The organism is Maridesulfovibrio sp. (genome assembly GCF_963677005.1).
Lineage (GTDB): Bacteria > Desulfobacterota > Desulfovibrionia > Desulfovibrionales > Desulfovibrionaceae > Maridesulfovibrio.
This window is the reverse complement of the sequence record NZ_OY781616.1, coordinates 518053-622500: the sequence shown is the minus strand read 5'-3', so window position 1 is coordinate 622500 and position 104448 is coordinate 518053. Positions and strand designations below refer to the sequence as shown.

General features: G+C 51.4%; 97 protein-coding genes (1 of these 97 only partly in view). 36 read left to right on the top strand and 61 right to left on the bottom strand.

The window, feature by feature from the left end; translation table 11 throughout:
* Positions 1 to 5: 5 nt before the first annotated feature.
* The 4 genes from ilvN to ACKU4E_RS02840 all read right to left on the bottom strand — a co-directional run bounded on the left by ilvN (position 6) and on the right by ACKU4E_RS02840 (position 4156).
* Positions 6 to 272, bottom strand: a complete 267-nt coding sequence (ilvN, locus tag ACKU4E_RS02855; protein ID WP_320169581.1) for an acetolactate synthase small subunit — start codon at positions 270 to 272, stop codon at positions 6 to 8.
* 2 nt (positions 273 to 274) lie between these two features.
* Positions 275 to 1936 carry a biosynthetic-type acetolactate synthase large subunit gene (gene ilvB, locus ACKU4E_RS02850; RefSeq protein WP_320169580.1) on the bottom strand — a complete coding sequence of 554 codons (1662 nt, stop codon included), beginning with the start codon at positions 1934 to 1936 and terminating at the stop codon, positions 275 to 277.
* A gap of 352 nt (positions 1937 to 2288) precedes the next feature.
* The gene (locus tag ACKU4E_RS02845; RefSeq protein ID WP_320169579.1) at positions 2289 to 2999 is read right to left on the bottom strand and encodes a class I SAM-dependent methyltransferase; all 711 of its coding nucleotides are present in this window, start codon (positions 2997 to 2999) and stop codon (positions 2289 to 2291) included.
* Positions 2993 to 4156: a hypothetical protein gene (locus tag ACKU4E_RS02840; protein WP_320169578.1), complete on the bottom strand. Its 1164-nt coding sequence runs from the start codon at positions 4154 to 4156 to the stop codon at positions 2993 to 2995. The genes ACKU4E_RS02845 and ACKU4E_RS02840 overlap by 7 nt, the downstream gene beginning before the upstream one ends.
* A gap of 256 nt (positions 4157 to 4412) precedes the next feature.
* Between ACKU4E_RS02840 and ACKU4E_RS02835 the strand changes: the two genes are divergently transcribed.
* The 13 genes from ACKU4E_RS02835 to ACKU4E_RS02775 all read left to right on the top strand — a co-directional run bounded on the left by ACKU4E_RS02835 (position 4413) and on the right by ACKU4E_RS02775 (position 22882).
* Positions 4413 to 5582: a glycosyltransferase gene (locus tag ACKU4E_RS02835; protein WP_320169577.1), complete on the top strand. Its 1170-nt coding sequence runs from the start codon at positions 4413 to 4415 to the stop codon at positions 5580 to 5582.
* 5 nt (positions 5583 to 5587) lie between these two features.
* Positions 5588 to 6853 (top strand): glycosyltransferase family 4 protein, encoded by a 1266-nt coding sequence (locus ACKU4E_RS02830; protein ID WP_320169576.1) that lies wholly within the window; start codon positions 5588 to 5590, stop codon positions 6851 to 6853.
* Between the two features lie 72 nt (positions 6854 to 6925).
* The gene (locus ACKU4E_RS02825; protein ID WP_320169575.1) at positions 6926 to 8032 is read left to right on the top strand and encodes a glycosyltransferase family 4 protein; all 1107 of its coding nucleotides are present in this window, start codon (positions 6926 to 6928) and stop codon (positions 8030 to 8032) included.
* Between the two features lie 12 nt (positions 8033 to 8044).
* Positions 8045 to 8662 carry a histidine phosphatase family protein gene (locus ACKU4E_RS02820; RefSeq protein WP_320169574.1) on the top strand — a complete coding sequence of 206 codons (618 nt, stop codon included), beginning with the start codon at positions 8045 to 8047 and terminating at the stop codon, positions 8660 to 8662.
* Positions 8663 to 8854: 192 nt separating this feature from the next.
* On the top strand, positions 8855 to 9982 hold the full coding sequence (locus tag ACKU4E_RS02815; RefSeq protein ID WP_320169573.1) for a glycosyltransferase: 1128 nt from the start codon (positions 8855 to 8857) through the stop codon (positions 9980 to 9982).
* The gene (locus ACKU4E_RS02810) at positions 9982 to 10770 is read left to right on the top strand and encodes a polysaccharide deacetylase family protein (protein WP_320169572.1); all 789 of its coding nucleotides are present in this window, start codon (positions 9982 to 9984) and stop codon (positions 10768 to 10770) included. Before ACKU4E_RS02815 ends, ACKU4E_RS02810 begins: the two co-directional genes overlap by 1 nt.
* A 314-nt stretch (positions 10771 to 11084) precedes the next feature.
* The gene (locus ACKU4E_RS02805; RefSeq protein ID WP_320169571.1) at positions 11085 to 11762 is read left to right on the top strand and encodes an FtsX-like permease family protein; all 678 of its coding nucleotides are present in this window, start codon (positions 11085 to 11087) and stop codon (positions 11760 to 11762) included.
* A 38-nt stretch (positions 11763 to 11800) separates the two neighbouring features.
* Positions 11801 to 12535 (top strand): ABC transporter ATP-binding protein, encoded by a 735-nt coding sequence (locus tag ACKU4E_RS02800; RefSeq protein WP_320169570.1) that lies wholly within the window; start codon positions 11801 to 11803, stop codon positions 12533 to 12535.
* Between the two features lie 19 nt (positions 12536 to 12554).
* Positions 12555 to 17414: an FtsX-like permease family protein gene (locus ACKU4E_RS02795; RefSeq protein ID WP_320169569.1), complete on the top strand. Its 4860-nt coding sequence runs from the start codon at positions 12555 to 12557 to the stop codon at positions 17412 to 17414.
* A 15-nt stretch (positions 17415 to 17429) separates the two neighbouring features.
* Entirely contained in the window at positions 17430 to 19403 is a 1974-nt protein-coding gene (locus ACKU4E_RS02790; RefSeq protein ID WP_320169568.1) for a DUF6785 family protein, read from the top strand.
* 41 nt (positions 19404 to 19444) lie between these two features.
* Positions 19445 to 21406, top strand: a complete 1962-nt coding sequence (locus ACKU4E_RS02785) for a peptide transporter (RefSeq protein ID WP_320169567.1) — start codon at positions 19445 to 19447, stop codon at positions 21404 to 21406.
* A 179-nt stretch (positions 21407 to 21585) separates the two neighbouring features.
* On the top strand, positions 21586 to 22482 hold the full coding sequence (locus ACKU4E_RS02780; protein WP_320169566.1) for a hypothetical protein: 897 nt from the start codon (positions 21586 to 21588) through the stop codon (positions 22480 to 22482).
* Positions 22466 to 22882 carry a PqqD family protein gene (locus ACKU4E_RS02775; protein ID WP_320169565.1) on the top strand — a complete coding sequence of 139 codons (417 nt, stop codon included), beginning with the start codon at positions 22466 to 22468 and terminating at the stop codon, positions 22880 to 22882. Before ACKU4E_RS02780 ends, ACKU4E_RS02775 begins: the two co-directional genes overlap by 17 nt.
* A 31-nt stretch (positions 22883 to 22913) precedes the next feature.
* Here the strand turns inward: ACKU4E_RS02775 and ACKU4E_RS02770 are convergent, their stop codons facing one another.
* Both ACKU4E_RS02770 and ACKU4E_RS02765 read right to left on the bottom strand, forming a co-directional pair.
* A complete protein-coding gene (locus tag ACKU4E_RS02770) occupies positions 22914 to 23342 on the bottom strand; it encodes a hypothetical protein (protein WP_320169564.1) in 429 nt (142 codons plus the stop codon).
* A gap of 99 nt (positions 23343 to 23441) precedes the next feature.
* On the bottom strand, positions 23442 to 24383 hold the full coding sequence (locus ACKU4E_RS02765) for a MerR family transcriptional regulator (RefSeq protein WP_320169563.1): 942 nt from the start codon (positions 24381 to 24383) through the stop codon (positions 23442 to 23444).
* A 428-nt stretch (positions 24384 to 24811) separates the two neighbouring features.
* Between ACKU4E_RS02765 and ACKU4E_RS02760 the strand changes: the two genes are divergently transcribed.
* Positions 24812 to 25945, top strand: coding sequence for an HD-GYP domain-containing protein (locus tag ACKU4E_RS02760; protein ID WP_320169562.1), 1134 nt, complete (start codon positions 24812 to 24814; stop codon positions 25943 to 25945).
* Positions 25946 to 25955: 10 nt separating this feature from the next.
* Here the strand turns inward: ACKU4E_RS02760 and ACKU4E_RS02755 are convergent, their stop codons facing one another.
* The 3 genes from ACKU4E_RS02755 to ACKU4E_RS02745 form a co-directional block, all read right to left on the bottom strand.
* Entirely contained in the window at positions 25956 to 26258 is a 303-nt protein-coding gene (locus ACKU4E_RS02755; protein ID WP_320169561.1) for an Hpt domain-containing protein, read from the bottom strand.
* Positions 26259 to 26427: 169 nt separating this feature from the next.
* Entirely contained in the window at positions 26428 to 27369 is a 942-nt protein-coding gene (locus ACKU4E_RS02750; protein WP_320169560.1) for a TIM44-like domain-containing protein, read from the bottom strand.
* Positions 27370 to 27471: 102 nt separating this feature from the next.
* Positions 27472 to 27876, bottom strand: a complete 405-nt coding sequence (locus ACKU4E_RS02745; RefSeq protein WP_320169559.1) for a response regulator — start codon at positions 27874 to 27876, stop codon at positions 27472 to 27474.
* Between the two features lie 153 nt (positions 27877 to 28029).
* On the opposite strand from ACKU4E_RS02745, the gene ACKU4E_RS02740 reads away from it, so the two are divergent.
* The 3 genes from ACKU4E_RS02740 (at position 28030) to ACKU4E_RS02730 (ending at position 30139) form a co-directional block, all read left to right on the top strand.
* Positions 28030 to 28356 carry an SHOCT domain-containing protein gene (locus ACKU4E_RS02740; protein ID WP_320169558.1) on the top strand — a complete coding sequence of 109 codons (327 nt, stop codon included), beginning with the start codon at positions 28030 to 28032 and terminating at the stop codon, positions 28354 to 28356.
* A 5-nt stretch (positions 28357 to 28361) separates the two neighbouring features.
* Positions 28362 to 29126 carry an HD domain-containing protein gene (locus tag ACKU4E_RS02735; RefSeq protein ID WP_320169557.1) on the top strand — a complete coding sequence of 255 codons (765 nt, stop codon included), beginning with the start codon at positions 28362 to 28364 and terminating at the stop codon, positions 29124 to 29126.
* Positions 29127 to 29227: 101 nt separating this feature from the next.
* The gene (locus ACKU4E_RS02730; protein ID WP_320169556.1) at positions 29228 to 30139 is read left to right on the top strand and encodes an FAD-dependent oxidoreductase; all 912 of its coding nucleotides are present in this window, start codon (positions 29228 to 29230) and stop codon (positions 30137 to 30139) included.
* 139 nt (positions 30140 to 30278) lie between these two features.
* On the opposite strand, the gene ACKU4E_RS02725 is transcribed toward ACKU4E_RS02730, so the two are convergent.
* The 3 genes from ACKU4E_RS02725 to ACKU4E_RS02715 form a co-directional block, all read right to left on the bottom strand.
* Positions 30279 to 30962 (bottom strand): HAD family acid phosphatase, encoded by a 684-nt coding sequence (locus tag ACKU4E_RS02725; protein WP_320169555.1) that lies wholly within the window; start codon positions 30960 to 30962, stop codon positions 30279 to 30281.
* 113 nt (positions 30963 to 31075) lie between these two features.
* Positions 31076 to 32203, bottom strand: a complete 1128-nt coding sequence (locus ACKU4E_RS02720) for a YibE/F family protein (protein WP_320169554.1) — start codon at positions 32201 to 32203, stop codon at positions 31076 to 31078.
* Positions 32204 to 32308: 105 nt separating this feature from the next.
* On the bottom strand, positions 32309 to 33817 hold the full coding sequence (locus ACKU4E_RS02715; RefSeq protein ID WP_320169553.1) for an alkaline phosphatase: 1509 nt from the start codon (positions 33815 to 33817) through the stop codon (positions 32309 to 32311).
* 516 nt (positions 33818 to 34333) lie between these two features.
* On the opposite strand from ACKU4E_RS02715, the gene ACKU4E_RS02710 reads away from it, so the two are divergent.
* The 7 genes from ACKU4E_RS02710 to ACKU4E_RS02680 all read left to right on the top strand — a co-directional run bounded on the left by ACKU4E_RS02710 (position 34334) and on the right by ACKU4E_RS02680 (position 41533).
* On the top strand, positions 34334 to 35080 hold the full coding sequence (locus tag ACKU4E_RS02710) for a cytochrome c3 family protein (protein ID WP_320169552.1): 747 nt from the start codon (positions 34334 to 34336) through the stop codon (positions 35078 to 35080).
* 16 nt (positions 35081 to 35096) lie between these two features.
* The gene (locus tag ACKU4E_RS02705; protein ID WP_320169551.1) at positions 35097 to 36254 is read left to right on the top strand and encodes a 4Fe-4S dicluster domain-containing protein; all 1158 of its coding nucleotides are present in this window, start codon (positions 35097 to 35099) and stop codon (positions 36252 to 36254) included.
* Entirely contained in the window at positions 36251 to 37225 is a 975-nt protein-coding gene (locus ACKU4E_RS02700) for an RnfABCDGE type electron transport complex subunit D (RefSeq protein ID WP_320169550.1), read from the top strand. The genes ACKU4E_RS02705 and ACKU4E_RS02700 overlap by 4 nt, the downstream gene beginning before the upstream one ends.
* A 3-nt stretch (positions 37226 to 37228) precedes the next feature.
* Positions 37229 to 37816 (top strand): RnfABCDGE type electron transport complex subunit G, encoded by a 588-nt coding sequence (rnfG, locus tag ACKU4E_RS02695; RefSeq protein ID WP_320169549.1) that lies wholly within the window; start codon positions 37229 to 37231, stop codon positions 37814 to 37816.
* A gap of 1 nt (position 37817) precedes the next feature.
* On the top strand, positions 37818 to 38483 hold the full coding sequence (locus ACKU4E_RS02690; RefSeq protein WP_320169548.1) for an electron transport complex subunit E: 666 nt from the start codon (positions 37818 to 37820) through the stop codon (positions 38481 to 38483).
* 344 nt (positions 38484 to 38827) lie between these two features.
* The gene (locus ACKU4E_RS02685; protein WP_320169547.1) at positions 38828 to 39403 is read left to right on the top strand and encodes an electron transport complex protein RnfA; all 576 of its coding nucleotides are present in this window, start codon (positions 38828 to 38830) and stop codon (positions 39401 to 39403) included.
* Between the two features lie 21 nt (positions 39404 to 39424).
* On the top strand, positions 39425 to 41533 hold the full coding sequence (locus ACKU4E_RS02680) for an FAD-dependent oxidoreductase (RefSeq protein WP_320169546.1): 2109 nt from the start codon (positions 39425 to 39427) through the stop codon (positions 41531 to 41533).
* A 101-nt stretch (positions 41534 to 41634) separates the two neighbouring features.
* On the opposite strand, the gene ACKU4E_RS02675 is transcribed toward ACKU4E_RS02680, so the two are convergent.
* A complete protein-coding gene (locus ACKU4E_RS02675) occupies positions 41635 to 42096 on the bottom strand; it encodes a hypothetical protein (protein ID WP_320169545.1) in 462 nt (153 codons plus the stop codon).
* A 333-nt stretch (positions 42097 to 42429) separates the two neighbouring features.
* Between ACKU4E_RS02675 and ACKU4E_RS02670 the strand changes: the two genes are divergently transcribed.
* Complete coding sequence (locus tag ACKU4E_RS02670; protein ID WP_320169544.1) at positions 42430 to 43422, top strand: hypothetical protein; 993 nt, start codon at positions 42430 to 42432, stop codon at positions 43420 to 43422.
* Positions 43423 to 43567: 145 nt separating this feature from the next.
* Here the strand turns inward: ACKU4E_RS02670 and ACKU4E_RS02665 are convergent, their stop codons facing one another.
* The 22 genes from ACKU4E_RS02665 to ACKU4E_RS02560 all read right to left on the bottom strand — a co-directional run bounded on the left by ACKU4E_RS02665 (position 43568) and on the right by ACKU4E_RS02560 (position 66691).
* Positions 43568 to 44248 carry a CBS and ACT domain-containing protein gene (locus ACKU4E_RS02665; protein ID WP_320169543.1) on the bottom strand — a complete coding sequence of 227 codons (681 nt, stop codon included), beginning with the start codon at positions 44246 to 44248 and terminating at the stop codon, positions 43568 to 43570.
* A 98-nt stretch (positions 44249 to 44346) separates the two neighbouring features.
* Positions 44347 to 45099: a methyltransferase domain-containing protein gene (locus ACKU4E_RS02660; protein ID WP_320169542.1), complete on the bottom strand. Its 753-nt coding sequence runs from the start codon at positions 45097 to 45099 to the stop codon at positions 44347 to 44349.
* Positions 45100 to 45312: 213 nt separating this feature from the next.
* The gene (locus ACKU4E_RS02655) at positions 45313 to 45945 is read right to left on the bottom strand and encodes an alpha/beta hydrolase (protein ID WP_320169541.1); all 633 of its coding nucleotides are present in this window, start codon (positions 45943 to 45945) and stop codon (positions 45313 to 45315) included.
* Complete coding sequence (gene bioF / locus ACKU4E_RS02650) at positions 45945 to 47120, bottom strand: 8-amino-7-oxononanoate synthase (protein WP_320169540.1); 1176 nt, start codon at positions 47118 to 47120, stop codon at positions 45945 to 45947. The genes ACKU4E_RS02655 and bioF overlap by 1 nt, the downstream gene beginning before the upstream one ends.
* Before the next feature lie 300 nt (positions 47121 to 47420).
* Positions 47421 to 47645, bottom strand: a complete 225-nt coding sequence (locus ACKU4E_RS02645) for a hypothetical protein (protein ID WP_320169539.1) — start codon at positions 47643 to 47645, stop codon at positions 47421 to 47423.
* Positions 47645 to 51559 carry a hypothetical protein gene (locus ACKU4E_RS02640; RefSeq protein WP_320169538.1) on the bottom strand — a complete coding sequence of 1305 codons (3915 nt, stop codon included), beginning with the start codon at positions 51557 to 51559 and terminating at the stop codon, positions 47645 to 47647. The genes ACKU4E_RS02645 and ACKU4E_RS02640 overlap by 1 nt, the downstream gene beginning before the upstream one ends.
* Before the next feature lie 65 nt (positions 51560 to 51624).
* On the bottom strand, positions 51625 to 52419 hold the full coding sequence (locus ACKU4E_RS02635) for a hypothetical protein (protein ID WP_320169537.1): 795 nt from the start codon (positions 52417 to 52419) through the stop codon (positions 51625 to 51627).
* Positions 52420 to 52914, bottom strand: coding sequence for a hypothetical protein (locus tag ACKU4E_RS02630; protein ID WP_320169536.1), 495 nt, complete (start codon positions 52912 to 52914; stop codon positions 52420 to 52422).
* Complete coding sequence (locus ACKU4E_RS02625) at positions 52911 to 55007, bottom strand: hypothetical protein (RefSeq protein ID WP_320169535.1); 2097 nt, start codon at positions 55005 to 55007, stop codon at positions 52911 to 52913. The genes ACKU4E_RS02630 and ACKU4E_RS02625 overlap by 4 nt, the downstream gene beginning before the upstream one ends.
* Positions 55008 to 55009: 2 nt before the next feature.
* Positions 55010 to 55603 carry a hypothetical protein gene (locus ACKU4E_RS02620; RefSeq protein WP_320169534.1) on the bottom strand — a complete coding sequence of 198 codons (594 nt, stop codon included), beginning with the start codon at positions 55601 to 55603 and terminating at the stop codon, positions 55010 to 55012.
* Between the two features lie 281 nt (positions 55604 to 55884).
* Complete coding sequence (locus ACKU4E_RS02615; RefSeq protein WP_320169533.1) at positions 55885 to 57042, bottom strand: FkbM family methyltransferase; 1158 nt, start codon at positions 57040 to 57042, stop codon at positions 55885 to 55887.
* A gap of 275 nt (positions 57043 to 57317) precedes the next feature.
* On the bottom strand, positions 57318 to 57500 hold the full coding sequence (locus ACKU4E_RS02610; protein WP_320169532.1) for a hypothetical protein: 183 nt from the start codon (positions 57498 to 57500) through the stop codon (positions 57318 to 57320).
* A 41-nt stretch (positions 57501 to 57541) separates the two neighbouring features.
* Positions 57542 to 58726 (bottom strand): hypothetical protein, encoded by a 1185-nt coding sequence (locus ACKU4E_RS02605; protein ID WP_320169531.1) that lies wholly within the window; start codon positions 58724 to 58726, stop codon positions 57542 to 57544.
* Positions 58727 to 58870: 144 nt separating this feature from the next.
* Positions 58871 to 59152: a hypothetical protein gene (locus ACKU4E_RS02600; protein ID WP_320169530.1), complete on the bottom strand. Its 282-nt coding sequence runs from the start codon at positions 59150 to 59152 to the stop codon at positions 58871 to 58873.
* 899 nt (positions 59153 to 60051) lie between these two features.
* Positions 60052 to 60444: a Bbp16 family capsid cement protein gene (locus tag ACKU4E_RS02595; protein WP_320169529.1), complete on the bottom strand. Its 393-nt coding sequence runs from the start codon at positions 60442 to 60444 to the stop codon at positions 60052 to 60054.
* A 30-nt stretch (positions 60445 to 60474) separates the two neighbouring features.
* A complete protein-coding gene (locus ACKU4E_RS02590; RefSeq protein WP_320169528.1) occupies positions 60475 to 61443 on the bottom strand; it encodes a major capsid protein in 969 nt (322 codons plus the stop codon).
* A 289-nt stretch (positions 61444 to 61732) separates the two neighbouring features.
* Entirely contained in the window at positions 61733 to 62500 is a 768-nt protein-coding gene (locus ACKU4E_RS02585) for an endoprotease (RefSeq protein WP_320169527.1), read from the bottom strand.
* Complete coding sequence (locus ACKU4E_RS02580) at positions 62500 to 62832, bottom strand: hypothetical protein (RefSeq protein WP_320169526.1); 333 nt, start codon at positions 62830 to 62832, stop codon at positions 62500 to 62502. The genes ACKU4E_RS02585 and ACKU4E_RS02580 overlap by 1 nt, the downstream gene beginning before the upstream one ends.
* Before the next feature lie 169 nt (positions 62833 to 63001).
* Positions 63002 to 64108, bottom strand: coding sequence for an ABC transporter permease (locus tag ACKU4E_RS02575; protein WP_320172609.1), 1107 nt, complete (start codon positions 64106 to 64108; stop codon positions 63002 to 63004).
* A 32-nt stretch (positions 64109 to 64140) separates the two neighbouring features.
* On the bottom strand, positions 64141 to 65055 hold the full coding sequence (locus ACKU4E_RS02570) for an ABC transporter ATP-binding protein (protein ID WP_320169525.1): 915 nt from the start codon (positions 65053 to 65055) through the stop codon (positions 64141 to 64143).
* Positions 65048 to 66085 (bottom strand): HlyD family efflux transporter periplasmic adaptor subunit, encoded by a 1038-nt coding sequence (locus ACKU4E_RS02565; RefSeq protein WP_320169524.1) that lies wholly within the window; start codon positions 66083 to 66085, stop codon positions 65048 to 65050. Before ACKU4E_RS02565 ends, ACKU4E_RS02570 begins: the two co-directional genes overlap by 8 nt.
* Before the next feature lie 9 nt (positions 66086 to 66094).
* Positions 66095 to 66691 carry a TetR/AcrR family transcriptional regulator gene (locus tag ACKU4E_RS02560; RefSeq protein WP_320169523.1) on the bottom strand — a complete coding sequence of 199 codons (597 nt, stop codon included), beginning with the start codon at positions 66689 to 66691 and terminating at the stop codon, positions 66095 to 66097.
* A gap of 180 nt (positions 66692 to 66871) precedes the next feature.
* On the opposite strand from ACKU4E_RS02560, the gene ACKU4E_RS02555 reads away from it, so the two are divergent.
* Positions 66872 to 68449 (top strand): GGDEF domain-containing protein, encoded by a 1578-nt coding sequence (locus tag ACKU4E_RS02555; protein ID WP_320169522.1) that lies wholly within the window; start codon positions 66872 to 66874, stop codon positions 68447 to 68449.
* 32 nt (positions 68450 to 68481) lie between these two features.
* Here the strand turns inward: ACKU4E_RS02555 and ACKU4E_RS02550 are convergent, their stop codons facing one another.
* Together ACKU4E_RS02550 and thiC are read right to left on the bottom strand one after the other, a co-directional pair.
* Positions 68482 to 69138: a hemolysin III family protein gene (locus ACKU4E_RS02550; RefSeq protein WP_320169521.1), complete on the bottom strand. Its 657-nt coding sequence runs from the start codon at positions 69136 to 69138 to the stop codon at positions 68482 to 68484.
* 201 nt (positions 69139 to 69339) lie between these two features.
* Positions 69340 to 70605 carry a phosphomethylpyrimidine synthase ThiC gene (thiC, locus tag ACKU4E_RS02545; RefSeq protein ID WP_320169520.1) on the bottom strand — a complete coding sequence of 422 codons (1266 nt, stop codon included), beginning with the start codon at positions 70603 to 70605 and terminating at the stop codon, positions 69340 to 69342.
* A gap of 320 nt (positions 70606 to 70925) precedes the next feature.
* Between thiC and ACKU4E_RS02540 the strand changes: the two genes are divergently transcribed.
* The 3 genes from ACKU4E_RS02540 to ACKU4E_RS02530 all read left to right on the top strand — a co-directional run bounded on the left by ACKU4E_RS02540 (position 70926) and on the right by ACKU4E_RS02530 (position 74383).
* Positions 70926 to 72632 carry a Na+/H+ antiporter NhaC family protein gene (locus ACKU4E_RS02540; RefSeq protein ID WP_320169519.1) on the top strand — a complete coding sequence of 569 codons (1707 nt, stop codon included), beginning with the start codon at positions 70926 to 70928 and terminating at the stop codon, positions 72630 to 72632.
* A 489-nt stretch (positions 72633 to 73121) separates the two neighbouring features.
* Positions 73122 to 73901 (top strand): DUF4198 domain-containing protein, encoded by a 780-nt coding sequence (locus ACKU4E_RS02535; RefSeq protein WP_320169518.1) that lies wholly within the window; start codon positions 73122 to 73124, stop codon positions 73899 to 73901.
* A 2-nt stretch (positions 73902 to 73903) separates the two neighbouring features.
* A complete protein-coding gene (locus ACKU4E_RS02530; RefSeq protein WP_320169517.1) occupies positions 73904 to 74383 on the top strand; it encodes a hypothetical protein in 480 nt (159 codons plus the stop codon).
* 8 nt (positions 74384 to 74391) lie between these two features.
* On the opposite strand, the gene ACKU4E_RS02525 is transcribed toward ACKU4E_RS02530, so the two are convergent.
* The 13 genes from ACKU4E_RS02525 to ACKU4E_RS02465 all read right to left on the bottom strand — a co-directional run bounded on the left by ACKU4E_RS02525 (position 74392) and on the right by ACKU4E_RS02465 (position 82922).
* On the bottom strand, positions 74392 to 75078 hold the full coding sequence (locus tag ACKU4E_RS02525) for a hypothetical protein (RefSeq protein ID WP_320169516.1): 687 nt from the start codon (positions 75076 to 75078) through the stop codon (positions 74392 to 74394).
* 497 nt (positions 75079 to 75575) lie between these two features.
* A complete protein-coding gene (locus ACKU4E_RS02520) occupies positions 75576 to 77246 on the bottom strand; it encodes a portal protein (protein ID WP_320169515.1) in 1671 nt (556 codons plus the stop codon).
* A 16-nt stretch (positions 77247 to 77262) separates the two neighbouring features.
* On the bottom strand, positions 77263 to 77379 hold the full coding sequence (locus ACKU4E_RS02515; protein ID WP_320169514.1) for a Com family DNA-binding transcriptional regulator: 117 nt from the start codon (positions 77377 to 77379) through the stop codon (positions 77263 to 77265).
* A complete protein-coding gene (locus ACKU4E_RS02510) occupies positions 77376 to 77852 on the bottom strand; it encodes an aminobutyrate aminotransferase (protein WP_320169513.1) in 477 nt (158 codons plus the stop codon). Before ACKU4E_RS02510 ends, ACKU4E_RS02515 begins: the two co-directional genes overlap by 4 nt.
* An 8-nt stretch (positions 77853 to 77860) precedes the next feature.
* A complete protein-coding gene (locus ACKU4E_RS02505) occupies positions 77861 to 78136 on the bottom strand; it encodes a hypothetical protein (protein ID WP_320169512.1) in 276 nt (91 codons plus the stop codon).
* Positions 78137 to 78404: 268 nt separating this feature from the next.
* Positions 78405 to 78989, bottom strand: a complete 585-nt coding sequence (locus tag ACKU4E_RS02500) for a GNAT family N-acetyltransferase (protein ID WP_320169511.1) — start codon at positions 78987 to 78989, stop codon at positions 78405 to 78407.
* A complete protein-coding gene (locus tag ACKU4E_RS02495; protein WP_320169510.1) occupies positions 78989 to 80530 on the bottom strand; it encodes a hypothetical protein in 1542 nt (513 codons plus the stop codon). The genes ACKU4E_RS02500 and ACKU4E_RS02495 overlap by 1 nt, the downstream gene beginning before the upstream one ends.
* Complete coding sequence (locus ACKU4E_RS02490; RefSeq protein WP_320169509.1) at positions 80511 to 80780, bottom strand: hypothetical protein; 270 nt, start codon at positions 80778 to 80780, stop codon at positions 80511 to 80513. Before ACKU4E_RS02490 ends, ACKU4E_RS02495 begins: the two co-directional genes overlap by 20 nt.
* Positions 80777 to 80986, bottom strand: a complete 210-nt coding sequence (locus tag ACKU4E_RS02485; protein WP_320169508.1) for a hypothetical protein — start codon at positions 80984 to 80986, stop codon at positions 80777 to 80779. Before ACKU4E_RS02485 ends, ACKU4E_RS02490 begins: the two co-directional genes overlap by 4 nt.
* Positions 80979 to 81368 (bottom strand): holin family protein, encoded by a 390-nt coding sequence (locus tag ACKU4E_RS02480; protein WP_320169507.1) that lies wholly within the window; start codon positions 81366 to 81368, stop codon positions 80979 to 80981. Before ACKU4E_RS02480 ends, ACKU4E_RS02485 begins: the two co-directional genes overlap by 8 nt.
* Positions 81368 to 81574, bottom strand: coding sequence for a hypothetical protein (locus tag ACKU4E_RS02475; RefSeq protein ID WP_320169506.1), 207 nt, complete (start codon positions 81572 to 81574; stop codon positions 81368 to 81370). The genes ACKU4E_RS02480 and ACKU4E_RS02475 overlap by 1 nt, the downstream gene beginning before the upstream one ends.
* A 192-nt stretch (positions 81575 to 81766) precedes the next feature.
* Complete coding sequence (locus ACKU4E_RS02470; protein WP_320169505.1) at positions 81767 to 82522, bottom strand: sulfite exporter TauE/SafE family protein; 756 nt, start codon at positions 82520 to 82522, stop codon at positions 81767 to 81769.
* 25 nt (positions 82523 to 82547) lie between these two features.
* Positions 82548 to 82922, bottom strand: a complete 375-nt coding sequence (locus tag ACKU4E_RS02465; RefSeq protein ID WP_320169504.1) for a rhodanese-like domain-containing protein — start codon at positions 82920 to 82922, stop codon at positions 82548 to 82550.
* A gap of 267 nt (positions 82923 to 83189) precedes the next feature.
* Between ACKU4E_RS02465 and ACKU4E_RS02460 the strand changes: the two genes are divergently transcribed.
* The 4 genes from ACKU4E_RS02460 to ACKU4E_RS02445 all read left to right on the top strand — a co-directional run bounded on the left by ACKU4E_RS02460 (position 83190) and on the right by ACKU4E_RS02445 (position 87831).
* Positions 83190 to 84608 carry an NAD-binding protein gene (locus ACKU4E_RS02460; RefSeq protein ID WP_320169503.1) on the top strand — a complete coding sequence of 473 codons (1419 nt, stop codon included), beginning with the start codon at positions 83190 to 83192 and terminating at the stop codon, positions 84606 to 84608.
* Positions 84609 to 84681: 73 nt separating this feature from the next.
* Positions 84682 to 85833 carry a cation:proton antiporter gene (locus ACKU4E_RS02455; protein WP_320169502.1) on the top strand — a complete coding sequence of 384 codons (1152 nt, stop codon included), beginning with the start codon at positions 84682 to 84684 and terminating at the stop codon, positions 85831 to 85833.
* Between the two features lie 206 nt (positions 85834 to 86039).
* A complete protein-coding gene (locus ACKU4E_RS02450) occupies positions 86040 to 86543 on the top strand; it encodes a MarR family transcriptional regulator (protein ID WP_320169501.1) in 504 nt (167 codons plus the stop codon).
* Between the two features lie 55 nt (positions 86544 to 86598).
* On the top strand, positions 86599 to 87831 hold the full coding sequence (locus ACKU4E_RS02445; RefSeq protein ID WP_320169500.1) for a multidrug effflux MFS transporter: 1233 nt from the start codon (positions 86599 to 86601) through the stop codon (positions 87829 to 87831).
* Between the two features lie 251 nt (positions 87832 to 88082).
* Here the strand turns inward: ACKU4E_RS02445 and ACKU4E_RS02440 are convergent, their stop codons facing one another.
* The 3 genes from ACKU4E_RS02440 to ACKU4E_RS02430 form a co-directional block, all read right to left on the bottom strand.
* Positions 88083 to 89078 carry a DUF6976 family protein gene (locus ACKU4E_RS02440; RefSeq protein ID WP_320169499.1) on the bottom strand — a complete coding sequence of 332 codons (996 nt, stop codon included), beginning with the start codon at positions 89076 to 89078 and terminating at the stop codon, positions 88083 to 88085.
* An 8-nt stretch (positions 89079 to 89086) separates the two neighbouring features.
* Positions 89087 to 89320, bottom strand: a complete 234-nt coding sequence (locus ACKU4E_RS02435; protein WP_320169498.1) for a hypothetical protein — start codon at positions 89318 to 89320, stop codon at positions 89087 to 89089.
* A gap of 379 nt (positions 89321 to 89699) precedes the next feature.
* The gene (locus tag ACKU4E_RS02430; protein WP_320169497.1) at positions 89700 to 90494 is read right to left on the bottom strand and encodes a transporter substrate-binding domain-containing protein; all 795 of its coding nucleotides are present in this window, start codon (positions 90492 to 90494) and stop codon (positions 89700 to 89702) included.
* A 410-nt stretch (positions 90495 to 90904) separates the two neighbouring features.
* Between ACKU4E_RS02430 and ACKU4E_RS02425 the strand changes: the two genes are divergently transcribed.
* The gene (locus tag ACKU4E_RS02425; protein WP_320169496.1) at positions 90905 to 92998 is read left to right on the top strand and encodes a methyl-accepting chemotaxis protein; all 2094 of its coding nucleotides are present in this window, start codon (positions 90905 to 90907) and stop codon (positions 92996 to 92998) included.
* Between the two features lie 138 nt (positions 92999 to 93136).
* Here ACKU4E_RS02425 and ACKU4E_RS02420 read toward each other — a convergent pair whose 3' ends face one another.
* The 3 genes from ACKU4E_RS02420 to ACKU4E_RS02410 are packed head-to-tail and all read right to left on the bottom strand — an operon-like array spanning position 93137 to position 97680.
* Positions 93137 to 94498: an efflux transporter outer membrane subunit gene (locus tag ACKU4E_RS02420; protein WP_320169495.1), complete on the bottom strand. Its 1362-nt coding sequence runs from the start codon at positions 94496 to 94498 to the stop codon at positions 93137 to 93139.
* A gap of 48 nt (positions 94499 to 94546) precedes the next feature.
* Complete coding sequence (locus tag ACKU4E_RS02415; RefSeq protein WP_320169494.1) at positions 94547 to 96493, bottom strand: MacB family efflux pump subunit; 1947 nt, start codon at positions 96491 to 96493, stop codon at positions 94547 to 94549.
* Between the two features lie 2 nt (positions 96494 to 96495).
* Positions 96496 to 97680: an efflux RND transporter periplasmic adaptor subunit gene (locus ACKU4E_RS02410; protein WP_320169493.1), complete on the bottom strand. Its 1185-nt coding sequence runs from the start codon at positions 97678 to 97680 to the stop codon at positions 96496 to 96498.
* A gap of 214 nt (positions 97681 to 97894) precedes the next feature.
* Here ACKU4E_RS02410 and ACKU4E_RS02405 point away from each other — a divergent pair, with 214 nt between their 5' ends.
* Together ACKU4E_RS02405 and ACKU4E_RS02400 are read left to right on the top strand one after the other, a co-directional pair.
* Positions 97895 to 98593, top strand: coding sequence for a response regulator transcription factor (locus tag ACKU4E_RS02405; protein ID WP_320169492.1), 699 nt, complete (start codon positions 97895 to 97897; stop codon positions 98591 to 98593).
* Positions 98584 to 99936: a HAMP domain-containing sensor histidine kinase gene (locus tag ACKU4E_RS02400; protein WP_320169491.1), complete on the top strand. Its 1353-nt coding sequence runs from the start codon at positions 98584 to 98586 to the stop codon at positions 99934 to 99936. Before ACKU4E_RS02405 ends, ACKU4E_RS02400 begins: the two co-directional genes overlap by 10 nt.
* A 184-nt stretch (positions 99937 to 100120) precedes the next feature.
* Here ACKU4E_RS02400 and ACKU4E_RS02395 read toward each other — a convergent pair whose 3' ends face one another.
* The 5 genes from ACKU4E_RS02395 to ACKU4E_RS02375 all read right to left on the bottom strand — a co-directional run.
* Entirely contained in the window at positions 100121 to 101485 is a 1365-nt protein-coding gene (locus tag ACKU4E_RS02395) for an NAD-dependent succinate-semialdehyde dehydrogenase (RefSeq protein WP_320169490.1), read from the bottom strand.
* 244 nt (positions 101486 to 101729) lie between these two features.
* Positions 101730 to 102440: an ABC transporter ATP-binding protein gene (locus ACKU4E_RS02390; RefSeq protein ID WP_320169489.1), complete on the bottom strand. Its 711-nt coding sequence runs from the start codon at positions 102438 to 102440 to the stop codon at positions 101730 to 101732.
* Positions 102427 to 103152, bottom strand: a complete 726-nt coding sequence (locus ACKU4E_RS02385) for an ABC transporter ATP-binding protein (protein WP_320169488.1) — start codon at positions 103150 to 103152, stop codon at positions 102427 to 102429. Before ACKU4E_RS02385 ends, ACKU4E_RS02390 begins: the two co-directional genes overlap by 14 nt.
* Entirely contained in the window at positions 103139 to 104176 is a 1038-nt protein-coding gene (locus ACKU4E_RS02380) for a branched-chain amino acid ABC transporter permease (protein WP_320169487.1), read from the bottom strand. Before ACKU4E_RS02380 ends, ACKU4E_RS02385 begins: the two co-directional genes overlap by 14 nt.
* A gap of 7 nt (positions 104177 to 104183) precedes the next feature.
* Positions 104184 to 104448 carry the final stretch of a branched-chain amino acid ABC transporter permease gene (locus ACKU4E_RS02375; protein WP_320169486.1) on the bottom strand. 629 nt of this gene lie beyond the right edge of the window, so 265 of the gene's 894 nt are visible here — the last part of the coding sequence; its start codon lies beyond the right edge, outside the window; the stop codon is at positions 104184 to 104186.

Below are 104448 nucleotides of genomic sequence, written 5' to 3'. Positions count from 1 at the left end.
TTTCTTTACAAATCATCAAGCACCTTTGTCAGCGGATGATTATTCACCTGCCGGACTTCAAGCACATCATATAATTTTTCAAGCTGCAGCACTATCTGCTCCAGTTTACTGTCATCATCCACAGTCAGAATCATCCTACTCTTCCCGCCATCCTCAACAGGCCCGCAGATAATACCTTCAAGGTTGAAGTTACGACGCGAGAACAGTCCGGTTATCTGACTCATTACTCCGGCGTGGTTGCGAACCAGCAGTTCTATTACATGATTATGCATTACTAGCCTCCAATCATTTCGCGGTTGGCACATTCGGGTGGAACCATTGGAAAAACGTTATTTTCCAATCCAATAGGTATATTGATCAGGCATGGGCCGTCCTGGGCAAGAGCACGGCGCAGAAACATTTCCGGATTGTCCTGAGCTGCAAGGTCATAGGACGGAATACCGAATCCCTTGGCAATCGACACAAAATCAGGATTGCTGTCAAAACTTGAAGCAAAGTAGCGCTCCTCGAAAAACAGTTCCTGCTGCTGATGTACAAGCCCCAGCCGGTTGTTGTTCATGATGAGAATCTTAACACTGAGCCGCTGTTCCACAAGCGTAGCCAGTTCCTGAATATTCATCAGAAACGAACCGTCCCCGCTGACGCAGACAACCTTGCGCTCCGGCATTGCCAGAGCTGCGCCTATGGCACTGGGCAGACCGAATCCCATGGTCCCGAGTCCTCCTGAAGTAAGCAGGGTCCGGGGAGTTCGGAAAGGATAACTCTGCGCAACCCACATCTGATGCTGGCCGACATCAGTAGTTATTATGGCATCATCCGGCAGCGATTCTCCCATGACCCGGACCAGATTTCTGGGATGAAACGTATCATCGGTGTCCGGCAGCACGTCCGGATACATCATGCGCAGGGAGGAAACTCTGGCGCTCCAACCTATACGGATAGAAGATTCAACCCTGTCTGCCAGCTTGTGCAGAGCCTGCCCAACATCCGCTACAATGGAGAGATTCGAAGATTTTATCTTGCCTATCTCGGAACGATCGATATCAATGTGCAGAATGTCGGCCTGCCTGCAGAATTCACAGGCCTTGCCCACCGCGCGATCATCAAAGCGAACTCCAAGCGCGATTATGAGGTCCGCTTCCTCCAGAATCATGTTGGTGGCCCTTGAGCCGTGCATCCCAAGCATTCCCAGATAATTGACATCTCCGTGCGGGAAGGCCCCCAACCCCATGAGCGTGGTAACCACCGGAATGGAGTTTCTGCGGGAGAGTTTTATGAGATCATCTGAGCAGCCGGCGGCTACAACGCCTCCACCTGCATAGATAACCGGCCTGCGAGCTGACTCGATCATTTTCTGAGCTCTTCCGAGGAGTTCATCATCACACTCAACATGCTTATCTCTGGCTCCCGGCATCGGCCATGCGGAAATATCGACCATTTCCTTCTGCACATCCTTCGGAATGTCTATTACGACAGGTCCGGGACGCCCGGACTCGGCCAGACGGAATGCTTCCGGGATTATGTCCACAAGATCGGCTGCGGACTGAACCAGAAAATTGTGCTTGGTAATCGGTATGGTAAGGCCGTAGGTATCCACCTCCTGAAAAGCATCCGTGCCGATCATGGAGCTGGAAACCTGACCGGTAATGGCTACCATCGGTATTGAATCAAGCCTCGCATCCGCAATGGCGGTAAGAAGATTGGTAACCCCCGGACCGGATGTTCCCATACATACGGCAGCCTTTCCGGTGGTTCTGGCCATTCCCTGAGCCATGAACCCTGCTCCCTGTTCGTGTCTGGCAAGGACATGTTTTATGGGACTGTCCTTGAGAGCATCATAAATCGGCAGATTGGAGCCGCCGGGGATCCCACAGATAATTTCTATCCCCTGCCGCTCCAAAAGTTTAACAACAAGTTTTGCACCACTGATTTCCATTCCTGCACCCTCTTTATTTCCTGATGAAAACAAAAAACCCCCACCGGCATGGCCGGTGGGGGTTACAACTGCACCTGATTAGTAAACTGTTGTTTACAATCTTCCCTCCGGCCCTTTTAAGCCTCTCACGACCACGACGGTAACCACGACCATCACCACGTTGGCGACGGTTGCGACGACTGCATTCATGTGATCTAGGGAAGATAGTATCATTTCAGTTTTTCTCTAAATTTTCTCAAAAAAGTTATTTTCAAAAAGAGATAGTTCATCGGCAAAAAGGATGCAAGCTCTTTTTATAAAAATTTTAAACATGCAACAGATATGTTCTCCATCACTCAGGCAGAACAACCTTTCATTTAAGCTTGTACAGCCCTACCCAACCGGATTTGTAGCCGATCAAATGAAAAGATAATCGGGCCAGTGCCGCACTTGCCGCATTGAACAGCAGAACCGGGAGATCGTTCTTCTTCAGCAGCAGACTGCGGCTGTTCTTGATGCGAAACGGACTCCGCCGATACCGGATATCCTTCAGCTTCAGACAGTACTGCGAAAAATAGCCGACCTGCTGCCCTGCCCCGCTGTAGAAATTCCTAATCCCCTGCGGATAATACGGCTTGCAGTGATCAAGGTCATGCCAGAAATGAGGATGGAGAATAGGGGTTGCCACCAGCAGCAGACCGCCTGGCCGCAGAAACTTCAGGTATCCATCGATAAAATCGACCACACTGCCGGAATCGAAATGTTCAACTATATGAGAAAGGATAAGCAGGTCGAACCGTTCATCACCATGGTTTGAATCAAAATCGCTCAGCGAGACCACATTCAAACCCCGGTCCCGACACTCCCGTACCTGATGCTCGTTTTTCTCGACACCGAGAATGTCCGTAAATCCGATCGAACGCAGAAAATCTGTTTTAGTTCCGCGCCCGCACCCGACTTCCAGAATAGAAAGATCCCTGCTCAACGGGGACAGAATCTTCTCCCACTGGCCCAGTTCATGACGCGAAAGATATTTTGTTATCGAGCGCAGACGGCTGCGCATTTCCGGGCTTGCTGTCAGCACGCAGCCTCCCCGACCAGATCAGCCAGAAAACGAGCGGCATTCGCGGCTCCGTCCAGATTGACTGAATCAGTCCCGTTTCTTTGTTCAAGACATGTGCGCAATGCCTGCTCAAGATCATCTGCTCCAACGCCAGCGTCAGGAAAGACTTCGCTGACAAACGAGGAGCTTCGCGCCAGCAGCCTTGCGTGCTGTTCCTGTTCTCCGTCCTTCATTCCCCGCAGCAGAACCACAGACGGGACCCTGCTGACCATGACATCGGTCAGGCTGTTGTATCCTCCGTAAATGACAGCTGCGCGGGAACGGCTGAGATCATCAAGAAACCCGGTCCCCAACTGAACAAGGCGGACATGTTCCACTCCTGAAAACAATGATTCGATTTCAGCCGCTTCCGGTTTGTATAAATCCGTATAAATTTTCCACAAACCATACTCGGGGCCGATACGTTTCAGAACCTCACCAAGTTTCCCCAGCATGTTCAAAGTCCCGCTGCCGGACCACGGAACTGAAATAACCCCAGCAAGAGGCTTATCAGAAATACATAAAGGCTGAATCCGGTCAATTTCCGACAGACGGGAAACGTATCCGGTTTCATGAGGACTGGCACCGTAACATCTGCTCAAGGCAGCAATCTCCCCCCTGCCGGTAACGGAAGAATCACCATACCACAGAATATTGCTGTATGATTTGCGAAAGACCTCGGCAGAAGAATCAGACCAGACCTTGTCTACATCACCGACCACGGCGCGCACGCCAAGAACACGGGTAGTTTCCGGTGAAACGTCATGTGACGGCAGAAGCTCACTGTGCTTGCCCTGCGGAGTATGATCGGCCAGAAAGACTTTCGGCCTGTAAATTTCAAGAATGTCCCTTATTGACCGGGCTCTCATTTCCCCGAGCACCTGATCATCTATATTAGATGGTCCCATGGCTCCGGCAGAAATTCCATTTGAAACAACCGTCCTGTACGCGGGCAGTTTGATCCAATCCAGATCGCCCTTCCCCACCAGTTCGGCCACAGACCTGCTTCCGGTAAGCAGCAGTACGGACATTTCCGGAAACAGCCTGCGCACTGCAAGCCCTATGGCGACACTTCTGCTGACGTGTCCGAGGCCGCGTCCGTCATGTGCATATATTATAAGATCTGTTATAAAACTCATCAACAAAACCTTATATCATCAAGAACATAAATTATTACAAAAGTTAACATCATAAGACAATACAGATTTAAAAAGGGAAAAGGGATTGCTTCCACTTGAAAAAAATAATAGAAATTATCACGAGTATGCGGACTTTTTTAAAGATTTACAGATGGATTCCTTTTCGTTAGATATTCCATGGTTCATAGCGATGCAAGACAAATATATTCGGATATCACTAAAACGCAGACAATCTAACCAGGTCCCGGAACGTTAAATGGACAGCACTTTCAATATCTTGATGTATTCCCATGACACATACGGTCTGGGGCATATCCGGCGCACGATGGCTATCGCGTCACAGCTCAAATGCAAGGGTGTAAACATCCTTATTCTTACCGGCTCTCCCATAGTAGGACGATTCGAATTTCCAGAGCAGATAGATTTTGTACGTGTTCCAGGCATGATCAAACAGGCCAATGACATTTATGTGCCTCACTCTATAAAGATAGAGCCGGTACATGCCATGGCCATACGCCAGTCGATCATAGACGCCACAGCCAGAAGCTTTGAGCCGGACCTGTTCATAGTAGACAAGGCACCCAGAGGACTGAAGCATGAAATCATGCCGACCCTGGAATGGATGAAGGAAAACGGGAAAACCCGCACAATTCTCGGTCTGCGCGACATTATGGATGACGCGGAAAGCACTGTGCAGGACTGGACCGACAAAGGCATATATGATGTGCTGGATAAGCTGTACTCCGAAATATGGGTTTACGGCCACCGTGAATATTACGACCCCATTGTGGAATACGGCATACCGGAGTCAGTCAGCAGTAAAATGGTCTTTACCGGGTACATTCCCAGAAAGGTCCACCGCCGGTCCACACCGGAAAAACGGAAAAACGGAAAAAAGCTGGTAGTCATCACAGCCGGAGGCGGCGGAGACGGTTATCCCATGATGGATGCCTATCTCAAGGCTCTGGAAAAATACGGACCGCAGAATTTCCGAACCATAATGGTCACCGGCCCCTTCATGTCCAAGGAACAGCGTCATGACCTGTCCGCCAGAGCCAAAGACCTGTCCGTGACTTTCTACCATTTTTACAGAAGAATGGAGAAACTGTTCAGCAACGCGGATCTTGTGGTCTGCATGGGAGGCTACAACACCTTCTGCGAAATCCTTTCCCATAAGAAAGTGGCCCTTATCATTCCCCGCGAAACGCCCAGACTTGAACAGACTATCCGGGCGCAGGTACTTAAAAAACAGAATCTGGCAGACTTCCTGCCCTGGCATGAACTCGGCCCGGACTCCATAATGGAGAAGGTGGACACCCTGCTCAACAATTCCGAAAAAATCAGGGACGCGATACAGAATTTCAAATTCACCGGTCTGGATGTTATGCATCAGCGCGTTGACTACTTCAAAAAAAATTGCAGATAAACAACATGAATACAATGAAACAACCTGTCCTTGCGATGATTCTCAAGGGGTATCCCCGAATTTCCGAAACATTCATCTCAAATGAAATCAGACTGCTGGAACAACGCGGTGTTAAGATACACATCATTTCCATGCGCCGCCCGAGGGAAAACTTCGCCCACAAGTCAATTTCGGAAATAAAGGCCGCAGTATCCTACCTTCCTTCAACTCTGGAAGGCTGCCTGGAGCAATTATTCGGTTCACCGGAATTCGATGCCGGACTCAGAGATCCCCGCTACGGTCAGGACGCGGAATTCACCAAACGTATTGACAGCATCTGGAAAACATATGCGGATACGGGCAGCGAAGCGTCATTCAAACACATGCTGCAGGCTGAATTCATTGTAGAAAAGATACTTCCCGGCTCGGATATTTTTCACTTTCACGCTCATTTCGCCCATTCCCCCTGCTCCGTTGCCAGAAATGCGAGCAGGCTGTCCGGGCTGCCGTTCAGCTTCACCGCCCACGCCAAGGACATCTACACCCAGAAGCCGGAAAAGATTACCGCCAAAATCTCCGAGGCCAAATTCGCGGTTACCTGCACGGGGTACAACTGCAACTACCTGCAATCCATAGCCCCGGAAGGAAAACCGATCCACAAGGTTTACCACGGCATTGACCTTGACCTGTTCAGCTCCGGGAAGCAACCGGTCTGCGGCAGCCCTTACGAAATTTTCACCGTTGCGCGCTTTACTGCCAAAAAAGGATTGCCCACGGTCTTCAGGGCGCTCAAAGAACTGGATGAAAAAGGCGTTGAGTTTTCCTATAAAATAGTGGGTGACGGGGATGAACGGGAACAGACCCTGAACATGCTCAAGGAGCTTGGCATTGAAAACCGATGCACATGGCTCGGTACCAAAACTCACGAAGAAGTGCTTGAGCTTTACCGCAAGGCCGATCTGTTCGCCCTTGGATGCGAAATAGCTTCAAACGGTGATCGCGACGGCATTCCCAACGTTCTGGCGGAATCCATGGCCATGTCCGTACCGGTGGTGGCAACTACGGTTTCCGGCATACCGGAACTCATTGAAAACGGCAAAACCGGGCTGCTTGTAGAACCGGGAGATCATGCTTCAATGGCAGAAGCCATGGAAAAAATGCTCACCGATCAGGAACTGCGGCAGGCGGTAATTCCGGCTGCGAAAGAACGGGTACACGAAATTTTCGACAACAAATACTGGATCAACAAACTGGCCGATGTCTACGAACTCTACGGCATAAAGGCCGGTTGATCTGCGATGCAGGCCGGGCAAAAACCGGCCGATCCGCATCCGCTCCGGAAAATTTAACCATGGCTTTATTCAATGCGGATAGCGTTTTTTGCACCACATAAACCCGTGGATCATCCTGTCCCTTCCGGCGATCTCATGATCGCACGGGGATTGCGCGATTTCCTGATCGACAGCGGACACCGGGTAGAAATCGCCAGCCGCGAACGCCTTTGGAAAATAATAGAATCCCCCGGAAGATGGCCTTCCGTATTTTTTGAATATGGAAGGATACTGGAAAGGATGGAAAAATTCCGTCCGGACCTATGGATAACCTACCACAGTTACCACAAATCCCCAGACCTATACGGGCCGGAAATATCTCAGCGGCTCGGCATTCCCTACGTAATATACCAGGGTGTTTTCGCCACCAAGTACAGACGAAATTTCAGGACATGGCCAGGCTACATGGCAAACAAGAAGGCCCTCCTATACTCGGCCCATGTATTCGCCAACAAAGAAATAGATTTTTGCAATTTATCCAGAATTATAATACCTGAAAAACTATCAAGGACTTACCCCGGCATAAATACGGACGATTTTTCTTTCTGCCCGCACAGCAGGAAGGATGTCCGCAGCCAGTTGGGACTGGGCAAAACGACCACCCTCATATCAGTTGCAATGCTGCGTGAAGATGTAAAAGCCGAAAGCATAACCGATCTTATACAAGCTTTCGGAACAGCTGCCGGAGATACCCCGGATATGCGCCTGCTGATAGCTGGAGAAGGGGAAGCCCGGGCACGGCTGGAAAAACTGGCTGAGAAAGTCGCCGGAGAAAAAATCGTTTTTCTCGGAAGCATCCCCAGAAAAGAACTGTTCCGCTATTACAGTGCGGCGGATGTCTTTGCGTTTCCGGGAATAAACGAAGCCCTTGGAATGGTTTATCTTGAGGCGCAGTGCGCAGGTCTTCCGGTGGTGGCCTACTCTACGCGAGGCCCAAGCGAAGCTGTAGCTCACATGGAGACAGGTCTGCTCTCACCTCAGGGAGACATTCAGGCTCTGGCAGAGAACATAACGGAAATCGTCCGCAACACGGAGTTGCGGGAACGCATGAAAAAAGCGGCTCCCAAACGAATCAAACGTATATTTGACCTCAGGTCCAACCTTGCACAGGTAGAAAAGCAACTGCTGAAACTCATATAACCGGAGGCCGGAATGAAGACAGTCAGCCTAGCGATCATCAGGCATTCTGTAACCGAATGGAATGAACAGAACAGGATTCAGGGGCATATGGATTCTCCTCTGACGGCCTATGGCCGCGAGCTTGCGGCCGGATGGAGGCAGACAATTGATCCGTCCTCCTTTGACGCAGTCATTACCAGCGACCTCGGCAGGGCTATTGAAACAGCAGACATCATAACTGAAGGACTGAAACTGCCTGCCCTGCGCTTAAAGGGGCTGCGGGAACAGGATTGGGGTTCATGGTCAGGGCTGACGACAGACGAACTGCATGCCCGCTTCCCCGGAAGGCTGGATGCGGAAATAGCAAAAGGATGGAAGTTCCGCCCGGACGAAGGCGAAAGCCGCATGGAGGCATCAAGCAGAGGAATCAGTTCTCTGCAGGAAGGTGCCGTAGAAATTGCCCGCATGGTGGACAAAAAGGAACCGCGTGTACTTGTCGTGGTACACGAAGGGATAATGAAGACCATCATCTACAAGCTGGCAAACCACGACTTCAAGGCAGACAAGCCGAAGCTCATCAAGCGGCGGAGGCTGCACTGGTTGAAATGGGACGGAACCCTCTCGATTGACAGGCTGAATGAGACATTATAATCAGGTTCCGGTTTACAGTTGCGCTTTCATTGTATTATTTTAATATCTTCAACGGCTCGCAACAGGCATTGCCAGCCAGGGATGCGGTCCCAGAATATTCAGCGCAAAGTCTGATCCAGGAATTTTAAAAACTGGAACACCTAAACAGGAACAAAAGTGAAAATCGTCCATTATTGCCAGCATGTCTTAGGGATGGGACATTTTTTTCGCAGCCTGGAAATAGCCCGTGCACTTGAACGAGAAAAGGTCATCTTCGTAGCCGGAGGCGAACGTCCGGATCAGGAAATCCCTTCAAATATAAAATACTGCCAGTTGCCGGGGCTGGCCATGGACGAACATTTCGGGGCGCTCATGCCCACCGAACCGGACCGGGATCTGGAAGAGGTAAAGGCCGAACGCACGGAAACACTCTTCAGAATATTTGAAAAGGAACGTCCGGATGTTTTTCTCATCGAACTGTTCCCCTTCGGACGCAAGGCTTTCCGCTTTGAGCTTATCCCGCTATTAGATGCAATAAAGGAAGACAGATTCGGCCACGTCAAGGTGGTCTGCTCTCTGCGGGATATCCTTGTCGAACGAGATGACGGAGGCAAACACGAAGCACGGGTCATCAAATACCTGAATAAATATTTTGACATGCTCCTTATCCATTCCGACCCCGCCATCGCCTCGCTTGAAGAAACATTCGGCAATATGGAAAAGATAGAAATTCCCTGCCGTTATACCGGATTTGCCGCCCGCAAACCATTAAAGGGAGCGCGACGCGAAATTCGCGACAAAATGGGACTTACCGGGGAAGACAAGCTGCTCATCGCCAGTGCAGGCGGCGGAAAGGTCGGTGGAGAACTCATGAGCGCAGTGCTTGACGGTTTTTCAAGCATAAAATCGCAGCATGCAAGGCTGCTGATGCTCACCGGACCTTTTCTGGACAGTGATGCATACGAAAATCTCTGTAACAGGGCAGAAAAAAATACCCGAATAAAGATCAAGCGCTTTGCCCCGGACTTCACCAACCTGCTCATGGCCGGTGATGCCATGGTGTCCATGGCCGGATACAACACCTGCATGGACATACTTGCTTCCGGAATTCCGGCTGCGGTGTACCCTTTTTCCTTCAACCGCGAACAGACAATGCGCGCCGAAAAGATTTCCCGGCATATACGTCTGGATATCCTGAAACAGGAAGACCTTGCCATCTCCCGAATGGAAGATATTATAAACAACCTGCTGATTCGTAATCGAACTTCACCTGATCATGGTATAGACCTTAACGGCGCAGGCAACTCTGCAGAGATCATAAGAAAAGCCGGAAACAATTAATGTCGTACAGACCAGTCGCGTCCATATGGAAGACCCCGCTTCCTTTACTGATTGAAGCTTTCGACACCTGGTGGAAAGAGCTGGAAACAGCTGTTCCTGCCGGCGGCTGCGATGTTTTCTTTCGCGCCGATGACATAGGCTATCCCGGCAGACAGTTTTCCGAAATGATCGAAGTGTTCAAAAAGCACGAAGCGCCACTGTCTCTGGCTGTTGTTCCGGCCTGGGTCAACGAACAGCGCATGAATGAGCTTTTCCGCGTACTAGGAAAAGATATGAGCCTGTGGTGCCTTCACCAGCATGGATACAGACACATAAATTGTGAAAAACAGGGAAAGAAATTCGAATTCGGACCTTCCAGAAATCAAAGCAGAGTTACCGCGGAACTCAGCAGAGGCAGAGAAAAGCTGGGCCGTCTGCTCGGCGAGAACTTCTGCCCTTTCTTCACTCCTCCCTGGAACCGCTGCAGCAGCGAAACAATGAACAGTCTGGCGGAACTCGGCTTTGTTGCCATATCCAGATCCATCAACGTTTCTCCCTGCCCGCTGGACAATCTTCCGGACCTGCCTATCAACATAGACCTGCACACAGTAAAGGCCAAAACCCCGGCCGCGGGCATCAGCGAGCTGCAGAGACAGATAAAACAGGCGGTCAGCACCGATTACGCCGGATTTATGCTGCACCACCAGAGAATGAACAGGACAGCACTGGCCTTTCTAGACTACCTGCTTATAAAAATTAAAAAAACTCCCGAGCTCCATATCAGAGATATCAGAGAAATGTTATCCTGACCCACAAATGCAGCTCCCGGACTTGCCCATGCTGCACAGACCGAAAACTTCCGCCCACAGGATTAGTATCCCCACTCCCGATGAAAATATTTCATCGTTCCGTAACTGACCAAGCACATTTTCTCTTTGCATTTCAGTACATTTTAGCTATCTAATATACATACTGTCGTGAAAACCAAAATCGCGGCCCCAGTAACAGAGCAGGACTGAACAAAAATGTTACAGTAGCAGAAGGCCCTGTATGAACCGGGGTCTGAACTTATTCATTAATACAGGAACAGATACTGTTCCGGGTGCTGACCGACGAAAATATTATGTCGCAAAAGAGAATCCCATTCCAAGATCCGGACTCGCCGATGGATATTGAGGCCCAGGTGGTGCTTCCGTTCGACAAGTCGCTGGAAATCAGTCTGAAAAGTCTGAAGTCGCGTTTTCTGCGCAACATGGTAACAGTAACCAGCCTGATTCTGGCGGTTTCCTTTCTCGCCTATATTCTGGTCGGTTCGGATATTTCCAGCGGACTGTACCACTCCGGTGACCCCGGATTGGTAAAAGAGCTTGAAAGGAGCGGATACGAGGCCGGGGGAAGTGCCAAGGAACGCTGGATCGTCATCCTTTCACTGCTGGTATGCACTGTCGGAATCATAAATGCCCAGTTGATGGCCGTGACTGAACGATTCAGGGAAATAGGCACCATGAAATGCCTCGGGGCTCTGGACAGTTTCGTGCTGCGCCTTTTCGTGCTTGAAGCTTCCATGCAGGGAGTGGCCGGTTCCATTCTGGGGGCGCTGCTGGGCACTGTCATAGCCCTGCTCATCGGCATGCTCAGATTCGGTTTCAGCGCCCTGACTATGCTGCCTGTAGGCGAAACTGGACTGTCCATGGCCTATTCCGTCGGTGTCGGGTTCGGTCTGAGTCTGCTCGGAGTCATCTATCCCGCCTTCATCGCCGCGCGCATGCGCCCGATTGAAGCCATGCGGGTCGAAGAATAAATTTCCTCCAACCAAAAGAAATTACAAAGGCGAACGATATGGCCGATCAGCACACAATCGTCCGGGTTTCCGGAGTCAAAAAAAATTTCAAACTCGGCAATACCGATGTCCAGGCTCTCAAAGGAGTTGATCTGGAAATCTACGCCGGGGAATACCTGTCCATCATGGGCCCTTCGGGTTCAGGGAAATCCACCCTGTTCAACATGATCGGAGGACTCGACAAGCCTTCGGAAGGAAAAGTCTACATTGACGAAGTGGATATCGCCCAGCTTGACGCCTTTGAACTCGCATGGCTCAGAAACAGGAAGATCGGCTATATTTTTCAGACCTTCAACCTGATACAGGTAATGACCGCACTGGAAAACATCACCCTGCCCATGATTTTCGCCGGGGTGCACAATGATGCTGCCGTGGCCAAGGGAATAGAACTGCTTGATCTGGTCGGGCTCAACAAGAGATACAACCACAAACCGCAGGAACTTTCCGGAGGTCAGCAGCAGAGGGTCGCCATAGCCAGATCTCTGGCCAACGACCCGGCCATCATTCTCGCGGACGAACCCACCGGTAACCTGGACCTCTCCACCGGCGAAGAAATCATCAAGCTCATGAACGATCTCAGCAAGGAACGCGGAGTAACCATCATCACAGCCACGCATGACTACAAGATGCTCAACGCCTCCGACCGGGTTGTCTGGATCGAGGACGGCATGATCAAGAAAATCGAAGACCGCGAACAGCTCAATATTGATGTGGGCTGCATCCGTATGGCCTGATCCCGGAGGCTTGCACAAGATGTCCATGCCGGCAGAGATTAAAAGACCTGTTTTACGATCGCTCGCTGCACTGCTGACCGTTTTCGCGGTGCTGCTGCTTTCGGTCCGGGCTGAAGCAGCCTTCTCCACGGATGCTTACCGCCAGACCATCACCGACCTATCCTCAATCGGAGACCGCTCCTTCGGCTCGAAAGGCAGCTTGAAGGCTGCGGACTATATTGAAAAAAGATTCAAGGAACTAGGCAGATTCAAGACCGGTAAACATCTGTTTCTGGCTCCGGCCATGGTTTCCGGAGACGTGACCTTCACATTGGGCAACGGTCGTAAGGCTTCCATCAAAGCTGCCAAATTCAATGCCATCACGCCTCCGGCCACACCCCGTGCCGGAGTCAAGGGACCGGTAATATATGTAGGCAAAGGAGATCTGGACGATTTCAACGGACTGCCGGTTAAAAACGCCATTGTGCTCATGGACCTTGATTCCGGCAAAAACTGGCTCAATGCGGCCAGTCTGGGCGCGGCAGCGCTTATCTATGTTGACAAAGGGATTACCGCCAAAGGTTTCTTCAACGAAAAGCTGGAGTTATCCCCGCTTGATTTTCCGCGCTACTACATGACAGAAGCCAGTGCCCGCGAAGATCTGGGACTGATTGCCGACGGCTCTCAAAAACTGCTTGCGGATTCAGGATTCGTCCACTCCGAAAGCAGGTGGGAAAGAACAGAATCGGAAAATGTCTACTGCCTCATTGAAGGCAGTGATCCGGATATGGCGGAACAGTTGGTTGTAATAGAAGCGTTCTACGACACTTCAACCTTCATTATTGGTAAGGGACCGGGCGCGGACGAAGCTCTTTCCGTGGCTTCCCTTATTGAAATAGGCAAAAAACTTGCCGCCAATCCGCCCAAAAGATCGGTACTTCTGCTCGCAACCACCGGCCATGGTCAGTCGCTGCGCGGCATGCGCGAATTTGTTGAAGCTGTATCCGGCAAGAGCAAGACCCTGAAAAAAGCAAAAGCCGAACTGCGTAAAAAGAAAGACAACGCAGCAATGGTGCTGGACGGTCTTGAAATGGACAACCCGCTGGCCACGGAAATGGCTGTGGAGAATCCGGAACTGTACGAACTGCTCTATACCGCCCTAAAAAACCAGATCAAAGACGAAGTTGACATCATAAGCAAGCAGCTGATGCAGTTGCGCATGCAGGAAGATGCAAACCCGCAGGACATCGAAAGCCTTGATGCAAAGCGCAAGCTGCTCCGCCGTATTTCATGGAAGACAGATTATTCCACCCTTCCGTCCGAAGAGCTGGCTGCGGTCAAAGACCTTTTCCCCCATGTCCGGGACAGGGTTTATAAAGTAAAGCACGATATCAAACAGCAGCTTGAAGCCATCCGAAGTGCGCGCGAGCTGCGCAAGGTAGTCCGTTCCAAAGAGATGGTCTGCACTGTTTCGCTCTATCTTTCCAGCCACGGAGAAGGAGTCGGCGCATTCGGCGAAGGCTGGTTCTATGCGCTGCGCCCGAGGGTAAACCTGTCTCGCACCTTCTCTATCATAAACAACATCCTGGGGGACGCGGTTCCGGAGGTTGAAAAAACAACCGGAACGGAAGGCATGTACCGTGATACCCTGCGCCCGGACAGAACCCGTCCCTGGCAGACATGGCTGCTTGACCGTCCCCAGTTCAGCAGCGAGATCGCAACCATGGCCGGTGATCTGGCTTTCACGTTTGCCACGGTCAACGACGGCCGGGCATACTGGGGCACCCCGTTCGACACGGTTGATAAAATAAACTGGACCGGTGTCGGAAAACAGGCCGAACTGATCGAAGGACTGATCAGAAAAATTTCCGAAACCCCCGGAGAACTGACCACCAAAAAACCGCGCAAGGGTTATTCCATCCTCAGCGGAAAGGCCAGATTCATCCGTCAGGGAGAACTTTTTGCTGACCAGCCCGCACCCGGAACCATATTTATGGGCTTTCAGGGCATGACCAGATTCTACGCCATGGCCGACTCCGAGGGAGATTTCCAGTTCAGCGGCGTGGCATCCAAAAAACTGGTCCAACACAAACTAATCATCGAAGGATACAAATACAACGATGACGGGCGGATCATCTGGGCCATTGATAAAAAACAGACCGGCAAAAACGCCTACCGGGTCAAAATGCACAGGCTGGACATGGAAACCAAGCTGGTCATGTTCGGCTGCCGCCAGACAACACTGTTCGACCTGCTAACACCGAGGACATTCCGCTACATGACCAAGGTCGAGGTTCTGGACGGAACGCGCGATGCGGCCCCCATGCATTTCTGGTACAGCCGCATAGACACAAGGTCTTCCACCATAGCAAGCGTCTTTCTGGAGCCCAATGTTCCACTTAAGATGACCCTTTCGGATACGGTGCTGAACCGCAAGATGATTCTGATCCATTCCAAGCCGGGCAATCCTGCCGGTAACGGCTATGCCCTTGACGACTGGCCCATAATCCCCTGCACCGACCACCGTGCGGCAGCGGATATGTGGAACCTGCTCAAGCCCCGCATCAGCAATCTGGAATCCCACGGAATCGTGAACACACGCATCCGCGATCTGGAAAAAATGGGTACAACGGCGCTGGAAAATGCCAGAACGGCATGGAAGGAAAGGCGTTACGATGATTTCATGAAGGACTCGCGCAAGGCCTGGGCACTGGCCTCCCGCGTCTACCTTGATGTGGATCAGACCCAGAAGGACGTCCTTGTCGGCGTTCTGTTCTACATAGCCCTGTTCATTCCATTCGCCTACTGCATGGAGAGGGTGCTCTTCTCCTTTGCGGACATTCACAAACGCATCATCGGATTTCTGGCCATACTTTCAGCCGTTATCGCGGTCATCTACTCCGTGCACCCGGCCTTCCAGCTGACCTACAGCCCCATGGTCGTAATCCTGGCCTTCTTCATTCTCGGACTTTCGGTCATGGTTTCGCTGATCATTTTCTTCCGCTTTGAAAAGGAAATGATCCTGCTGCAGCAGCGAGCCCACAGGACCCAGACTTCCGAGATAAGCAAGTGGAAGGCCTTCACCTCCGCTTTCGTTATCGGGGTAAGCAACCTGCGGCGCAGAAAAATCAGGACATTCCTGACCTGCCTGACCCTGATCATTCTGACCTTCACCATCATGAGTTTCACGGCAGTGAAGTCCCTGCGTGAACACACTTACGTTCTTTTCAGCGAAAGCAAGCCGTATTTCGGCCTGTTCATGAAAAATCTGGGCTGGAAGGACCTGCCGCGAGAGACCTTCGGAATCGTCACCAACGACTTCGATGAAAGCGGCATTGTCGTCCCTCGCGCATGGATGGAACTGGATGATAAGACCACCCCTGCCGTCACTCCGGTAAGTTATGGAGGCAGGCATGAAGAAATCAAGGGGCTGGTGGGGCTTAGCAGCAGAGAACCGGCCGTAAGCGGCATAGACAAAATCATGGTCGACGGGAGCTGGCTTGTGCCCGGTGTTGAAGCCCAGATTCTGCTTTCGCGGAAAACAGCAGAAAGGCTCGGCGCCAAGGCCGGTGATACCGTTCAGGTCTGGGGCTGCAATTTCAAACTGAGCGGAATCTTTGACGGCGATAAATTCACCGAACATCAGGATCTGGACGGGGAACCTATGACGCCGGTCATCTTTCCCTCCGCAGCGGCGCAGGAACTCAGCGAAGTGGAGGCGGAGGCCATTGAGTCCGGTGAGGATATTGATACCTTCCAGGGACGCTACACACACATTCCCGGAGAAGTGACCGCGATCATCCCCTACGACACACTCATGTCCATGGGCGGACGCCTCAAGGCCGTGGCAATCGGCCCCGTAAAAGGCACATTTCCGCAGTCCACGGTCAACAGGCTGGTGGACCGTTACGGACTGCCCATATTCAGCTGCGACAACAGCGGAACATACATCTGCCAGGCATCCGACAGCATGAACTACTCCGGAGTGCCCAACATAATCATACCGCTGATCATTTCCGCGCTTATTGTGCTCAACACCATGATAACCAGTGTCTATGAACGCAAAAAGGAAATTGCGGTCTATACCTCCATCGGTATGGCCCCGACACACGTTTCCTTCCTTTTCATAGCCGAGGCCATAGCCTTTGCGGTGATCAGCGTAGTGGTGGGATACCTGATCGCCCAGACCGCTTCCGGGCTGCTTGCCGGAACTCCCCTCTGGGCCGGAATGACCGCCAACTACTCATCCATGGCCGGTGTGGCGGCAATGATCCTGGTCATAGCCGTAACACTTATCTCGGTTATCTACCCCTCGAAGGTTGCTGCAAACATAGCCATCCCCGATGTCAACAGATCGTGGAAAATGCCGGAAACCGAAACGAATTCAATCGAAGCCACCCTGCCCTTCCTGCTCAAGCATGAAGAACAGAAGGATGCCGGAGGTTTCCTGCTGGAATATCTCGAAGCCCATACGGACGTCTCGCACGGGCTGTTCTCCACTTCCGAAATAGAAGTGAACTTCGGCAAGGAACCGCTTCCCAAGTCCTCCTGCGACCTGCTGGACGGATGCCCGGATCACATCACCTGTTTTCGGTTCAACGTCCGGGTCTGGCTGGCACCTTTCGATTTCGGTGTCAAACAGCAGGTTGAATTACGATTCAGGCCGGCAAAGGTCCATCCGCAATTTCTGGAGACCGTCCTGATAATCACCAGAGAATCCGGTGAAGTCGGGGCCTGGAAACGGTTGAACAAGGATTTCATCAACGCCATCAGGAAGCAGTTCCTCATCTGGCGCTCGCTTGATCCGGAAAAACAGCAGTCCTTCCGCGACAAGATACCGGAAATGATGGCCTTCGGATTCACGGGGCTTAATACAAAGAAAACTCTTGCGGACCTGTAAATAAGGGATTTTCAAATGCAAGGTAAAATACGCAAACGGGCAATTGTGCTGGGCATATTCTTCGGGCTGATAATCTGCGCCGTTACGCCCTTCAACAACGCTTACCTGAATGCCACACCGCTGGCCGGAGGACATTTTCCGCTGGCACCGTTCTTTATTCTGGCCTGGCTGACCGCATTTTCGGCTCTGCACCGTAAAATATTGCGCAGCCGCCCGCTCATGACCGGCCTGGACCTCATGACGGTGTGGATTCTGACCGTAATTGTCTCCGGAATATCCTACACCGGGCTTGCCAGAACATTCTTCATCAACCTCACAGCACCGTTCCATTTCGCCACCATCGGCAACAGGTGGAAAGAAATTCTGCAGCCGATTATCCCGGCACAACTCCATCCGACCGACCCCAAGGCCGTGGAAGAGCTTTACAACGGCATCAAGGGCGGTCCCTTCATGGACAACCTGGATGTTTTCAGCGCTATCCCGTGGTCGGCGTGGATCACTCCGCTTATGTGGTGGGGAATATTCATCCTGCTCTGCTACTTCATGATGCTCTGCCTGACCAACATATTCAGCCGTCAATGGGTGGAAAACGAACGCATTAACTTCCCCCTGCTGCAGTTGCCGAGATTCATGGAAGAAGCCCTTGATCAAGGGCTTTACGGAGCATTTCTTACCAACAAGTTTTTCCTGTCCGGATTGATATTCTGCATCTGCCTGCACCTGCTGAACGGTCTGCACTTCTATATTCCTTCGGTTCCGGAAGTTCCGACCCTTATTCTGGCCGGGCAGTATTTTGCAAAAACCGGCCTGTTTTCAGGTTTCTACAAACTGAAAATATACTTCTATCCGGCCTTTGTCGGATTCGCTTTTCTGGCCTCCCGCCAGATTTCCTTCAGCTTCTGGTTCTTCTTCCTGCTCGGAGGACTTTTCTACGGAATCCTGAACGTTGCCGGGCTGAACATTCCGGCTTCGGCACTCGGAATAACCTTCGGACCGACCCTGACCAGACCGGAAGAAACACAGATGATCGGAGCGTATCTGGTCTTTTTCTGCTTCATTGTCTGGCTGGCGCGGCAGCATCTGGTCCAGACCGTGCGCGAGGCCTTCGGGGCGCAGTCCACTCAAGGGGAAGCGGAATGGATGTCTCTGCGCTTCTCTTTCTGGGGGCTCATTCTCTCCGGGGCGCTCCTGACCGCGTGGTGTGTCTATTTCGGCATGTCCATGCTGGTCGCTCTTTGCGTACTCACGGCCTTTTTCATCTTCACACTGGTAGCCTCAAAAGCGATCTGCCAGGGTGGTATAGCCTACTTTACCCTTACCGCCGCTCCAATAGACGGCCTGACCGCTGTTTTCGGCAACAAATTCTTCGGATCGGCAGGAATTGCCATTGCAGCCATCTGCCAGAAGGTTCTTTTCGTGGACCTGCGTGAATCTCTCATGCCCTCGCTGGTACACGGCTCCAAGATCAACGAATGGATACGCAACAAACGCATGTTTCTGACCGGCATAACGGTCATTCTGATACTGGGCATGGTCGTATCCTTCGGAGCCATGCTTATGGTCTGCTACAAGTACGGCATCCGCGAACTGCAGCTGGACTGGGCAACCCGTACCTCCATGACTGTCTATGACAACGTGGTCCGCATAATTCAGGAACCGGACAGATCAAGCCATTGGGTGACGAGCTTCGCTACGCTCGGAGCGATAATCATGTTTGCTCTGGTCGTGGCCTACAACAGACTTCCGTGGTGGCCGCTGCACCCGATCGGATACCTGACCGCATACAGCTCGGCCATGAAAATTCTCTGGTTCAGCTTCTTCCTCGGATGGATATGCAACCAGCTGACCCTGCGTTATGGCGGTGTAGGGCTGTTCAAACGGGTCCGCTATCTGTTCTTCGGGCTTATAATGGGTGACTTTCTCATGGGCGGAGCGTGGGCTCTTTACGGACTGTACGCAGGACAAAGCTATCAGGTTCTGCCCGGTTAACGGAAAACAGGCTTACTGGCACAATTAAACGGAAATAGTTTATGTACGACGATAAAGAGCTGCAAGAGTATCGGGACCTGTTGAAGACCCCTACCCATTTCGAGGAAGGATTCGACTGGAAAACCATAATAGGCGCCATATTCATCGGCTTCCTGATGATGCCCGGCAGCATGTATCTGCAACTGGTGATCGGCCAGGGCATCGGTCCGGCCGCGCGCTGGGTTACAATCATCCTTTTCGCCGAAATCGCCAAGCGCTCCTACACGGAACTCAAGCAGCAGGAAATATTCCTGCTCTACTATATGGCCGGGGCGGCGCTGGCTTCTCCGTTTTCCGGTCTGCTATGGCAGCAGTACCTTGTGCAGTCGGACGCGGCCCGCATGCTGGGTCTTACGGAATTCATCCCTGCATGGGTGGCTCCGCAACCGGGCTCCGACTCGCTCATCGAGCGGACATTTTTCCACCGGGACTGGCTCATACCTATCCTGCTGCTGATCGGGGCGCAGATAATTCAGCGCATCGACCATTTCGGCCTTGGATACGCCCTTTACCGCATAACTTCGGACGTGGAAAAGCTCCCCTTCCCAATGGCTCCGGTCGGCGCTCTTGGAACCATGGCCCTTGCCGAATCCACGGAAGAAAAGCAGGCCAGTTGGAAATGGCGCGTCTTTTCCGTCGGCGGAGTTATCGGACTGGCCTTCGGCACGGTCTACGTCCTGCTTCCGGCGGTATCGGGACTGCTTTTTACGGAGCCGATTCGGCTTATCCCCATCCCGTGGATAGAGCTAACACCCTATACGGAAAAAATTCTTCCGGCAGTTGCGACGGGTATCCAGTTCGACCTCGGGCTCTTTTTCATCGGCATGGTCCTGCCCTTCTGGGCAGTCATCGGCGGACTCATCGGAATCATCATCACGTTCGCGGCCAACCCGGTTCTGTATGAACACGGCATTCTGCACCGCTGGCATCCGGGCATGGAAACCGTTGAAACGGTCTTTGCCAACAACTTTGATTTCTACATGAGTTTCTCCATCGGCCTAGGTCTGGCAATCGGTATCATCGGCGTCTGGTACGTTGTAAAATCGTTCCGCGGTGAACACGCCAAGTCTCGTGAATCATGGAGTAAACTTTTCGAACCGCCAGAAGGCCGCGGCGATATCAACTTCTGGGTTTCCATTGCCATCTACGTATTCTCCACGCTCGCCTATGTGGGGATGAGTCTGCTGCTGGTCCCGAATTTCCCCTGGATATTCTTCCTGCTCTACGGGTTCATCTACACTCCGGTGATCTCATATATCACCGCCCGTATGGAAGGCATTGCCGGACAGTTCGTGAGCCTGCCGCTGGTAAGGGAAGCCAGCTTCATTGCCGGGGCAAAATTTTTCGGATATCAGGGCATTGAAATATGGTATGCCCCGATCCCGATCCACAACTACGGTGAAGCAACCGTGCATTTCCGCGAGATTGAACTGACCGGAACATCCATACGCGGCATCATCAAGGCAGAGCTGGTGGTATTTCCGGTTGTCATGATCGCAAGCCTGCTCTTTTCCCAGTTCATCTGGCAGTTGGCGCCGATTCCGTCAGCCAGTTATCCCTACGCACAGGAGTTGTGGCACCTGCAGGCTCTGAACACCCTGCTCATGCAGACCTCCACCCTCGAAGGAAACTCCCTGTTCTTTCAGGCCCTGAGCGGTCCGGTGGTCATGGGGGGGATAAGCCTTGGACTTGTGCTTTACGCCATACTCAACGCCCTAGGACTGCCGGTACTGCTGGTATACGGGGTCGTAAGAGGGTTGGGCCAGAGCACGCCTCACGGTTTCATTCTGGAGGTAGCCGGAGCGTTGATCGGCAGATATTTCTTCCAGAAAAAATACGGTGCCATGTGGCGGCAGTACGCTCCCGTACTGCTGGCGGGATTCTCCTGCGGCATGGGTCTTACAGGAATGTTTGCAATGGGTTGTACGCTGATTCTCAAGTCACTGGGGAAAATGGCCTATTGACGTTATTTTCTTCTTATGATGTTTTGACAAACCTGCATGAGACGTTAAACTCATGCAGGTTCTTTTGTCTCCGGACCGGTTTAGGTCGCCTGATCATCCCATGAGACAAAACAGACAGCACGTAAAACTTTATTGCGCCGGAACCTTAGGACGCAGCGCATTTCCTCAAGGAATATATAATGAATCTCAAGAAAATTGCCTGGGACGGTATAAGTTTTGATATCCCGTCCTCATTCGAAGTAAGCGGAATAGATAAAAAATTCCTGCAATTGGACAACGGCGAATATCCATGCTTAGAAATCCGCTGGTACGAAGCGGGCAAATCATACAAGGAAAAAACATACTTCCGCCAACTGGCAAAAAAAGTCGAATCCGCATCGGGAATCAAGATAGAATCAACGGTGATGCCGGGTTCGTGGAAGGCCCCTTTGAAGGAATACGATGCTACGGCATTCTACTGGCAGTCGGACCTCTCTGCCGGGAGGGGGGTGATGTTCTATTGCAAACAGGCGGCGCAGGTAATGCTGGTCCAGTTCATCGGCAAATGCGATGACTGTATAGACAACGCGGCCATCAAATTTTTCGAAAGCCTTCGTTTCCAGAACCGGGACGAAGAGGCGGTATGGCGAATTTACGACATGCAGGCCACCATGCCTGCTGAATTCGCCCTTGATTCATTCGAGTTCAAACCGGGCCGTTTCATTATCAATCTGGCCGACAGCAACGAAACTGTCTCACTTTACCGCTTCGGACCAGCAGATGTGATCCTCAAAAACACTTCCCTGAGTGAATTCTCTCAGGAATTGTTCAAGGAAGATATTTCCAAGCTTGGGCTTTCCCGTGCGGAGCTGGAATACGAAACCGGCGCAACCTGTATGTTCGGACAGAAGAACAAGCCCTCCGTTGCCTCCCTCGCGCTTTCAAAACTTAACGGCAAGAAAAGACCTTACGCGCAGATAGAGGTACGTTACACGCAGGAAAGCAACCGGATTCTGGCTGTAAAAAGCTGTTCCCGTATTGAACAGCCGGAAGACAGGGTAAAACTGATTTTCAATCATTATGAAATTATTCAGTAAAAAGAAAATTGCACCGGAAATGACCCGTGGTGAGGCCATGGCCTGCAAACCGGTAAAAAACAGGGAAGTGCGCGAAAGTAAAACGGATGGAGGACTCGTGCTGCTGTCTTATCCGCTGCGCTTGAAACCTCTTTTCGCCGATGTGGCCAAAAGGTTCGGCATGTGGAAGGAAGGTGCTCCGCCCATGAAAAGACTACAACTGGACGAAATGGGAACTCTTGTCTGGAACATGATAGACGGCCGCAACAGCGTAAAAAAAATCGCTGCCGGGTTTGCGGATAAATATCAGGTATTGCCGCGCGAGGCAGAGGTTGCCACGGCATCCTTTCTAAAGGACCTAGGAAAGAGAGGGCTTATAGCTTTCGATACTTCGGGTATAACAAAAAACAGACGAGATTAACCTGATTTCACCGGCATGCAGTACCGGAAAATCAGTTACAGGTCAGCTTTATATATTCTTCCAGACTTACCCCGTTCCACACCTTGCTCACCCAATAGGCGGAGGCCCAGATCATCAACGCAGTGGACTGAACATCAGACAACCGTTTGAGCTTTGCCTCCAGATTCGCTCTGCTGACTCCATGAATTGTGTGGACGTCTTCTGTCTCACAAGCCTCTTCTATACGCAAATAAAGATACGCACTTTTACACTGGTTGGGCAGTATTTTCATGCCCCGGTATGCTTCAAGAACCGTCTTCAGTTCAGCTACATTCAATTCCTGAGCGACTGAACGCATGGATTTGAAAAACATATCGACCGCCCAGGGCAAAATGAATTCCGCTCCGGCGCTTTTGGTCTTGAAATAATTTTTGAGCCATTGTTCGTGATCATGCGTAATTCTGGCTGCAACCTGCGGCATAATTTCCTCCCTAGGCTACTCCACAACTTATATCACGTACTTAATAACCATATAAGCCAGATTTATCAAGACTTTTTCTAGATTTCTCATTCGCTGAGACTAACGGTCGAAGCTGTCGCGTATCTGTCTGAAAAGACTGAATAACAATGCATCAGGCACAGCCTTGTCATTTATATTCATACTTATAATACGTACAACCGTATTTTTACTCGGAGTAATATTTTCTTCGGTCACAAGGACAATTTCCTTTTTTACTGACGGATCTTCTTCACTGGCCGAGATAACCAGCACCCACCGGCCGCTATCACCCTTCCACCTCAAATCGACACTGCGATGAGAATTAACACTGTTTTCAAGAAGTACAACAAAATCCTCCAGAGAAAAATGCTTCCTGTTCTTGCCGGATACGCCGAGATATTCCCCTTCGGCATTCATTATAACGAGAGGACGTTCAAGATAGCCGGCAGAAGGAAAGGCGGATTCTTCAGTCCCCAGCCCGGTTTCCTTATTGCGCACAATTCTGAACAACTCGGCCCGGTCACGCTTAAGACGGCCGATTTCCATCGCCATATCCATAATACGCTCGTTTGTATCCGCAGCCAATTTACGCTTTTCACTACGCAAAGAAGCCAGTTCATCACGAAGATCACGGATTTCCGCCTGAAAAAGAGCCTGATTGGATAACAGGTCGGACACCTTGCCAAGGACGTTGGAAAGACCGTTGATTACCGTCTGCATATCCGAAGAAGGCTCCAACCCGGCATCATTAATCAATTGTTGATCACTATTGATTGAATTAATTAACATACCAAATTTAATACTTAATTCATTTTCAATTTGATCAGTTGACCAGTTCATACCATACATTTCACGTATCCTCCTGAATACTTCCAATGCTTCCACAGAATACCTCTGCCTGCGTCCTTTACCGCCAGAAGAAGGCAAATACTTAGCATATTTATCTTTATAATATACCACAGTAGAAGGAGGTATACCCAACCTCCTGCCAACCTCCCTCAGACTCAAATACTGACCGGACATAACACCTGCACACTTGTTAGTAATTAAACAACTGATCAATAAATTATACGATGCAATCCATTAAATCAAGCATTATTTAACCCAAAGTTGTTCATTGCTCAATTAGTCAATTGGTCATTATACTTAAAAACTCATGCGGACAGCGCTCAGACAGGTGGACAAATAAACATACGTGATTAAATTCTAACCAGAGAGGAAGAACGCAAACGGAGGGTAAATAAAAATAAGATACAAATTTCATAAAATATGCGAAGTGAGTCGCCTTGCGAAAAAGATTTGAGTGCGTATAGTGACGGAGTAACATCCCACAGCCGCGTAGCGTGGCATACGCACTTTTCACTTGCCCAAAACATCAGGAATTGTGTATTTTTCTAAATGATACTCTTAAACTCTATACACACCGCATAACAGGCTGCTTCGGGAAAAAAATGCTGGAAAAAATAAAAACCGCGAATCTGCAAGAAGGAATGTACATAGTCTGTTCCGCCATTGGATCACCGAGCCTGCCACAAGAACTCGCAAACAACTTCATTTCGTCAAAAGAGGACCTCGCAACAATAGCAAGGTTGCACATACATGAAGTTCTTATCGATTCAGAAAAGACAAAACGCAGGGACAGCTTCCCGCATACATCTCATTCCGAAGAAATTCTATTCGCGCGCGAAGCGTACAGAAATGCCTTGAAAAGCATACAGAAGATGTATGATACGATTCAACGCAAGGCTCCGCTTGAAATAGACATCTATGCCAAGGATGTGGATCCGCTGCTGGACTCCATAGAACGTAACAGCAGTTCAGCTGCCAGCCTGACCGTGCTGGCACAGACAGACCGGTATATCCTGACTCACAGCCTGAACACAGCAATCCTGAGCGCCATACTTGGCCGCCACCTCGGGCTATCCAGAGAAACAACAAAAGAACTTTCCATTGCCGCATTGCTCATGAATGTCGGCCAGATATGGATCAGGCAGGAACTGTTTCAGAAAAACGGAAAATTAAATGCTACAGAATTCGCACAGATAAAGAGCCACCCCAAATGCGGATATGACTACCTGTCCACGCAACCGGGAATTTCTGATAAAATAATCAGCGCGGTTTTACAGCATCATGAAAAATATGACGGGTCAGGGTATCCCGGCGGACTTTCAAGCAACGATATTTCACAATACGCCCGCATAATAACCATTTGCGACTCATATGACGCCATGACAACTGACCGCCCCTATAGAGAGGCTCTCACGCCGAATGCGGCGATCAAACATCTCTACAACATGGCAAATACGGCGTTTCATCCGCGCTATCTGGAAAATTTCATAAAATGTATAGGAATTTATCCGGCAGGTTGTTTTGTCAGGCTTTCAGATGGACGCTACGCTGTGGTAGTGGAAAATACCCCCCAGGCGCCCTTGCTTCCCAAGGTAAAAATAGTATTCAGCAGTCACCTCAAAGCAATCACCCCGGAATTCGTGAACCTGGCAAAACCGTCAGAAAAAAGACTGGAAATAGTTGAATGTATCCACCCGAAGACTTTCAGATTGGAGCTGGAAAGATTTCTCTGGTAGTCTCCAGATTCTATTTGAACCTTACTTCCACACGCCCGATATAATCCTTCAGATCTGCAATTAATGCTTCAATACGTGCAAGATCTTCCACCCCTGCGGCAAGCTCTATGCCACGCCCTATCTCCGCCAAAACCGCAAAGCCGTAATTAAGGGCCGACCCTTTGATATTATGGCCGAGCAGGCCCAGCATATTGAAATCAGCAGACTTCAGAGCATTTTCCAACCCGACTATTTCTGTCATGGTATTTCCCATAAATGACGGGATCAATACCTCGAGGTCAGCATCTATTGTTTCAACTATTCTATCCGTCATACACACTCCACTGAAAACCTACAATTTTTTGAATAAGTACAGGAAACACCTATCCAAATAAACAATACTTAAATTGCAAGTCAATTATCAACTCCCTAATATAATAATAAAACAGGGCGCCGTCTTCATAAAAAACGGCGCCCTGAAGACTTTCAGATATTACCTGAAACTAATTTTCCAGTTGCTGAATTCCGTCAAGCTTCCACATTGCATCCTTACCGGGATCCTTAACAAAATGCCAGACTTCACGAACCTGTGACGGCTGGCTGGAAGAAGGATCCTCACGCAGAAGAACGTCGTAAAACACTGTTGCGGCTGTTCTGCCGCACTCGTCCCTTACTTCCAGAACTCGTGCGTTGACCATCATTACATCGGTCTGGGAAGGGCCTGGATCTTCCTGCGCCTGCTTACGGATTTCCGCAACAACATCAGGAGTGGCAAATTGGGCTATGTCATCCATATCCCTGTTATCCCATGACTTCTGCAATCTTGTGTAAACGGCCTTGGCTCCTTCAAGAAACTCTTCCTGGTCAAAACCGGCCGGAATATTTACAGACGGTCCACCGGAAGCATCCGAACCCGAAGATTTTTGCGCCGTAGGGGTGGAAGAAAGATGATCCCATGCATTACGGGCCGCACTCTCACGGCGGGCAAAAGGATCGGCATCATAACTTTGCTTATTATTATCGGAACGGTCCGGTCCACGCTGGTAATTACCCTGCTGATACATCTGATCGGAACCACGGCTGCGGTTTCTGAAAAACTTGAAGCCGAGATAAACGAGCAACCCTATAATCAGAAGATTGAATATTCCGCCACCGCCCATTCCGCCGTAACCGCCAAACATGGAACCAAGAAAAGTCCCGGCCAGCAGTCCGCCGAAAAGCCCCATGCCGGGACGGGCGAAGCCGCTCTGCCCTGTATTGGTACCTGAAGCCTGCCGCTGGGTGGAGGACGGAGAATACGTGGGTTTTCTGTAAGTATTGGAATAAGATGGCTTACTGCCGAAGGAACTCCCTCCACCGAATCTTTTTGCGTCTGCATTGCCAACCGTAAAGACGAGCAGACAGATCAGGGTGAGGGGAAGAACCATGTACCCGAGTAGTTTCATCTGGGACCTCATATTAGTTAAAGTAAAAAAAGTACGGCCAAAGCCGCACTACATTACCTAATTACGGAACCAGACCCTGTCCAGACAAACAGAATATTATTCTTAATTTTTTTTCAAAAATCCAAGCTCGATCATGGCATTGCGGATATCCGAAATATCAACCGGTTTTGTAAGATAAACTGACGCACCGCCTCGATAGTAGGCGTCCACCACGTTGACCGGATCATCCAGTGCGGTTGTCATTATCACGCGCACTTCTTTGCGGAATTCCACCCCGTGCCCCCGCTCCAACTCCCGGATTCCTTCAAGAGCTTCAATCCCGTTCATTTCCGGCATCATAATGTCCATGCAGATCAGGTCGTAACCGTTCCCGGATTCAAGAGCTTCCTTGAACATGCCGATCGCCTCATTTCCGTCTGCGGCACAATCACAATCGCCGTAACTTTCCATAACGCGGTTCAAAAACTTTCTGCTGGCAACCTCATCCTCGACAATCAGAATCTTCATATAATGCTCCATTACTATAATATACCGATCATTAAATTAAAGCACAGCCGCATAAGTATGACAAGCATGGTGACAAAAAAACGACCCCGGAACTTCTTGCGGAGACATAAAATGAGGGGTACTTATTCGCAAAAACCTTAACAGGATCAATTCATGATAGAAACAGTTTCTTCAATAGCATCGTCCATACTCGGCAGATATGAAAGCAACCCGCACTGGGATCACTGGCCCTTTGGCCCGGGATACGGTGATTTCTGGGCCTCTGCCCTTAAAATGCTCTTTGTGGCAGCAATTCTGGGAGCAATCCTGTTATTTCTCAGAGTCCTGTTCGGTCCCAATGGAAAACTGAGAGACCCCGAGCTTGACCGGGAAGCAGCTGAAATGCGCGAAAAAGCCCTTCAGGAACTTGAAGAGGAACTGAAAAACGGCGAAATTTCAGAACTGGACTATAAATACAAGAAAAAAAGAATTCTCTCCTGAAGATCATGCAACAATATCTTGAAATATTCAAAAGTTACACAGCCCCGTATCTTGAACGCGGACTGTATGAAAAAGACGGGAACTTTGAACTCAAATACAAACATTCGTTTGAGGTTTATGAAAACAGCCGCGCGATATGCAAATCCCTGACACTGGAAGGCGAATTTGCAGAAACAGTTCAGGTCGCAGCCCTGTACCACGACACCGGCAGATTCCCCCAGTACGAAAAATACGGCACGTTCCGTGATGCCGATTCCTGCAACCACGGGACTCTGGGAGTGCGAACCATTCTGCGTGAAAAACTTCTCGACTTCATGTCTCCGGACGCAAGAAAAACAGTTCTGGCAGCTATTGCTCTCCACAACAGAAGGCATATCCCGGACAAGCTTACAAATGATAAATTTATCACAGCAGCCGAAATTGTCCGCGACTCGGACAAGATTGATATCATCAGAATTTTATTGCACCAGATGGATAATATCGGACCGGCGAGCACCGTTGCCCTCATGGGATTGGAAGACAATCCCAGCCAGGTAAGCGGCACAATCCTGACTTCGCTGGAGCACAAAGCTCAGGCCAACTATCTGGACATGAAGTGCGTAAATGATTTCAGACTGCTGGTCCTCAGCTGGGCATTCGACCTCAACTTTCCGTGGTCCAGACAGCAGATGCTTCAGTCCGGCTGCGTTGACCGGCTGTTTGAAAAATTACCTGAAAATAGCAGAATTACAGCTCTTTACAAGATGATCATTGAACAGCTTAACTCTTGACCGAGTTTGTGGGATACTGGTTCAGATAACGCTTGCCTTTTCGATAATGGGATTTATTATCTGTAATATTGAAACCCAACATTTTAAACGGAAAGCTGAAAATGACTGAAACCAACTTCGATATCATCATTCTCGGAACAGGCCCGGCAGGTCTGCAAGCTGCAATCCACTCCGCCAGAAAAGGGCTCAAGGTACTGATTCTCGGAAAGAACGACAAAAGCAGTCTATGGTGGGCGCACATTGAAAACTTCTGCTGCACCCTTGAAATTTCAGGGGAACAGATTCTGAAAACAGGCATGCAGCAGGCTGAAAATTTCGGAGCAACCTTCTTTGACGAAGACGTGCTGAAAATCACCCCTCCCGACCTCATGTCACCGGACGGTAATGTCTTTAAAGTAGACACAGAGACCAAAGAATTCAGAACAAAATCAATAGTCATCTGCACAGGGACAACCCGCAACAAGCTGGGTGTTCCCGGAGAAAAGGAACTCTTCGGAAAAGGGGTCAGCTACTGCATTGAATGTGACGGCAATTTCTTCAAAAACGAAGAGGTGGCCATTGTGGGCGGCGAAAGCGCAGCCGCAGCAGGAGCATTACACCTGCTGCACCTGGCCTCTAAAATACATCTCATAGCAAAAAAATTCAGCTTTGCCCCGGAACTGATGGAGCGACTCAAGGCAAACAACATCATCATACACGAAGGCGTTGAGGTAACAGAGATTACCGGAACAACCGGAGTCGATGGACTTGTACTGGACAATGAAGAGAAACTTGCCGTCACAGGAGTATTCATCGAGTTGGGAGCAAAGGGTGTAATGTCCCTGGCATCTGAACTGGGAATCAAGCTTGATGATTCCATGAAATTCATTGAAACCGACAAGCAGCAGCGCACCAACGTACCCGGAATATTCGCTGCCGGAGACATCTGCGGACCACCGCTGCAGATGGCAAAAGCAGTAGGCGAAGGCTGCGTGGCCGGACTCAGCGCTGCAAAATTTGTCAGAAAGGCCTGATCCAGCAACGCAATCTGGCTAACACATCACATTTACCTTATTATTAAGCCTCCGGCATCCATTAGGAAGAATGCCGGAGGCATTTTTATTCCCACCGAAAACAAAAATCGACTCATCCAAAAATCAGCACACCGTATAATCAGCGCTTCTCATACATGTAATTAGGGTACAGAACCGCTTTACCGGCGGCCTCTCCTTCTACATCTTCTTCAACAGCACCTACTGTGGCCACGATATTGAATCCGCTCTTCACCAGCCCTTTACGGACTTCCTCGCTGAAATTTTTGTTCTCAGGATATCTTGCAGGCAGCATATACAACCCGCGCCAACCGGAAAACCCGACCTTGGAAAGATTTTCCATTACCGAAATACGCATATCCTCGGCACGATTGGAAACAAGAAACACGGGAATATTCTTGGCCGCCAGATAACTGAACAACGGCAGGGATGCCCTGACCGGAGGCAGAACGCTCAGAATTATATGGGATTCAAGAGCCTTGCGGGCTTCCTTGTTTACTGAAAAGCCCTGTTCCTTTCTTGCCGGATACGTGGAAAGAAGCACGTCCTCAACCGACATTATCACAGCGGGGTATTTTACTCTGGCCGCCAGAGCCTTTTCCAACGCTTCGGCCACGGACGCGGCTTTGATCTCCACATCCTTAAAATACTGCCCGCTCTCGTGATAAGAGATAAGGCTGCTTCGGGCCTGAGGCATGGAGATAATTCCACCGGCAGCAACGGAATATTTGCTTTTCCCGGCAACACATCCGGAACAACACAAAAACAGAACCATTAAAAGAATCGCAGCCGACCGCTGTTTCATAATGACATTTTCCTTTAAATACATTGAACCATACTGAATTTAAAACGAAAATATCACAGCAACAGCATAAACCACAAGCCTGTCCGGGGTTGTGATATCAGAGTGCGCGAAATCTAGGACTTCCTGTGCATATAAATGACTGCTCCTGCTACAGCGGTAAAAGGCGCCACGGTAACCAGACCGAAGCTGCCCACCAGAGTCTTGAGGACCTCGGCGGAGACATAGACAAAGTTGAACGTGTTCACCAACGGAACACCCTGAGCCATGAAAGCCATAAGCAGAGTAATGAATCCGCCGGAATAGGCCAGAAGCAGCGTTGTTGTCATGGTGCCCACCACCGCCCTGCCCACCCGCAGACCGGAAGCAAGTATTCCCATGCGGGAGATATCCGGGTTGGCCATGACCACCTCGTCCATACAGGCGGAAACATCCATGGCAAGGTCCATTACCGCCCCGGAACAGGCCAGAAATACCGCGGCAATATAAATTTTAGTTAAATCAAGATGAGCGAAGCCGGAATAAAGGAGGGTTTCGGCAAACGGCATAACCGCCCCGTGCAGATGCAGTCTGCCGGTAAAATAAATCGCCAGCAGGCAGCTTGTGAAAACTCCCATGAAAGAACCGAGAAAGGCCACAAGCCCTTTGCGGTTGAGTCCTGCGACCATAAAAATGATCACGGCACACAGCACGGTCACAATTGCCATGGTCATCCATACGGGATCAACACCGTTCAGCAATCCGGGCAGGAGCAGTTTCCAGAGCACAAGAGCGGTGAAAAGGAACGAGAACATGGCCTTGGCCCCGGTCCAGCCGCCGAAAATCAGCAGTAGAACTGTAAACAGTCCAAGCAGGAGTACTTCCAGTCCGATCCGGTAGTGATCCTGCGGATTGACGAATATCACCTTGCCGTCTGCATTAAGGGTAAGGACGGCCAGAGCCTTGTCTCCGATGGAAAAAATTTTGTCCTTATCCATCTGGCCCAGGAGTTCGTTGGTTCCCTTGAATTCCTTACCTGCAAACTGCCCGTCCAGCATCTTCATGGTAACCAGTTGCAGCCCCGTCTTGACGATTCCGAACTGGTGAATCTCGGAATTGTCCACGGCTGTAACCTCGGCCTTGCAACGGACTGCATTGTCATCGACCCGTCTATCGAAATCAGAGGGAATAAAAAAAAGAACTGCAGTCAGCACAGCAAAAACAACAACCAGAACAAACTCTCTGTTTTTGAAAAATCCCGGCATAATCATATCTCTCGTAATTCAATTCAAAATCTGCGCGCAGGCGGAGATGAAAAAGGCAGAGCCCGGATAGAGCCCTGCCTTGTAACTGCAATTTCAAATAACAGCCTAGTTGGCCGCAACCCGAACTTTTCCGTTAAAGGAATAAATCTGAGGGGTAACGCCCATTACTGACATTATTTTGTAAGCGATATCAATATTATCGTAGTATCCGTTAAAGGAAGAAGCGCCTACGCCCATGGCGGAAGTGGCTACAGGAACACCGGTGTGCTTGAAAGAGGTCCAGCCGAGACCGGCGTTGTTGTCCAGAACATGGGTGATGGTTACGGTCAGGGGATCATAACCGCCATAAAGGTTGTTCAGACCTGCATTCTTGAATTTAGTTTCCCCCTTCATGGTGCGTTCGTAAGCATCCTTCAGCATTTTGAGCTGATAGTCTTTTACGACCATGGGGTTCTTCTTGGGATCACCGTCAAATTCAATTCCGAAGAAGTGGGTGATTGTGGGTTCGAAATCTTCGAAGCTGGCTTTTCCGGCATTCTCTTTTCTCCAGAGGGGAATGATTTCATCCGTGAACTTCTGAAAAGAAACATCCTGATTCTTGAGGGAGTCATAGTGGGAGGAATACTTGGTTCCGGCAAAGCCGAGAGTAAGTCCGCCGCATTCGTGGTCCCCGGTTACTACGATAAGAGTTTCCGAGGGATGTTTCTTGGCGAATTCAACAGCCTTGGCAATGGAATCATCAAAATCAACAGTGTTGTGGATAAAAGCGGCAGCATCGTTTGCATGGCAGGCCCAGTCAATCTTTCCGCCTTCGACCATGAGGAAAAATCCATTGGGGTTATCCAGCATTTCAATGGCCTTTCCGGTAAACTCAGGCAGCGAAATGTCAGAGGGACTCTTGTCCATGGTGTAAGGCAGTGCCTGTCCGTCCTGAAGCCATGCGTTCCAGGCAATAACTTTTCCGTCACCGGGCTTGAGGGCGTTGAAAGTGTCTTTCTCAGTAACAACCTTGTAGCCTGCATTTTTGATCAGATCGAGAGCATTGCCTTTATAGTTGCTGCTGTTTTTCTTTTTGTTGTTCGGGTCCTTGAGGCCTCCGCCGCCGAAGAAATCGAATCCGCTCTCGGAGATGGCAACGTCAATGTCATAATACTGCCCGCGAGTGGGAACATGGGAGTAGAAAGCGGCCGGGGTTGCGTGGTCGATGGACACACTCGAAACAATGCCGACCTTCTTACCCTGCGACCTGGCTATTTCAGCCACGGATTTAACCTGCTTCTGGCTGGGAGACATACCGAGCATTCCGATATTGGTCTTCTGTCCGCTGGCAATGGCGGTAGCGGAAGCGGCAGACCCGGTAATGAATCTGTCGGCAGCGTAAGTGGTGGTCATGCCCTGTGCGGGGAAAGTATTCATGACCAGTTCCTTGCCGATGTAGGCTTCGGTGGCAGACTTCTGAGGCATGGCCATTCCGTCACCGATGAACAGAAAAATATACTTGGCTGGTTTTCCCTTGTAGACACGAACCTTCTTCTCTTTAGCCTGAGCTGAAACTGCTGAAACGAGCAGCGCACAGACCAGAAGCAGCAGCATTTTCCTGATGGAAACTCTCATCACGTTCTCCTGATATTTTATTGATGTTATTACCGGCCCCGGAAAAGGACTCTCCAGTTCCTGCATGCGTAAATACCAGTTGAATGTGTCCACTATGTCACAGATTTAAAACATTTACGAAAACCAGACACACTCCCCTTCCCGACTTTTTCAGGAGCAACCCGGTAAATCGCACGATATACCCGGCAGAACACCTCCTGCGTAATAGAAATACAGTTGTAATCAATTTGAAACACAACAATGAACAGAAGACAAACCAACAAAAATACACGACTGGGAATTGGGCAAATCATATAACTCAAAAACAACACAACACTCGTTCAAAAACGAAAAGCACCCATATACTAACCACCATATTGTTTCGAAAACGAACACAAACACCCTTTACAATCTGTTTTTACGTACCGGAATATGTTCATGTACCTTTTTGCACATGTAAAAGTTTGTGCTGGACAAATTTTCAACAGTTAAATATAGAATATACAGCTAAGATTCTTTATAAAATAAGGAGAGCCGGTGAACAGAAAATTTATCCCCGTCACCATAATTGTCGCAATTCTGATGGGACTGGCTGTTGCCGGATATGTGATACCGGAAGAGAAACAGAAAATACCGGTACGCATACTTTTCCGCAACAGCGGTGGAAAAGTTATTTTCGCCCACCTGAGCCATCACCGCGACTACGATATTCCCTGCAGCAAATGCCACCACGAACAGCAGGGAGAATCCCAGCCTCCACTGCCCTGCGGCTCCTGCCATCCCCAGACTTTTGACCGCGATTACGTTCGCGAACACATCAACTCCTTTCCGGACAACAGCTACTGCGTAAAATGCCACCATGCAGAACTGGGCAGACTCAGCTTCGATCACGAGGCACACAAGGAATATGCCGAAGACGATTGCCTTGCCTGCCATCACCCGACAGACATAGAGCAAAAACCCCAGAAATGCGGCAACTGCCACACCAATGCCGGGACAAAAGACGTTCCAAGCGTACGCAACGCAGCCCATGACCGCTGCATCACCTGCCATGACGACATGTTCAAGGACGGCCTGAAAGGATGCACGCCATGCCATAAGATGCGCAACATGAAAGATTACACAGGTGACCATACTCCATGCGCCCAGTGTCATCAGGAAAAGGGTAAAGATCTCGTGCTGAACAGGGAAAGCGCTTTTCACGACCAGTGCATGGACTGTCACAAAGAACTGAAACGCGGTCCCTACATGGATGACGACTGCGCTAAATGTCATTTAAAGTAAGGTGAACGACCCAGCCATGAATCATCTATTCTCACTCACCCCCTGTGACAGGGGCCCCATAGTGAACATCCGCGAACAGGACATATCATCCTTTGAAATATGCCTGTGCGTGACCGGATACCGTCCGCTGGTAAAAGTCGGAGACAGCACGTCCAAAGGACAGACTATGGCCGAAGACCCGGCCGGCAAACTCCCCTCGCTGCATTCGTCAATTTCCGGGAAAGTAATTGATGTAAAAAAAGATTTCATCCGCATACAGGAAGACGGTGAACGCACGGCGCAGCCGCTGGATTTTTCCACGCTAAATACCGGCAGCATGCTGGAATCCCTGCGCCATGGCGGAATAGACACCCGCCCGTTCAAGCCGGAAAACACCCTGATCATAAACGCCGTGCCTGCGGAATCCGGGCTGGACGGACACCGCTTCCTCATCGAAGAATTCAACGACATCATGCTTGAAGGGCTCGCCTTCCTCAAAAAAGCACTAGTCCCCAAGGCATGCGCACTGGCACTCCCTGCAGGCATGAACTGGACTCTGCAGGGATGCAGTTCCCACGAGATTGCCCCGGTCTACCCCAACGGGCTGAACGCCATGGTGGTCAAGGCCGTGACCGGACAGGAAATGCCCCCCGAAGTATCCGTAATAAACGCTGCCGAGCTATATCGCATCGGACGGACCCTGCACGGCAGACAGCCGGTCAGCGACATTATGGTCAAAGTCGGCAGCACCCTTTTTCAGGCACCGGTGGGAACTCCGGTGGGGCTGCTGGTCAAAATGGCCGGATTTTCAGTTGCGGATAACGACCGGGTCATCCTCGGCGGTCCGCTCTCCGGCGAGGCGGTCTATTCACTAAACCACGGAATCGGGCCGGAAACACAAGGTATCTGCGTAATCCCGTCCGGACCGGAACCGACCATAAAGGATGCGCCCTGCGTAGGCTGCGGGGAATGCGTCATCAGATGCCCAGCGCGGCTGATGCCGAACATGATCTCGCGGCACGCGGAGTTCGGACTGTTCGAGAACACTCTTTCATACAACATCGCAGCCTGCTTCGAATGCGGACTGTGCACATACTGGTGTACGGCCCAGCGGCCGGTTCTGCACTACATCAGGCTGGCCAAAAAGGAACTTTCACAACAACCGATACTGGAAGACCTGCGGGAAAAAGCATGAAACCGATAAGCGGATCACCTGTACTCACTGTTTCGGCCCCCTCACACGTACATTGCGGCCGGACCATCAGAAACTCGGCTCTGGAGACTATTCTGGCCCTGCTTCCGGCAATTGCCTTTGCCGTATGGCACTATCAGATGCAGTCCGTCCGGGTTCTGGCACTTTCCTGCACTGTGGCTGTCCTGACCGAAACCGCAAGCCTCTTCGTGATGAAACGCGAGATTGAAGCGGACAACTACACAACCATATTGAGCGGCCTGCTGCTGGGAATGCTGCTGCCTCCTTCGGCTCCGTGGTGGATGGTTGCCACCGGAAGCGGTCTGTCCGTCATCATCGGACGCATGATTTTCGGAGGTCTGGGAAGCAGCCCCCTTTGCGCGCCACTGGTCGGCTGGGCCATTCTTACCGTATCCTGGCCGGATTTGATGGATTTCAACATCTCCATGCTCGCCTCCGAGCTTACCTACCCGCTCGGGCAGCTCAAAAATTTCGGCCCGACCCCGCTCGACGGCTACTCGATTGAAAAACTCCTGCTTGGTTATCAGCTGGGAGGAAACGGAGCGGCTCAGGCCGGAGCGATAATCCTTGGAGGAATCTTCCTTCTGGCACGCAGGACAGTCCGCCCGGATATCCCGCTGTCCTTTATTTGCGGAGTGGCCGTTGCCGCCACAATCTGGCACCTTGCCGATCCGTTGAAGTACGCCTCGCCCGTTTATCACCTTCTCTGCGGGTCCACCCTTTTCGGTGCATTTTTTCTGGCCACGGACAGCTCCTCTTCGCCGGTCGGGCACATTCCGATGATCTGTTACGGGCTTACAGCCGGTGTACTTGTCGTAATCATCAGGACTTACGGCATCTATCCGGACGGAGTGCCTTTCGCCGTCCTGCTGGCCAACCTCACCACCCCGCTCTTTGATAAAATACGTCCCAAACCTTTCGGCGGGGTCACAAGCATCTATCTGCGGAGGTAAGCCATGAAAGAAGCAATCAGAATGATCGTTGTGCTGACCTTTTTCTGCGGACTCTCCGCCGTTACCCTGGCAGGACTCAAGGATGCCACCGGCAACCGCATCGAAGAACAGGTGCTTACCTACGTACAGGGACCGGCCATAGAACATGTTCTGGGCGGATTCGACAATTCTCCGGTAAAGGACCGCAAAAAGATAACCATCCCCGGAACAAAGCAGCAGGTAACCGTCTTCCCGGCCATCAAGGACGGCAGACTGGTCGCCATAGCTCTGGAAACATCCTCCAAAGGATTCGGAGGCGATGTGGGAGTCATGGTCGGGTTCAATATGGACGGCAACAACCTCTCCGGAATCGGCATAACCACCATGAAGGAAACCCCCGGAATCGGGGCAAGAGTTGCCGGTCACGGATTTACCAACCAGTTTCGCAACCATCCTTTCAGCGTTGAACTGAAGTCCAAAGGCGGAAACGTGGACGCGATCGCAGGCGCGACCATATCCTCCACAGCATCGGTCGAAGCGGTAAAAAAAGCCATAAACATCTTCGGCAGCATACAACCGCAGCTGAAAACAGCATGGAAACAGGGGTCATAACATGATCAGGTTATGGAAAGAATTCTCCAAAGGCTTATGGGCCGAACTTCCGCCATTCAAAGTGGTGCTTGGTCTTTGCCCCACTCTGGCCGTTACCAAAACTGCGGACAACGGATTCGGCATGGGCATGGCCGTAATCTTTGTGCTCACCGTGTCCAACATACTGGTTTCGGTTTTCCGCAAAATCATTCCGGCAAAAGTGCGCATCGCCTGCTTCATCGTCATCGCGGCCTCCCTTGTGGTGGCCGTGGAACTGCTCATGCAGGCCTATGCCTACCCGCTCTATCAGCAATTGGGCATCTTTGTGCCGCTCATAGTGGTAAACTGCATCATACTCGGCCGCGCGGAAGCGTTCGCATCCAAAAACACAGTTCTGCTCTCGGCCGCGGACGGTCTGGGCATGGGCATGGGATTCACCATTTCCCTGACCCTGCTGGGCGGGCTGCGTGAAGTGTTTGGCTACGGCACCCTTTTCGGTGCAGCCGTCATGCCAGCAGGCTACAAACCCTTCTCGTTCATGGTCGAAGCGCCCGGAGCCTTTGTCTGCCTCGGAATACTACTCGCGCTGATGAACGTGTACACAAGCTGGGCAGCAAAGCGCAAAGGACAACAGGCCCTGGACAACCCGGAACACCAGTGCCGGACCTGCGGCATGTGCAGCCGTTAACCTAAATATACAGGAAACCTCGCGGGGAGCCCTGCCGGGGGCCTCTCCGAGGGCCAAAGAAACTTTTTGAAAAAAGTTTCTCTGGACTCTTCAAAAACTTTCAATAAGCTTCGCGGCCTTGAACGGAACAAGGTCATCACTTTTGGATATGACAAATTACATAACAACCGATTTAGGCTACTAATATATTTTAACTGTCAGGGATTCCAAAGGGGATTATCCCCTTTGGCCGCCGGAGGCGAACCCGAATCGTCAAAAAGCGCGAAGCGCAACAAAATCCCCCCGGCAGGGCCGCCGGAGGCTGAAACAACGCACAGGACAGCAAAAGGCGAGGGTAAAACAAGGTGAAGGAATATTTTCTGCTTTTTATCTCGGCCATATTCGTAAACAACATCGTACTGGCGCAGTATCTTGGCAACTGCCCGTTCATCGGCACATCCAAGAGAATTTCGGTTGCGCTGGGCATGGGCGGGGCTGTGGTATTCGTGGCGACCATGGCTGCTTCCATCACGTGGGCAGTGCAGGAATACCTACTTGATCCGCTGAAACTTGAATACCTGCAGACGCTGACCTTCATACTGGTTATCGCCGCGCTCGTGCAGTTCGTGGAGATGTTCCTCAAAAAGGTGGTGCCTCCGCTGTACAAGGCACTGGGCATTTTTCTGCCGCTGATCACGACCAACTGCGCGGTCATGGGCATAGCCATTATCTGTCAACGGGAGGAATTCACATTCGTAAAGACTGTGGCTTTTTCTTTTGCTTCGGGACTCGGCTTCATGCTGGCTCTGGTACTGCTCTCATCCATAAGGGAGAGAATTGAAGTTTCCAGGGTGCCCAAGGCCATGAAAGGCACACCTATCGCTCTGGTAATGGCCGGGCTGATGTCGCTCGCTTTTTTCGCATTCAAGGGCATGATTTAATTTAACCGTACAGGTATGACCATGATCATTTCATCACTGCTCGTTCTCATGGGACTGGGATTTACCGCCGCGGCCATTCTGGCTGCGTCCTCGAAGATTCTGCATGTAGAAGAAGACCCGCGCATAGCGCAGGTGGAAAATGTGCTGCCGGGGGTGAACTGCGGAGGCTGCGGCTACGCGGGTTGTTCCGGTGCGGCCAATGCGGTGGTGGAAGGTAAGTCCGGTGCCGGGGTCTGCGTGATAGGCGGGGTTGAAACAGCCAAAAAGGTCGGGGCCGTGATGGGCCTTGAAGTCCCGGATATGGAACCGGAACTGGCTTTCCGTGACTGCACCGGCGGACAGCGGGCCGAAGAGCTTTACAACTATGAAGGAGCCGGGGACTGCCGGGCTCAGGCACTGCTTTACGATGGGGCAAAAACCTGCCCGGAAGGATGTCTGGGACTGGGTACATGCGTTGCGGTCTGCCCTTTCGATGCCATTCACATGGGAGAGGAAGGCCTGCCTGTTGTGGACCCGCTGGCCTGCCGAGCCTGCCGCAAATGCGTGGATGCCTGCCCCAGAGGGGTGCTTTCCATTGTTTCCATGAGCGCGAAGCTTCTTCATCAGGAAGAAATAAACGACTGTCTGGCCCCGTGCCAGCAGAAATGTCCCGGCCAGATCAACATTCCACGCTATATCGAAGCAGCGGGCCGGGGCGATTATGCCGGGGCGGTGAGCATCATCCGCGAGCGCAATCCTCTGCTGCTGGTCTGCGGCCGGGTATGTCCGCGTCCGTGCGAGGAGGTCTGCCGCCGGGGACATGTGGACCGTCCTGTAGGCATCAACATGATCAAACGTTTCGTGGCCGACTGGGAACTTAAGAACGGCCTGCGACCGGAAATTCCCTGCGCAAAGGATACCGGACACAAGGTCGCTGTCATCGGCGGAGGCCCTGCGGGCCTTTCGTGCGCAAATTTTTTGCGCCGCCTTGGGCACAGCCCGACCATATTTGAATCCATGCCGGGACTTGGCGGACAGTTGCGCTACGGCATTCCGGAATACCGTCTGCCCAAAAAAGATCTTGATTGGGAAATAGACGGAATTCTGAATCTGGGGATCGAGGTTCGGTACGGAAAGAAATTCGGCGTGGACATCTCGATAGAAAGTCTTGAGAAGGAAGGATTCGAAGCCTATTTCATGGGAATAGGAGCCTGGGCCAGCGGCTCCCTGCGAATTGACGGGGAGGAAGCACAGGGAGTTGTTTCCGGCACGGAATTCCTTACGGCTGTGGGACTGGGGCAGACGCCCAATGTCGGGCCGAAGGTTATTGTGGTCGGAGGTGGAAACACGGCAATAGACGCGGCCAGGACAAGCATCCGGCTCGGGTGTGACGTAACCATGCTCTATCGCAGGACCCGCAACGAGATGCCCGCCAACACGGAAGAAATAGACGCCGCAGCGGAAGAGGGGGTAAAATTCATTTTCCTGGCTGCGCCTACAAAAGTGGTAATGGACAAAACAGGACGGGCAACTCATCTGGAGTGTGTAACGATGGAGCTCGGTGAACCGGATGATTCCGGTCGGCGCCGTCCGGTCCCAGTAGCCGGTTCCGAAACGCGCTATCCGGTCGATACGATCATTTCGGCAATCGGCCAGAAACCGGAACTGACCTGCTTTTACACGGAAGGAGAAGAGCAGTGTCAACTGGATTTCACCCGCTGGCGTACAATCAATGCCGACCCGGACACCCTGCAGACATCCGTACCGTATGTCTTTGCAGGCGGTGATGCGTTCTCCGGTCCTTCACTGGTTATTTCAGCGGTCGGGGCAGGGAGACGCGCGGCAAGATCAATACATTACATGCTAACAACAGGATCAATACCGGTTGCAGGCAACCTCATGCGTACCCTGATCCCTTACACCCTTTTCAAAGATGTCGACGGCTGTAATCAGAAAAAACGCTCAACTCTTCCCCATCTGTGCGGGGAGGATGAAAGAATATCGACCTTTAATGAAGTGGAAGGCTGCCTTTGCGAACAGGAGCTTAAACACGAAACATCCCGGTGCCTGCGCTGCGGACTGATATGCTATGACAGGGACATTCCCCTTGAGGATATCCGCACTTCGCGCGTGGGAGAGAAGGTGGAATAAGAAACAGGACGAATTTTACTTTGGGTTTTCATTCAATTACTGGAAATAAAAAAGGCGCAGCGGGCATGCCCGCTGCGCCAAAACTTTGATCACTCAAAGCATTATTTCTGGAGGCCGGACTGAACGTCCCTGAGGAGCTCCTGAACCTTGGCAAGTTTGGCCTGCTCTTCCGGGCTGAGCTGGGCACCAACATATGCTGCTTTCTGGTTCATTTCGTCGAGAATGCCGTCCATTATGATATTTTTGGTCTTGAGGGGAAGCTTTTCAAGTTCCACAATGCGACCGTCTACAACAGCCATCTGGGCATTAAGGTCTGCCACTTCACCGCGTACGCTCTGAAGATCTTTCACTTCAGAAGTGAGGCTGCTGAGATTCTGATTAAGTCCGTAGAAAAATACTACGAGAAGAACTACTGCCATGAAGGAAATGATGATGGCCACTTTGCCCATATCCTTCTGAGCGGTGTCGCCGACACCTGCTGCGATCTGGTCGCCCAGAACTTCTACTTCAGATTTCGCCTGGTAATCTTCCATCTGGTGCACCTTTTCAGTTGCTGCGCTCATGTTAAAACCTCCTAAATGGTCGTGTTAAAAAACGGAATTCAATATACGGCAAGGACTTTTTCAAATCAAGAGAATAAACCTTTTTTAAAAATTTCGCCCTATATCCAATATCTATTTTTTGCATCGCACAAAACATTGGTTTACGCAACTCTGTGCAACCGGAAATTAAAGCCGCACTCTCACCTTCCTTATAAGACAGCTAAAATACGCTAGAGCACAACCTGCCGACAGATGAGAATCCTGTCGAACGGCACACATATTGCTTAAATTAAGAAACATAATCTTTTGGGAAAATATTTCTTAACAAACAAAAGACTAATTTAAGGTAATATCATGTATACGAGCGCCCTATTAAGTGGAACCAGTACCGCAAGCAGCTATTTTACCAATATTTCCAATAATTCCACATCCTCGAAAACACCTACTATATCCAGCTCCATGAGCCCCACCCAGATCCGCAGGCAATTGCAGATGCAATTCGCCTCCATGAGCTTCGGCCTGACATCTGACGAACAGCAGCAGGTAAACTCATACTACTCGCAACTGAACGGCATTTACGGAGTAGACGAAACCTCCGTTCGAAAGGAAGAGGAAGAAAGACTGGGGCAACTGAAGAGCGAACTCAACAAGTTATATGGAATAAGTGATGAGCCCAAGGAGCTCACTCAGGAAGAGCAGGACAAAATAGATGAAATACAGAATGAACTGGATGAACTTTATCACATCCTTCCTACCAAGGAACCGGAAGGAGCTGAACGGCGCCGGGCCGAAAGCCTGAAATGGGAACTGAAAAAACTGTATTACCCTGAAGGCAAGACCCTGACCGCAGCGGAAAAAAAGAAAGAAGAATCAATACAGGCGGAGCTTAAAGAGCTGTTCGGCATAGAAGGCCCCAAAACTCTTACGGCAGAAGAACAGGCCAAGGCCGATGAACTGAATGATAAGATAGACGAAATAATGGGGACCAAAAAAAAGGAACTGACTCCGGCAGAAGAGGAAAAAGCCGATGCAATCATCACCGAAATGGAAGAAATAGTCGGCAGCCTGGTAACCCACGGCCTGAGCAACGTTGAAAAAAAATTGTTTCACACTTTGGACAAACAGGCTGAAGACCTGAAGCTTACAGCAAAAGAAAGGGATCTTACAGATTCCGAACAGAACAAGCTTGCAGAATTGAATAAGAATATAAACACATTGCTTGAAAAAGCAGCCGCCATACAGGACCAGCAGGACGCACAGGCCAAGCAGGTGCACAGCCAGGTCAGCGGCTTCTTTTCACAGCTCGGCACGCTCGGCGGCGGCACCCTGCTCTCGCGTACCATCTGATATCAAACTGCCTGCGGGAATGCCGGGCATTTCCGCAGGCAGACTGCTGCAAACCAATCATCGCCCAAAAGGGCTGAAACATTTTCCTCCCCCACCTCCGCAATAAAAAAACGAATACGGGCGGATTCCAAACTCATACGTCCGATCAGAATTCAGACTTGTGAGTTACTCCCCTATGAACATGGTACAGCAGGTCGTATGCCCGCTTGAGGTGCAGAACAAGCTGTTCCACGGTACTGTCATCAAGCCGCTGCACCCATACAAAGACACGACGCTGCCCCGGATCAACCCTTTCATATGAAGTGAATACGGTAGAAAGTCTGACTCCGCGGGCCCAGAGGTCATTAAGAAGTTCCTCAAGTGCTGAGGCGGTGTCTTCAAGAATAAATGCAAACTGTGAGCTTCCTTTGCTTACCCCTGTGACCGTGGTCAGAAAGCGATACACATCAACTTCAGTAATAATTCCGGCTATTCCGTATTCGTCCACAACGGGCAGCCCGCCTATCTTGTTCTCAAGCAACAGTTCAGCAGCCACTTCCATGCACGTTTCCGGGGCAACAACTATCGGGTCATGGGTCATTATATCTTTGACCTTCAACCCCAGCAGGCCCTCCCCTACGGTTGAAGCGCTGTCTCCGGGCAGAAATTTGGACGGCAGCGCATCACGGACATCACGGTCGGAAACTATTCCGGCAACGAGTCCGGAAGCCTCCACAACGGGAATCTGTCTGATTCCGGCGTCTCTCATCATTTTCATTGCATCCAGAATAGGAGCACCCGGCAGGATGGTCAGGACCTCTTCGGTCATCCAGTCCCCAACTAACATACAAATCTCCTGATATACATCATAGTTACTCTCAAAAACTCCATCTGTACGACTGAAAAGCCTAAACGGCCCCTTTGAAAGGATACCGCAGAATTCCCCTAAAGCTTTTCACCGTAAGCGAAAAAAGTCCGGTAAGTGGCCCTTATTCCCGCTTCTCCCCTGTACAGTCTTTCGTATTCCTCTACAAACCGGAGATATTTTTCCCTGCCCCAGGATATATTTCCTCCTGAAGCAACAGCTCCGGTCATTTTATGCTTTTTCAAAAATTCTTTCACAGTAGAAAAATATGTTTCATACACGGCGGACGAAAATTCCGCCTTAACACCCTGCAACGATGAAAAAACATCCCGGTAAAAAGATTCGTCCCTGAGTTCCTTGACCGAACCGAATCCGGTTCTTTGGCTGACGTCAGCCAGCTCGGCCAGTGTTCCGCGGCAGAAAACAGCTACTGAAAACCTTCCCCCGGATTTAAGAACCCGAAATGCATCCGCTATTGATCTTTCCGGCTCCGAAAACCACTGCATTGCCGAAGAACTGACCAGCAGATCGAACCTTTCGCCGGAAAAAGGAAGATTCTCCCCATCCGCGGCCAAAAGAAAAGCCGTGTTGACCTTGCGCTGCTCCATGAGCATGGGCCGAACAAGATCAAGCGACACGTAATCATCAAACTTCAGACGCTTAGCAAGCTCCGCATACAGGAAACCAACCCCGGACCCTACATCCAGCACCCTTGAATAGTTACCCTCAGGGCAGAAGTTTGCGCAGCGTGCCGCAACCTCGCGCTGAACAGAGGCTGCATCGCTGTAGCTGGAGGCCGCTTTGCCGAAACACTGACGAATTCTTTTCTTCAACCTGGCTCTTTCCTTAACTTCTCAAAAAAACACTTAAGAAATTTAATTTGATGCGCTTTGCGCTTTTGATAATTTGATTTCGCCGCCGCCGGCCAAAGGCCCACTAGCCCTTAGACGAGAAGCTCGCTTCGAGTCTTAGGGATATGGAGAGCAGAGATGGATAATCCCCTTTGGAAACCCTAATAAATCAAAAAAAGGATTGAAGGCGGCCTCTCAAATCAAAAGTTTTACGGACCCAAGGCAAGAAACACATCCCATAACATTGAGCAGGTCCTTTTCGGGAATCTTGTGCCCGCAATTAAGCAAAACAATATCGGCAGGCTGAACCGCCTTGCAGACCCTGTCGAAAGCCTTGCGCCGCACTATCCGGTCCGCCGTGCCGTAAACCAGAATCAGATTGTCCATGCGGACCTGTTCGTCAAATTCAATTTTAGAAGAAATAAGAAACTCAAGCCCTTCAATCAATTTGTCGGTCTGTTCCGGATCATAGTCGGAAGAGGTAGGATCTGCGCAGTTGGCACGAAAGGCAGCCACCACCCCGGCCGGACCAGCGTCCATGCCCTTTATCATCCCGCGCAGCAATCTTTCGGGAAAGGAATCGGTAAAGGCCAGAAAAGGCGCAGCCAAAACAACTTTCCCGAAACGCGAAAAAAGATGCGGACAGAACCTTAGCAGCATATGCGCACCGGTGGACCAGCCCACAAGAAGGTCGCCGCCTGAGTCTATCATCCCGGCAAGATTCTGCGGGTTGAATCCGCTGAACGGCACCAGATAATTAAATGATGCCGGAAGGCCGGGATACTGGGCAGGATCACCGGCCCAGCCGCTGACAAAGAAGCTGTCCATCAAAGAAATTCCTCTTTCAATGCTTCAAACGCCATTCTGATCAGATCAATGTCGGTGCGGGTGAAGTCTGCCCGCATGGAAAGCCTCAGTCTGGCGGTGTTCGGCGGAACTGTCGGAGGACGGATGGCGGCCACATAAAGTCCCTTGGTCAGCAGAAATTTCTGTGCTCCCAGCGTCCTCTCGTTATCACCCAGAATAACCGGTATGATCTGGCTTTGCGTCATCCCGCAATCAAATCCCAGAGATTCCAAGTACAGCTTCAGTTCCCGGCTCATTTCCAGCAGTCTCCGTCCGCGGGAATCATCTGACCGGACAAGCCGCAGGGCAGCAAGGCTGGCCCCGATCACTGCAGGCGGAAGTGCTGTGGAAAAAACAAAGGAACGTCCCCGGTTACGGAGGTATGAAACAAGTTCACGCCTGCCGGAAACAGCTCCGCCCATGGACCCCAATCCCTTGGAAAAAGCACCCATATGCAGATCAACTCTGTCCGAGACGCCCATTTCCCGACACAATCCGCGTCCCTGACCGAACACCCCTTCGGCGTGCGCTTCATCCACCACCAGCATTGTATCATACCTGTCGCAGAGGTCGGCAATGTGCTCCATGTGCGCAAGGTCGCCGTCCATGCTGAAAATCGTATCCGTGATCAATATCCGGGAATCACAGTCTGCATGGTCCGCCATCCTTTTTTCAAGATGCTCCATATCGTTATGCCGATAGCGGACCTGCCTTGCTCCGGACATTCGTATTCCATCCAGTATGCTGGCGTGATTCAGTTTATCGGAAAAGACAACTGTTTTCTTATCGGCAAAAGCATCCATTATGGCCAGATTGGCCGCATACCCGGAACTGAAAACCATTGAATCTTCCCGGTTATGGAACTCGGCAAGTTCTTTTTCCAGCTGATCGTAAATTCCGAAATTGCCGGTCACCAGACGTGAGGCAGCCGCCCCGCACCCGTATTTCGCAACTGCGTCAGTTGCTCCCTCTTTTAATACGGAATCCCCCGCCAATCCAAGATAATCGTTGGACGCAAGGTTCAACAGGTCCTCACCCTTGAATCGGAGATATCTGTCCGCACCGTTATCCACTTCCGGTACGGTACGCAAAGATGCTGATTTTTCAAGATCAGCCAATTCGCCCTGAATACAGTGGTATATGCTTTTTGGAGACATAAAAACAAAATCCGGAATTGTGTAGGTGTAAAGGCAGCATCGTGGGTAACGGTCACCCCACATTATCGGAAAAGGGAAAATAAAACTCATGGAGCGGAATGGCAACCATGATTTTATATCAAAACACCCTGTTTTTATATTAAGCCCCACCAAAGGCTGCGGCTGTAATCGGCAGAGAAGAAAAAGGCCGCAACTCTTACATAATGAACCATGCAGAATTACGGCCTTTTTTACCAGTAATACAATCAAATAATTTCAGATAGACGATCGGAAACAATTTTCACCGACAGTCACAAAAAACTACCGCAAAATCTCCGCCACCACATTCCCGCCAAGCACGGATTCAAAAACATGCCGGTAATCCTCCGGCGTGGCCCCGCCGTCCCGGCAGACCCGCACAAACGCCGCACGGGTTGTACCGCTCATCTGGGTCAAATCGAAATCCGCGGACGCACGTTTGGCCGGAACCTCACGGTGGATGCTCACGCCCGGCCGTTCATCGACAATGTGTTTCATCTCGCTCATTATGGTTTCTCCTGAATGTAGATTTTGCCGGACTTGAAGGTCAGCCCGTCCGGGCCGTTCGCGGCCATAGCCAGCCGCTTGAGGTCGGGATCGTTCTCGAACGAAACTACTGACGCGGTGGTTTTAACTCCCTCGCTGGTGGCCTCCGTAGTCTGTGAATCCGGGATCAGGGTGCAACGATCCGGGATAACGACTGATTCGGTCCCGGCAGGAGCGGCGGCAAGAGGTTCAGCGAGTGTTGCGGTAGTAACGAACAGGGGGTCGCTTGTCTTAGCTCCGACAAAAGGCTGGTAGGTATCAAGGTCGGCCGTAAAGGTCTGGCCGACAACACCGGTAACTGCCGTAGAATGAATGCCGGAAGCCCCATCATTGCGGGAGAAAGTTCCAGATGAAAGCAGCATCCCGAGCCTATATTCTTTGCCGTCTTCCGGTATCAAGTACGGAGTTTCCAAAGCGACATATTCATAATCGCCGCTTCCGCTGTACGAGATGTCAACTGAAGCAACTGTCTCGTAGCTGCCGGATGCTGTGGACTGTTCGGCTGTTTCTGTATCAACACGGTAGAGAATAACTTTGGCTACTGCGGCACTTCCCGTATTTGCCATGCCGATTTCCGCAACAGTCCTGCCGTTTGGGACAACCAGCCCCGTTCCGCTCCAAAAGGCCGTATCGCTTACGTCTGTTTTTGTCCCCGTTTCTTCAGTTGTTGTTGCACTGCTGTTGTCCACCTCACTCACCCCGGAAACGGCATGCTCAACGCCATCAATTTTTATCGTATTGTGTTTGCCGCCTTCGGTGTAGATTTTGGGGGCTATGGATTCAGCGGAGGTGAAAACCAGTGCGGATGCGGTGGACTCGCTTACTGTTGTTTCATACCCAACGGCAAGCGAGACGTTTGACCCTTCGCTTGTTGTTCCAAGGGAGCCGGTTAACGGACTCGCAACCGTGCCGGACGCATTGTAATATGCCTTGTTTTCTCCGCCTGTCCCGTCATACGCAGAGATGTAGCCGTAACCAACGTTCTGCGTACTATCTGCAATGCCTATAATTCTGTAGTCGTTACCATCGTCAGGAACTGTGTATGGTTCTGTGAGTTCTATGTACTCAAAACCGGTAAGGCCGTGGTTGAACAGCTGAAACCATGTGATAACGTCCCATTCATCGTCTGCAACTTTTTTAGCAACCCCGAGACGCATAGGGACAGGAGCGATATAAGCAGGGTAAGAGTCCCACGTTCTCTGATGTGTGCCGACCCTTTTCAAGGTTTCTCCGTTGGGCAAACAAAGCCCAGAAACCATATACGTTGACAATGTGTTGCCAGTTAACCATGTGGATTCGTTAGATTCGATGGGGTCTGATGAAGCAAATTCCAGTCCTACCTCCGGCCCCAGATATTCACCGGCAACCCCGGCCCCTAGCGCGAGTTGAGCAGCGTTGAATTTGGCCGCGCTTGTGGGAGCAACGGACAGTCCAGCGGCAGTGATGTCGATTATTGACATAGCATAGTAAAAATCAATTTCAGCTACCCAACAACGAAAAGCACTACCAAGATCACCTGCATCAAGTTTTACTCGATGCCGAAGATATGGTGATGTTTTTATAATATCAGTAATTGTAACTGCGGTACCATCATTGTCGTAGTTGTCAGAATGGAGTTCTATCCAAGTAGTACCATCGTTTGAACCTTCCACAGCTATGGTCAACGTAGCGGCGCTACTCAACTGTGATCCTACAAAACCACTGGACGGTGGGGTTACTACGACTTTAGAAATTGTATAGGGTGTACTCCATAGTTTTCCAAGATACACCGGAAAAGCATCTTCTATAGTAGAGCCCTGGGTATATGTAGTTATTCCAGTATCTCCGTCAAAGGCATTTTCAGGAGTAACAGAAAAATAGTCTACCGCATCGCTCATCTGTGTTATAATAGTACCGGTTGCACCGCTTATTAAAGTGTCTGATCCTAATGTCACTGCCCCCGCAACAGCCGCCACACTCGCCCCGTCTGCCAGCAGGAGCAGCCCGTCACCCTCGGAAATGCTGACAGATCCGTCCGTAACTATCGCTGTTGCCGATGTACCAGAGTTCAGAGTTATTGCACTTGCGGACTTAAAAGCTTTAGTTGGAGCGGATGCCAAACTTGCAGAGGTGATGTCAATGGATAAGCTACCACCGACAATAGCGGTTATATCCCGCCAATGCGCTGTTCCGTATGAGTCTGTTCCACCATAGTACTGTCCGATAAGTAAGCAGATATCGCCTGTATATGGTGTTGTTCCGGTGTATACCAGCACGCCGTCTATATAGAACTTAACTATCCCGTCAATTCTCTCCCATTTTAGAACATCACCTGCTGGAATAACCCCCGTGCTAACGATCCCGTCAGGAGTATTTATAGTTGTTGTCCCATTGTGAGCCCACCAGTTATTCATATTAATAGCGTTCCCGCAGTAACTGGTGTCCACAAACATTGCCAACTCATCGGCGGCGAAGAATCCAAAGCACCAATCTCCCCCGCCGGAGCCGCCAGAATTATAAAGCTGGTACGCCGAAAAGGTAAAATCCCCGGACAACACCTTTGAGTGTATAGCGCCCTGCGGGGCATCACCGTCCAGCACGGTGTAGTTGGAGCTAAAACCATCAATCAACTGCACGGCTCCGACCCATGCCAGCGATGCCGTTTCATCAGCAGCCCCGCCCGTAACCGCCCCCGCAACAGCCGCAACACTCTCTCCGTCAACCAGCAGGAGCAGCCCGTCACCCTCGGACACATTCGCACTGCTATCCGTCTCAATCGTGGTTGCCGATGTACCGGAGTTTAACGGCAATTCATCACTGGTGCGCACAATTTCGGCCTGTGCGGAAACGAGTTGATTGTCGTTGTCCACGCCGAGAGTATGCGCAGGAGCATGGACTCCATCGCCGTCTATGGTCGCACCGGGGTAGCCGTCTGTCGTGTCGGCGAAAGAGTATGTCGGGCCGTCCTGAGCCACCACATTTTTAACCAGCACGGTATGCCGGGCAGTTTCGGAATACAGTTCCCCCCTCCTGCGGCGCACAACCTCCAGAAAACATGAGGTATCCACATCCAGACTGCCGAGCACCCAGGTCACGGCATTGCCGGAAACGGTTGCCAAACCGAAGCCGGACACATCAAGATCGTATGATGTTTCCACATCTTCCTCGTGATCGGCGATAAGTACCGTGAGCGTGGTTCCTTCGTCCGCTTCCGCCGGGCCGGAAAGCACCGGGGTCGCACTGCGAAGATCCGCAAGGTCGCCCAGAGCTATGGCCTGTGCGGAATCTCGGGCCTCTTCGGCCGCTAGCTGTGCGGCTTCGGCCCCGTTGCGGGCTGTCCGGGCATTGGAAAAGGATTCCTCAGCTGCGGCCTGTGCTGCAAGGGCCTGATCCCTGGCGGCTTCCGATCCGGCCAGCGATGAGGAAACCATATCGCCTGTTTCCAGAATAACGCGCATAAACTCCTGCGGCGAAAGCTGCTCTTCTGTCGGAGTAGTGATCTCGTACTTGAGAGCACGGTCCAGTTGCTCCTGCAACTGCTGGTCGCGCATTACTCCCCGGTCAAACGCCTCGTTCAGGAGAGCCGCTGAAAACGGATCGTTATCCACCAGCTCCAGTTCCTGAGTATAAGGAATATTGCGGTACAACGTGATTGTTTCCCCTACCGCAAGCGGGGTTCCTGAAACAGGATAACGTATCCGTCCTCCGGCATCGCTGCCCACCCCGGATACAATCGAAAAGTCACTGCCCGGTGCCAGTTCGGTTTCATCCCCTGCATCACTGCGCACCACTGCGCAAAGATCATCCTCGCCGAATATGCGGAAATTAAAATCAAATTCGGCCTGCGTTCCATCACCGGCGTAGGTGATGGAGCTGCCGCTCGATACAACTGTCATAGCTGTCTCCTGTTATGACTTCCTTATATTTATATAATGTCCTATTTCCATTTACATTCCAAATTCTACTTGGAGCTCAAAAGACTTCCGGCCATGCTCATCCCGGTATTCAAGAGCGATTTGCTGACTGCGGAACTGGTTTCCTGCGTCTCTTTGCTGGAATCATTGGTGTTGAGAACGGATGCGCTCTCGGCAGTCCATACAGCCATATTACCCTGATCAATGTAGCGTCCGGAATCGACCTCAGCCTGATATTTTACAATTTCCATATCATAATCAGCCTGTTTGATCAGGTCCTCACGGGCATCGACAATGGAACCGGAGTCAAGGCGAACTCCCCGGTAGGCCCCCAGAGAATGGTTCCTGCGGTATAGCTCCCGGCGCAGGGCTGCCAATTCCATTTCAGCTTCCCTGTTGACTATTTCCGCTTCCTTGTAACTCGCGGCCCTGCCGTATACCCCCTGCTGGACTGTGCGGTAGTTCCTGAGCTCGGTCATTCTGGAATTGTACTGGGCATCGCCGATCTGCTCACTGCCGCCAAGGACGGACTGTCCGAACTGGCTCATCATACCGAGATACGACCCGCTGTTTCCAAGCCCCCCAAGCAGGCTTCCCGAACTGTCTGTCGCCGAGCCTGCAGAACTGCCGGACGAACTCCCGACAGCAGTTACCGAGGAACTGCTCATCAGGCTGCTTCCCGAACTCATCACCGAACTGCCTGCGCCGCTCAGCGCTCCTCCAAAAGCGTCCGTCCCCACGTTGCCCCAGGAACCTTTCTGCCCGGAAACAGCCCTGGTGGCGGCGCCTATGGCGACACTCGCAACTGAACTGACTGCCATATATCCCAATCCTGATGCCATCTATATTTTCTCCTTTTGTTTATTTACTATCCGCACAGCCCGGTAAAACCGATCCCGACCTATGCGGACAGTTTCGCTCGCAAATTCAAACCCGCACCAGCTGTGCCAGTGCAAACTCATTGAATTTTCCGCGCAAACCCATGTGTCCAGCACCGGAAAAGGTTTCTGAATCATGTCCAGCATTCGCACCGACATTCTTGCGAATGACAGTTTGTTGCGCTCCACACAGGTCGAAGCCGCAAGCCACGGCGTACCGATTCCCGGCCCTGACGGGACCACACCGAAAACCGCGGCAATTTTTCCACGCAGATAAAGTCCGTAAACCATCCTCGAAAGAGCCACGTCCCCCATAAGAATCTCATAGACCGGTTTGCCCGGATGCAGCCCCTGCATATCGCGCCTGTCAGAAACACGGATATCAGCAGCAACGGTCTCCAGATCATGGATGGAAGGGATTCCTATGGTTATCACGCATGCTCTTTCCGCCAGACTCATGAATACACCGAAACTTCAGGGATCAGAGCCAGAACGGTCAGAGGCAGGGGCTGGTCCTGCCGGATGTGAACCTGCCCGTCGCGGTCATACCCCCGGTTGAATTTGACCTCGTAATCGCCGCTGTAGAGCGAAGGAGGGCCTCCGACCAGATCGGCAGTGGTGCGGAACGGCGCCCTTTCAAGATGCTCCCCGTCATACCCCACCTGCAATCCGAGGGACTGGAACAGCCGCACGGTCACGTGCGAGATGCGCTTCATGCGTCCCTGTGCGGTCCCGCCGCTCATGGAACCGCCTTCAAGCCGCAGGGTTTTCATGTCCGAGACATAAGGAAGCCCGGCATGGACCACGCTGGCCGGAGCCGCCAGGGTAATGGCCCCGTTGATGACCGTTACGTCAGGACGCACTGCCCCGTCCGCAAGAACGGAAACAGTCTTCCCTTCAAGATGGTCCAGTCCGGTGAAAACCGTGTCCGCCGTTTCCTGATCGTAGCTCAGTCCGCTATCAACAAAAAAAGCGTCTCTGGAACTTTCACCCGAAAACTGATTTTCCATCCGTTCGATATAACAACGGGAAATACCGCCCACTTCCCGCTCGACCACTGTCCACAGCTCTTCCTGTGTCGGTCCGGGAATGGTACATACGGAGCGGAATTTTCCGTCCGTCCTGTGCTTGTGAAAGCCCACTACCTCATGCTCCCGCAGATAGGTAAGGCCAAGCATCAGCCCGTCATCGCGGACCATCCAGATCACGGAATCCGGGGACTGCTGGTAGGCCCATTCAAGTATGGAATTTGTTCGGGTCAGGTGTTCGGCCAGGATGGTCAGGTCCGGAGCCACATAACCGTCAGACTCAAAGGAATAGGAAAGTTCACGGACCGTGCGCCCTTCACGCTGCAGAAATATCATCACTCCGCCGACTACCACCGGAGGCAGTGACGCAGAGCCGTGCGTTGTCTCACGGCGGACCATGACCGAATTCGGGGTGACCATATCGGCACTGCTACCGCCGGAAAGCCACCATTCGCCCCCGGAAGTTCCCATGATCAGCTTCTTGGAGCTAACCATCCAGCGAATCGCGTTCACCTGATCAGCAGAAAGGGTGTAGGTGCAGGCATCATCATCAACCACAGGCGAAGAGACTCCGAAATCCTCATACGCACCGCTCTTGCTCATCCAGATGGTCTGCGGTTTCTGCGGGCTGGCCGCAAAGCAGAGCCGTTCCTCAAAAAAGGTCACGCAGGATGGGTATCCATTGGTGCTGTTCCAATCCGACGGAGCCGAGGAAAACGGCACGATATTCATCGACCAGTCCACATGCGAAGTGCGTGAAAGTTTGTAGGGTTGTATCTCCGGATGCACCAGATACATGACATCGGCAGATTGGGTGAAGCGTATTCCCGCAAGATCGGATTCCTTATACGGAGTTGCAACCTCCACGGGTGTCCCGTCGGCATCCACCACAATGCCACCGTTTTTGAACACGCGCATGTTCCTGTCGGTAAAAGCCAGCACGTAGGCCTGCTCGGTGGAAAATTCAAACGGGATCAGTCTGGTTTTCGGCCCGGTTTCGCGTACGGAAAGGTCTTCCACCGCCCCGATGAAATCGGCATCGGCCCGAAGTTCCACCGTGGCCGAAGCTCCGCACCGTGATCTGAATGTATAAACCCCGTCCGCTGTCACCGGCACGCTGACCGTTCCGTCTCCGGCACAGACGGCAAGCTCTCCGGCCGCGTAGCCGCTCACAGTGAATCCGATTTCATAGACCGTGTCTTCAACCAGCCCGATATCCCGGCTGAGCACTGCCAGATCGTTCTGTGTGCCGTCACAGCTTCCGTTACCGGCCGCGACAGTCCAGCCGTCCCCAAGAGTCCAACCGGCTGTGGAATCAAGGCTTCCGCCCGGCATAAGCTCCCGTCCCACGGATTCTCGGATGAACCGAAGTCCGGTTCGTCTGGAGGCCCCTCCGTGGGGATGGGTGTACATGTTATCAAGCAGGGCCAGCCCGTTTGAATATTTGGCGAGATCAACCCGCCCTCCCAGCCTGGGGGAAAGTTCCCCGGCACTGAAATTGGTCATGATCAGGGAAACGGACATATCTACCCCCTCCATACCGGCGAATCAGTGCCGTAAAGCCCCCGCGCTTCCAGCCAGGGGTCATTGAGAATCTCGTCCTCCCTGCCCTCGGCGGAATCAGCCAGCCGGGCCGACTGCATGGCATTGAGGTAAAGGGTCCACATCTCACGGGCCTTGCTGGACGATCCGGTGATATCATCGGCCATTTCAGCTGACAGACGGGCCGAAAAGGCCATCACGAACGAAGGGTCGAAAAGCACCGGATTGGTGATCTTTCTGGTGTACAAGGCCGATGCACCGTCCCGGTCAGTAAGGACCCTGTCTCCCTCAACCACGAATTCATCATCTGCGGAATTCAATTGGCGCAGGTGCAAGCAATCAACAGGAAGCTGGTACTGATGGGCGTAACCGAAGGCCGGAACCTCGGCCAGAAGGGCCAGACGGGTCCGTGCGGCCGCGAAATTCCATGGATGTTCCCGCAGAACCGCGTCTCGGACCTGTTCATAAAAGAGTTTGCAGGTCACGGCCTCCTGCGAACTGTCGCTCAACGATTCAATAAGTCTCGCCCCCAATTTACGCAGAGCAAGATTGCAGATTTTAACTTCCGATACAGCCATATTCTTCTCCTTTTGCATTTTCCGGTTCCGGTTATTCCCGGAACCGTTTGCAAAAGACGAATACACGCGCTGCCGGACAAAGCTGATGGAACTCCGGGCCGCTATGCAGTCAGGCAAACAAAACCCGCAAAAAAAGACCCCCGCCGATAAATGACGAGGGTCCAAAACAGTCTGCAACATCAAAACCAGACCGAAGATCGCCTATTTAATAAGACATTGCACAGGCAGCACCGGCCTACAGGTTGGTCTGATCATCCAGAATGATTTAACTATAAGAACAATCATGAACAACTATGAAACCCGGAATATTTTTCTTTAGGTATGGCGTAAAAGACACTCTCACCCAACCCCCTTGAATAATGACCTATCTTGAAAATATAATCTTTCAGTTGCTTCATCAGCATCAAAGGTATTCCAAGAAATTGCTCCTTGGAGTGATAAAAACAGATTGCTAATTGCGGGCGGTCTTGCTCGATACATTTCATGGCACCTTCAAGCATAGGAATCTCCGCATTTTCAATATCGGCAATGAGCAAATCCAGTCTGGGGATAGCAAGCTTTTTGAGTTCTTCATCCAAGACCACAAGTTGGACTGTACTTGAATTCTGTGCATCAGAAAGCCCCTTCACAAAGCTGGCGCTACCGTCCAATGCGAAATCAGCAACTGAGTTACTATTCCACAAGCCTTTGGAAATCAAAACAAATTTTCCTGAATCATTTAAGGATTGTTGTGTTTCATGAGGAAAAAAAGTGTTACCCTGAGGCTCAAAACCATAAACCACTTTCAACTGTTCCTGCCCGGTAAGAAATAAAGCTTCACTGCCGTTATAAACTCCAGCTTGTACAGCGAACTCTACAATTGAAAGATCAACAAAATCGAAATAACTGGATGCTGTATGTTCAGAAAAATTATTTTCCAACCTCGACTCTTTAAAAACAAAACACTCCTTACCTGCTGAACCATAAAGCAGTTCAACCTGTGCAGAACCTGCTACGCGCGCCTCGCACAATAATTTAAACAAGGCTCTATCCGTATCTGAATGCAGAGCATTCATGATATAATTAATCTCTTCAGCCCGTCGGCCCAACTCATCCGGCAAAAACAGGTAGCTATAAAATTTAGGCCACGAAAATCCGACAGCATTCTTAATGCCAACGGAATATAGATTTGTAATTATCTCCGTGTAGTAGCAGGAGCAGACTAAGATAAGATCGAATTCGTTCTGTCGGTCGACAAGGTTTTGAGGCCTTATAATTTCAAATCCTTCATATGAACCAGAATTATAGGTATCAGCAAAAAAGACGACCTCCACATCAGGACGTATCTGACGAAGAAGTTGCAAGGATTCCGCTCCGCCCTTTCCAACACCATATAAGCAGACTCTACTGTTCTTCGGTACGCCTGTATGGTCAATATATCTGATTTTGATGTCACTCATATAAATTTTCTCCATGACTTAGGATTTAGTAGCACAATTACGTTATAAATTTCAAGTGGTTTCAACAAGATACAGAAAAACGACCTTGAATGGCAAGCAGCCTAGATTTCTTTAAAAAATATGGCTTAGCTGAAATTCCAACACTTCAGAAAACATAACCAAACCAGCAAAAAAAGACCCCCGCCGATAAATGACGGGGGTCCAAAACAGTATGCAACATCAAAATCAGACCGAAGATCGCCTATTTAATAAGACATTGCACAGGCAGCACCGGCCTACAGGTTGGTCTGATCATCCAGAATGATGTATCCGCTGACCTTTCCAGCTGTGGCATTTGCTCCGGCAACGGTGAAGGAAAGCCTCAGATAACCGCTGTGTCTGGCCGGCAGCGCTGGCAGAGGAAAGGCATAGCCCTGTTTCAGATCCGCCACGGGAATGGAACCGGATTCAGAAGCCATGCTGCCGACCGACAGAATTCGGTCGGCTCTGCGTCCGCAGATCAGAATCCGTAGCCTCCTTCGCCGGAGTGGGTGAATATTCTGTTTCGCTTCACGTCAACAACATAACCGAGGGCGCCCAATGTGACCCATTTGATCATGACTTCACGGTTGTCCAGATAAGGGAGTATACTTTCGCAAGCAAGCATTTCATTGCCCTCGTATTTCATCAGGTATGAGCAATCGCGCATGGTAATCACGCTTACGTAGTTCTTGGCCCTGCCCTCCAGGGAGAACTGGTCGAAGTCATAGGCGTAGGTGGCTTCCTGGCATATTTTTCTTTCCCGGGCATCAAGTGCGGAGCAACGTCCCAATTCCGTGAAAGTCCTTAGTCCGTTATTAAGGGGAATGTAGGAGGCGAATTGCGCAATGGGATCGCCCTGCGCCCCTCCTCCGCCCGAAGACTGATCGGCCATGAGGCTTTTGAACTGCGAAATGTAGGAGGCGGCCTCCGGGTCACCATGACGCTTGGCGTCTTCCATGATGGCAATGATCTCGTCCAGCTTCCCCCTTGCCAACTGCCCCGGAGGGGTGGTCGTGAAAAGATTGAGCGCCAATGTCCTGAGGACCGATCCCCTGTCCAACCCTTTGCGGTTAGCGGAATTAAGAAATTTACGGCAGTATATTATCGATTTGAGTTCGTCCTTGCACGCCTTGGTGTTATATACGTCTATGAAGGCGCGATACAACTCTGTATCGTCAAACCCGTTTGCTTCAGCCAGTTCAAAATAAGGAAGGGCCTGCCGGATGGCGTAACGGCTGGAATAGCCGTCTCCTGTGCGGTAGAGGACGCGCATTCCCCGGTCCAGAATCTCCTGATTGGGCATTTCATTGAGGACTCTTCCGATGATCTTCTCGAACTCCTTGCTGTCAGAATATTTGGTAAAAGGGATTTCCGTGCCCCCGAGGGCATTAATTTTCCGTAATTTGTTATGCAGCGAGATGATGTCCGGGACGGCGCTTCCTTCTCCCTTCTGCTCCTCGTATATAAGAAGAAACACCTCGATGCGTATCGCCTTGTCCAGTATTGCATAGTTCTGTTCACTTTCTTCATTCAGCTTTTTCAATACAAGATAGAAGGTCCGGAGCTGATCCTTGGACTGCTTGCCCGCAACGGAGTTCAGCATACCATTCACTTCGGCTATGGTCGCGCCCGGATTCGCGTCAGCCTTCAAGGGCAGCAACATGCAAACAAGCCACAAGACCGATAGCAGGAAAAAAGTTCTCTTTTCAATAAAAAATATCATTGCAGTTTCTCATGTAGGATTAAGGGGGTACGCAAAAAAAGAGGACAAGCCCCAACAAGGCCTGTCCTCCAATAATTCTGATTTTTACTTTTTCATAAGTTCTAGCAATTTCTCACACATTTCCCTGGAATCGGCAACAAACAGGGATGATCCCGATATGCTGACTATATAGGCCCCTTCCAGGGCTTCATGAACTTTGCGTACATTTACCCCTGCTCTTTTCATCTCATAAGCATTTGCCTTGTCATTTTGGACACACTGCATGGTGTTCATGTCGATCAGGTACCATTCTCCAGCAAAACAGGCCGCTGGAAAAAGTATTGCTGACAATACAACTGCAAGAATAAGATATTTGACTGCTTTCATATTAAACTCCTTCTTTCCTTCGAAAGGACAATAAGCCCTGACTATTTACACATGCATGTTTAAATTAATTCGCAACAAATCCTGCATGAAGGGTCACCGCAAGGTGCCGCATTGGCAGCACAGCCGTTGTCGGAGCTTCAGTCGACAGGATCTGTGTCCGTCTTCCTGCTGCTTCACTGATGTATAAGTTCAGTGGAGCCGAAACCATTTCAAAGTCAAAATAAGACAAAAAAGCAACTTCACACCTGATAAACAATATCATCGCTGCAAATAAAAGTTTAGCCAACTTTAGTCAATACATAAAAGGCGAGTGGGGGCTGACATTACTGGCTCGTTTCCCGGCAATTACGATTTCAAAGATGCTATAGCCTGGTCTCAGGCTCAATGAACAGTTTTTGACACACTCTGCGCTCTGTAAAAAGAGACTGCCGCGGCACAAAAGGCAGCGCGAACCGTGGATTGTGGTTCATTTGATTAACCTTTTGCTTTCAGCCATGAACCGGGTATAGGACATCAGTTTCATATGATTGACCCCCGCCCAATAAAGGTACGGGGGTCCTGAAAAAACTGGCTATTATTTCGAGACATTACAAGGGTATATTTTGTTCCGACGACACATTCTGCAGCTTTCTGCGCATGGTCAACTGCCCGGCATTTGCCGGGCAGTTGACTCTAAGTTTTCTGAGCCGCGCGCGCAGCTTCTCTTTTTCGGCATCTCCGTTTTTTATCGGTTGCATACCCTCTGCAGACCGCTCAAGACCGTCAACAGGTTCAAAATGGAGGGAACAGCAGTTCCCCCTGCATAATCCACCGCATCGTTCTTGCGGAAAGACTGAAGTCAGCCCTGCTGATTCCGCACATAACAATTTTCCTTGCAGATATATTTCATCACAACCGCCTTATACGTTGGTCTGATCATCCAGAATGATGTATCCGCTGACCTTTCCAGCTGTGGCATTTGCTCCGGTAACGGTGAAGGAAAGCCTCAGATAACCGCTGTGTCTGGCCGGCAGCGCAGGCAGTGGGAAGGTATAGCCCTGTTTCAGATCCGCCACGGGAATGGAACCGGATTCAAAAAGGGTGTCATACAATGCGAAATCATCGGTGGAAGAGGCCTGCACTCCGACACGCAGACTGGTGAGAGCAGCGAAGTCCTCCCCGTCCACCAGCACCTTGAGACGTACCGGAGAACCGGAACCGCAATCCTCGCCCACGCAGACCACATTCTGGGAAACCGCGCTGGCGGTTACGGACTGCTCCTCGCAAAAACAAAGTTCATTATCCAAAAACATTTTTATTCTCCTGGTAATTATTCAGTTAAACTAGGCGGTAATCGCGGACTCGGTGTTAAGAATGGAATCAACACGCCTTACGGGGCAACCCCAGAAGGTGGTGACGGGTTTTCCTTCCCAGTTTTCGGTCCTGAGCATGACGTTGTCCTTGTCGGACGCTTCGATATCCAGCTGGGTTTTGACGGACTGGTTGCAGTAGATAACGGTTCTGCCCATGTTCGTATTGGGAATCATGTTCAGTCCTTCGATCAGCGAATGGCGCAGGGAATTGCCGCCGAGGTTGGCCGGATCGATGGAGGCGATGCGCACCACGTAGCGCCAGTCGCGCACGACCAGACCGGGAGACCATTTGTAGTGGGTTCTCACGCCCTGAAATCTGCCTCCACCGGCATCTTCGAGAGTGACTTCGCCGAGATCAGTATGTTTCAACCCGCTGTTGCTGCCCTTGGGAAAGGTGAAATGCACGGTCTGATCCGACCAGCAGACGATCCATATGGATGTGCAGTTGTCACCCGCTCCGCCGAAGTTGATAACGTTCTTGTACTCCAGAGAATTGAAACGCGGCGAGAGGCCGAGGAATTTTTCCGGTTCAAGGGAAGTATCCCCGTAAATGAAAGTCTCGGCAAATTCCTTGTTCATTGCTTCAAGGAACGCGCGTTCCTCGGAGGTGCGGAAGTTGGAGGAATCACCGTTGAGTTCGCACAGGGCCTTGTCGATTTCAGCGTAGGATTCGAGCATGCCGCAGGTATCGTCAATCTGCTTGGTGCGGGACTTGCTCGGCTTGACCCCGTAGTTGAGCTTGCGCCAGCTTACGGTAGGCAGATCGGTACGGACCGTGGTCCTGTGTCCGGTGGGCAGGTTGCCTTCAACCCAGGCCGCGTCATCGAGAATCTCGTTGGTCATGGAAAGGACTTCGGTGATTTCAGCCACCTTGCCACTGGGGTCGGTACGGTTGGACCATTCGGAAAGAGTAAGAGCGTTGGTTCCAAGAATTCCCATAGTTGTTTCTCCTTAATGATTAAGGCTCTCCGGGAGCTCTGGAATCATGACGCTTCAAGCGTTCAAATCTGTATGCAGCCCGCAGGGACAGCAAATAATTAATTTATAATTTGACAGGTTACATAAAATACACCCAACTTAAACTATTAGGGATTCCAAAGGGGATTATCCCCTTTGGCCGGCGGCGGCGAAATCAGATTGTCAAACGCGCGAAGCGCATCAAATACGGAATGACTCTGTCTTTCCCCTAAGTCAGGGTTCAGTTTGGCTACAAGCCCGTCAGACAAAATCAGACAGGCTGATCGGGATACAGTATCTCGCCGATGGTTTTCTTGCGTGGGGTTCTACGAGAGCTGTCCAGATAGGAATCCTCGGACAATCGTTTCCCCACTTTGTAAAAGGCCTTGACCACTTCGGGATGATTTCCGTACCCGGAAGTCCCGATAAGTTCGGCCAGTTCAGGGGAGGCAAAGGTTCGCAGGGCCTGCCGGGCAATGCCCACATTGCGGCTGTAGTTGCGCCCCTGCCATCCGGGCATGGCACGGAGCTGTTTTTCCCATTCCTCCACCTGATAATGCTGCTCCTCCATGCGCACAGTTTCCAGTTGGTTGCTGAAATCCACCAGCTTCTGGGCCAGCTCAGCGGAAATGCCGTTTTCATGGGCAAAATTCCGGAAGCGGCTGTCAATCTGCGGATCAACTCCGCCCGGCAGACCGTAATCAATCCTGTAGTCTTCCGGGGCAGGAGGAATTGCCGATGAAGTGTTTTCTTCAGCCTGCCCGGACCGTTTTCCCGGAGAAGCCGACTCGGATTTGCCCGGTACTTCCCCTGCTTTTTCCGGCTTTGTTTCCACGGCACCTTCTTCATTTGCGCCCTCGGATGCTTTTCCGAAAGCTTCCCCGGAGACCCTCCCTATTGCTTCACCTCCCTCCTTAACAGGTTGCCCGGCCTCATCATGTACTGCGGACAGTCCTTCCGGCGCAGGGATATCCTTTGCCGACACGTCCTGATCCTGCTCCATGGCCTGAACCATTTCAGACCCTGCAAAATCATCCATTACTCAGTCTCCTCCTGATGGCGTAATTTTTCGGCCCGTTCACGAATGATCGAAAGATAGATTTCCTCATCAGCCGTTACCACTGCCGAAAGGATGTTTTCGACCACGAAATCATGAACGGCCACGTTGCGATACATATCAGCGTCCCGGGAAAAGAGCGGCGCATTGACTCCGCCCTGCTCGAGCAGAAAAGTAAAAATACGTTTTCCGTGAGCAGTTCCGAAGGTCTTGCGCATATCGGACAGAAACTGCTCCGCCTCCCTGCGCTGCTCCTTCTTGATCTCATCCGCTTCCCGTTTGTCCTCTTCCAGAAAACCGGCATCCGGTGTCATCCTGAAAACCTCCTTTATTCTTCTGTCCTGTTCCCATCTGTTCCCCCGTTCGAAAATGCATAATAGTACGGACTGCGGACCTGTTTTACTTAATTCAGGTCCACAGTCCGTAACTTTTGGATCAGAGGAGACAACAGCCCGCATTTATACGGGGCTCACACAGGATTTATCAATCGAGTGTACGGCGGAATCTTTTCAACCCGACTATGACCACAACCAGCCAGAACAGGGCAATCGGCCACAGATGATAGAGGGAGTCTTCCCAACCTGTTCCCTTGAGCAGCACCCCGCGCACAAGCCGGAGATAATGGGTAAGCGGGAGAACGGAGCCAAGGACCTGCGCCCATTGGGGCATTCCCCGGAACGGGAACATGAAACCGGAAAGAAGGAGGGACGGCAGAAAAAAGAATATGGACATCTGCACTGCCTGCAACTGATTGCGCGCGATGGTGGAAACAGTGACTCCGACAGTGAGGTTCGCGGCGATAAAAACAGCAGAATAGGTAAAAACTATCAACGGATTGCCGTTTATAGGAACATTAAAAAGAAATACGGACGCGGCCATGATCAGCATCATCTGAATGTAACCGACCATGACGTAAGGCAGGATTTTGCCCATCATCACTTCAAGCGGCCGCACGGGTGTGGTCAGCAGATTTTCCATTGTCCCGCGTTCCGTTTCGCGGGTGATGGCCAGCGAGGTGATCATGACCAGAGTCAGGGTCAGGATAACTCCCATCAGACCGGGAACGATGTTGTACTGGCTTACGGCTTCGGGGTTGTAGTCGGCGTGAATACGCAGCTCTACCGCACTCGCCTCCGGCAGAAGGGATTGCAGGGCTCCCTTCAACTCGCGCGCTAAGGCCCGATTTACAATCTCGCGCATGGAATTGACCGCGTTGCCTGTGGCCATGGGGTCCGTGGCATCCGCTTCAAGCAGGAGGACCGGATGTTCACCCCGTTCCAGATCCCTGCCGAACCGTTCCGGAATGGTCAATACAAACTGCACTTCTCCGAGCTCCAGCAATCTGGATGCCTCCGCTCTGGTATGGAGAAAACGGTTCACGTCAAAATAGGAACTGGCCTGCATTCCGGCGACAATAGACCGGGAATATCTGGAGTTGTCCCCTGAAAGGACGGCAAGGGGAAGATGGCGCGGGTCGGAATTGATGGCATAGCCGAACAGGATTATCTGAATGAGCGGAATTCCGATCATCATGGCAAAAGTCAGCCTGTCCCGGCGCATCTGCACAAATTCCTTGCGAGCCATGGCCATAAAACGGCTGAACGAAAAAAGGCGTACACTGTTCACGGATTCGTCCCCCGCATAAGATCGATAAACACTTCTTCAAGGCTGGTCTCAGCCGGGCTGAAACTGTGATCCGGGCCGCAAAGTTCCCGGATGGACTTCTCGATAAGATTATTATCCCGACCGCTTATGTGCAGGGTATTACCGAAGGCCACCACCTGATCGATGCCGTCAGAAGCTCTCAGTTTCGAGGTCAGGACATTCAGGTCAGGCCCCTTGAGGACCCATGTTTTCAGACCGGAATCCCTTACCAGTTCTTCGAGAGTTCCTTTTGCCAGCAGGTCTCCGTAGGCGATGTAGGCAAGCCGGTGGCAACGCTCGGCCTCATCCATATAATGGGTGCTGATGAGGGCGGTGATGCCCTGCGCCGCCAGAGAATGCACCTCGTCCCAGAAATCCCGCCGGGCGGCCGGGTCCACCCCGGCGGTGGGTTCGTCCAGCAGAAGCAGCTTCGGGCTGTGCAGGGTGCATCCGGTCAGGGCCAGCCGCTGTTTCCAGCCTCCGGAAAGACTCCCGGCAAGCTGATCGGTGAAACGTCCGAGCCCCATTCTTTCTATGGCATCATCTACAAGCTTTCGGCGATCAGGCAGCAGGTATGCGCGGGCCAGAAAATCCAGATTCTCCCGCACCGTAAGATCGCCATAGAGGCTGAACTTCTGGGACATATAGCCGACCTGCGGCTTGATCATATCCGATTGTTCAATGATATCGTAACCAAGACAGGTTCCGGCCCCGGCATCAGGCCGCAGAAGACCGCAAAGCATGCGGATAAATGTGGTCTTGCCGGACCCGTTCGGACCGAGAAAGCCGAATATTTCGCCTCTCCGGACCCGCATGTCCAAACCCTTCACCACGGTTCTGTCACCGAAAATCTTGGTAACCCCGTTCACATCAATGACATAATCTTCAGCCATCGGAACTCCCGAAAAAGGAAAGCAGCCGGGAAAAGAATCCATTGTTACGGATAAAGCCTTCCGGCGTGCGGCTGACATCTACAGGCTGTCCCGGCTTGAGCATTAAGGCATTTGAGCTTGATTCCGGCACTGCTTCCAGCATGAAGACCAGCTTGGCCCGGCTCTGGCTGGAATAAATGACCGGGGGAGTGTACTCCGCCTGCGGAGAAACATAGACCAGTTTCAAAGGCAGGGGCTTGGCAAGACCGTCATAGTTCATCAGCAGTATCTCCCCGACTTTAAAATCTCCGACAATCCTTTCCGGAACGTAGAAACGGACTTTGCGGTTTTCCGGGGGAAGTATGGACAGAACCGGACTGCCTGCCGGAACCCATTCGCCACGGTAGCGGATGGTATCAAACACCAGTCCGGTACGCGGAGCGGCCTGCGCTTTCTGATCAAAATTCCAGCGGGCCTGTTCCAGCCTTGCCCTCGCCGCTTCCACGGCCGATTCGGCAGCCTTGATTTCATCGGAACGGGAGCCGAGTGTCGCCGTCTTGAGTTCAGACCGGATTTCACCCACAAGATGCACCGCCTGTTCATGGTCTGTTCTGGCGCGGTCCCGTTCTTCCTCGGAAATGGTGTGGGACTTGTAAAGTTCCGCCCTGCGGCGGTATTCGGTGGCGGCAAGCACCTCGGCGGCCTCCGCCTTGCGCAGTCTGGCCTTAATGGAGGCTATTTCAGAGGGTCTGCGGCCCTTGCGCTTATCGGCAAGATCATTTTCTGCACGGTCCAGATTTTCCTCCGCTTCGGCTATTCCTGCCTTTTCAAAACCTCTTTCAAGAACAAACAGGGGCTGTCCCGCCGTCACCTGTTCGCCTTTTGTGGCGTGAACTTCTTCAAGCTGCCCGCCGAGGGGCGCGGAAACATAAACAAGCTCCCCTTCAACATATCCCTGCCAAAGAGTTTCTTCCGTATTATTGCATCCACCAAGAGCAACAATTATCAACAGCAGAAACGGAAGCAGAGTCGAACTTGGTTTAATCTTCATTCCGACACCTTACCTTGCTGCCCTTATGGATTCTTCAAAAAGAGCATAGCTGCGCTTAACCTGCTCTCTGGGATCAAAATCTCCGCCGGAAACATGATACAGAAACGAAGGTGGAATAATGGACCCTAGAAGCATGAATACCACATCCTCAGGTCTGATGTCCTTTCGTATCTGTCCTGTTTCCTGCCCCTTCAGCGCAATGGACGCCGCCACAGTTCGATACTCTTTCATCAGGGCGATTATGCCGTTACGCCTGGCCGAATTGCTCTCCAGAACCGCATCGGAAAATATCAGCCTGAGTATTCCCGGATGCTGATACAGCAGTTCAGCATGTCGGCGAGAAAGCATCCTGAGCATGTCCAAGGGAGTTTTTCCCTTTTCCGCAGAGATATCCAGACCATGCAACAGCTTGCTCCGCACAAGCGCGAGCACCCCGTCGAAAAGCTCATCCTTGTTCCTGTAGTGGCGATAAAGAGCGGAAGAAACAACACCGCAACTTCTGGCCACATTTTCCATGGTTATTGCCGAAACTCCCTGCGAGGCAAGCTTCAGTGCTTCCTCGGCAATCTGCTCTCTGCGCGAAACCCGGTCCATTCTTCTGCTCAATTTATTCCCCCAATATGTGAAAGTGAATTCACATTAACTTACTCACGAATTCATTGTCAACAATCGGAAGAATATAATGAGCATGAAGCAGTATCGTTATGGTTTTATAATCGCATTTACTATAGTATATGAACAGAGTATGAATTTTCGGACATCAATACGATCAGACATGGAGAGAAGATGGATCAGACCGCACATACCCGCAAAACTTCCAGGTTGGGCCTGACCATAGGAGGAGCACTTTTAGCCCTAATATTCGGTATCTGCGCAGTTTTCATGACAAAACAGTATAATGCAGAGCTGGAAAAAGTTCGGCAGCAGAACAAATTCATAGCTAAACTGGTGGCCTACCATACATCCGACATTCTCGACAGCGTAATTCAGGCTATACGCGGAATGCATGATGCTCTCGACCTTATTATGATTCGGGACAAAAACAGGAACGACCATTATGCACACGACAAAACAGTTGCTGCCGTTCTTAAAAAGAGCAGAGAATTCAATCCATACATATCAGACCTGATAATTACAGACCCGAAAGGGACCCCGATGCACTGGACAGGAAAGTCAAAGCCGTTTCAGATAATCTCCGAGGAGTACCTAAAGAAGCACGCATGGGAAATCCAGAAAAACGGCTACTATGTCAGCGAAGTAATCACCGGCAATGGAAGTGAAGAAAATCCGTATTTCGGCATAAGCATCGGCTTCAAGGATGATGCAGGTTCACTGCAATACATTTACACAGCGCTTATCGACTACAGTTTTTTTAAAAATGACTTTTCAAATCTCGGAATTCCGGACGGGACCACCATCGCTTTAGTTACAACCTGCGGCAACATACTCATGCATGCCCCGCACCGCAGTCTTTCCCCGGCAAACTATGGAAAAATCCTCAATGCAGAGAACTGCACCGGGGATAACAGCACGTTCTCGGCAGATTCACCGTACACGGGAAAACATCATGAAGTTGTTTTTGCCCATGTAGATGAATACCCGCTGGTAGCTTTTGCCTCAACCGGGAAAGAAGAAATACTGGCAGAATGGCAACTGTACCTGTGGACAATCATGTGTGCTGGAGCAATCCTTATCTTTTTGTTCAGCTATGCCTACATTCTTTTCTTCCGCTACCAGAAGAAATCCCTGGAGCATCAGACCATGCTTGAAGAACAGGCCATGATGGACCCGCTGACAAGACTGCCCAACAGACGCAGATTCTTCCCCATTCTGGAACGGGAGTTCAATCTGGCACGCAGACACGTGCGCCCCCTGGCCCTGCTGCTCATAGACATAGACCATTTCAAACGGATCAACGACCGCTACGGTCACGACCGTGGAGACATAGTACTGGCGGCAATAGCCGATACAATCAAAAAGACAGGCCGGGAGACCGACATAAGCTGCCGCATGGGCGGGGAAGAGTTCGCGCTGATGCTGAGCGATACGGGATTTGAGGGAGCAAAGACCGCAGCTGAAAAAATGCGCACTAAAATCGAAAAACTTCAGATCGAGGTGGACGGAATGCTCCTGAGCGCCACGGTCAGCATCGGAATAAGCTGCTACGAAAACGGAGACAGCACACCGAAGGACCTTGTAATCCGTGCAGATGCGGCCCTCTACAAAGCCAAGCACATAGGGCGTAACAACTCTTCACGCTATACAGGCATGAAACAATTGAGCTCTGACCCAAAAAAAGGAAAGATTTCCTACTTCCCATCTGGAAATACAAAAGACTGCCGACAAACGGCATCAGAAGTTTAGCGATAGTGCTCGATTGCTTTCATGAGCAGCAATTATGCCGCAATTCTGGCAATGTACTCATACATTACCCAGAAATGACAAAAACTTCCGGCCATGACGAAAACATGAAAAATCTCGTGAAATCCGAACACCTTCGGCCATGGATCAGGTCTCTTGAGTACGTAGATAGTGGCTCCGATTGAATACATTACGCCTCCTAGAGTGAGCCAGAACAGGGCTCCGGTCTGCAGCGCCCTGATCAGAGGTCCGGCCCCGACTATGACAAGCCAGCCCATACCCAGATAAAACGCGGTGGAAAGCCAGCGCGGAGCATTCATCCAGAACATCTTTGTAATTATCCCGGCCAGAGCCAGTCCCCAGACAGCCCCGAACAGAGACCACCCCCAGCTACCCTTCAGGCCGATCAGGCATATAGGAGTGTACGTGGCGGCAATGTAGATAAAGATCATGGCATGGTCGGCCTTGCGCATGTAAAGGGTCCAGCGCTCTCCGAGAGGCAGCCAGTGGTAAAGCGTGCTGGCAAGATAAAGCAGGATCATCCCTGCTCCGAACACGGAAAAGGTAACAACATGCATAACCTTCACCGGATTTACCGAATCGACAACCAGAAGGACCAGCCCGGCTATGGCCAGACAGAAACCGACAAAATGGGTCAGTCCGCTCATCGGGTCCCGTACATAACGCAACATGGCAATCCTCCTATTGAAATATATTCCGGTACCGCACCGCTAACTCAACCTTTGCAAAAAGCGGACAAAAACAGATAATCAACCAGCTGATTAATCAGGTTGACCCCAATATACAAAAAAAAAGCCCGCAACACCAGCAAGGTGCTGCGGGCCATTGTCATCAATCGGGTACAGAACGGCTGGATTAATACAACGGGGTAATTATTCGGAGAGCATACGTACTGCGCAGAATTTTCCGCACATTGCACACTCTTTTTCATCCTTGTGGTCTTTCCTGCGCGAGCAGGCCAGGGCCGGATCAATAGCCAGTTCGGCAATACGATCCCAGTTGAGATCCATGCGGGCTTTGGAGATTTCAAGATCGCGCTCCACAGCGTCTTTCCTGCCGAGTCCGACTTCACCGCACTGGGCAGCAACGAGAGACGCCTTCACTCCGTTCCAGACATCATCAACCTCAGGGAGGGTAAGATGCTCTGCGGGGGTCAGGTAGCAGAGAAAATCCACACCGTTCATTACGGCAATGGCACCGCCGATGGCTCCTGCAATATGATCATATCCGGGAGCGGAGTCGGTAACCAGAGGTCCGAGCACGTAGAGAGGCGCGTTGAAAGTGGCAGCCTTGATACCGCGAATCTGGGTTTCAACCAGATTCATGGGTACATGACCGGGACCTTCAATCATGGCCTGAACACCGTATTCACGGGCGCGCTTGGCAAGCTGTCCCAGCATAAGGACTTCTTCCCACTGAGCGGCATCACCGGCATCGGCACCGGCACCGGGACGCAAACCGTCGCCAAGGCTCAGGGTGACGTTGTGTTTGAGACATATTTCAAGAATGCGGTCATAATCGGTCAGAAGCGGATTTTCCTGATCGTGATCACGCATCCAGCGGGCGAGAATGGAACCGCCGCGGGAAACAATTCCGAGCAGACGGTCGCCGCCGGTGGCCCAGAGAGCTCCCCGGCGAGTAAGGCCGCAATGCAGGGTCATGAAATCTACGCCCTGTTCGGCCTCTTTTTCGATTTCAGCAAGAAGTTCATCAATGCTGAAACCGGCCGGATCTTCATCACGGGCAACGTACTGCTGTGCCATGGCATAAATGGGAACAGTGCCGAGCGGCAGCGGGCAGGAACCGAGCATATCCGTGCGTATGCCGTCCAGATCACCGGCTGTGGAAAGATCCATTACAGCATGTGCACCGGCCTTCCAGGCGGCATCCAGTTTTTTCATTTCCTTTTCGCGATCATTCTTGAAAGGAGAGGTACCTATATTGGCGTTGACTTTAACTTTGGCGGGCTGTCCGATAAGGGTAGGCGTTACATTTTTATGATTGGGGTTCCCGAGCAGAACCATGGTTCCGTTTTCTATGCCCTGGATAATTGTCTCTTTGGAGAGCCCTTCACTCCTGCAGAGATCATCAATGCTTGAATCAAAAATGCTTTTGAGAGCTTTATTCTTTGAAAACATCAGATTTCCTTTAACTTATTTAGAATTGTGCATTTTCGTATGATCAATGGTTTCTGTACAAGGCAAGTCCATAACCCAATTCTCACACAGGGACAATGCCGCAGTTCTGCATTTCGGATAATAAGATGAAGACCGCACGCAAGACGGTACCGTTTTATCACCGTCAGACCTTAATATTTATATCTGTTATTCCAGACAGTTCAAAAATTTATCATGAAAAATTAAAGAGATACAAAGCCCCATTTGCTATTGTGACTATTTTGAAGTAAATCGAAGCGCAATTTTACGATATAATCAAAATCTCAAGGGGGATATTTCTCATGCGCCAATGGAGAAGGTTGTTTTTTCTTGCAATAATATTTCAGGCCCTATGCCTGCCTGCATTTGCGGCGGACTCCAGTCTAGGCCCGGAAAACGCAGCTGTTTATGGAATCTTTACACTTATTCCGCCGCTGGTAGCCATCGTACTGGCCTTCGTAACTAAGAATGTGGTGCTATCACTGTTTATCGGTGTTTTTTCCGGAGCATTCATGCTCGAAGCAAAGGGATTCGATATCTATAACGGTTTTGTCGGAGGATTCATGAGGATTTCCAACGAGATTCTCAACTCTCTGGCCGATCCGTGGAACGCGGGCATAGTTCTGCAGTGTCTTGCAATCGGGGGACTTATCGCCCTGATTTCCAAAATGGGCGGCGCCAAGGCAATTGCGGATGCGCTTGCCAAAAAGGCAAGAAGCCCCAGAAGTTCGCAGTTTGTAACCTGGCTGCTCGGATTGTTCATATTTTTCGATGATTACGCCAACTCGCTCACCGTAGGTCCGATCATGCGCCCGGTTACCGACCGGATGAAAGTCTCCAGGGAAAAACTGGCGTTCATCATAGACGCCACAGCAGCACCCATTGCCGGAATCGCGCTGATCTCCACATGGGTTGCCTATGAAGTAGGCCTCATCCGTGACGGACTGCAGGGCATAGGTTACACCATGAACGCGTACGGCATTTTCGTGGAGACCATTCCCTACAGATTCTACAACATCCTCATACTGGTCTTCATACTGGCAACCATCTGGTTCATGCGCGAATTCGGCCCGATGTACACCGCCGAGCACCGTGCCCGCACAACCGGCAAACTCCTTGATGATAACGCCAAACCAATGGTTGCGGACGAAGCCACCGAACTCAGACCGATAGAAAATGTGGTCCCGAGCATCTGGTACGCAATCATTCCCATCGGCACCCTCATTGTGGCTGCCTTTCTCGGATTCTATTTTAACGGCTACAATTCCATAATGTCCGGCGATGACAGTGCGCTCAAGGCTGTTTTCGAAAACGGACCCATGAGCTTTACCGCCATCCGTGAAGCGTTCGGTGCATCCGATGCGTCCGTGGTACTTTTTCAGGCTGCCCTTATTGCAGGCATCGTGGCCATGGGCATAGCAATCTGCAAGCGGATAATGAAGGTGGACGAGGTCATCTCCACCTGGGTGCAGGGCGTGAAATCCCTGAACATAACTGCCGTTATCCTGCTTCTGGCCTGGTCCCTTTCCGGAATCATAAAGGAACTCGGCACGGCAACATACCTTGTCAACGTCCTTTCGGATACCATCCCGCCCTTCCTGCTTCCCTCAATCATCTTTATCATGGGCTCGGTAATTTCATTCGCAACCGGAACATCCTACGGAACCATGGGGATTCTTATGCCGCTGTGCATTCCGCTGGCCTACGCCCTCACCCCGGATCAGGGATACGTCATCCTCAATATCGGTGCAGTACTGACCGGAGCAATTTTCGGAGACCACTGTTCGCCGATATCCGATACAACGATCCTCTCATCCATGGGTTCGGCCTGCGACCACATCGATCACACAAGAACTCAGCTGTTTTATGCCGTGCCGGTAGCGCTTGTATCCATCCTTTTCGGCTACATCCCTGCAGGACTCGGAATGCCGGTAGCCATGGTTCTCCCGGTTGGGGTTATCGTAATCATGGCACTGGTCCGGTTCCTCGGAAAACCTGTTGCAGAATAACCTGTTCCCAATAAAAAACGGGACCGGCCTGACAAACTGCGAAATGTACGGATCAGGTGAAACATTCAGGCTTTTCCTGCCGGGTTAGCAAGAGAAGGGTCATCCCCGCCGGTAATAATCGGAAGTAGTTACTTAAGCATATAAAGATCTTAGCCTCTTATTAAAAATACAGCCGGTACAAATCCTGATAATTTGTACCGGCTGTTTCTTATCCCATACACCTCATCCTCCCCCGGACAGGGCATTTTCACCGCGATGATTCATTCTCGGCAACGTCCTGCTGAAAACAACCCCTCACTCGTTAATTTCACGGGCACAAGTCCATCCTCCTGGATTATAGAGAAAAAAACATGTCAGTCTGGATTTGAACCTCCAACTCAAAAACCGTACAATCGTACCTTTTTTTATTTCATTTCAATATTGACATAAATTTTAACAATAAGTAGCACATTTCCATAAACAAAAACATTTTTTTACTCAGAGGTGTGTATGAAAAAACGTATCGGTTCGATCCTGATCCTGTCCCTGATCTTCGCAATACTCAGTTGCGCCACTGCATTCGCCCATGAATTCATCCTCAAACCTGTCCAGCTTACTGCCGAAAAAGGTCAGCTTGTTCCCTTTTCCGTAGTATCGGCCCATGTATTCATGATCAGCGAAGAAATGGAGCCTCTTGATAAGGTCGACGTAAAACTCATTTCCGGCGATAAAACTACTGATGTAAAGCTCAGCCCCAACGAAATGCTCATGACCCTGGACGGTCAGATAAAACCTGAAACCGAAGGCACCCTGATCATGGCAGGCCACAGACAGGGCATCATCTGGACCAACACGACCAAAGGCTGGAAGCAGCAGTCCAAAAAAGGACTCAAGGGAGTAATAAGCAGCGGAAAATACGAAAAATTCTGCAAGACCCTGATAACCGTAGGTCAGCCGGATGACAACTACAAAAAGGTACTCGGCAAGGGGCTTGAAATAGTGCCCATGAGCAACCCCGCCCTTGCCAAGGTCGGTGATGAAATCGTTTTCCAGACTCTGCTGGACGGCAAGCCCGTAGCCGTGGAAAACATGCTCGCCACCTACGACGGCTTTACCCTGACCCCGAACTCCTTCGCCTATTTCACCGAACCGTATGGCGAAGGACTGGCAAAGGTAAAAATCACCGCTCCGGGAACCTGGATGGTCCGTGTACAGCACAAGGACAGCGCTCCCACCGCAGATTATGACAGCTACGTAATGCGCTCCGTACTGGTTTTTGAAGTGAAATAGACATGCTATCAAGGAAGATCATCGCGGCCGCAATTCTCTTTGCGGCCGTTTCTCTATTCAGAATTGTCCCCTGTCATGCCCATGGCGTGTCGTATGAAATAATCGACACAACACCGGCAATATCGTTCAAAAGCGGATTCTCATCGGGTGAGCCTATTGCCTACGGTGAGGTGACAATCTACTCGCCGGATGACAGGGAAGTGGAATTCCAGAACGGAAGAACGGATAAGAACGGCGTGTTCAGCTTCATGCCGGACCGGCCCGGTGTATGGAAAATTGAAGTACTCGGCGGAATGGGGCACAAACTGATGTTTGATGTGGACGTTCTGCCCCAAAATGAAAAAGCTGAAAGAAAAATCATCACAAGCGGCAAGCCGCCTGCATCACGGACAATAAGCGCGGTACTCGGAGTCAGTCTCCTGCTCAACCTGGCTCTTGGAGCGCTGTTCATCCGGTCAAGAAAGCATGCCGTAGACAAGTAAAAAACGGATTAGCCCAGAAAACAACCGGGAAAAACATAAATTCCGTTTGCCTGCATCCAAAACCCCTGCTTGCCGCTTCTGCTTTGATAAAGCCGACTCAGTCCAATACGGATATAAACAGTCTCTCCTCCGGCAAGCAGGGCATTCAGCTCGTCAAGCCTATCCTGTTCTGCATACCGCAAGGCCTCGGCATGAAAGCAGAGGTCGGCAATCGGAGTGTGCCGAAACCGATCCCCGGCAACATCAGTAAAGCCCATACGCAACTTCATGCCCTCCTCCGATTCACTGGTCGAAACACTCAGGGACAGGGGATCGATCCGCACTGTCCTGATTGACCGGCAACAGGGAGTTCCAGCTGGAACGCAGCGATTTTGTGGGGTCACCAGACCTTCAAACGCCTCGTGAACGGAGTCCACGGCATCACGTTGCAGAAGTAGATGAAAACTTTCTTCGTCCAGCCTGTCCTGCCATACGGCATTTTCAAACAGGCAGTCCTCCACATGCGGCTCATTAACTTCTGTGGCGGGAACAACATCCGCACTTACAGTCACTCCCGGCCGGATATTGTTGAGTGATACAAAATCACGGTCGGCGTAAGGCAACGGGCGGTAGCAATGGCAGTTATTCTCATCCAGCAGGGCCATGCAGACATTATCATTGTCTTTGAATCTGGTTAAATCAGTAAGCACCAACATAAAATAATCCTGTACTCCAGATAAAATTCCGGTCTTAAGTTACAAACCCGATTACAATTACCACCCCATAACCGGTTAATACTTATATAACCTCAACCTCGACCAAATAGCAACATGCGTACTATAATATATAACACATGATAAGTTCATTTCATTGACTGCAGTTTAAATAGCAATTCGATAGGCACAACAAATAGAACGATGGACAACACCTCCTAAAAAACAAAGAGCACTTTCAGTTACGCTAAATACCAACGAAGCATAAGAAGCATCCCCCACATATTTGTGGTCATGAAAAAAGGCTGAAACTCACGTACCCGAGGATACGATCATTTCAGCCTTTATTTAATTCAGTTTTGTTTCAGGCAAGTAAAACTGCCGCAAACAGTCTGGTTCGAAGCCTCGAAGAACCATCCGGTAAATCGGCCACAGAAATTACTCACCGAAAAACGGCACACCGGCTTAATGGCAAACCCCATCACCTCAATCAGACCGGTTTACACTCCGCCCATCAACTGCCCGGCCTTATCCATCATTCCTTGAAGCTGCAAAGGATTCATCCCGGCCCCGGAGAGATTTCGCACAATTCCGGCACCGGTGGATGCGGCCTGCAGGCTGTCCTGCATATTCTGCCGCTGCTGGGCCTGCACCTTGCGCTCCGCACGGAATTTCTCCACCTCGTCTCCGGACCGGACTATCCCGTTGGGCACGCCGATGAGTTCGGCATAGTCGTCCACCGCGCGATCCATGTCGACCTTGTCCAGCACCTCGGGATTGGCCTGCGCAAGGCGTCCCACAAATTCGGCCAGAGACTGTATGGACTGGGTCCCGACCATCTTCTGGGCCTGTGCGAGCACGGAAATGTAATCGACCTTGATGTCCACCCCTTCAAGCACGGATGGAGCTTCGGGCAACTGCCCGGCACGCAGCAGTATTCCGAAGACCCTGTCGATAAGCGGGTCGAGCAGTTCCGTATGCTGCCGCTCGATGACCGGTCCAAGCTGTATCAGCTTTTCCTCATGGCGCTCCGCAACTTCCGCGGCTGTTATGGTCTTACGGTCCGACCCGGCCATCATCAGGAATATGTCATTATAGAATCCCTCGCGAATCGCGGCCCGCACGTCCTGAATCTTATTGCTCACCCCCGCAAGGTCCGGCCGGACCTGATAAAGCGGGGAAACGGAATCCTGCTGGTTCTGCTCTACCGGATTCTGTCCGCCGGGCAGCAGATTCAACCTCCGTGAGTACATGGACGGGACCTTCATAGGCGGCCTGAGCGTAAGGTGCACGGCCTGAATCTGGCTCTTGCTCATTTCCATAAGCATCTTCACGTCCGCCAGAACATCCATGGCCGGGGAACGCCCGTACACATCCATGGCCGAAGTGTCCCAGCGCGGAGCCATGTACGGGTTCTCCACAAATCCGCTCACGGATAGAATATGACCACCCTTTCCGTTCAACAGGAAGATGGATTCAAAGGGCATGTTCTCCCCGTCCAGCCGTTCATGGTCGAACTCGTCACGCGGCTGCACCACATGCAGCACGTCAAACCAGTGATCCCGGTTCCTATCCAGACTGGAACTGACCGTTGCCGGAAGATTTTCCCTGCCGAACCTGTTTTCAAGCTGCCGGGCGGTCATCTTGAATTCTCTATAGACAGTATCCACCCGGCCCTGAGCATCCGTTGCCAGACAATATTCACCGGCGGTCAAAGTCCTGAACCTCAATCCCCTTTCCTGATCCGGCTCGCAATACAGAATCCCGGTTCCGAAACCGGACAGTTCCGTATAAAGCGAATGGATGCAGGAGTAGAAATTACTCCGGGACAAAGCCCGGTACATGGTGCTTTCCACCTGCGCGACCCATTCGCGAACCGATTTGTGCCTTGCCAGATCCCGATCCGAAATCCCCAGCCGAAACCACGGCCGGGCCGGAGACGTAAGCCCCCCCTGCAACCCTGCCGCCAGAATCCTCAGCGCCCTTGTTGCCGTGGAATCAATTATCCTGCCGCCCTTCACGCGCCCGTCATTAGGCCTCTGTCCGCTGTAGACTCCGCGCCGGGGCAGGATGTAATCGCTTATCTCCTGCCAATGCGGTTCCCAACTGGACCGCTCCTGACGCAACGACAGCAGCCGGGCGGTATATCTGTTTTTATCCGTGTCATTCATATTGTCACCTGCTCAATCACTTGCCGCCCGTAAGCGTGACTATTTTTTTACACTTGGGGCATTTGATCTGGACCTCAACCACCCTGCCCTTCATGAGCAGTCTTTTGCATACCGGACAACGCAGTTCCGTCATTTGAGTTCTCCCTTGGAATTCTGCAATATTTCCTTTTTTACAAGAGCCTTTCCGGCCACACCGTTTGATCCGGTCAGGATAGTTTTTATACGCCCGGCGGCACGGACCTTCCTGAACCGGCTTTCACTTGCCTCACGCCGGGCTATCCGGGCATCAAGCTCGGCGTTTTCACGGTCCACTTCCCGCTGCCGGATGTCGTTGGGATGCAGCCACTCTCCGTCAATCAGGTTGTATCCGGCATTCTGCATTTCACCGGGCGTATACCAATGTCCGGTCTTGTCCGAAAACGTCCAGTCATCCGGCGGCTGCCAGCCCGAAGGAGCATTAAGCCCCTTGTTATTTGATGAAGGATTCGTTCCGTAAGTCAGCCTGTGCCACTTAAAGTAACCGTTGAATCCGGGGGAATTCTTTTCATACCAGACTGATCCGCTTCCGGTTCCAGCACCAAGCTGCGGTCTGTAAAAATTCGCCATAACTCCTCCTATTGTCCGAGTTTGGTTTTAGCGGCCTGCAGCGTCTGCGACTGCAATGTCGGCGCCTGAACGGTCAACTGCCCGTTATCGCCGTCACCGCCCGTAAGCACAGTGGAGCTGCGGCCCTTTTTCAGCCGTTCCATTTCACGCATTTTCTTCGCCTTGACCGCTTCCTCACTCGCGGCAACCTCATCCATTTTCGGTGGTTCCGGCACAGCAGACACCGGCGGTGCCGGTGAAGGTGATACCGGTGATGTCGGCGATTTTCCTCCGCCTCCTCCCATAATATTTGCTCCTTTATAAATACTGAATTTGGTGCGCTTCGCGCTTTTGATGATCAGGTTTTGTCTCCGACGGCCCTGCCGGGGGCCTTAAACCCTTTTGCAAAAAGGGTTTGTTCCACTGTCGCTATCTCTAAGACTCGCGGGAAGACCGCTCGCCTGAGAGCTAGTGCAAGAATCCCAAAACCTTCTGTTAGGGCTTCGCCGCTTTGTGTGGCAAATTTACAGCCACAACAGATTGATATTATATACTTTTAAACTTGTTTAACGTTTAAGACACATCACAAACATCGGGCGGACAAATCCCGTCACCTTTTCTGACTGCGCAGAACAGTACAGCGTCAATACTTATGTCTTCCCCGGACAGATAAGCACCGTTTGGAACGATCCCTGCCTGCCGGAATCCTGATTTTTCGGCAAAACGACAGGCCAGTTGATTCGATGCCGGAATCAGCCCCTTGATGCAGTCAAACAGATAACGTCCCGATGCATCCGTGGCTGCCAGCAGATGAGCCAGGCACCCCCGGCCCATCTGTACTGATCCGCGACCGTAAAACCCCGGCATGGAAGCGATATGGACGTAGCATGCCCGCGGAGTGAAACCGTTCAGCCAGAAAAGCCCGGCCGGTTCCTGTCCCCTGAAGCCCAGAAACAGGTGCTGGTCCGGCAGTTCGGCAAGCTGTTTGAAGTCGTTGAAACCGCGAACCGTGCCGTCATAGAAGATCACCGGGACTGTTCCGGCATCCTCAAGGATGGACCAGAACCATTTGAGATGAGCCGCGGTAAGCGACAGGGTTCCGTCAAAATCACGGTACTTGTAGAAGGTGTATCCTCCATCAATTTCGAATCCGTACATCAGCGATCTCCGTTGAAGATGTCGTAGTCCATGAGTCCCTGCATACATTCCTGCGGTTCGGGGTCTCTGGAAGGCCGGGGAAAAACCGCGCCCAACGCCGGGTCCAGAATGCGGGCCATGCAGTCAAGCATGTCGTCATGCGGAGCCACGGGAAAAGCCATGTATTCATCGTCGATAAATTCCCGGACAAGATCGCGCTCCCGCCCCTGATGATCGAGAAAACGGACCCGCCAGGGCAGAAAAAGCCTGCCCTGCTCAAACACCGGCACCAGCTTGCGGATACGGTCCACCTTGGGAATATTCCCCCCCAGAGGTTCGATGCCGAACCGGTAATTCTGCTCGTTCATGACATACTGCATGTGCTCCACATCCGCCTGCTGACCATATTTTTCATAGCCCACGGCCAGCGGAGAATAGGTCCGGTGCAGCCGGAAAAGGGCTCTGGCCCGCTCGGTCAGGTTGAGGCGGTCGCGTATGCCGTCTATGAGGTAGTAATTCCGGTCCGGCCCCAGCCCCATGACCAGCATGACCGTGTAGTCGCTGCCGGTTTTCTTTTCACTGGCCGGGTCCACAAGCAGGTAACGATTGAACTGCTCCCAGCGCGGACCTGCGCCATGCCGGTCCCGTTCCCAGCGCACGAGCCATTCTTCACGGAAACCCTGCACATCATCCGCTCGCGGGTCCTGCATCATCTGGCAGCCGAACACGTACGGCCCCATTTCGCGCCGTTTGGTTTCAAGCTGTTCGCGGTTCAGCAACACGGGTTCCCCTTCCATAGTTCCGTCGGAAGTAGCCGGATATACGCGCGGCACAGCCGCCTCCCGCTTCATTATCTCCCGGTAGGTATCATTGAAGTGATAGCGGGTTCCGATATAACGCTTGATGCCTTCGCGGGTTCCGAGATTGACGGACAACGCCCAGGCCTCGGTGGTCTTGAAAATCATATCCGGCGATGAAACCGACTCGCGGGTAACCACGTCATCGTATATAAGCCGGGAAAAATGCTTTCCGGTCGGCTGGCCGTCCACGAGCCCCCAGGCTTCAACCGTGGCTTCCTTGGGATTGGATCTGCGTTTGACGATTATTCCGTCCTCTTCCGACCACTTGGGTGAATCCTTTCTGGGATTGGCCCAGAGCACATCGGGATAACACTGTTTCAGCAGTTCATTGCGTTCGAGTTCCTGTTTGATCTGGCGCAGAAACCCCTTGGCCACGGGCCGGGTATGGCTGAATATACCGACTGTCACCTCAGGATCACGCAGGATATCCTGCACAGTGAGGGCGAAAGTTATGATGGTGGACTTGTAGTGCTCACGGGACCAGAGATCGAGCCGGCCATCCGGCGCGGCCTGCACTTCCCGGCAGCGATTAAAGACCCAGTCGCGATTTGCATCCGCCCTTCCGAGCAGTCTTGTGAGCAGAAAAAATAGATCGTTGCGTCCCAGTTCGGCCATAACAGGCAGGGCCTGATGTTTCTTCTCGGCCTCGCGCAGCAGTTCGGCATACCAGTGGTTAGCGCTGTCAGCATCCGTAAACTTCATCGAGTTTCTCCCTGAGTTCCGGGCTGATGGCGCGAACGCTCTTGCGTTTGCCTTCACCGGCTGATTCCTTCCTGCTTTCACCTATTCCCCAAGCCTTGCGTTCCATCTCATGACGCTTCTGCATGATATCCAGCTTGGCTTTCAGATCCTTGACCATGTCTGAATCATCACCTTCCACGGCCAGCGCGAAAACCTCCCGGAACCGATCCAGTTCCTCTTTCTGTTTTTTAATGATTTCATTCCTGGTCACTTGAATACCTCGTAAACAACCCTTCCGGCGATACCGGCAACCACCGCCCCGGTTCCCCACACGGCCCTTTCCAGATTTCGGAATTTTTCCGCATGGGTGTGGCAGCGTCTTGCACCGTTGATTTCGGCAATGTCCTCCTGAATGGACTTGACCCGTTCATCAATGCGGATCAGCAGGTCCTGTAGATCACATCTATCCTCATTCATTTTTGCCGCTCCATGTTTTAGCGACCTTTTCGGCACTGCGCCCGACCACGTATCCGCCCAGTCCCAGTTCCATGAGCGCCCAGAGCTGTTCGGGAAGCTCAAGGTGCGGAGCACCGGTCCAGAACAGGGTCAGATAGGGATAGAAAAGGTAGTTGTTGGCCACTATGGCGATAATGGTCAGCATCAGTATGGGCCGCCATGAGCGCTGCAACCAGTTGCCGGACATCTCGGCAAGCATGACCTTGACCCGCGATTCCAGATCGGCCAACTGCCCGGCCTGCTGCAGTTCCATGAGCTTGAGCTTGGCTTTTTCGCGCTCACCGGCATCAGGCCAGATTTTGTCTATGATGGTCGAACCGAGATCAATAATGGAACCGATCATCATTCCCTCCCGGTGTTCTGCCGGTGCACTTCCGGAGTCCAGCCGGAAAATTCCGGCCTGTGCCGCGCATCCTTGTAATCCATGAGTGAAAAACCGTTTTCCACCCATTCGGGATATTCCTCCAGGAACAGCGCGTAGTTCCTGAGCATCCTCGGGCTTTCCATAGGATAAAGAGCCGCAAGGGTGTCCGTTGAAATTCCGTTCATATTCGAACCTCCTTTTTCGGGCACCATACTTGGCGGACCGGACATCTTTCACGGCATCAATGTCCGCAGACGGCAATTACACAAAAAAAGTCCTCTCCGAAAAATCAGAGAGGACCCAGATGTCATACGGGCAATATTTTTTTCCTACATACTGCCGTCAATCCCGTGCCTGACGGCAGTGACCGGAAAGACTTATCCGGTAAGAACTACCCACAACAGCCTTGCCGCCAGCAGCAAAAGAACAGCGCCAAGACACTTCTTCACAGTTCCAGGTTTCATTCTATTGTGCATAAATCCGGTCCCCATGTATCCTCCGGCCCATGCGGCCAGCCCGGCAAAGATAAGCAGCCGCACGGAAATGGACCCCATCAGGGCATAGGCGGCAAATGCGGTTATGGACGAAAACGGAACAGAAAACGCGGTAACCGTAGCCACTTTCTTGGGATTGAACCCCTGCATTATCATCAGCGGGGAAATGATCCCTCCGCCGCCGACTCCGAGGAGGCCGGAAAAGAAACCGGCCAGAACGCCCACAAGAAATGGCCCGGTAAACGGTCTGTCCTCCCGGTACTGATTTTCATATTTTGATTTTTTGAAAAACATCATCATCAGTCCGGAGAAACACAAAAACGCAATAAACGCGTACATCACGTAGTGTCCCGGCAGCAAATGCCCAACCCAGGCTCCAAGCGGAGCAATGGCCACGGATGAAACCACTATCGGTATTCCGAGTTTGAGGTCCAACCGTTTTTCCCTGAAATTGGAATAAGTCGCGCCGCTCATGCTGAGAGCGTTTACAAACAGCCCAGTCGGACGGGCAAGGTTGAACGGTATTCCAAGCCATACAAGAGTGGGAATAAGCACCAAAGCAGAGCCCACCCCGCCGAGAGCGAAGATGAAACTCAGAGCAAACGAAAGCAGTGATATCGCGATGGTAAGAGTATCCATGAGATTACATTACGAGAGTTGGCGATTACATCTTGCCGAGCGGACCGGGCTTGAAAGCCTGAACCATGTCTTCCATGGAAGCAGCCATTCCCTTAACCCGCTCAAACCCGTTGGCCCGCAGGTAGGTATAGGACACGGCAGCCCGGAATACGGACGAGCAGAACAGCACGACCTGTTTATCGCGCGGCACTTCGGAAATACGTTCCGGCAGTTCGTTCATGGGAATGTGTGTGGCAAAGGGGAAGGACACATAGCCGATTTCCTTTCCGGTGCGCACGTCAATAAACACGGTGTCATTGTCTCCAAGGCATTTGCGCATGCCTTCCACATTCATAGTATGCTTTCCGGAACTTAAAAAATCAAAATCCATTTCAGAAATTATCTGGTCCAGCAAATTCATTACGTCCTCCAGTATGGTTATTTGGCAAATTTACCAAATTTAAAAAGCGAACTGAAAACTATTGCTAAACAACATGGTCGTCAAGTGCTGAAATGATTTTTGTGGTAAGAGGTTGATTTTCAGTACAGATCAAGGCCGTCACGAAAGCCGGAGAACTGGAAGAATTTTCGGATATTTCATTTTACTTCAACCGGGTTATACGTATAACCTTAAGTTCAATGGAAAACCATTGCACAACAATGCACGGCCGGAGCCGGAAGGTATGATATGAAACTACTGCTATGCGGGGCAGGAAGAACAGCCCGTGAACTGCTCAGACTTCTGGGAGACGACTGGGAAGTCACTCTCGTGGACAAATCACGCGAAGAAATAGAACGCACTGCGGCAATTTCATCGGAAATCAAGGATATCCATGTGGAGGATGCCACCAGCCAGGTTGTGCTGGAAAAAGTCGGCGTCAAGGAATTCGACTACGTGATTGCCCTGACGGATGATGACCGGACAAACAACATAATCGCCGAACTGGCCTCCGAAGCCGGGGTGCGATACGTCACAGCCTTTGTCCGCGACTCGGAACTGGCCTCGGCGCTAAGGAAAAACGGCGTCAACGTCATTCAACTCGGCAAACTTGCTGCAGGTCAGCTCTATCACTATCTGCAGGACCCGAGAATGAGGGTCACTCCGCTTAATCTAGGCCCGGCAAATGTGATGGAAATAAAAGCATCCGAACATTTGCTGATAATCGGCAAAAGAGCCGGATACCTGCGCCGCAAGGGCATGCGGCTTGTTGCAGTATTCCGGGAAGAAAATCTGATTTTCCCCAAGCCGGACACTCTGATACGCTCCGAGGACAGGCTGGTTATTATCGGAGACAGTTCCGTTTTTCAGTCCGTGTGCGGACTTCTGGAATGCGATAACCCGCACTTTCCGCTGGCATACGGTCCGGGACTTCTGGTGGTCATGAAAGCGGAAAAGGAATCTGACGGTATAGCAGCGGAAGTAAACGAAGCGCTTTATCTGGCCCAGAACACCCAGATCAAAAGCGTTACGCTTCTGAATGCGGCTCCCGAGGAAAAATACCTTGAATACCTCGGTACATGGCCGCAGAATCTTTCCGTGGGCATTGAAACCATGGACGGCCCCGTCCCGGAAATAATCCGCCGGAACTGCCGGGAAAGCAACTACGGTCTGGTTGTGACCGCCCCTTTTGACGCCGGGCTACTCAAGGCGTTCGGAAAACCTTCATACATAAGCCTTGCACACGACATCGGCCGCCCGATTCTGATTTCAAAAGGATCGGCTCCCTATGAGCGCTTTCTTGTTCCGTTCAACGGCTCGGCAATGGCCGAACTTGCGGTGGAAGTCGCGGTGGACATTCAGAGGCAGATGGGGGGAGAAATTTCAATTGCTGTGGTGGAGGAGCCGGAATTCATCACCGGTGACGGCACAAGCGGATGGCAGGAAAAAGTGGTCTCCAGAGCGACCGAACTCGGTCACATCTATAAGACCAAATTCGATCTTATCACCCGCAAGGGCAACCCGGTACGCGAGATTGCCGCCCTCAGTTCCGAATACGACCTGATGATAGTAGGCAGCACAAACCGCGACAGAAGTCTGCTGACACCGAATATCGGGGAGAACCTTGTTGCGGCATCAAAATGCTCAGTACTGCTGACCGCGTTTTAGACTCAGTCCGGATAACTGAGAATTCTGAAATCTGAAAAAGGCGCACCGCATAAAAAAATAACAGGTTCATAAAATGATCATAACTCAGGATTTCGCTCTGCTGATAATCAGCCTCGCGGCAGCGTTTCTACCGGGTCTCAGCCGCCGCGTGGGGCTACCCTCGCTTGTGGCCGAAATACTGTTCGGCGTGCTGATCGGTAAGAGTGTCCTGAACCTGCAGATGGAAGGAGACTGGTTCCCCTTCCTTGCGGAACTCGGCTTTCTGGTTCTCATGTTCCAGGCCGGTATGGAAATAGATTTCAAGCTGCTCAGAGGGCAGGGCCGCAAGGCACTCTGGTTCCATATCATTCTTTTCGGACTCACCCTGCTGGTTGCCTGGGGATGCACCGTGGTGCTGGCGGAAAATTCCTTCATGCTCCTGATACTTTCAACCACTTCGCTTGGGCTGGTTATGCCTGTACTCAAGGAATCAGGGGCACAATCCACCACATTCGGGCAGACAGTGCTCATTGCAGCAACTTTTGCCGATTTCCTCACCCTGCTTGGGATTACATTTTACGTTCTGCTGAAAGTTAACGGCATAGGACTGCACCTGCTTACCCCCCTGCCGCTATTCATCGGCTTTGCATTCATACTCTGGGCGGCACGGCTGTGGGCATGGTGGAATCCGGAAAAGGCCGAGAAGCTGCTCCTGACCGAGACCCTGCAGGAGCAGGGAGTCAGGGTTTCACTTGCCCTGCTTTTCCTGTTCATCTGCCTTTCGGAAGCCGCGCACCTTGAACCGGTCCTCGGCGCTTTCATGGGTGGATGCATCATTTCATTCGTCCTGAGGAAAAAGGATAATCTGGAATCTAAAATATCGGTGATCGGCTTCGGATTCCTGATCCCCATGTTTTTCATTCATGTCGGGATGGGGTTTGATGTGAACAACATTCTTTCAGGAGACCGGTTGCTATTCACGCTGGCCCTGTTCGCCGCCTCTGTTCTGGTCAAATTCCTGCCATGCATGACCTTTCCGCTCTGGGGTATGAAACTTTCAGACGGATTCAAGGCCGGGGCCCTGCTTTCCTCACGCCTAAGCCTCATAATCGCCGCCGCAGCGATCGGCCTTAAAGAAGGATTCATAACCGAACCGACCAAAGACAGCATAGTCCTGCTCGCTCTTGTAACCTGCATGACCGGGCCTATTGCCTTCCGTTTCCTCTCTGCAAAATTCAGCAGATAGAACACCTCCATATACAAGCCTTACACATACCAGCCCTAATATTGCTCAGACTTTGCGCATAGCATCCCGCGCGAGAAACAAATCCAATGGGAATTAAACATCATGCAGCAGAGCCGCAACTGAACACTTTTAACGAGTAGAACCGCCGGTTCCTTACCAAATCAGACAGCCAATATTAAGTTTTATTTAGTCGCTTGACGGTCCCCATGAAGCGCACTAAAAACATGTGCATGGATGCACATAAAAACAAAATATCCCGAAAAACCGATACGCCAAGCGAACTTGGACGAGCGTTCGACTGCCTGCACGGAATGGCTTCCGACCGTATTTTTTCACAGATGTCCAAATCCATGCGCGCGGCCGACCTCTCATTCAGTCAGATGACCGCCATCGTCCGCTTATACAAGTACGGTTCACAACGAATCGGGGAACTCGCAACCGGGTCCGGTCTTAGCCCGTGCGCCACCAGCCGCATGGTTTCACGGCTGGTTTCACTGGGGTTGGTAGAAAAGCTGCCTAACCCGGAAAACAAGCGGGAAAGACTGGTTTACCTGACGCAAGACGGACATGATTTTTTCGAAAACCTTCAAACCATCACAGCAAATGCTTACGATGAAGTTCTGGCTACACTCCCGGCAGAGCTGAAAACGGACCTGATCGGCATTTTATCACGAATGGAACCGTTTCTGCCCATGGAGCAGTTCTCCTGATATTTACGCCGGGAAACAAAGCCACAGCAACCAAGCTATCAGCAAGGAAATTACCATGAATATCACACCGGACAGCAAGGCATACACAATTTTACTGGCAGGAATTGCCGCACTGCCGCCGCTTTGCATCGACATGAACCTGCCTGCTATACCCTCCATAGAATCGGCATTCGGAGTCGCTCCCGGCCGGGGTGCGCTCACATTCAGCCTGTTTCTGCTAGGATTCTCGCTGTCTCCCATAATCGGCGGCCCGTTGGCCGACCGCTACGGCCGCAAACCGACTCTCACGGTTTCTCTGCTTGCCGCAACTCTGGCAGCTTTCGCCTGCATGCTGGACGGTTCCTTTCATTTTCTGCTGGCCTCCAGACTGGTACAGGGAATTGCAGCGGGCGTCTGCATTCTTATTCCCCTTGCCATTATCAGGGACACTCTTTCCGGCGCCGAGGCACGCAGCAGGCTTTCCGGCATCATGCTGATTGTAGGGGTTGCTCCGCTGCTGGCTCCGGTAATCGGGGGCAGCGTTCTGGCCGTCTCCGGCTGGAGGGCTATTTATGGAATTCAGGGTGGTCTCGGCGCTGTGCTGCTGTTTTTCGTTGCCACCGGAGTATCCGAAACCCTGCCGCAGGACAGGCGCAGGCCTTTCAATATGAACCAACTTGTTTCCGGATACAAATCCATACTCACCGACCGCAATTTCCTGAGCCTTGCGCTTCCCATCGCGTTCGGCTTCGGCTGCATGTTCTCATACATAGCCGGATCACCGGGATTTCTGGTCGGCAAAATGCATCTGTCGGAGCAGACGTATTCAATCGTATTTGCCGGAACGTCCTTCGGGCTGATGCTCGGTTCCATGGTCAGCCGGATCATGAGCCGATGGGAGATCCATCCCCGTCCCATAATTTCCGCAGGACTGGCCCTGATGATAGCCACAGCCGGTACAATTCTGCTTCTGATATGGAAGGGCGAGCCGTCCCTTCTCGTCCTGCTCCCGCTGCTGCTTCTGAACATGCTCTGCTTCGGCATGATGCAGCCGAACGCAATGAGCGAAGCAGTCAACCCATGGCAGAAAATGGCCGGAACAGCTTCAGGAGCCGTAAACTCTCTTCAGATGCTGGTCGGCGCCGGAGCCAGCGCCCTGGTCACGGCCCTTGCAGGAATTATTGATCCCGGGCTCACCATGGGCATCGCCATGTTCTGCTCCGTAGTGCTTGCAGGTGTGTTGTATTGGGGGCTGCGGCCCGGAAGCCGGGAGTTAAGGTTTGAACAGAATGAAAATTCGGCTTCATAATTATATTTCAATCATAGAAGGCCTCCGGCGGCCCTGCCGGGGGCCTCAAACCCTTTAAAAAGGGTTTAAGGATCCTAAACTTTTCCAACGAGGCTTCGCCCCTTCGTATGACAAAATATCCATAACCAAAAATGAAGCACCTGCACTCTTACAGATTATTTTAAGTTCACAACAAAATTAAATTATTATAAATAGATCATAAAAAAAGCCGCTCAAAAGCGGCTTTTTACTTTGAATGAAAAGACCTGAAGCTAGATATCGTGAATATCAACGTATACCAGAGTCTGGTTCAGAAGCTGGTACGCAATTTCACCGAAGGTGATCGGCCCGACGAACGGATCGGTCTTCTTTCCTTCCAGCTCGGAATACAGGTAGTTGAGAATGCAGTTGCAGGAGAAAGAAATATTCTTTCCGGCAACGTTGTTTTCCAACAGCTGCTTACCGAAGGAGGCCGCATAGTCGGACAAAGGTTTCGCATGTTTGTAGCGGACGCCGGAAAATACCGGTGCATAGAAGCTTACGCCGCTTTCAGGGTCTACAGCCTGAAAACTGATGTTGATCAATGCGCCGTAGTAATCCGCAACAAGGGGCAGCTTGATATCGAGATTCTTCTCCCCGATATACTCGGCAAAGTTGCGCTTAACTCCGTTGATCACAACATCCTCTGTGGCAAAGGTGTCGTGGCTGAAAGTAAGGGTGTCTCCGTCTCCCTGTTCGAAAATATTGATGATCCCCACATCCACGGCTTTGCCTTCCGCGAGATCAACATGCATCACGAGGGCTTCTTTTTCATAGCTCGCACCGCTGCCGCCGCTGAAAACCTTCGGGGCAACCTTGCCGAGATCATCCAGCAGCACGCCTGAAATCCATCCGACAAGCGGCTGTGAACCGAAATCGCTGTAATTGGGTGCATTCAGGGCAAAAGATACATGAGCCGGACTGGAAGCCGGAATAATGATAAAGCTGAATCCCCCGTCACCGGCATCGGTGTAGACGGTGCCGAGATTATCCTCATCATATTTTTTTATGGTAACTGACGCTGCAACATCGGAAATATCAGTGACAAACAGCTCGTCTGTTGAAACAAGCCCACCCTTATCATGTGAAATGAAATAGGGAATGGTTCCTCCGATCCACTTACCCTTAGGCAACTGTCCCAGAAGAGCCTCATCACCGGCAAGAAGCAAAGTCTTGCCTGCAGAAATCATGTCCGCAACCGCATCAACACTAAGCATAACCTGTTGCATATCCCCTCCTACCCGAACATTGTCTGCAGATCTTCCTTGGCCGAGGCATTATCTGCATTTTTTGTGTAAATGGCGTGTAACTCACTGACTGCCTTGGAAACACTATCCGGAGAACCGTCAGCCTGAACACTGCGCATCAGACGCCCGAGAAGGATTTTTGCAGCCAGAAATTTCAGCGTATACGTCTTCTTTCCGGTCACAATTTCCGCCCACCTGGAATTGTTTTTCGGGGGGACACCCATAGATAGAACCTCCTTTAGATTAAACCGATCCCGGTTTCCCCATGCCACACGGCAAACCCGGTATCGGTATTCTGACCTGTAAGAAGATTTTCAAAGCATGAAGCAGTAAAAAAACTGTTCATGCAGGACAACATCAGGAGCAGCGAGAAGGAGATAAACAGATTCAACTTCAGACATACTGAAATATAATGAAAATCTTATTAATGCACCTACACTAACATATTTTTGCTTTTCATGTCTCCATATTTCATCCAACAAAAACAGCTTAGGGACAGCATTGCATTACCAGCCAACCTGCAACATATAAATTAAATTACATTTTTATTTCTCCATACCACATCGCAAGATTATTTAAATCAAAAAATCACAACCATCATATTTATTCCGATGGAGGTTCCCGAAAATCAGTCCGGACAGTATAATAGCCGTTCAACAGGGACTCGTACATTTTTTCGTATGTCCCGTTTTCTTTCAATTGTGCCAGGCCGAGGTTGAACTTATCCCTGAGCCTTTCCCCCACCTTGTTTTTTGTGAAGGCCAGAACACCGATGTGTTCAGCCAGAGCTTTTTCGCTGCTGCGGATCGTATCGGATAATCCGGGCGCAAATTCGTTTCTCAAAAGAGTGTAGCCTACAAGTTCGTCCGCGGGAAAAACATCAATCCGTTTTTTGATCAACTTCATGAAATTCTGTTTATCGCTCTTGGCAACCCCGGTCTTAAGCACTCCCCGGTCTACCAGGTCCCAGAATTCATCGGTATAGGAAAATCCTCGCGTCACCCCGAAGAGATACTCTTTCAGGTCGAGTAGAGACTCCCAGTCGGAAGGAAGCCGCGTCCCTTTGGTTGTAAAAAGCACAAGCCGTTCACCGGTTATGCCGTCACTGAGAAAAAATTCATTTTCCCGTTTTTTTGTTTTGTAAACATAAGAAACGGCCTGAGATTCGCCGATTGTTGCCAGATGAAAAGCACGAGCCCACGGATAATATTGAAATTCCACATTCACCCCGACCAGATGGAATGCTTCTTCCACAACATGGTTAACGAAACCTCCATGTACAAGATCTTTGCCTGTATACGGAGCATACTCTCCGGATGAAACAAGTACTCCTCCGGCAAAAGAACTAAACGGGATAAGCAGCAGGAAAAGAAATACGGTCAGATATCTAAATTGCATTACATCTCCTCAGGGCCCCACCCCTTGATCACATATAGTCACGAACAGAAATAAGGACTCAGGAACCGCTATTCTGCACTCAGACACGTGTCCAACGGTCCTGTCTTCATAAATCAATTAATAATATATAATTTATGCCTATAATAACTCATTCACGCGTTTTCTGTCCATCAACAAAATAATACACTCACACTCTTTCCCCGCAATACGAATAAAAAACCGTGTGTACAGAAAAAACCGCTTAATATTAACAACATCACCTTATAACTGCTTTGAAAATTGCGTCTAATCATCTGCATTACGAAGCCGATTGTAATAGGTCTTTACAATCAACTGTCGACATTTAAAACAATCTCGGGTTATAGTTTAAGGAATCCGTACTGCACGATTTTATTACAAGGAGAAAGCTGATGAGGATAAAAACACGAATGATCCTGGCGATAATTTTCCCCATGGTTATCTCTGTAGGTTTGGTGATGCTGACCGTTTCAATGCAATTTGACTCCACAGCAGAAGATTCCTACCGAAAGACAGCAAGCCAGGAGCTTGAACTTATTGATAATTACATTTCCGAAATATTGAAAAAAGCGGAGAATGTAAGCAAATTCGTGGCAGGACTTTCCGAAACGCAAAATGCCATGGGCAAATGGACCAGATATTTTGAGCTCAGCAGCCCCACAAAACCCGGCGCAGCAGCGTCCAGTGAATCGGAAAAAACGGTCAATCGCCTGGCAAACGACCTGATGAAGGCCAACCCCACATTTGCTTACGTATACCTCGGCTTTGAGGACGGGGGATACACGCAGGACGGTACGGAAACCATAAAAAACGATTACGATCCGCGTAAACGCCCGTGGTATACGCAAGGAAAAAACTCGCCTTCCGAAAGCACCCTGCTTTCCGCCTATATCACCACTGAAGGAATTCCCAATATCGGGGTGGTGACGAAGATCAAAAACAGCGCAGGAAACCTCATAGGGATTTCCGCAGTAGATATTTCCCTGGGTAATATGACCAAGATAATCGGCAACCTTAAAATAGGGGAAACCGGATTCGTCGTTCTCGTGCAGGGAGACGGAAAAATCCTCGCCGATCCGGCTACGCCGGAAAACAACTTCAAAAAAGTTGACGAGATAAAGAATGAGGCTATCAAAACAGCCTTTTACTCCAAGCAGCGCTGGCTCAGTTCACTGGAATTCAACGGCTCAAAATTTTCTGCCGAAATATTACGGTCCAAGGCTACAGGATGGACCCTTATAGCTTTTATTCCCCATGACGAAATATACGCCGCTTCCCGTGAAGCGAATCTGACCATGTCCGGGATTGCGGTTGTGGCTGCCATCATATTCGGAGTGCTCGGAGCGTTGCTGATCAACTCCAGTCTGGTAAAACCCCTGCATGCCATGGGCACATTTGCAAAGCAGATCGCAGCAGGCAACTACAACACTCAGCCTGAAGCCCTCTCGTACAAAGCCGAACTGCGCGAACTGCTGGACAACCTGCAATCCATGACAGCAGAACTGATCAAAACCATTTCCCTTGCCGAAGACAAAACCCGCGAGGCAGAAGAAAAAGCCATTGAAGCGGAAGAAAAAACCGTTATTGCCGAAGAAGCTACCCGCCTTGCGGAAAGTGCAAAAAGGGAAGGTATGCTGCGGGCTGCCGAACAGCTGGAAGAAATAGTCGAACGGATTTCATCCTCTTCCACCCAGCTTTCCGCCAACGTGGAAGAATCCAGACACGGCTCGGAACTGCAGCGCGAACGGGCGGCGGAAAACGCAACCGCCATGGAAGAGATGAATGCAACGGTACTTGAAGTTGCATCTAATGCTTCCAGAAGTTCAGAAGAGGCAAACAGGGCTCGCAGTGAAGCTGTTCACGGATCGGAAATTGTTGAAAAAGTTGTAACCGCAGTTGCCAACCTGAAAACCGAATCTGCAAAACTCGGCAATGAAATGGGCCAGCTCGGCCAGAAGGCGGAAGATATCAGCAGCGTAATGAGCGTGATAACCGACATTGCGGACCAGACCAACCTGCTGGCCCTGAATGCTGCCATTGAAGCAGCGCGTGCAGGCGAAGCCGGAAGAGGCTTTGCCGTAGTCGCAGACGAAGTCCGCAAGCTGGCTGAAAAAACCATGACCGCCACCTCGGAAGTTGGGGAGGCCATAGGATCCATACAGAAATCATCTCGGGATTCAATAAATACCATGTCCGAGACAACAGAGATGGTCGACTCCACCACCTCGCTGGTAAATGAAGCAGGCGATGCGCTCAACTCCATACTCGGAATCATCGAAATGGTGGCCGATCAGGTACAGTCAATTGCCACGGCAGCCGAAGAACAGAGTGCGGCCTCCGAAGAAATCAACATGTCCACTTCGGAGATCAACCGCATAGCCGAAGAAAACTTCTACGCCATGGAGCAGTCATCCGATGCCATGGCCAATCTGGAAGAACTGACCCACAGGCTCAACAGCCTGATTGATGACCTGAAGAATTCATAGTCCCGTTTACACAAGAAAAGACCGGAATCTGTGTGCAAAAAACGCACGGATTCCGGTCTCTTTTTTTTCGTTCCGCTCGCAAAGAAAACTTATTCCAAGCCTCCATATTCCACTGGCGCCAATCTCCGGAAATAGGACTTACCCCTGCTCCTCGTCTTTAGGGACAGCAATATCCTTCCCTGTAGGATCACCGCCAAGGGCTTCGTATAAAGTCACATGGTTGACCAGACGGTTGTAAAGATTCTCGGCAACGGATGCTTCAGCCTTGCGCCGGGTATCCTGAGCATCAAGCCAGTCCTTCAAAGTCCCTGCTCCGGATTTGTAGCGGACCTCATAAATATTTTCCACCTTGCGGGCGGCAATCAGGCTGTCGGTAAGCCGATTCCCCTGTCTGACCAGATTATCGCGGTTGGAAAGAGCGTTCTCCACATCTTTCATCGCCTCATAAAAAGTCTGCCGGAAATTGACCACAGCCTCATCATATTCCGCCTTTGATTCATCCAGACTGAGCTCAAGCTTGTGCCAGTTCAGGAAAGGAAAGGTGATGTTTGAGGCCAGTGCGGCAAAGGGATTGTCCAGCAGGTTGGCAAGCTCGGTGCTGGAACTTCCCAGAGTTCCGGTAAGCGATAAGGTGGGATAAAAATTCGCCCGTGCAACGTCGGTATTGGCCAGCAGTTCGCGCAGCCGCGTTTCCGCGGCACGCAAATCCGGTCTGCGGGCGAGAATGTCCGCCGGAAGACCGGCCGGAATTACCGGAAGGTCGGTGTTTATCAATTTCTGGGGGTCGGCCATGATCTTGCCCGGAGGCATATCGAAAAGCACGGCCAGAGCATTTATATCCTCCTGCCGTTCCTGCACTATGCTCCAGTGCTCGGCCCGCAGACTGGCCAGATCCTGAAGGGCTTCATTAACCTCAAGGTCCGTGGCCGCGCCGTATCGTCTCTGCGCCTCCATCAGCCCAAGAGTTTCTTCCGAAGATTCGATATTGCGCCGACTGAGCCTCAACCGGACGTTGTGATAAGCAATTTTCCAGTACAGCTTCATGGTGGTGCTCACCAGACTCAAAGCCGTGCTCAGACGGTCTTCATTGGTCGCAACAGCTTCCCACACGGCCGAATCGTGCGTGCGCGACAATCTGCCCCACAGGTCCGCCTCATAACTGATATCAAACCCGGCGGAATAGGAATTGGTCCAATCCTTTTCGTCAAAAACCTTCTTGTTGTTTCCGCTGATATCACCGGAAAACTGGGGCAACTGGTCGTTGTACGCCAGCCCGGCCTTAAGCTGCGCCTGCCGTACCCGAAAGGCTGCGGCTGCGAGGTCATTATTGCGCTCCAGAGCAAGCTTTACCAGCCTTGAGAGCTCCGGATCGCCGAAACCGTCAGGCCACCCGGCCGCTTCCGCAGTCGCGTTGCCGAGTCCGTTCCAGACTTTGGGAACATTGAGTTCCGGCGGGGTGTAGTCTGTCCGAAGCAGCGACCCGCAGCTGCTAAGTACCATCGTGATTAGAATGATATATAAAATGCGTAACATGTTGTTCCTTACCTGTTATTCACGCACAAGAGCGTCAACCGGATTGAGATGAGCGGCGTTGCGGGCCGGAAGGTAACCGAAGACCACGCCGATCAGTGTGGAGCAGACAAATGCGAGGACCATTGATACCGGCGAATAGACCATGCTGAAACTGCTGCCGCTGTGCGAGATGAAAAATCCCGCGGCAAAGGCCAGCAGTATTCCCAGCACCCCGCCCAGCAGACAGACCAGCACGGCTTCAATGAGAAACTGGCTCATTATGTCGCTGCGGCGTGCTCCTACAGCCATGCGCACGCCGATTTCTCCAGTCCGCTCGGTAACGGAGACGAGCATGATGTTCATTACTCCGATTCCGCCCACCACCAGCGAGATGACGGCAATGGCTGAGACCAGCAGCGTCATGGTCTGCGTGGTGCTTTCTATGGTCTTACGGATGGTATCCGTGTTCATTATGAAAAAATCCTTGAGCTTGTGCCTACGCACAAGCAGCTTCTGGATGCCTTTTTCTGCCGCCTGCATGGGCGCTCCGTCCTTTACCCGCACGGTTATGCTGCCCAGATGGGATTGGCCTATAATCCTGTGCATGGCCGTGGTGTACGGAACCCAGATATTGAGGGAATCGCTGTTGCCGAACATGGCCTGCTTTTTCTTTGTAACTCCGATGATGCGGCAGGGAACGCTGCCGAGGATGATCACCCGGCCCACAACGTCCTGTTCATCGCCGAACAGCCTTTTACGCGTGTTCTGGTCGATTACCGCCACCTGCCTGATTCGTTTGACCATGTCCCGGTCAAACGGCTTGCCTGAAGCCATCTCGTAGCCGTAGACCCTGAAATACTGATCCCCCACCCCGCTTACCGAAGCCGAAACATCGATATTGCGATAGCGCAACTCCACTGTGGTGGAGAGCTTAGGGGTCACGCTGTCCACATAGGACTGCCGGGCGAGAACCTCGGCATCTGCCGGAACCAGGGTATGAATATTCTCGGATTTACGATCTCCGAAATCCTCGCCGGGGAAAATGTCGATCACGTTTGTGCCGATAGCGCTGATGTCCTTCAGAACCCGCTGCTGCGAGCCCTGCCCCAGCGCGACAACCGAAACCACCGAGGCAATGCCGATTATGATCCCCAGCATGGTCAGAAAAGTCCGCAGCTTGTGCGAAGCCATGGCCGAAACAGCCATGAGCAGCAGTTCATTGAGCTTGGCCGCCCATCCCGCTGTGGCCCCTCGGGCTGCAACAACATCGCCGGGCTGCCCGTCAGATTCAGCCGCGGCATCGGCAGTCAAACGGTCGGAGATGATTTCTCCGTCACGGATTTCAATAATCCGGTTCGCATAGGCGGCAACTTCCATGTCATGGGTGACCACGACAATGGTATGCCCCTCGCGGTTAAGTTCGGTAAGCAGATTCATGGTTTCCCGGCCGCTGCTGCTGTCCAGTGCTCCGGTGGGTTCGTCGGCGAGTATGACCTGTCCGCCGTTCATCAGGGCGCGGGAGATGCTCACCCGCTGCTGCTGCCCCCCGGAAAGCTGGCCCGGCCGGTGGTCCATGCGGTCCTGCAATCCAAGTCTGGAGAGGAGCAGTTCAGCCCTGTCACGGCGTGAAACCGAATCCATTCCGGCATAAACGGCAGGGATTTCTACATTACCAGCAGCCGTAAGCGAAGGAAGAAGATGATAGCGCTGAAAGATGAATCCGAAATATTCGCGCCTGAGTCTGGCCAGTTCATCAGCATCCAGTTCGCTCACATCGCGTCCGGAGATCCGGTACGATCCGCCGGAAGGCTGGTCGAGACAGCCGAGGATATTCATGAGCGTGGATTTGCCCGAGCCGGAAGAACCGACAATAGCCACCATCTCCCCGGCCTCTATGCTCAGGTTGATGTCCTTGAGCACGGCCATCATACTGTCGCCAGCCGGGTATTCCTTACGAAGATTTTCAACCTGCAATAACGGCATGATCAGAACCCCATCGGCGGGCGGTGGCGATTGGATTCCTCCTCGACAACGGCCTGTGCGTCGGCCTCACCCAGAATCACACGTTCGCCGTCCTTGAGGCCGTCCAGAATCTGCACGTTGACGGAATCGCTCAAACCGGTGCTGACCGCCCGTTCCTGTGCCCTGTTATCAGGCCCCAGAACCCGGACGGAGCTCTTGCCCTGTCCGTTTGAAGGTCCGAGTGCGGCTTCGGGAATCAGCAGCACGTTCTTTGCTTCGTCAAGGACAATGGTCACTTCAGCTGTCATGGAGATACGCAGTTTGCGGTCCGGGTTCGGTACATCAAAAAGGGCATTGTAGTAGATGGCCTCGTCCTCGGAACTGGTGGTGTCCGAACTGTCATCATCCTCAATGGAATCCGGGGCCGGCTCTATGCTGCGCAGTACGGCCTCATATCTGTGGTCCGGTTCTCCGAGAATGGTGAAATATACCTTCTGGCCGGGATGAACGTGCACAACATCGGCCTCCGACACCTCCGCCTTGACGGTCATGGTGTCGAGCTGGGCCAGCTTGACGATGGTCGGAGTGGACTGCGCGGCATTGACCGTCTGCCCTTCCTTGGTGACCACTGCCACAACCACACCGTCCATGGGAGCGGTAATGGAAGTATAGCCGAGATCCACACGGGCCGTATCCACATCAATGGCGGCGGCCACGATCTGGGCGTCCAGCGCGGCTATATCGGCCTCTGTTCCGGTCAGGGTGGCCAGCGCGCTTTCATAATCCTGCGTGGAGGTGGCTTTCAGTTTGAGCATCCCCTTCTGGCGTTTATATTCGGATTCAGCCTGCAGCAGAGTTGCCTTTTTGGCCGCCCGCTGAGCCTTGACATTAGCGAGATCAGCCTCTGCTATACGCAGATTGTTTCTCTGCGACTGAGCATCGATTTCAGCGATAAGATCACCTTTGGAGACCTCATCACCCAGCGCGACCTTGAGCGATTTGACCTGTCCGGATGCCTGAGCTCCTACACTGACCTGTTTGAAGGCTTCAAGCGTACCCGTAGCCAGCACGGTTTCCCTTATATCTCCGGTAGAAACCTTTTCCGTCAGATACTGTACAGTCTGAGTCTTCGGAAAAATTACCATCTTCGCCCCGATCCCTACACCGATAAGCATAACGACCAGGCCCAATTTAAAAAATCTATTCATTTACGCTCCTGCAATTACAAACGGGACCGGTCCGTATCCACTCCGGAATACGGACCGATTCAACGCGGCTGACTACAGCCCTCTTTCTCTCGCTTCTCACATAGCCGATAAAAGAACGGACGGGGGTTAATTTCAGGGCAACAAAGTGTAAAGAGAGTGTAAATCAGGATTAAGCCCCTTCGCTTAAAGCCGAAAGTTGTATAAAGTCATTCTCATGAAAAATATGCGAATCCTGATTATTGATGACGATACAGACCTTGGAAACCTGCTGACCGAATATCTGGAAGCCGAGGGCTTTGATACAAAAGTCGTGCACAACGGAATAAAAGGGACCGAAGAGGCCCTGTCCGGTTCATATGACGCGATAATACTGGACATCATGCTTCCGGACAGGGATGGAGTTGAAGTCCTGCGCATGGTCAGGCGTTCCAGCCGCGTTCCCATAATCATGCTCACAGCCAAGGGCGATCATATTGATCGCATTCTGGGCTTGGAAATGGGCGCAGACGACTACATTCCAAAGCCGTGCTACCCAAGGGAACTGGTCGCCAGACTGCGAGCGATTCTCCGCCGCACGGACAAAAGCGCGCCCACATGGCGCAGAAACGAATTCACCATGGGACGGCTGAAACTGCAGATTCCGCAAAGAACAGTCCATTGGGACGGCAACCCTCTGGAACTGACCGCCTCCGAGTTCAACTGTCTGGAAATGCTTATCCGCTTCGGGGACCGTGTGGTAACCAAGGACGAACTTTCCGAAAAAGTACTCGGACGAGTACGGGAACCGTACGACAGAAGCGTGGATGTGCACATGAGCCATCTGCGCCAGAAACTGGCCAAGGCGGCAGGAAACGAGATCACCATAGAGACCGTCCGCGGGATAGGCTACAGGATACAAAACGGATGCGCTTAAGATTATTCTGGAAAATATTGTTCAGCTTCTGGCTGACATTTATATGCATAGTGGAAGGAGTCTGGATAATCTTTTCCCTGAACGACTTTCACCATCCGCAGCCGTGGGAAATGGAAATAGAACGATCCGTTGCCGAAACAGTCCTAAGCTCCGCAGCAACGGTCCTGCAAGATAAGGGAGAGGCCGGTCTTGCGGAAATGCTCAGAGATCATCCGGGAAAAGACCGTTTCCGGCTGTCCTACGAGCTGATTCCAGCTGATGTGCCCGTTCCGCCGCCCCCTATGGAAAAGACCCCCCGGATGCATGCGGAAGAGCCGTTTCAACAGGGTCCGGTCTATTCACGCATGGAAACCCTGCCGGACGGTTCGCACATCCGGCTGAATTTCAACTCCGCAGCCCTGATGCCCCGCCCCAATCCGGGCCCGCTGAGTTTTCCTCTTGAACTCCCGATTCTGGGACTTCTGGGCGGACTCCTGTTCAGTTCCCTGCTGGCCTGGTATCTTACCGCCCCGGTCTGGCGTCTGAAAATGGGATTCGAAAAGCTGGCATCCGGAATACTTGATATCAGGCTGAAAGAAATGATGGGTAAACGCCGCGATGAAATAGCCGATCTGGCCCGTGACTTCGACCAGATGGCGGAACGCATGCAAATCCTGGTAGAATCCCGCGAACAACTGCTGCACGACGTCTCTCACGAACTTAGATCACCACTGGCCAGACTCCACATGGCCGTAGGTCTGGCCCGGCAGATACCGGAACGCACCCCGGCCCTGCTGGATCGCATAGAACAGGAATCCGCAAGGATGGATGATCTTGTCGGGGAACTGCTGACCCTTTCCAGAGTGGAAAGCGGCGGAACCATGGAAGATTACTTCGATCTACAGGAACTTACCCGCGTAGTGGTGAATAATTCCGGATTTGAGGCCGAACAGGCCGGAATAAGTCTAACCATGAACCTGACGGACGAAGATGAATCAGGAGAAGGAACAACCATAAAAGGTGATGCGGAACTGGTGCGCAGGGCCATTGAAAACGTGCTGCGCAATGCAATACGCCACAGCCCGGAAGGTTCTTCAGTCAATGCCTCGGTGGTTATCGACCAAAACAAAACTTCCTGTTCCATAGAGATTTCGGATAATGGACCGGGAGTCCCGGAAGGAAAACTTGCCCACATTTTCGAGCCGTTCATAAGACTAAACAGCAAAGGCCGCGGATCAGGGCTCGGACTGGCCATTGCAAAACGAGCCATCGCAGCTCACGGCGGAACAATCCGTGCACGCAACAACATGCCCTCCGGACTGACCATAACAATCTCCCTGCCGCTGGAACCGCCTGAAAAGTAAGCTCTCTCCTCTTATCCGAAACAGAAAGAACAAAGGCCGGTTTCATTTTTTGAAACCGGCCTTCCAGCATATTTGATTTGATGCGCTTCGCACTTTTAATGATCTGATTTCGCCGCTGGCATACCATGGGAAAACGCTAGGCCTGTCATTCCTTGAAGCAGTAGAGGCTGTACGTTTATTCTAATCAGCCGATACAAACAGGTTTTACATTGACAAATTCACGGATGCCGTAGGTTCCGAGTTCACGTCCGTAACCGGAAATACCTGTTCCGCCGAAGGGCAGATGCACGTCACTGCGCACAAGGCTGTTGATAAACACGCATCCGGTCCTGACTCGGGCCGCGATTTTCTCGGCACCGTCTTCATCCTTTGACCAGATGGAACCGCCGAGCCCGAAGGGAGTGCCGTTGGCAATTTCCACGGCTTCGTCAACCGATGATACCCGAAAAAGCATGGCCACCGGGCCGAAGAGTTCCTCTTTGCAGACGTCCGCGGCAGGAGGAACATCGGCCACGATTGTCGGCGGATAGTAGAATCCCGGACCTTCGGGGATACTGCCGCCTCGAACCGCACAGCCACCGGCAGCAACACAGCGGTCGACCTGTTCCTGAAGCTCTTCGCGAAGTTTAGCGGATGACATGGGACCCATGTCCGTGTCCCGATCAAGCGGATCACCCACGACCAGCTTATCCATGGCTGCGGACATGCGGGAAAGGAATTCGTCGTAAACACCGTCCATGACGATGAAACGCTTGGCCGCTATACAGGTCTGGCCGGTATTACTGCATCTGGAGATAATCGCGGTTTTGACAGCTTCATCCATGTCCGCATCATCCAGAACAATGAAAGGATCACTGCCGCCGAGCTCCATGACGGACTTCTTGAGCCGTGCCCCCGCAGCCGAGGCCACCTTCTGCCCGGCAAATTCACTTCCGGTAAGGCTCACCGCGAAGACGGAATCGTGATCCAGCACTGCTTCAACCTGCCGCGCACCGATCAGAAGGGTCCGAAAAATATTCTCCGGAAAACCGGCGTCCCTGAAAATCTTTTCAATTTCCAAAGCGCACTGCGGAACATTGGAGGCGTGTTTCAGGACCACCGCGTTACCAGCCATCAGTGAGGGAGCGGCAATGCGAAACACCTGCCACAGCGGAAAGTTCCACGGCATGACCGTGAGCACGGTTCCCAGAGGCTGATAGGTTATGTACGCCTTGCGGCCCGCGCCTTCCACAGGAGTCGGAGCCAGCATTTCAGCACCGTTGTCGGCATAGTAGTCACAAACCGTGCCGCATTTTACGGCCTCGCCTTCACCCTGCCTGACCGGTTTGCCCATCTCAACGGCCATTATCTCAGCGAGCATGCCGCTGCGTTCACGCAAAAGCTCGGCCGCTTTTTTCAGCAACGCACCGCGCTCGGCAAAACTTCTCTCCTTCCACTCGGACCATGCATCAGCCACACTCTCCAGTATAGACTGGACCTGCCCCTCTGAATACGCTTCAAAGGAGGCCGCAATTTCCCCGGTTGCCGGGTTCAAACTCTGTATGCTCATAGAAAAACTCCTTTTATATGCCTCAACCATACACTGCTGATTTTTGAAAAAAGCTAATGAAACCCACATCTGGATATGATTATAGCTTTAGATCCACAAATCATTTGGATTAGAAAATCGCTTTTAATACTATAATTTTAAACAATTAAGGATTCCAAAGGGGATTATCCCCTTTGGCCGCCGGCGGCGAAATCAAATTATCAAAAGCGCGAAGCGCATCAAATGTTAAATTAATCAATGCTTCCTAAATTCCCAGATAAGCCGTCTTGATGTGCGGATTGTCTAGCAGATCGACCGCGCTTCCTTCCATGGCTACACGTCCGTGTTCGAGCACGTATCCTCTATCGGACAGCGAGAGGGAATGCTGGACATCCTGCTCAACGAGCAGAACTGTTGTGCCCTGATCGGCAATTTTGCGCACATTGGCGAATATTTCCTTGATTAGAATAGGCGCAAGTCCGAGGGAAGGTTCGTCAAGCATCATCAGCTTGGGTCGGGCCATGATGCCGCGTCCGATGGCGACCATCTGCTGCTCCCCGCCGGAAAGAGTCATGGCCAGCTGGTCCTTGCGCTCTTCCAGCCGCGGGAACATCTTGTAGACGACCTGCAGGGATTCTTCGATATGGTCCTTGGCACGTTTGCAGTACGCCCCCACAATCAGGTTGTCGTATACGGACATCAGGGAAAAGAGCTTTCGCCCTTCCGGAACATGAATCAGACCGGAATCGACTATTGTTTCCGGGGTATCCCCCTGAATGGATGCGCCGGAAAAACTTATCGCGCCCTCGGAGGGCTTCAAAAGTCCGGAGATTGTCCGCAACAGGGTGGACTTGCCTGCGCCGTTACCGCCGATGATCGACACGACCTCACCTTCGTTAACGTGCAGGGAGAGGTCGAAGATGACCTGCACATCACCGTAACTTACGTTGATTTTGTCTATGTTAAGAAGCGACATAGTCACCTCCGAGATACGCTTTGATCACATTTTCATCCTGAGCTACTTCTTCGGGTTTTCCTTCCGAAATCTTGGTTCCGAAATGGATGACTGCCAGTTCATCAGAAAGAGCCATGATGGCGCGCATGATGTGCTCGATGACGAAAATGGTCACCCCGCTCTCGCGTATGCCTTTGAACACATCAATAATTTCATCCACCTCGGTAGGACGCAGACCGGCCATAACCTCATCCAGAAGCAGGAGCTTGGGTTTTGTGGCCATGGCCTTGGCAATTTCAAGACGCTTGCGGTCGGCAATGGTCAATGAGCCGGGCAGGTCGTCCTTGCGGTGGTCGAGATGCATATCCTTGAGTACATCAAGGGCGATGGATTCGGCTTCTGCATGACTGGAAGTTGTGGCGAATGCGGCCACTGTGGTGTTGTATAAAACGCTCTTTGAGGCGAACGGTTTCACTATCTGGAACGTGCGGGCCAGCCCCTTGCGGCAGAGATCCCATGGTCTGGCCCCGGTTATATCCTCGCCGTCAAAGTAGATTTTGCCCATGGTGGGCTTGTAAACACCTGCCGCACAGTTGAACACAGTGGACTTGCCTGCTCCGTTCGGACCGATCAGTCCCAGTATCTGCCCTTTGCCTATTTCAAGATCAAGCTGGTTGACCGCGGTCAGCCCGCCGAACTGCATGGTAACGTCTTCGAATCTAAGCATACTCATCGCTGGTCTCCGTATTTTTGTTGCCGTCAGATGCGAATCTGCTGACCAGTGCGTTGAACTTGGCCGTAAGAGGCGCGGTAAGCCCGCTGGGCTGAAGCAGCATAACCACCACGAGAATGGCTCCGAAAAGAATCAGGTGCATACCCGGCAGGGAGTCACTCAGGTAAATGCGGCTGAATTCACTGACCGGACGCAGCAGCAATGCACCCACAACCGGACCGGCGATGGAGCCGCGCCCGCCGATAAGGGCGATAAAGGCCAGTTCAAAGGAAAGGTCCAGAGTAAGCACGGATTTCGGATAAATGAACAGGGTCAGCTGGGCCAGAAAGGTTCCGGCCAGCGAGGTAAGAAAAGCACTCAGGACCATGGCCCGGACCTTGTACTTGGAAACATTGATGCCAAGGGCCTCGGCAGCTTCCGGCTCTTCACCGCCCGCGATGAGGTAGTATCCCATCTTGGAGCGGGACACGTACCAGGTAAGGGCCAGCACGGCGATAAGCATGGTCAGGATGATGTAATAATACGGTTCCTTGGAGGCGAACTGAAAGGCGGTAAAACTGCCCTCTCCGCCGGGGAGGGGCGGAATGTTCAGACCTCGGGGCCCGTTGAGCTTGAAGGGGCCGATATAGGTCAGGTTTTCAACCACTACCCTGACTCCTTCCACAAAGGCCATGGTGGAAAGTGCAAAATAGGCCCCGCGCATTTTCAGCGTGGGTTTGCCGATGAGGAAGCCGACAATGCCGGAGACGACTCCACCTACAAGCATACCTATCCATGGAGAAATGGAATACTGCAACCAGAGAACAGTGGAAGTATATGCGCCGATGCCGACGAAAACGGAATGTCCCAGCGGCAGTACGCCCGCGAATCCGCCCACAAAGTTCCAGGTTGTGGTCATGTAGGCAAAAAGCAGCAGCATGATCGAAATATGCAGGTAAGTCGGGCTGTGAACAAAGAGAGGCATGGCAAAGGCAAAAAGCACCACACCGGCCAGACAGTATTTTTTGATGGTTTTCTCAGTCATATTATTCCTACCAATCGTATTTCTGACCGAACAGGCCGGACGGTTTAACAAAGAGCACCAGCAGAAAGAGCATGTAGACAATCGCTTCGGTCCAGGTGGAGGTCATGAACATGGGGCCGATGGATTCAATGAGTCCGATGATGATGCCGCCGATGATGGCGCCGGGAATGGACCCCAGCCCGCCGAGAACCACAATGACAAAGGATTTGACATCGAACGGCACGCCTACAGTGGGATAAACATTGTAGAACGGGGTGAGCACGACTCCGGAA

Bases quoted from the DNA above. Each gene is read 5' to 3' on its own strand.
- ilvN (WP_320169581.1), bottom strand. From the start codon at position 272: ATGCATAATCATGTAATAGAACTGCTGGTTCGCAACCACGCCGGAGTA.
- ilvB (WP_320169580.1), bottom strand. From the start codon at position 1,936: ATGGAAATCAGTGGTGCAAAACTTGTTGTTAAACTTTTGGAGCGGCAG.
- ACKU4E_RS02840 (WP_320169578.1), bottom strand. From the start codon at position 4,156: ATGAGTTTTATAACAGATCTTATAATATATGCACATGACGGACGCGGC.
- ACKU4E_RS02835 (WP_320169577.1), top strand. From the start codon at position 4,413: ATGGACAGCACTTTCAATATCTTGATGTATTCCCATGACACATACGGT.
- ACKU4E_RS02830 (WP_320169576.1), top strand. From the start codon at position 5,588: ATGAATACAATGAAACAACCTGTCCTTGCGATGATTCTCAAGGGGTAT.
- ACKU4E_RS02825 (WP_320169575.1), top strand. From the start codon at position 6,926: ATGCGGATAGCGTTTTTTGCACCACATAAACCCGTGGATCATCCTGTC.
- ACKU4E_RS02820 (WP_320169574.1), top strand. From the start codon at position 8,045: ATGAAGACAGTCAGCCTAGCGATCATCAGGCATTCTGTAACCGAATGG.
- ACKU4E_RS02815 (WP_320169573.1), top strand. From the start codon at position 8,855: ATGGGACATTTTTTTCGCAGCCTGGAAATAGCCCGTGCACTTGAACGA.
- ACKU4E_RS02810 (WP_320169572.1), top strand. From the start codon at position 9,982: ATGTCGTACAGACCAGTCGCGTCCATATGGAAGACCCCGCTTCCTTTA.
- ACKU4E_RS02805 (WP_320169571.1), top strand. From the start codon at position 11,085: ATGTCGCAAAAGAGAATCCCATTCCAAGATCCGGACTCGCCGATGGAT.
- ACKU4E_RS02800 (WP_320169570.1), top strand. From the start codon at position 11,801: ATGGCCGATCAGCACACAATCGTCCGGGTTTCCGGAGTCAAAAAAAAT.
- ACKU4E_RS02795 (WP_320169569.1), top strand. From the start codon at position 12,555: ATGTCCATGCCGGCAGAGATTAAAAGACCTGTTTTACGATCGCTCGCT.
- ACKU4E_RS02790 (WP_320169568.1), top strand. From the start codon at position 17,430: ATGCAAGGTAAAATACGCAAACGGGCAATTGTGCTGGGCATATTCTTC.
- ACKU4E_RS02785 (WP_320169567.1), top strand. From the start codon at position 19,445: ATGTACGACGATAAAGAGCTGCAAGAGTATCGGGACCTGTTGAAGACC.
- ACKU4E_RS02780 (WP_320169566.1), top strand. From the start codon at position 21,586: ATGAATCTCAAGAAAATTGCCTGGGACGGTATAAGTTTTGATATCCCG.
- ACKU4E_RS02775 (WP_320169565.1), top strand. From the start codon at position 22,466: ATGAAATTATTCAGTAAAAAGAAAATTGCACCGGAAATGACCCGTGGT.
- ACKU4E_RS02770 (WP_320169564.1), bottom strand. From the start codon at position 23,342: ATGCCGCAGGTTGCAGCCAGAATTACGCATGATCACGAACAATGGCTC.
- ACKU4E_RS02765 (WP_320169563.1), bottom strand. From the start codon at position 24,383: ATGTCCGGTCAGTATTTGAGTCTGAGGGAGGTTGGCAGGAGGTTGGGT.
- ACKU4E_RS02760 (WP_320169562.1), top strand. From the start codon at position 24,812: ATGCTGGAAAAAATAAAAACCGCGAATCTGCAAGAAGGAATGTACATA.
- ACKU4E_RS02755 (WP_320169561.1), bottom strand. From the start codon at position 26,258: ATGACGGATAGAATAGTTGAAACAATAGATGCTGACCTCGAGGTATTG.
- ACKU4E_RS02750 (WP_320169560.1), bottom strand. From the start codon at position 27,369: ATGAAACTACTCGGGTACATGGTTCTTCCCCTCACCCTGATCTGTCTG.
- ACKU4E_RS02745 (WP_320169559.1), bottom strand. From the start codon at position 27,876: ATGAAGATTCTGATTGTCGAGGATGAGGTTGCCAGCAGAAAGTTTTTG.
- ACKU4E_RS02740 (WP_320169558.1), top strand. From the start codon at position 28,030: ATGATAGAAACAGTTTCTTCAATAGCATCGTCCATACTCGGCAGATAT.
- ACKU4E_RS02735 (WP_320169557.1), top strand. From the start codon at position 28,362: ATGCAACAATATCTTGAAATATTCAAAAGTTACACAGCCCCGTATCTT.
- ACKU4E_RS02730 (WP_320169556.1), top strand. From the start codon at position 29,228: ATGACTGAAACCAACTTCGATATCATCATTCTCGGAACAGGCCCGGCA.
- ACKU4E_RS02725 (WP_320169555.1), bottom strand. From the start codon at position 30,962: ATGAAACAGCGGTCGGCTGCGATTCTTTTAATGGTTCTGTTTTTGTGT.
- ACKU4E_RS02720 (WP_320169554.1), bottom strand. From the start codon at position 32,203: ATGCCGGGATTTTTCAAAAACAGAGAGTTTGTTCTGGTTGTTGTTTTT.
- ACKU4E_RS02715 (WP_320169553.1), bottom strand. From the start codon at position 33,817: ATGAGAGTTTCCATCAGGAAAATGCTGCTGCTTCTGGTCTGTGCGCTG.
- ACKU4E_RS02705 (WP_320169551.1), top strand. From the start codon at position 35,097: ATGAATCATCTATTCTCACTCACCCCCTGTGACAGGGGCCCCATAGTG.
- ACKU4E_RS02700 (WP_320169550.1), top strand. From the start codon at position 36,251: ATGAAACCGATAAGCGGATCACCTGTACTCACTGTTTCGGCCCCCTCA.
- rnfG (WP_320169549.1), top strand. From the start codon at position 37,229: ATGAAAGAAGCAATCAGAATGATCGTTGTGCTGACCTTTTTCTGCGGA.
- ACKU4E_RS02690 (WP_320169548.1), top strand. From the start codon at position 37,818: ATGATCAGGTTATGGAAAGAATTCTCCAAAGGCTTATGGGCCGAACTT.
- ACKU4E_RS02680 (WP_320169546.1), top strand. From the start codon at position 39,425: ATGATCATTTCATCACTGCTCGTTCTCATGGGACTGGGATTTACCGCC.
- ACKU4E_RS02675 (WP_320169545.1), bottom strand. From the start codon at position 42,096: ATGAGCGCAGCAACTGAAAAGGTGCACCAGATGGAAGATTACCAGGCG.
- ACKU4E_RS02670 (WP_320169544.1), top strand. From the start codon at position 42,430: ATGTATACGAGCGCCCTATTAAGTGGAACCAGTACCGCAAGCAGCTAT.
- ACKU4E_RS02665 (WP_320169543.1), bottom strand. From the start codon at position 44,248: ATGTTAGTTGGGGACTGGATGACCGAAGAGGTCCTGACCATCCTGCCG.
- ACKU4E_RS02655 (WP_320169541.1), bottom strand. From the start codon at position 45,945: ATGGACAGCTTCTTTGTCAGCGGCTGGGCCGGTGATCCTGCCCAGTAT.
- bioF (WP_320169540.1), bottom strand. From the start codon at position 47,120: ATGTCTCCAAAAAGCATATACCACTGTATTCAGGGCGAATTGGCTGAT.
- ACKU4E_RS02645 (WP_320169539.1), bottom strand. From the start codon at position 47,645: ATGAGCGAGATGAAACACATTGTCGATGAACGGCCGGGCGTGAGCATC.
- ACKU4E_RS02640 (WP_320169538.1), bottom strand. From the start codon at position 51,559: ATGACAGTTGTATCGAGCGGCAGCTCCATCACCTACGCCGGTGATGGA.
- ACKU4E_RS02635 (WP_320169537.1), bottom strand. From the start codon at position 52,419: ATGGCATCAGGATTGGGATATATGGCAGTCAGTTCAGTTGCGAGTGTC.
- ACKU4E_RS02630 (WP_320169536.1), bottom strand. From the start codon at position 52,914: ATGAGTCTGGCGGAAAGAGCATGCGTGATAACCATAGGAATCCCTTCC.
- ACKU4E_RS02625 (WP_320169535.1), bottom strand. From the start codon at position 55,007: ATGTCCGTTTCCCTGATCATGACCAATTTCAGTGCCGGGGAACTTTCC.
- ACKU4E_RS02620 (WP_320169534.1), bottom strand. From the start codon at position 55,603: ATGGCTGTATCGGAAGTTAAAATCTGCAATCTTGCTCTGCGTAAATTG.
- ACKU4E_RS02615 (WP_320169533.1), bottom strand. From the start codon at position 57,042: ATGAGTGACATCAAAATCAGATATATTGACCATACAGGCGTACCGAAG.
- ACKU4E_RS02610 (WP_320169532.1), bottom strand. From the start codon at position 57,500: ATGGCTTCTGAATCCGGTTCCATTCCCGTGGCGGATCTGAAACAGGGC.
- ACKU4E_RS02605 (WP_320169531.1), bottom strand. From the start codon at position 58,726: ATGTTGCTGCCCTTGAAGGCTGACGCGAATCCGGGCGCGACCATAGCC.
- ACKU4E_RS02600 (WP_320169530.1), bottom strand. From the start codon at position 59,152: ATGAAAGCAGTCAAATATCTTATTCTTGCAGTTGTATTGTCAGCAATA.
- ACKU4E_RS02595 (WP_320169529.1), bottom strand. From the start codon at position 60,444: ATGTTTTTGGATAATGAACTTTGTTTTTGCGAGGAGCAGTCCGTAACC.
- ACKU4E_RS02590 (WP_320169528.1), bottom strand. From the start codon at position 61,443: ATGGGAATTCTTGGAACCAACGCTCTTACTCTTTCCGAATGGTCCAAC.
- ACKU4E_RS02585 (WP_320169527.1), bottom strand. From the start codon at position 62,500: ATGGATGATTTTGCAGGGTCTGAAATGGTTCAGGCCATGGAGCAGGAT.
- ACKU4E_RS02580 (WP_320169526.1), bottom strand. From the start codon at position 62,832: ATGACACCGGATGCCGGTTTTCTGGAAGAGGACAAACGGGAAGCGGAT.
- ACKU4E_RS02575 (WP_320172609.1), bottom strand. From the start codon at position 64,108: ATGGCCATGGCTCGCAAGGAATTTGTGCAGATGCGCCGGGACAGGCTG.
- ACKU4E_RS02570 (WP_320169525.1), bottom strand. From the start codon at position 65,055: ATGGCTGAAGATTATGTCATTGATGTGAACGGGGTTACCAAGATTTTC.
- ACKU4E_RS02565 (WP_320169524.1), bottom strand. From the start codon at position 66,085: ATGAAGATTAAACCAAGTTCGACTCTGCTTCCGTTTCTGCTGTTGATA.
- ACKU4E_RS02555 (WP_320169522.1), top strand. From the start codon at position 66,872: ATGGATCAGACCGCACATACCCGCAAAACTTCCAGGTTGGGCCTGACC.
- ACKU4E_RS02550 (WP_320169521.1), bottom strand. From the start codon at position 69,138: ATGTTGCGTTATGTACGGGACCCGATGAGCGGACTGACCCATTTTGTC.
- thiC (WP_320169520.1), bottom strand. From the start codon at position 70,605: ATGTTTTCAAAGAATAAAGCTCTCAAAAGCATTTTTGATTCAAGCATT.
- ACKU4E_RS02540 (WP_320169519.1), top strand. From the start codon at position 70,926: ATGCGCCAATGGAGAAGGTTGTTTTTTCTTGCAATAATATTTCAGGCC.
- ACKU4E_RS02535 (WP_320169518.1), top strand. From the start codon at position 73,122: ATGAAAAAACGTATCGGTTCGATCCTGATCCTGTCCCTGATCTTCGCA.
- ACKU4E_RS02530 (WP_320169517.1), top strand. From the start codon at position 73,904: ATGCTATCAAGGAAGATCATCGCGGCCGCAATTCTCTTTGCGGCCGTT.
- ACKU4E_RS02525 (WP_320169516.1), bottom strand. From the start codon at position 75,078: ATGTTGGTGCTTACTGATTTAACCAGATTCAAAGACAATGATAATGTC.
- ACKU4E_RS02520 (WP_320169515.1), bottom strand. From the start codon at position 77,246: ATGAATGACACGGATAAAAACAGATATACCGCCCGGCTGCTGTCGTTG.
- ACKU4E_RS02515 (WP_320169514.1), bottom strand. From the start codon at position 77,379: ATGACGGAACTGCGTTGTCCGGTATGCAAAAGACTGCTCATGAAGGGC.
- ACKU4E_RS02510 (WP_320169513.1), bottom strand. From the start codon at position 77,852: ATGGCGAATTTTTACAGACCGCAGCTTGGTGCTGGAACCGGAAGCGGA.
- ACKU4E_RS02505 (WP_320169512.1), bottom strand. From the start codon at position 78,136: ATGGGAGGAGGCGGAGGAAAATCGCCGACATCACCGGTATCACCTTCA.
- ACKU4E_RS02500 (WP_320169511.1), bottom strand. From the start codon at position 78,989: ATGTACGGATTCGAAATTGATGGAGGATACACCTTCTACAAGTACCGT.
- ACKU4E_RS02495 (WP_320169510.1), bottom strand. From the start codon at position 80,530: ATGAAGTTTACGGATGCTGACAGCGCTAACCACTGGTATGCCGAACTG.
- ACKU4E_RS02485 (WP_320169508.1), bottom strand. From the start codon at position 80,986: ATGAATGAGGATAGATGTGATCTACAGGACCTGCTGATCCGCATTGAT.
- ACKU4E_RS02480 (WP_320169507.1), bottom strand. From the start codon at position 81,368: ATGATCGGTTCCATTATTGATCTCGGTTCGACCATCATAGACAAAATC.
- ACKU4E_RS02475 (WP_320169506.1), bottom strand. From the start codon at position 81,574: ATGAACGGAATTTCAACGGACACCCTTGCGGCTCTTTATCCTATGGAA.
- ACKU4E_RS02470 (WP_320169505.1), bottom strand. From the start codon at position 82,522: ATGGATACTCTTACCATCGCGATATCACTGCTTTCGTTTGCTCTGAGT.
- ACKU4E_RS02465 (WP_320169504.1), bottom strand. From the start codon at position 82,922: ATGAATTTGCTGGACCAGATAATTTCTGAAATGGATTTTGATTTTTTA.
- ACKU4E_RS02460 (WP_320169503.1), top strand. From the start codon at position 83,190: ATGAAACTACTGCTATGCGGGGCAGGAAGAACAGCCCGTGAACTGCTC.
- ACKU4E_RS02455 (WP_320169502.1), top strand. From the start codon at position 84,682: ATGATCATAACTCAGGATTTCGCTCTGCTGATAATCAGCCTCGCGGCA.
- ACKU4E_RS02450 (WP_320169501.1), top strand. From the start codon at position 86,040: ATGAAGCGCACTAAAAACATGTGCATGGATGCACATAAAAACAAAATA.
- ACKU4E_RS02445 (WP_320169500.1), top strand. From the start codon at position 86,599: ATGAATATCACACCGGACAGCAAGGCATACACAATTTTACTGGCAGGA.
- ACKU4E_RS02440 (WP_320169499.1), bottom strand. From the start codon at position 89,078: ATGCAACAGGTTATGCTTAGTGTTGATGCGGTTGCGGACATGATTTCT.
- ACKU4E_RS02435 (WP_320169498.1), bottom strand. From the start codon at position 89,320: ATGGGTGTCCCCCCGAAAAACAATTCCAGGTGGGCGGAAATTGTGACC.
- ACKU4E_RS02430 (WP_320169497.1), bottom strand. From the start codon at position 90,494: ATGCAATTTAGATATCTGACCGTATTTCTTTTCCTGCTGCTTATCCCG.
- ACKU4E_RS02425 (WP_320169496.1), top strand. From the start codon at position 90,905: ATGAGGATAAAAACACGAATGATCCTGGCGATAATTTTCCCCATGGTT.
- ACKU4E_RS02420 (WP_320169495.1), bottom strand. From the start codon at position 94,498: ATGGTACTTAGCAGCTGCGGGTCGCTGCTTCGGACAGACTACACCCCG.
- ACKU4E_RS02415 (WP_320169494.1), bottom strand. From the start codon at position 96,493: ATGCCGTTATTGCAGGTTGAAAATCTTCGTAAGGAATACCCGGCTGGC.
- ACKU4E_RS02410 (WP_320169493.1), bottom strand. From the start codon at position 97,680: ATGAATAGATTTTTTAAATTGGGCCTGGTCGTTATGCTTATCGGTGTA.
- ACKU4E_RS02405 (WP_320169492.1), top strand. From the start codon at position 97,895: ATGAAAAATATGCGAATCCTGATTATTGATGACGATACAGACCTTGGA.
- ACKU4E_RS02400 (WP_320169491.1), top strand. From the start codon at position 98,584: ATGCGCTTAAGATTATTCTGGAAAATATTGTTCAGCTTCTGGCTGACA.
- ACKU4E_RS02395 (WP_320169490.1), bottom strand. From the start codon at position 101,485: ATGAGCATACAGAGTTTGAACCCGGCAACCGGGGAAATTGCGGCCTCC.
- ACKU4E_RS02390 (WP_320169489.1), bottom strand. From the start codon at position 102,440: ATGTCGCTTCTTAACATAGACAAAATCAACGTAAGTTACGGTGATGTG.
- ACKU4E_RS02385 (WP_320169488.1), bottom strand. From the start codon at position 103,152: ATGAGTATGCTTAGATTCGAAGACGTTACCATGCAGTTCGGCGGGCTG.
- ACKU4E_RS02380 (WP_320169487.1), bottom strand. From the start codon at position 104,176: ATGACTGAGAAAACCATCAAAAAATACTGTCTGGCCGGTGTGGTGCTT.